We start from the raw sequence: 113,891 nt of genomic DNA, 5'->3' as shown, positions 1-113,891 counted from the left end.
CCGGCAAGGGTTGCGCCTGGATGATCGAGGAGCGCGAGTCCCGGCGCCTGGTCGGCGCCATCCGCTTCAACTGGTTTGTCAAGAAATCGAAAAGCGGCGAAATTGGCTATGAACTGCATCCGGATTTCTGGGGCAGGGGCCTGATGACCGAAGCGGCCTTGGCCGTCGTCATTTGCGGCCATCGGTATTTCGGGCTCAACCGCATCGAAGCCTGGACTTTGCCGGGCAATCCCGGCTCGGACCGCGTCCTGGAGAAAGCGGGTTTCCGCTACGAAGGGACGCTGCGCCAGAAGGCCTGGTTCAAGGATGCGTTCCACGATTTTCGCATGTTCGGCCGGTTGGCCGGCGACCACGCGGTCTCATCGCGGCAACTGCCGCTTCGGGATGCGACGAAAACCATGTAGGAGGCCTGCCAGGCATGTTGCACCATATCTCCTTCGGTGTTTCGAACATCGAACGCTCGGCCGCTTTCTACGACGCCGCATTGGCGCCGCTTGGTTATGTCAGGGTCTGGGAAGATCTCCGGCCCGGAGAGGCAGGCCAAGCCGTGGGCTATGGTCCCGCCGGAGGCGGTGACAAGCTGGCGATAAAGCTTCATCCCAAGGGACAGCGCCCGCCGGGTCCCGGCTTTCATCTGGCTTTCGCGGCCCCGGATCGCCCCAGCATAGCGCGGTTTCATGCGGCCGCGCTGGCTCATGGCGGCAAGGACAATGGCGCGCCGGGCCTGCGCGCGCATTATGGTCCGCACTATTATGCCGCCTTCGTCGTCGACCCGGACGGCCATCATATCGAGGCGGTCTTGAACGCCCCGCAATAGGGCAGGCTCTTACAAAGGTCGTGAGCGGTTTCGATTATCGAGCGCCGGCGCGAAGACGGGTTGGCCAACCGACACGGACCAGCGTTTCATCTGGATCAGACATCGCGAATTCGTACATCCCCCAGGGTTTGTCTTCGGGTGACTGCTGAAATTCGCGCGCCGCGGCGTCGACATTCTCGAGGTAGAGATAAAGCCCGAAAGGGTTTCTGCCCGGTATCAACCATCCCTCGACCGCGTCCGTCAGATGTAGGGCCCCGCCTTCCGCGCTCGTCAACATGCGATAGGTGTCGGGTTCTCCCGGAGCAGGTCTTTGGCTGTCCGGGCGTAAGAAGCCCAGTCGATTGTAGAACCGCTCTGACGCATCAAGGTCATTGCACGGCAGGATCGCGACCAAGGATCCGGAAGGGCTCATTCCTGCACTCCGCCTCAATGCTTCTTGTCCGATCTTCTCAAGATCCGAAATTTGTCGCCTTTGAGGTGGCGTTCCAGTCGGGACGGCCCGATGACCGCTCCGAATCCTGACGATGCAGGGTAGCACCGCCTGCCTCACCGGCGATGACAATCCCGTGAAGGCGTATCCAAGCCCATCGATTGGGCGACAACCCCTGGCAAATCGGCTATGCTGATACATCTACTAGTGGCAGCTGCGGGCGGCCATCACGGCGGTGACCGCCCCCGACACACGGGAGGATGGTTATGGCCGGCTTTCATGTCATGGCGGACGCGTACGGGATGCATGTGCAACCCGCGGTGCGCCGCATTTCCACTGGAGACCTCTGGGATGCGCTGAAGCTCGGCGCCGAGGATTTCTGGGCCAAGCCCTCGCACTATGTGTTCCTGTGCCTGATCTATCCGGTCGTCGGCCTGATCCTGACGCAGTGGACGTCCGGCTCCAACGCCATCCAGCTTGTCTACCCCCTGATGTCGGGCTTCGCGCTGGTCGGCCCGTTCGCCGCGATAGGGCTCTACGAGATCAGCCGACGGCGCGAGCTCGGCATGAACACCGACTGGCGTCATGCCCTCGATGTTCGCCATTCATCGGCGCTGCCCTCGATAGCGGTCATCGGCATCATGCTGTTTGCATTGTTCCTGCTGTGGCTATTTACGGCGCAGTCGATCTACACCAGCCTTTTCGGCGCCGATCCGCCGGCCTCGGTCGGGGTATTCCTGCGCGACGTGCTGACGACCGGAAAGGGCTGGACGCTGATCCTTCTGGGCAACGCGGTCGGCTTCGTCTTCGCCGTGGTCGTGCTGGCGACCACGGTCGTTGCCTTCCCGCTCTTGCTCGATCGCGATATCGGCGCCGTTTCGGCGATAGAGACCTCGGCCCGGGCGGTGATGGCAAATCCGCTGCAGATGGCGATCTGGGGCCTGATCGTCGCGGCCCTTCTGGTCATCGGCTCGATTCCGCTGTTTGCCGGCCTGGCTGTCGTCATGCCGGTCCTGGGCCATGCGACCTGGCATCTCTACCGCAAGGTGGTCGAGCCGGCGCAGATTCGGCCGGTCCGTCGGCCGATGTGAGCAATCGTCCGGCCGTCTTGATCAAAGGTCGTCGAAGCCTGAATGAAGATGGGCAAAGTGCTGGAGTTGCTCAAAGGAGTTGGCCTGGCATGCCTTTGCCTGGCCGGCCACCTCGACGCCGCTCGTGCCCGAGCCGACGAGGTGGTGCAGTTTGACAGCGCGGCGGTGGGCCCGACGCCGTTTCAGCAGCGCAATGCTCGGCAACGAGGCGAGACAGCGAAACCTGTTCCCGGCATCGCGCTCCGCGGATACCTGACACGTCCTCCCGGTGAAGGCCCGTTCCCCGCTATAGTCGCTCTCCACGGATGCGCTGGTTTGCTCGCGAATGACAGACAGGCTTGGCCCGAGCGGCTGTCCTCCTGGGGTTACGTCGTCCTCGTTGTCGACAGCTTCGGCCCCCGCGGCATCAAGGATACCTGCCATGGCCTTCTTCCCGGTCGCGTCTTTGACGCTTACGGCGCCTTGGAGCTGTTGTCGAAGGACAGTTTCGTCGACCCGAGGCGCATCGCATTGATGGGGTTCTCCGCCGGCGGCATCGCAACGCTGGAGGCAGAGCAGCTTGGTGGCGCGGAACGGCTGATGGAGCACAAATTCCGGGCGGCGGTCGCCTACTATCCGAACTGCTCGGTTGCGAGCGGCGATATGGCCGTGCCGACTTTGATCCTCATCGGCGAGCTCGACGATTTCAGCCCGGTGCGGAAATGCCGGGAGATGATGGCGCGCCGCAAGGGTGACGGCGCCCCGGTGCAGCTCAACGTCTACCACGGCGCCCGGCATGCGTTCGACGCCGAGGAGTTCAAGACCAGCGTCGAGGCCTATGGCCACCGGGTGGAGTACAATGCGGCTGCCGCCGGTCAATCGGAAAGCGACGTGCACGCCTTCCTGAAGCAGGTTTTCGGCGGTTGACCCGGGTGGGTTCTCAGCGCTGCGCTTCGGTCGCCATCTTGACCGCCAGCGCGGCCAGCACCGTACCCATCATCCAGCGCTGGATCATCAGCCACAATGGACGGCCGGCAAGGAACGTGGCGATCGAGCCGGCGGTCACAGCGATGATGGCGTTGACGGTCAGGCTGATCGAAATCTGCGTGGCTCCGAGCACCAGCAACTGCGACAGGACATGGCCTTTGTCGATGCTGATGAACTGCGGCAGCAGCGACAGATAAAGCACCGCGACCTTCGGATTGAGCAGATTGGTCATCAGGCCCATGGCGAAGAGTTTGCGGGGCCTGTCCTTAGGCAGTTCGCGGACCTGGAACGGCGAACGTCCGCCCGGTTTCACCGCTTGCCAGGCAAGCCACAGGAGATAGAGCACGCCGGCAAGACGCAGCGCATCGTAGGCAAAAGGCACGGCAAGCAGCAGCGCGGTGATGCCGAAGGCGGCCGACAGCACGTAGAACAGGAAACCGACGGCAACCCCGCCGAGCGAGATCAGTCCGGCTTTCGGCCCTTGCGAGAGCGAGCGCGATATCAGGTAGATCATGTTGGGGCCGGGCGTCAGCACCATACCGAGGCAGACCACCGCGAAGGCAAGGTGATTGGCGGTATCGGGCATTGTACGTTCCCCAGCACGCCGCGATGGATGTGCGACCAAGCGAGCGGCCAATATGTGCCTGTCGCGACAGACGGCCGCAAGAGCTTGGCGCGCCAAGGCGTTGCGCCAGCAAGGTCGTCCTGGACTTCGTTTTCACGCAGATCCGTAGGGAAAGTGCCGCGCCTTTGCCGGGAAAACCGCTACCGGCTTTCCCTGGAATCGATCTAGCCGACGATGCGCAGGTTCGACAGTTCGTTGCCGATTTCCTTGAAATCGTTTGCCAGGCTGGCGCCGGTGGCATTCCAGAACAGCTTCGCCGGTTTGCTCGGGTCCGTGGCATCCTTGCGGAAGCGCGAATTCGACGAGCAGGATTTCAGCGCCTCGATCGCCTGCTGATCGCTGGTCTTGGTCGTCGACAGGTCGAGCGCCACGGTCATCACCATGATGTTGGCTGCCTTGGCGTTGCTGCAAAGCGTCGCCATCTGCTCGTTGAGCGCGTTCGTGTAGTTGCCGTTCGAATAGTCGAACTGACCGATGGCGCTCGATGTGCCCATGAACAGGCGGCCGACCGAGGTGCCGTTGTAGCCGGGGTTCAGATAGCCGTAGGACGAGTAGGTCGATTTGGAGTCGGCGGGATCGGAATAGCCCAGCGAGGAAGGCGTGTAGTAGGTGTTGGCGCCGTCGGTCAGCACGATCACGACCTTGTCGTTGCCTTTTTCGACTTCCGGGCGCCCTTGCGTGAACGGCTCGCCGCTCGAGACCACCCGCCAGCCCCAGGCCATGCCCTCGGGAACGTTGGTGCCGCCATTGGGCTGCATCAGGTCGATCGCCGCCTTGATCGAGGTCAGTCCGTCGGCGACGCTGACATCGGTCAGCGGCGTGATCGGATTGGTGGTGCAACTGTAATTCGGCCCGTTGCCGGCAGGCAGTGCGGGCGCATTGATCGGCCGCGGCTGGAAATATTTGGCCATGTTGCGCAACCGCGACTGGCCCGTGCTGCTCGATGGATCGTCGTTCCACCAGCTGTTGACTGCCCCGTAGGTCACCGGCGCGGCCTCGTCGGGATCCTGGGTGATCTTCCAATGATTGCCCGGCTCGTCCGGTGCGAACATGGGCACGAACATGGTTGCCGGATCGCCGACACCTATGCCGGTATTGGCCGATCCGCCGGATGGCGTGGCGTCGTTTACGTTGTAGGGGTAAGGCCGGGCCTCGACGCAGCCTTGCCAGCTGGCGAACGGACCGTAGGAATCGATGTAGTCATATTCGTCGTGGCTGCGGGCGCAGGTGCTGTTCGAATTGTAGGCGTCGCAAACCACCCGCTTGCTGCTTTTGACACGCTCGTGGTTGGTGACGACCTGCATGTCGCGGTAGAGCGAAAAGCGGGTCAGCATCTGGCCTTCCTCGCTGCCCCAGCCGGTGCCACGCTTATACCAGATGCCGTTGGTCTGCTGGGCATATTTGTCGGCGGCGTTCAGCGTCGACCAGTCGAAATTCTCGTTAGACACCGGCGACAGGCCCTCCGTGTCCATCCAGGACGCGTTGCCGTTGGCCGGGCCGACATTGACCGAAGCGGCGAACGGGACGAGGCCGAACTGCACCGGCTTGTCGACCTGCTTGATCATGGCCGCCTGCTGGGCCAGCGTGTCGATCAATTGCTTGGAAGCCGTTTTGAGAAGATCGATGCGCTTTTGCCCAGAGCCTGTGCCGAGCGTGGTCATCGACCCGGAATTGTCGAGCACCAGGGCAACTTCCAGCGTGTTCTTCAGTCGCACTTGCGACGTGACGTTGAAGCTCAGCCTCTGGTTCGCTTCGGTTGCCGATTTCCCGACAAGCTGGGCGAAGGCGGGGTAGAAATAGGGTTTGTAATTCAGCTGGGCGGTCATGGTGAGCAGGCCGCCGCCGGTGGCGTTGCTCGGCAAGGTGACATTGAGCGTCGCGCTGGCGGGATCGATATCGTTCAGATTGGCGTTGAAGAAGTTGAGCGCATAGGCTCTCAACTGATCGTCCGTTGCGCCTTCCGTCAGCCGGCGGGCGGTGGCGAAGTTGGCGGCGTCCAGCGCGTTCATCACCATCTGCTTTTCACGGTTCATTTCCGTGAAGTCGACCGCAATCGCCAGCCCGCCCATCAGTGGCACCATCGCCACAACGGTCATAAGAGCATAGTTGCCGCGTCTGTCGCGGCGAAACTGACGCCAGATTTCAAACATGCTTGCAGCGGCCCCCGCCGACGGATTCTCAGGTCTGCGCCAACTTTCCACAAAACGCTGAAGGACCGGTTTGGGAATCCGGTCGATTGCTTGGTCGTGGCTTCACCAACCGCTAACCAATCGACGGCCGCCGCCTCGCCGCAATTCGTGCCCGCCCGGGCGAAAGCTGATGACAGCATGGGCCGGTTCGGATAATTCGAACCGGCTGCGGCGAACCGTCGGCTGCCGCACCCGCAACGATCATACTGAAGGAAACGGCATGGCGGATTCGCCTGAAATCGTCGGCTCGCTCGAAGAGGTGTCGAAGGCCTATTCGGCAATCCTTTGCGATGTCTGGGGCGTGGTGCACAATGGCGAATGGCATTTTCCGGCGGCCGCGGCAGCCCTGGCCGCGGCAAGGGAGGCCGGCATACCGGTCGTTCTGATCACCAATTCGCCGCGCCGGCGTGCCGATGTCGTGGCGCAGATGAGCGTGATCGGGGTTCCGCCGTCGGCCTATGACCGTGTGGTGACCTCGGGCGACGTGACCCGGGACCTGATCGCGGAAGGGCCACGCAGGATTTTCCACATCGGCGCCGAGCGTGATCTGACGCTCTATGATGGCCTCGATGTCGAACTGGTCGAGGAGTTCGAGGCCGCCGGCGTCGTGTGCACCGGGCTGTTCAACGACGAGGCCGAGAAGCCCGAGGACTATACGGAACTGCTGCGCCGGTTGCGCGCCAGGAACCTGCCGTTCATCTGCGCCAATCCCGATATCATGGTGGAACGCGGCGAACGGATCATCTGGTGCGCCGGCGCGCTCGCGCGCGACTACGCGCAGCTTGGCGGCCGTACGCTGATCGCCGGAAAGCCTTACGCGCCTATCTACGAGGTGGCGATGAAGGAGGTCGCCGAGATCGTCGGCCGCCCGGTCGAGCGGTCGCGGATACTGGCCATCGGCGACGGCATGATGACCGACGTCAAGGGCGCGGCCGACAATGGCTTCGACGTTCTCTACGTTTCCGGCGGCATCCATGCCCGCGACTACGGCGATCCATCGCGGCCGGATCCGGCAAGGCTTGGGCTCTTCCTGGAGCGGCACGGCTATCGTCCGGTGGCCGTCATCGCAAGACTGCAGTAGGTGGCAATGGTCGCGTTCCAGCATCTTTCGACGATCGCGCCGCTGCCCGCCGATCTGCGCGGCGGTGTCGTCGCGATCGGCAATTTCGATGGCGTCCACCGCGGCCACCAGGCGGTGCTCGAACGGGCATTGGCCGAGGCCGGGCGGCGTGGCGTGCCGGCCCTGGTGCTGACCTTCGAGCCGCACCCGCGCACGGTTTTCAAGCCAGACCTGCCGCTTTTCGTCCTGACGCCGCCGCCGATGAAAGCGCGGCTCCTGTCGCTGCTCGGCTTTTCAGCGCTCGTCGAGCAGCCTTTCACGCGTGACTTCGCCTCGCTGTCGGCGGAAGCCTTCGTTACCGATGTGCTGGACAAGACGTTGGGCGTCACTCACGCCGTGACCGGTTTCGATTTCCATTTCGGCAAGGACCGCCAGGGCGGGCCGGCCTATTTGATGGCTGCCGGCGAGCGCCATGGCTTCGGTGTCACCCTTGTCGACGCCTTTCGCGACGAAGGCGCCGAGGTGGTTTCGTCGAGCCGCATCCGTGCCTTGCTTTGCGAGGGAGAGGTGGCCGAGGCCGCCGGCCTGCTCGGCTACCGCTTTACCGTGGAAAGCAAGGTTATCGGCGGCCAGCAGCTCGGGCGCACGCTCGGCTTTCCCACAGCCAACATGAGGCTTCCCGCGCAAGCCACCCTCAGGGAAGGCATCTATGCCGTCCGCTTCCGGCGTGCCGACGGCACGCTGCATGACGGCGTTGCCTCGTTCGGCCGTCGCCCCACGGTCGACGACAACGGCGCGCCGCTCCTGGAAACCTTCGTCTTCGATTTTTCCGGTGATCTCTATGGCGAGACCTGCGAGGTTTCGTTCTTCGGCTTCCTGCGCAGCGAGATCAAGTTCGACGGGCTCGATGCGCTGGTCGTGCAGATGAAACGCGATGAAGCCGAGGCCCGCGCGCTGCTTGGCGCCGTCCGGCCGCTGTCGGGTCTCGACGCATCCGTGGCGTTCTGAGCTACTTTTTCAGCGCAAGGCCGACCGCGATGAAGGTCCAGCCCTGGAAGATCAGGTCGATCGCCAGGAACAGCCCGAGCACCCACAGGCTGTTGACCGGCCACCCCATGGCGATGATCAGGCCGGCAATCACGCTGATGACGCCCGCCGCGACGATCCAGCCCCAGCCGCGCTCCGGGCGGTGGCTGTAGCCGACCCAGGCCCGCAGCGCACCGGAAGCAACGAGCGCGACGGCCAGCAGGAAGGTCAGCACCGCCGAGGCCAGCAGCGGATTGTCGAAAGCGAAGAATCCGGCGACCGCATAGAGCAGTCCGCTGAGCAGCCAGTAGAAGAAGCGGCCCCAGGTCTTGACCCCGAAAGCGTGCATGATTTCGATGATGCCGGCCACCAGCATCAGCCATCCCACGACATAGACGGAAGCCACCGTGGCGATGAACAGATTGCCGAAGGCGATGCCGCCGAGGATCAGCAGCAACACGCCAAGCCCGACAAACCACCCCCATTTGTCGCGCGTCTTGCCGATCACGTTCTCCAGTGCATCGCCGCGCAAGGTCATGTCGCCACCTCCGTTGAGGACCGCCAGCATGCAAGGAGGTTACCCTCGGCGCCGATCCGCGTCCAGCCGATGCGGGCCGGGCAGTGTGGGCCCAATGGTTTAGGGAATGCGAGCCGGATGTCTCATCCTTAAACCAAATTTTACCAAAGCCTCGTCAAAGCTGTCGCCGCGGGACAGTCGTATCGTGTTAGTGGAGTGACCATGAGTCCGGTCGGGAAGATTTCTGTAGCCTTGGCTACTGTGATGCTGGCGACGTCAGGCGCGGCCGAGGCCGGCGATGGCGCTTTCGGCTGGCTGTCCGGCGACTGGTATCTGACGGTCGGCGCCACCGGCCTGGTAGCGCCTGATTTCGAGGGCGGCAAGAAGTACATGCTGAGCGCCCAGCCGATCATTTCGCTGGGCAAGGTCGGCCCCCAGGCGCGTTTTACGTCGCGCAACGACAACATATCGCTGGCGCTCGTCGACGATGGCGGCGTTCGTGCCGGCCTGACCGGCAAGTTCCTGTTCTCGCGTGACGACGGCGATGCCGACGAGCTCAAGGGCCTCGATCCGGTCCGCTGGGGCGGCGAAGTCGGCGGCTTCTTCGAATTCTATCCAACGGACTGGATGCGCGCGCGCGCCGAACTGAGGCATGGCATCCGCGCCCATAACGGCTTTGTCGCCGACATCGCCGCCGACGCCTTCTACGACGTGACGCCAACCGTCAGGATTTCCGGCGGCCCGCGCGTGTCGTTTGCCTCGGCGAACTATTTCGATGCCTATTATGGCGTTAACGCCGAGGAGGCCGTGGCCTCCGGCCTCAGCCAGTACAATCCCGGGGGCGGCCTGAAATCCGTCGGCCTCGGTGGCGCCGTGACCTGGAAGGTGACCGATCCGATGACCGCCAGCCTGTTCGGCGAATACTCGCGTCTTGAGGGTCCGGCCGCCGATTCCAGCCTGGTCAGGGAGCGCGGCGACCGCAACCAGTTCATGGTCGGCGTGTCGACCACCTATCGTTTCGACTTCAAGATGTAGCCGCCTCCAAAGCGCTGCAGGCCTCAACTCCACGCTTTATTCCTGCCGCGGCATCGGCTAAAAGCCCCGGGATGACGCAAATTACCGGCGCATTCGCGGTCGCGATACGAATTACCAGCCCGGTGTTCCCTGCAGCCTGAAGGCTGCTGGAACTGCCGGGAATCCTGCGCGCGGCCTCTCGCGCTTTTCCAGATCATCAAGGCCGGATCATCAAGGCATGCCGCCCGGAAATGGGCCCGGTTTTGGGAAATCGGCATGCGTGTAAAACAGAATTCACGCCGCAAGCCACGTGGCCCGGCATGCACATGGCAGACCAATGACCGACGAAAACCAATCAACGATCGACTATTCCAAGACCCTTTATCTGCCGCAGACGGAGTTTCCGATGCGCGCCGGCCTGCCGGAGAAGGAACCGGTGCTGGTCAAGCGCTGGCAGGACATGGATCTTTACCGCAAGCTGCGTGAGAGTGCCGCGGGCCGCACGAAATACGTGCTGCATGACGGCCCGCCCTATGCCAACGGCAACATCCATATCGGCCATGCGCTGAACAAGATCCTCAAGGACGTCATCACCCGCTCGTTCCAGATGCGCGGCTATGATTCCAACTATGTGCCCGGCTGGGATTGTCACGGCCTGCCCATCGAATGGAAGATCGAGGAGCAGTACCGCGCCAAGGGCAAGAACAAGGACGAGGTGCCGGTCAACGAATTCCGCAAGGAGTGCCGCGAGTTCGCCGCGCACTGGATCTCGGTGCAGGGCGGCGAGTTCCAGCGGCTCGGCGTCATCGGCGACTTCAAGAACCCCTACACGACCATGGCTTTCCATGCGGAGTCGCGCATCGCCGGCGAATTGCTGAAATTCGCCATGTCCGGCCAGCTCTACCGCGGTTCGAAGCCGGTGATGTGGAGTGTCGTCGAACGCACGGCGCTTGCCGAGGCCGAGATCGAATACCAGGATTACGAGTCCGACACGATCTGGGCGAAGTTTCCGGTGGCTAACCTTATGGTCGCCAGCGTCGTCGACGGCCAGCCGGCGGAGCTCGACCCGGATCTGAGCGGGCGCTCGCTTGACCTGCTCGATGCCCATGTCGTCATCTGGACGACGACGCCATGGACCATCCCGGGCAACCGCGCCGTCAGCTATTCGCCGCGCGTCGCCTATGGGCTCTACGAGGTCGAGACGGCCGAGAATGCGTTTGGCCCGCAGCCGGGCGAGAAGCTGATCTTTGCCGATGCGCTGGCCGAGGACTGCCAGGCCAAGGCCAAGATCACATTGAAGCGCCTTCACGGCATCAGCGCCGAACAGCTTGGAAACCTTGTGCTTTCGCACCCCTTCAAGGGTCTCGGCGGCGGCTATGAGTTTCCCGTGCCGATGGTTGCCGGCGACCATGTCACCGACGATGCCGGTACGGGCTTCGTGCACACCGCGCCCGGCCATGGCCGCGAGGACTTTGACGCCTGGATGGATGCCGCGCCCGAATTGCGCGCGCGCGGCATCGACACCGCGATCCCTTTCACCGTCGACGACGCCGGTTTCCTCACCAAGGAGGCGCCCGGCTTCGGTCCGGACCGCGAGGGTGGGGCTGCGCGCGTCATCGACGACAACGGCAAGAAGGGCAACGCCAACCAGGCCGTCATCGACGAACTGATCAAGCGCAACGCGCTGTTCGCGCGCGGCCGCCTCAAGCACAGCTATCCGCATTCCTGGCGGTCGAAGAAGCCGGTCATCTTCCGCAACACGCCGCAATGGTTCGTCTACATGGACAAGGACCTCGGCGACGGCACCACGTTGCGCAGCCGCGCGCTGAAGGCGATCGACGACACGCGTTTCGTTCCGGCGGCCGGGCAGAACCGCATCCGCGCCATGATCGAGGAGCGCCCCGACTGGGTGCTGTCGCGCCAGCGCGCCTGGGGTGTGCCGATTGCCGTCTTCGCCGACGAAGATGGCAATGTGCTGAAGGACGAGGCGGTCAACCAGCGCATCATGGAGGCCTTCGAGGCGGAAGGCGCGGACGCCTGGTTCGCGGCGAACGCCAAGGAGCGCTTCCTCGGCAATCACGATGCCTCCAGATGGAGGCAGGTGATGGACATTCTCGACGTCTGGTTCGATTCGGGCTCGACCCATGTCTTCACCCTGGAGGACCGGCCCGACCTGAAGTGGCCGGCCGACGTCTACCTCGAAGGTTCCGACCAGCATCGCGGCTGGTTCCACTCCTCGCTGCTCGAAAGCTGCGGCACCAGGGGCAGGGCGCCTTACGACACCGTCGTCACCCATGGCTTCACCATGGACGAGGACGGCCGCAAGATGTCGAAGTCCCTCGGCAACACGGTCGTGCCACAGGACGTCATCAAGCAGTCCGGCGCCGATATCCTGCGGCTCTGGGTGGTGACGACGGACTATTGGGAGGACCAGCGGCTCGGCAAGAACGTGCTGCAGACCAACATCGACGCCTATCGCAAGCTGCGCAACACAATCCGCTGGATGCTGGGCACGCTCGCTCATGACGACGGTGAGGATGTGCCCCTCGACGCGATGCCCGAGCTGGAGCGGCTGATGCTGCACCGGTTGGCCGAGCTCGACGAAGTGGTTCGCCAGGGCTACGACGCCTTCGAGTTCAAGCGAGTCACCCGCGCGCTCATCGACTTCATGGTGGTCGAGCTGTCGGCCTTCTACTTCGACATCCGCAAGGATGCGCTTTACTGCGACGGCCCGTCGAGCGTGAAGCGCAAGGCTTCGGTCCAGGTGGTGCGCCATCTCTTCGACTGCCTGGTAAAATGGCTGGCGCCAATGCTGCCCTTCACCACGGAAGAAGCCTGGCTCGACCGTCACCCCGATGCCGTCTCGGTGCATCTCGACCAGTTCCCGCAAATCCCGGCGGATTGGAAGAACGAGGCGCTGGCGGAGAAATGGCGCAAGGTCAGGCAGGTGCGCCGCGTCGTCACCGGCGCGCTCGAGATCGCGCGTGCCCAGAAGGTCATCGGCTCCTCGCTGGAGGCCGTACCGGTGGTGACGATCAACGATGCGGCGCTCGAAGCGGCGATATCGGATGTCGACATGGCCGAAATGGCAATCACCAGCGATCTCGTCATTGCCCATGGCCAGGCGCCGCAGAACGCCTTTGTCCTCGACGACGTCAAGGGCGTCGCCGTGGTGGTCGAGAAGGCGCAGGATCGCGGCCTGGTCAAATGCGCGCGGTCATGGCGCTACACCGCCGATGTCGGGCTGGATGCGGCGTTTCCCGATGTTTCGGCGCGCGATGCCGCCGTGCTCCATGAATTGAAGGCGCTGGGCCGACTTTGACGGCTCTGGATATCAGTGCACAAATATCACGCATGGGCGGGCAAATCCGACCGTGCGTTGCCCTTAACGAGTGGTTGAGGTAAACACGCGAAACTCCGGAAGACAAATTGTCGCCGGATTTCCGTCGCAAGTGCTTGCACGATGGGGACCGGGCACAAGACCGGTGGCGATTAAGAGGCTGTCTAGAGTGGGACTTTTTGGCATGACCGAGAGATATAACGCGCGCCTTGCGCTGCTGGCGCCGCTTGTCGCATCGGGCCTTGCCTTGTCCGGCTGCATGGGCTCTCCGACCTACGGCACAGACAAGACCGCCGCCGAGCAGCTGGCCGGCGATCTTACCGGCGCTGTCTCCTTCGCGCCGAAGCGTAAGGATCCGATCGATTACAAGCCTCGCCCGACCCTGGTGAAGCCGGCCCCCGGCCAGAAGGAAGCGCTGCCTGCGCCGCAGGAAAGCATCCAGACGGCAAACGCCGAGTGGCCCGAATCGCCGGAACAGCGCCGCGCGCGCCTGCGCGCTGACGCTACTGCGCACCAGAACGATCCGTCATACCAGGCGGAGATCGTCGACGATGTGCAGACGGATCCCGCCGCCGTGAAGAAGGCGATGGATGAATCAGGATCCAGCCACCCGCCGGCGTGGACGCCCGCCGATTCCGACAAGGGCCGTGCCGCCGAGATCCAGCGCCGCCTTGCCGACGGCAAGCAGGGCGACCCGACCACGCGCAAATATCTCAGCGAACCGCCCTTGGCTTACCGCGTCGCTTCCGATGCCGCGCCGCAGAACGAACTCGGCGAAGACGAGTACAAGAAGGAACGCGCCCTCAAGGCAAAGGCCGAGGGCAAGAAGAGCGGCTGGTTCGACTGGTTGCCGTCCCTGTAGGAGCAGTCGAGCCGCTGATTTTGCGGCGGCTTTGCTTCAGTCTCGGCGTCCCTTGAAAAAACCCTTCAACAGCAGGCCCGCTTCGGTTTCGGCCATGCCTGGATACACATCGGGTGTGTGGTGGCAGGTTGGCGACGCGAAAAAGCGAATGCCACTGACCACGGCGCCGCCCTTTTCATCCGTTGCACCGAAATAAAGACGCCGCAGCCTGGCGAAGGAGATCGCGCCGGCGCACATGGCGCAAGGTTCGAGCGTCACGTAGAGATCATGGCCGGTGAGCCGCTCGCTCGAGATCTTGCCGCAGGCCTCGCGGATCACCAGCATCTCGGCATGGGCTGTAGGATCGGCAAGCTCGCGCGTGCGGTTGCCGGCCCTGGCAACGACCATGTCGCCATTGGCGATGACCGCGCCGACCGGCACTTCGCCACGCAGGGCCGCAGCTTCGGCCTCCTGCAGCGCCAGGGCCATGAAATCGGGCCGATTCAAGCGGTTTGCCTTCCCATTATCTCCTCGCCACCCGGCGGCGATCCTGTTATGGAGCGCATCAGCCCGAAAATCGGACTCGATTTTCGGAAGTGATCATGCGCCAAATCAAAAGTGCTACAGCGTTCGTTGCGCGCCGAACGGATGCGCCACGCTGTAGCAGCGCAAACGGACAAAGGCCACATGGACGACAGCGACAAGAAATCCCCCCGCCCAAAAGGCCCGGGCCAAAAGGGACCGCGCAACAAATCCGCGGCTCCGCGAGGCGACAGGGGCGGCAAGCCATCCTTTGGCGCCAAGAAACCTTACGCCCCGCGTGGCGATCGGCCGGCAGCGGCCGAAGGCGAGCGCCCGAAGCGCGACTTCAAGAGCGGAGACAAGCCGTTCCACAAGGGACCGCGCCCTGAAGGCAAGCCCTATGCGCCACGCGGCAGCCGCCCGATGGCGGCGGAAGGCGAGCGCAAATCCTATGAGAAGCGCGAGGGGCCGCGCAAGCCGTATGCACCGCGTGGCGATCGTCCAATGCCGTCGGAGGGCGATCGCAAGCCCTATGAGAAACGCGAAGGTCCGCGCAAACCCTATGCGCCGCGCGGCGACCGTCCGATGGCGACGGAAGGCGATCGCAAGCCCTATGAGAAGCGCGAAGGTCCGCGCAAGCCATATGCACCGCGTGGCGACCGTCCGGCTCAGGCAGCCGTCGAGGGTGGTGAGAAGCGCTTCGACCGTCCCAAGCGCGACTTCGGTGACCGTCCGAAGCGGGACTTTGCGGATCGTCCCAAGCGCGACTTCGGCGGGGACCGCCCCAAGCGTGATTTCGGCGACCGGCCCCAAGGCGGCGGTTTCAAGCCGCGCCCGCGGCCGGCCGAAGCACCGGAAGAAGCCGGCGAGCGAATCGCCAAGCGGCTGGCGCGTGCCGGGCTGGCTTCGCGCCGCGACGCCGAGGAACTGATCGCTGCCGGCCGCGTCAAGGTCAATGGCAAGGTGCTGGCCTCGCCGGCGTTCAACGTCATGCCCAGCGACATCATCCATCTCGACGGCATGGAAATCCCGCCGATCGAACGCACGCGGCTGTTCCTGTTCAACAAGCCGGCCGGCGTCGTCACCACCAACCGCGACCCGGAAGGCCGCAAGACCGTCTTCGACGTGCTGCCGGCGGAATTGCCGCGGCTGATGACCATCGGCCGGCTCGACATCAACACCGAGGGCCTGCTACTGCTGACCAATGACGGCGGCCTGTCGCGGGTGCTCGAACTGCCGGCCACCGGCTGGCTGCGCCGCTACCGCGTACGCGTCCACGGCAAGGTCGAGGAAAGCGCACTGGCCGGCCTGCGCGAAGGCATTGCCGTCGACGGCGTCTTCTATGGCGCCATCGAGGCGAGTCTCGACCGCGAGCAGGGCACCAACGCCTGGCTGACGATCGGCCTGCGCGAGGGCAAGAACCGTGAGGTGAAGAACATCCTCGGGGCGATCGGTCTCGACGTGACGCGGCTGATCCGCATTTCCTACGGCCCGTTTCAGCTCGAAGACCTTCCCGAAGGCCATGTGCTGGAGATCAAGGGCAAGGTCCTGCGCGACCAGCTGGGCGAACGCTTGATCGAGGAATCCGGGGCCAATTTCGACGCCGAGATCAACAAGCCGTTTTCCAACAGGCCGGTGCGGCGCACCGAGCCACGCCAGGAAGAGACCGAGCGACCGAAATTCGCGCGCGATGGCGTAGATCGCCGGCCGATCGGTGAGGGTGGGCTGATCAAGAATCGCAAACGCCGCGAGGGCAGCCGCGACGAAGCGCTGGGCAAACTGTCGACCAGTCCCGAGAGAGGTGAGAGGCCGCAGAAGAACTTTGGCGATCGCGGCCCAAAGCCCGAACGCAGCGGATTCGGCGACAAGCCGCGCAGCGGATTTGGCGATAAGCCCCGCGGCGGCTTCGGTGACAAACCGCGTGGTGGCGGCAAGAAGTCCGAGCGGGAACAGCGGCCGATCGAGCCGCCGGGCCAGCGCAAGGCCAATGTCTGGATGGCGCCGGGCGCACGGCCAATCGGCAAGGGCAGGGCGGAAGCCGATGCTGCCAAGGCGGCAGAGAACAAGGCGCGCAAGGCCTCGTTCAAGCCGTCCTATGGCAAGCCGGGCGGTGCCAAGCCGTTCGGCAAGCCGCGCGGCGAGCGTCCTGACGGTGGCGCCGATCGTCCGCGCGGTCCCAAGGGTCCCCGGACAAGATGAGGATCGTCGGCGGTGAGTTTCGCGGGCGTCCGCTGGCGACGCCTCGCAGCAGCGCCATCCGCCCGACGACCGACCGCACCCGAGAGGCGGTCTTCAACGTGCTGGCGCATCGCTTCGCCGGGCAGCTCGACGGCGCGCGCGTGCTCGACCTGTTCGCCGGTACCGGCGCGCTCGGCCTGGAAGCGCTGTCGCGCGGCGCATCCTACGGTGTCTTCATCGAGGAATCGGCGGAAGGCCGCGGCCTGATCCGCGACAATGTCGAGGCCTTCGGCCTGACGGGACGCACCAAGATCTTCCGCCGCGACGCGACCGCCCTTGGCGAGGCTGGCACGCTTGCGCCCTTCGGCCTCGTCTTCGCCGATCCGCCCTACGGCAAGGGGCTTGGCGAGCGCGCGCTGCAGTCGGCCAGGGATGGCGGCTGGCTGCGCCCCGGCGCGCTTTGCGTGGTCGAGGAGACGGCGTCCGCGCCCTTCGATCCCGGTCCGGGCTTTTCGGTGCTTGACGAGCGCGGCTATGGCGAGACCGTCATCCGCTTCATCGAGGCGGCCCGATAAGCCGGCGCGCGACGCCTCTTTGCCGCCGCCTTTGCCGGCAACATGGCCAACAATTCACTTTGCTTGTCGCCAGCACCTTGCCTATCGTCGCGTCGAGGACACCGGACCCGTAAATGACATCCAGAATCGAATGGCTGCGGACAGTGCTGCTGGCGACCTCGCTGACATTCCTCATGAACGACCCGGTGCTGGCCGCGAGTCCGGTTTTGCCCGAGAGCGTGCCTGCCGCGTTCAAGGTGACGGATTTCCTGCTCGACAACGGCATGGAAGTGGTGGTCATTCCCGACCACCGCGCGCCGATCGTCACCCATATGGTGTGGTACAAGATCGGCAGCGCCGACGAGCCGCCGGGCAAATCCGGCATCGCCCATTTCTTCGAGCATCTGATGTTCAAGGCGACGACCAATCACGCGGCCGGAGAATTCGACCGCGCCGTCTCCGACATTGGCGGCTCCAACAATGCCTTCACGTCGTATGACTACACCGCCTTCCACGAGACGGTGGCACCGTCGGCGCTCGAACTGATGATGAGCTTCGAGGCCGACCGCATGCGCAATCTCATCCTCACCGACGATGTCATCAAGACCGAGCGCGACGTCATCCTGGAGGAGCGCCGTTCGCGCATCGACAACAACCCCCAGGCCGTGCTCGACGAGGAAGTCGATGCCACGCTGTGGCAGAACCAGCCCTATCGCATTCCGGTCATTGGCTGGATGCAGGAGATGGAGCAACTGAACCGCGTCGACGCCACCGCCTTCTACGACAAGTACTACCGGCCCAACAACGCCGTGCTGATCGTGGCCGGCGACGTCGAGCCCGACACGGTGAAGACGCTGGCCGAGAAGACCTATGGCAAGGTGGCGCGCGGGCCGGACCTGCCGCCGCGCGTCCGGCCGGTCGAGCCCGAGCAGAACACCAAGCGCACCGTCACCCTCTCCGACGCGCGCGTCAGCGTGCCGAGCTTCTCGACGCAATGGTTGGTGCCGTCCTACCATACGGCCAAGCCCGGCGAGGCGGAAGCGCTCGACCTGCTGGCCGAGATCCTTGGCGGCGGCAATCGCAGCCGGCTCTATCAGGCCCTTGTTGTGAAGCAGGGCATTGCTTCCAGTGCGGGTGCGTATTTCCAGGGCACCATGCTCGACGACACCAACTTCACCGTCTATGGCGCGCCGCGCGGCGATGCGAAGCTCGCCGACGTCGAAGCCGCGGTCGATGTGGAAGTGGCGCGCATTGCAAGCGACGGCGTCACGTCGGATGAGCTCGAAAAGGCCAAGGACCGTTATGTCAGGTCGATGATCTTTGCCCGGGACAAGCAGGACTCGATGGCCGAGATCTATGGCTCGACGCTGGCCACCGGCGGCAATGTCCAGGACGTGCAGCAATGGCCGGACCGTATCCGCAAGGTCACCACGGACGAGGTCAAGGCCGTCGCCGCGCGCTATCTGATACTGGCACGCTCGACGTCAGGCTACCTCTTGCCGCAGCAACAGGCGGGGAACTGATCATGACGAACCGGTCTAGCGGCGCGTTGACGTCTCCATCTTCTCTCCACGGAGGAGAAGGCAAGGCCCTGCACGCTCTCGCCACTCTCTTCCTCTCCATCGTCTTCCTGGTCCTGCCGGCGCTCGCCGCGCGCGCCATGGAGATCCAGTCCGTCACCTCGCCGAAAGGCGTCACCGCCTGGCTGGTGGAGGACTATTCCGTGCCGATCGTCGCCGTTCGTTTTGTCTTCGGCGGCGGCTCGACGCAGGATCCGCCCGGCAAGGAGGGTCTCGCCAATCTGATGACCGGCCTCTTCGACGAGGGCGCCGGTCCTCTCGATTCGGAAGCATTCCAGATCAGGCTCGACGATGCCGGCGCAGAGATGAGCTTCGACGAGACCCGCGACGGCATCTACGGTTCCATGCGCATGCTGGCCGAGCAGCGCGACGAGGCGTTCGACCTGTTACGGCTGGCGGTCAACGAGCCACGCTTCGACCAGGCGCCGATCGACCGCATCCGCGCCCAGGTCCTGTCCGGCATCATCGCCAACGAGAACGACCCCGACACGATCGCGCAGAACCGATGGGCGCGCGCCGTCTATGGCGACCATCCCTATTCACGCTCCGACCAGGGCACCAGGGAAAGCATCGCCGCCATCACGCAGGCCGATCTCAAGGCCCTGCACAAGGCCGTGTTCGCGCGCGGCGGGCTGCATGTCGCGGTGGTCGGCGCCATCGATCCCGAGACGCTAAAAAAGAAGCTCGACATGGTGTTCGGTGACCTGCCGTCGACCCAGGCGCTGACCGCGGTCGCCGATATCGAGCCCAGGCTGGCGCAGCATATCGAGGTCAATTACGACCTGCCGCAGACATCGCTGCAACTCGCCTGGCCGGGCGTGAAGCGCAAGGCGCAGGATTTTTTCCCGGCCGTGCTGATGAACGAGATCCTCGGCGGCGGCACCTTCACCTCGCGCCTGTTCGAGGAAGTGCGCGAGAAGCGCGGGCTCGCCTACAGCGTCAATTCCTCGCTGGTCAACCAGGACCATGCCAACGCGCTGATCGTCACCACCGGGACACGCTCGGATCGCGCCGCCGAGACGCTCGGCATCGTGCGCGACGTCGTCAAGCACCTGGCCGAGGATGGCCCGACCGAGGCAGAGCTGGCTGCGACCAAGAAATATCTGATCGGCGCCTATGCCATCAGCAATCTGGACTCGTCGAGTTCCATCGCCGCGACGCTGGTCGAATTGCAAATCGACGATCTCGGCATCGACTACATGCAGCGCCGTGCCGGCTACATTAACGCGGTGACGCTGGATCAGGTCAAGGCGGCGGCGAAGAAGCTGCTGACGGCCGAGCCGACCATCATGGTGGTCGGGCCACCGCTGGCGGGAGCCGGCAAGGGATGAGCCCGACCTTCGGCATAGCGTTCGGCGGCGGCGGCGCGCGCGGCCTGGCGCATATCCATGTCATCGAAGCGCTGGACGAGCTCGGCATCCGGCCGGCGGCGATCGCCGGCTCCTCGATCGGCGCCATCATGGGCGCCGGCATGGCCTCGGGCATGAGCGGGAAGGATATCCATGACTATGCCCGCTCGATCCTCGGCCGCCGCGCCGAGGTGGCAAGCCGCATGTGGCGCGCCAGGCCGGGCACGATCGCCGAAGCCATGCAAAACGGCATCCGGGTCAGCCAGTTCAATGTCGAGCGCATCCTGAAGGCGTTTCTGCCCGAGGTCATTCCCGAAACCTTCGCCGATCTGAAAATCCCGCTGAAGGTGACGGCGACCGATTATTTCGGCCACAAGCTTGCTGTGTTCGACGATGGCGACCTGCATTCCGCGCTTGCCGCATCCGCCGCCATTCCCGCTGTTTTCCGGCCGGTGACGCGCGACGGCAGGCTGCTGATCGACGGCGGCATCTACAACCCGGTGCCGTTCGACCTTATCGAGAAGGATGCCGACATCATCATCGGCGTCGACGTGGTCGGTGCGCCGGAAGAGGCCGATCGCAAACAGCCGACTTCGGTCGACCTGATGTTCGGCGCCACGCAGCTGATGATGCAGTCGATCATCGCCAACAAGCTGAAACAGTGCCAGCCCGACATACTGGTGCGCCCGGCGGTGTCGAAATACCGCGTCCTCGATTTCCTCAAGATCGACGCTCTGATGAACGAGACGGCCGAGATCAAGGATGAGCTAAAGCGGCAGGTGGAGAAGATCGTCGAGGCGCGTTCCGGCGTCACCAGGCCCAAGCGCGGCAAGCGCGGTTTGAACTAACCTCGGGGCGGCAGATGTCTGTCACCTTGATCCCGGTCTGATGCGCGCCCGCACGGTGCTGGTCACGGGTGCCCGCGCGCCGGTGGCGTTGCATCTGGCGCGGCTGCTGCATGGCGCCGGCCTGAGGGTGGTCCTGGCCGACAGCCCGGCCCAGCCGATCGCAGCAGCAAGTATCGCCTGCGCCGCCTACCACCGCCTGCCGCCGCCGCGTTTTGCGCTGCCGGCCTATTACAGGGCAGTGGAAGAGCTGGTTCGCCGCGAGGGCGTGGAGCTGGTTGTCCCGACCTGCGAGGAGGTTTTCTACCTCGCGCAGCTGTGGCGTGACCGAACCATGCCAGCTCGCCTGTTCACGCCTGACATGGACCTGCTGGCCAGGGTTCACGACAAGCATGCCTTCATTCACCTGGCGCAGGACTTCGGCCTTGCCGTACCGGAAACGACGCTCCTGCAATCCAGTGGGGACATCGAGGCCGTGCGCGGCCATGCGCGCGAGCTTGTGTTCAAGCCGGTCTGGTCGCGTTTTGCCAGCCATGTGCTGCTGCGGCCGCCGCCCGGTGCGCTCGATGCCATAGAGCCTTCGACAGCGGCGCCGTGGGTGGCGCAACGTTTCATCGCCGGCGATGAGATCAGCGCCTATGCAATGGCGCGGGACGGCAAGCTCGAGGCGCTGGCGCTCTATCGTTCCCGCTATCGCGCCGGCAAGGGTGCCGGTATCTGGTTCGAGCGCGTCGAGGATGAAGTCGCGCGCCGTTTCGTCGAAGCCTTCGTCGCCGGCACCGGCTGGACCGGCCAGATCTCTTTCGACCTGATGCGGCAGCATGACGGCACTGTGCTGCCGCTCGAATGCAACCCTCGTGCCGTCAGCGGCCTGCATTTCTTCCGCGATCCGCAGGCTTTCACCGCCGCCCTGCTGGGGGGCGGCGAAGTCAGGCCCGATCTGGACCGGCCTCAGACAGTGCGGCTCGCCATGTGGGTCTACGGCCTGCCGGCGGCCATCGGTTCAGGCGAGCTGCAGCGCTTCCGCCAGGCAATGCATGGTGCCGACGAGTTGCTCGACTGGCCTGATGATCCCGCGCCCAAAAGGACGCAGTGGCGTGCACTGGCCGAGATCGCCGCGACGGCGCTGCGCCAGCGCATCAGCCTGCAGGCCGCCTCGACGCGTGACATCGAATGGAACGGACCGCTTCAAAGCTCGATCTGATGCACGCGCGGCGTCGCCGCGGCGGGCGGTATTTCGCCCGCCATGATGGCCGCGATGTCACGGCGCAGGAAATCGAGCGGCCCGATCGCCGGCGATGCAAGGGGAGGGTGGCGGGCATTGTCGCTCGCCGATTTCAGCACCTTGCGGTCCTGGCTGAGCGCGATGTTGAACAACGGCTTGAAGGCGAGCGCCTTGAGAGGGCCGAGCCAGCCCTGGCGCGGGCCGATCAGCCAGCCGACGCCTTCGACGGTGTTTTCATCCGCCTGGCGCAGATGGAACGTCGTGGCCAGCGCCAGTCCGTCCTTGCCCCAATATTCCAGCTCGGCGATGCCCGGATGACGGAAGCGGCCGATGGTTTTCGTGCGCTCGCCTTCCAGCAAGCGGCTGATCAAGCCTTGCTGGCGCTCCTCGCCGGTGTAGCAGGCCTCGACCCAGCCTTCGCCGCCGGTCACCTCGACCCGCACCAGATGCCGTTTGGCGCTGAGCCCACGCAGCAGGCCCTTATGGGTGAAATGCGTGTGGGTGGCGTCAAGGATGTTTTCGGCGGCGTCCAGCACGGTCGACTGCGTCGATGAGCGCACGCGCCGCACGATCACGTCCCGGCCCTGCATGCAGTGGAGATACGGTTCGGCCTCCGGCGTTCCCGCCGAGACGAAGATGATGCCATCGCGCTCGATCGCGCCGTAGCGCCGCACGCGGTAGCGCGGCACCTCGCCGACATGGCCTGGAATGGCGGTGCACAGACCTTGGTCATCGTAGCGCCAACCGTGATAGGGGCACTCGATCTCGCCGTTGATGACCTTGCCGGTCGACAGCTCGACCAGCCGGTGCACGCAGCGGTCGAACAGCGCCGCGATCCCCTTGTCCGAACGGAACAGCACCACCGGCGCGCCGTCGAACAGGATACGCCGCGGTTTGGCGCCGACATCGGCCGAAAGTGCCACGGCCTGCCAAAAATCCTTCCGCACGGCCTTGCTCACAGTTCAAATCTCCGAAGCAGGGGAATCCCGATCCACGCCAGCACCCGCTCCATTGTCCCCACCGCAAAGCGCTGGCGAAAAGGCAAATGCCCGACATAGCAGGCGTTGTACTCGATCGCCGGTACGGCGCCGCGATGGCGTTTGAAGGCGGCCGCACCGGCACTCATGTTGAAGAACAGGCCGCGTGCCGTGGCGTGGTCCTGGGCCATCGCCATGGCCATCCGGTAGAGCCCGTCGCCGACCGGCAGACTGGTATCGTAGCCGACGATCGGCTGGGTCAGCGTCGCGCCGTTCTCGAACAGGCCGGTGACGGCGACGAGTTGTCCCTTTTCGTCTCGCAAGCCGGCAAGCCGCAAGATGCCATGCCGGTGCATCTCAGAGATATAGCGCGCGCTGTAGTGCGGATTGAGCGGCGTGTATTTCCTGAGATAGAGCATGTCGTAGAGCTCCTGGCTCCTGACATAATCGGCCTCGGTGAAATCGGCGTCGCCAACGATGCGTAACGATGTGGTGCGCAGCCGCGCGCGGTCGCGTTTCATGTCGCGCGTCATCGGCGGCACGGCGCTGCGGTCGGCGAAAATATAGACCTGGCGCGCTGCCAGCATGCGAAATCCCTCCGCCTTGAGGGCCGCGATGCTCGCAGGATCGGCGATCTCGTTCAGCGAGCGGATGACGATTGCGCGATCGGGAAATCGTGTCGTCGAATCCCTGCGCATCGCCGCGACTGAAGTGCGATCGAGCAGCGGCACGGGATTGGTGGAAAAAAGCCAGTTGTTGACCTGCACCTGATGATCGAGGCCGCTTGCCTTCACCAGCGGGGCGCATAGACCGATCAGCATCCGGAGCGCCCTTTGCAGCAGGGGATTCGACGCGAAATTGCGCGTCTCGTCGATTGCATAGTCGATATAGGCGCTGGACGGGCAGCAGATGTAGCAGTTCGGCGCGTCGGCGGCATTGTTCAGCGTCAGCGGAAAGGAGCGCCCGGCGATCTCGAAAGGTTCGACACGGACAGTCAGGTTGGCGACGAGGTCGCGCACCGGCACCGTGTTGAAGAGGTGCGCGAAAGCCTCGACCTTGCGCCGGTCGTTCTCGACGCGGTCGGCTTGCTCCGGGGGCTGCTTTAGCGCGGTTGACGGGGCCCGGCTCACGGCGCCGGCTCCGCCGGCAACCGGCATTCGACCCGGCGCAGCTTGCGGCCGATGTCCAGGGGCAGGGGCGCGCGGATGAGGTCCACGACGGCCGTCGCCTGGCGCGAGGCGAACAGTCCGCGCAGCGCCGAGAAGGCCGCCTGTGCCGCGTCATCGGCCAGGTCGGGCGCCAGGCGCAACTCGACCGCCTCGGGCGCCGTCTGGACCAGGCGGAAGTCGTCGATGCGCCGATCCGCCTTCAACACCGCATTGCGCAGTATATCTGGCGTGATCAGCAGCGGGCCTCGCGCCGAGGCCAGACGGAAGGCATCATCCATGCGGCCGACGATCTCATCGACCGTGCGCAACGGCGAGCCGCAACGGCACGGCGAGGACGACAGGCGCAGGAGATCGTTCATCCGGTAGCGCGCCATGATCTGCGTCCGGCGGCGGAAGGCGGTGATCAGCGGCGTCACCAGGCCATCGCCGACCGGTTCGAATTCGAAGAAGATGGAATCCTCGGCCAGATGCAGCCCGCCCTGCCGGCAGGTGACCGCGAACAGGCCTTCGGTCGCCATGTAGATCTGGTCGAGTCGCTGCCCGAAGAACGCTTCGATAACAGGGCGGTCGACCGGATCGAGCGTTTCGGCGGCGCTGAAGACGCGTAGCGGCGAGAGCCGAAAACGCTCGGTCGCCAGATGCCGCAACATCCTGGGCGGCGCGATGATCACGGTCGGCGCGAAAGCCTCGAGTGCCGCGCGCCAATGCTCCGGCCCGAGCGTCAGGTCGAAGAAGCAAAGGTCCAGCCGCTTCGACTGGCGTGCGCTGTCGTAAAGGCCGGTATTCTGCGGCAGGATCACCGCCACGCGCTGCCGACGCCAGAGGAGGTCGGGAATGGCTTTCGCCAGGATCGTCCCCAGCCAACGATATTTCTCGGCTTGCGAAATGACGAAAAGGCCGCGATTGCCCGAGGTGCCGGTGCTGGCGCCGACGGTCAGCGCGCCGAGACGGCCGTCACCCGCAGCCGCTGGCCAGGCGTCGTCCGCCGATACGCCGGCGCTGTTGAAGCGCTCGAAATTCGCCATCAGCAGCGACTTGTCGGTTATAGGCAGGTCGCCGAGACGGCGCGCCGGCTTGCCATAGAAGGGCGCGAGCGGCAGATCCCGGTCGAGCCAGCGCCGCAAGGCGCGCGTCTGCCAGCGCTCGAAACTCTTGCGGCTCTTGCGCGAAACCCAGAGAGTGACGGCAAACGAGCGGATCGCCTCGCCAAATCCGTTCATCCGGCCTCCGCGGTGAGGTCGTATGGCGTCAGCCCCGGGTCGTGGCAGAACATCACTTCGCCGCCGGCTGCAAGGAAACGCCGAAGCGTCGCGCTGGTCCGGTCGATGGCGGCGAAATCCTCGGCCAGAAGCCGCGCGGGAAAGCCCGGCGTGCGGTTCTCGACCAGCGCCTTGCTGAGCCACTGCACGTCGACGGCGTAAAGCAGCGGCAGTTCCGTCTCAGGAAACAGTAATCCGAACTGGCCGTCGGCGTGGCCGGGCAGATCGACCGCGATCACGCTGCCATCGCCGAACAGATCGGCTCCGCCGGGAATGTCGCCGTGTGGCGGGACCTGTTTCATGCTCGACAGCCCGTCGAGCCTGGCTTCGAAATCACTGGGGAAAAGTTCCGTGAATACGCCGTGGCGCAGATTCTGCCGGGCGGTCCGCGCGTTCAGCCGCGACCAGGCGGCATCGCTGGCGATGAAGCGGGCGTCGGGAAAAAGCGACAGGCCCGAAATATGATCGGCGTGAAAATGCGTGACGATGACGGTCTTGACGTCGCGCGGCGTCAGGCCGAAGCGCGCCAGCACCGGCAAAACCTGTTCGGCCTCCACCAGTTCGGGCCCGAGCACGGCGCCGTAGAAGCGCAGCATGGCGCCGCGCCCGGCACCTTTTGTCACCTCAGGCGTATAACCCGTATCGATCAGCACCGGGCCGATGCGCGCATGGAGGATCAAGCCGTAGCGCACGCGCAGCCGGATTTTCTGCCAGCCGCCACCGCGCAGGATCAATTTCTCGGGGGCCACGACCCAGGCGCTGTTGGCGAAGGCGATCTTCAAGCTGCTCCCCCACGTCTTGCGGTCATAGCCCGGCCAGCCTCGGCGAATGTGCGATCCAGCCCTTCGTCGAAAGACACTTTCGGCGTCCAGCTGAGAATGCTCCTTGCCTTGCCGATGTCGAGGCTCTGGGCATAGGCGAACAGGCCGAGACCATAGCGGGTCACGCGCGGTTCGGGCCGGCCCGGCAGGCGCAGCGCCACCGCTTCCATGATGCCCGCCGCCAGCATGGCCGGGCCAAGCGGCATCTTGCGCCATCGCGCCTTGACGCCGGCGCGCGCGCAGGCCTGTTCGGCGATACGGCGCACCGGCAGCACTTCGCCGCCGGAGACGTTGAAGACCTGTCCTTCGGCCGCTTTGCCAGTGCCAAGCGCGGCCAGAACCGCATCGACGACATCGTCGACATGGGTAAGGTCGATGCAGGCCCTGCCGCCGCGAAACAGCGGCAGCGGCCGCCGTGCCGCCTGCAGCAGGCGCGGCAGCAACGCCTGGTCGCCGGCGCCATAGATGCCCCTTGGCCTCAGGATGATTGGCCCGATGTCGGATGCCGCAAGGACCAATTTTTCAGCCCGCTGCTTGGTGCGGGCGTAATGATTGACCGGATCGGGCGCCGGCATGTCTTCGGTGACGCCGAGCTGGTCGCGGAAGGCAAAGCCAACAGAGGGGCTGGAGATATGGACGAAACGCCGCACTCCCTGCCGGCGCGCGAAGGCCAAAACATTCCGGGTTGCGGTCACATTGGCGGCTTCGAACTCCGCCAGCCGCCCGAACGGCGCCGAGAGCGCGGCGCAATGGACGATGGCCTCGACACTGCCAAGCAAGGGATGGAGCGAGGCATCAAGGGGACGTGACAGGTCAAGGCGCGCCACCGCATGGCCGGCGGCTTCGAGCGCCGCGCAGCGCCCGGCATCGCGCCCCTGCGCCAGGACCGGCACCCCGGCCACCGCCAGTCGTGCCGTCAGATGACCGCCAAGGAAGCCGCTGGCGCCGGTGACGAGCACGCGTCCCATGCTCATGCCACCAACGCCATGCCGCCGAAGGAGACACCTGCCGAGGTTCCCAGGAACAGCACCCTGGCGCCCGGCCTGACCCGGTCCTGCTTGCGCGCGACATCGAGCGCGAAGGGAATGGAGGCCGCGATCTGGTTGCCGTAATGCGCGGCGATGTCGACCAGTCTTTCCCTGCCGAATCCGGTCTGCCGCGCCATATGGGCCAGTGCGAACGGGCTCGCCTGATGCGGCACGACGACATCGACCTCTTGCGGCTGCCAGCCGGCCCGTCGCAAGAGTTCGCCGACGAAGCCGTTGAAGTGGCGCGAGGTCACCCGGAACAACTCCTTGCCATCCATGCGGAAAAGGCTGTTGCGGGAAAATTCTTCCGGCTGCAGGTGGAAGTCGAAGCGCGTGCCACCGGCGCCGATGCCGCAGGACTCGTAGGCCGACGGATAGGTGCGCATCAGGGCGGCCGCCACTTCGCCCTCTCCGGGCGCTGCCTTGCGCAACACCGCCGCCGCGGCGCCATCGCCGAACAAAGCGGCCACCTCGGGCTGTTCTTGCCAGGGCAGGGCACGCGAGGCGATCTCGGATGAGAACACCAGCGCGGTCTCGCATTGCCCGGCCTCGATCAGGCGGGCGGCGGTTTCGAAAGCGGTGAGGAAGCCGAGGCATGTGCTGTTGACGTCGAAGGCCGCGGCTGACCCGTCGGCCAGCCCCAGGCGCTGCATGACCAGAGGTGCCGTCGAAGGCAACGGCTGATAGGGAACACCGCATCCGCCGATGACAAGATCGACGGCGCTTGGCTCGATTCCGGCTTCAGCCAGCGCCAGGCGCGCTGCCGCACAGGCGAGATCGACCTGCGATTCGGTCGTGCAGACAAAGCGCTCCACGACACCGGTCACGGCTTCGAGCCGCCCCGGGCCAAGGCCGAGCCGCTCGTCCAGACTGCTTGAGGTCACGCATTGAGCGGGCACGGCGCGCCCGGTTCCGACGATCTTGATCCGCATTCTCAGCCGCCCAGTGAGTTGCGCTTTCTAACGCATAAACCGGACCGATGGTAAGAGTGAGGCGGCCATGCTCAAAAAGGGGAGAGCGAACCGGGTGACCTCAATCCGATCCTATAGCCAAAGGCGCATATTCGATTGCCACCACGCCGTTGCTCAACGGTGTGGCTGAAATCAGCTCGAGCGGCACTTGTTCGCCCTGCGGGAACAGCGGCTTGCCCTGGCCAACGCCGCCGGGATAGCTGAGCAGCCTGACGCGGTCGACCAGGCCGTGGCGCAGCAATTGCTGCGCGACGCTGAGGCTGCCATGAACATAGATGTTGCCGCCACTACCTTGCTTGAGCGCCCTCACTGCTTCCGGCAAGGAACCCTTGAGCAGTTCCGCCGGCTTCCAGTCGAGCGCCTTCAGGCTGGTCGACGCGACATATTTCGGCAATGCGTTGAACCGGTCGGCGAAGTCCCCGGTTTCATCAGGCCACGAGCCGGCAAAAATCTCATAGGTCGTACGCCCCAGAAGCATGGCGCCGCTGTCGGCAAGCTCGTCCGCCTTGAATTTGTTCATTTCATCGTTCCAGACGACAGTCGGAAGCCTCTCGACCTCGGCTATGCCATCGACGCTGATGAATTCGGTGACGATGAGTTTTCGCACGGCGCTCTCCTTCTTTGCTCAAAGGACGAACCGCAGGTCCGCTTTGCGACATGCGGCGCGAAAAATGTCCCCGCGCGTCGTTAGAGAATGGCTTCCGGCGTATTCGTGGAAGGACCAATACGGTGGGAAGAATACGATCGATCTGGACTAAGCTCGCAAGATCGGATTTTGGTAAAACGTCGGAAACAGTTGCCCCAAGAACACATCGCAAGGATCATGGGATTCGGGATCTTCATCCATCGCTCAGATTCGCGATACAACGATCGCCCCGCAGAGCAATATCAGTTTCCTCGCCCTTATCTGCGCCGCGTTGAGGCATGTGTCGGCGGCTGGATCATTTATTATGAACCCAGCAAAGTAAATGATACCCGAGGCTACTACGCTGTGGCGAAAGTCCAGCAGATTGTTCCCGATCCTGTGACGCCCGAAATGTATCTGGCTCTTATTGAGCCCGGGACCTACCTTGATTTCGTCAATCCTGTTCCATTCAACGGACCTCATGGTCTCGTTGAAAGAGGGCTGCTCAACCCCGAGGGGCAGCTTTCCGGTCGCGCGCAGTCTGCCGTTCGCCCGCTCACCTCAAGCGATTTCAACCGCATCATCGATTTGGGGTTGGACACAAGCAAGTTGTTGCTGCCGCGCATGGAAGAGGTCGAACCATCTGCCGGCTTCCAGGATGAGCAGGCGCCATTCGAATTCGAGCAGAGTCGTGATCGCGTAAGCTACATCGGGTCGCGAATCGTGCGGGATCGTATTTTTCGCCGTATCGTCCTGCGGGCCTATGACGAGCGGTGCGCAATCACGGGGCTCAAGCTGATCAATGGCGGTGGCCGGGCAGAGGTTTCAGCCGCTCATATTCGGCCGGTCGAAGCGAACGGGCCTGATATTATCAACAACGGTATCGCGCTGTCGGGTACCGCGCATTGGATGTTCGATCGGGGATTGATCAGCTTGTCCGACGATTTGGAAATCCTGATCTCGCGACAGGTCAATGATCGCGAAAGCGTGCGATCGTTCGTAAACAAGACCGGGCGAGCACTTCCGCCGGGACGGCCGTTTGAATGGCCGAATCCGCGTTTCTTGCAGTGGCACCGCGAGAACTGTTTTAAGCAGTAGCGTTTCGCTGAGGTCGCCGCGCCTCAGTCCTTCGCCCGCTCCACATAGGACCCGTCGGCGGTCATCACCACCACGCGGGTGCCGGGCGCGATGTGCGGCGGCACGGCGGTGCGCACGCCGTTGGAAAGGACTGCCGGCTTGTAGGACGACGAAGCCGTCTGGCCCTTGGTCGTCGGCTCGGTGTCGACCACTTCGAACGTGGCGCGCTGCGGCAGGACCAGGGCGATCGCGATGCCGTTGAACTGTGACACCTGCACCGGCATGCCTTCCTGCAGATAGGGCGCGGCGTCGCCGACCACGGCTTCGGTCACCGCCACCTGGTCGTAGGTTTCCGGGTTCATGAAGTGATAGCCTTCGCCGTCGGCGTAGAGGAAGGTGTGCTCGCGCTCCTCGACATAGGCGCGCTCCACCTGTTCGGTGGTGCGGTAACGCTCCGAGACCTTCACCCCGTCGCCGATGCGGCGCATGTCGAGCTGTGTCACGGGGGTGCCCTTGCCGGGATGGATGTTTTCGGCAAAGAGGATCACATAAAGCTTGCCGTCCTTGTCGACGACATTGCCTTTGCGGAGCGAACTGGCGATGACTTTCACCACGGTTTTAAATCCTGCGAGAGTTGACGGGCGTTTGCCGGCTTGCGCGGCGCTGGATGGGGGCCTAGCGCATCTTGGCGCGAACCGCCAGCCCCCTCGGCGAACCGAAGCGCGCCGATGACCGCGGCTTCGCCCTGGTGGACGCCGCATGTTCACGCCGACCGCCGCCCACGCCTGATACTGCGCAACGGGCTGACGGCCGCCATGCGCGACTGGTTCGCCCGCCATGATTTCATCGAGGTGGAGACGGCGGCGCTGCAGGTCTCGCCCGGCAACGAGGCGCATCTGGCGGCTTTCGCTACCGAGGTGGTCGGGCCGGATGGCGCCCATTCGCCGCTTTATCTCCACACCTCGCCGGAATTTGCCTGCAAGAAACTGCTTGCCGCCGGCGAGCAGCGCATCTTCAGCCTGGGTCCGGTCTACCGCAACCGCGAGCGCGGCCCCTTGCATCATCCCGAATTCACCATGCTCGAATGGTACCGGGTGAGCGAGACCTATGAGAGCCTGATGCGCGATTGCGCCGATCTGCTGGCGCTGGCCGCGACAAGGGCAGGGGCCACGCGCTTTTCTTTCCGTGGCCGCGACTGCGATCCGTTCGCGGAGCCGGAACGGCTGACGCTGGCGGATGCCTTCGGCCGCCATGCCGGCATCGATCTGCTGGCGACGGTTGCCGCCGATGGCGGCACCGACCGGGACGCGCTTTACGCAGCGCTGGTTAAAGCCGGCCTGCGCACGGCGCCTGACGACAACTGGGCGGACTTGTTTAGCCGCGTGCTGGTGGAAAAGATCGAACCGTTCCTCGGGCAGGGGCGGCCGACGATCCTGTGCGAATATCCGGTCGCCGAGGCGGCACTTGCCCGGCCGAGCCCCCGGGATTCGCGTGTCGCCGAACGTTTTGAGCTCTATTGCTGCGGTGTCGAACTCGCCAACGGCTTTGGCGAACTGACCGATTCCGCCGAGCAGCGCCGGCGCTTCATCCTCGAAATGGACGAGAAGGAGCGCATCTATGGCGAGCGCTATCCGCTCGACGAGGATTTCCTGGCAGCCCTTGCCGTCATGCCGCAGGCCAGCGGCGTCGCGCTCGGCTTCGACCGCCTGGTGATGCTGGCGACCGGCGCGCAGAAGATCGAGGATGTGATCTGGACGCCGGTCGCGGTATCCTGAAGGAGAGCCGCTGCAGGCCCGATCCCATCAGTGCGCGAAAACCTGCTCCAGTGAGCGAAAGCCCTTGAATTCCAAGGCGTTGCCCGAGGGGTCACGGATGAACAGCGTGGCCTGTTCGCCCGGCTCGCCCTTGAAACGGACCATTGGCCGCTCCAGCCAGTCGATATCGTCGCGCGCTTCCAGCCGCGTGGCCAGGCGCTGCCAGTCATCCATCAAGAGCACGGCGCCGAAATGCGGGATCGGCACCAGAATGCCGTCGACCTTGCCGTCGCTGGCGGCTTGCGCGGCCTGCGGCCGCAGATGCGCCGACATCTGGTGGCCGTAAAGGTCGAAGTCGACCCAGGTCGCGGACGAGCGGCCGATCGCGCAACCCAGCACCTCGCCATAGAAAGTTCGGGTTTCATCGAGATCACGGACCGGAAAGGCGAGATGGAAAGGCGTCATGGCGAGGGCTCCAGATAGGCAAAAGCCGGGACGTCCGCTCTTTGCGGGCGCTTTGACGGCGATTTGGTCGCGCTATCCTGATTGCCCTTCTGCCATTGCACAAGCGGCACTGGAACAATAGATGGTGCGACAGCATCCGCCTTCCGGACAGGCTGAACAAACAGGATCAAGTGCATGACCGACAAGCTCGACGCCGCAAAGTTGACGGACCGCGTCGCGGCCCTGGTCGAGGCCGCCAAGCGCGCCGGCGCCGATGCCGCGGATGCGGTAGCGGTGCGCGGCCGCTCGACCGGCGTTTCGGTGCGGCTTGGCAAGGTCGAAAACACCGAGGCGTCCGAGGGCGACGATGTTTCGCTGCGTGTCTTCGTCGGCCAGCGCGTAGCCAGCGTATCGGCCACCGCCGCGTCCGATCCCAGGGCGCTTGCCGAGCGTGCCGTCGCCATGGCCAAAGTATCGCCCGAGGATCCCTACCAGGGCCTTGCCGACCCCGCGCTGCTCGCCACCCGGACGCGCGATCTCGACCTGTTCGACGCGACCGAAGTGTCGGCCGACCAGTTGAAGGAAGCCGCGCTTGAAGCCGAAGCGGCGGCTCTGGCCGTCAAGGGTGTGACCAATTCGGCCGGCAGCAATGCCAGCGCCGGGCTGGGCGGGCTGGTTCTGGCCACCTCGCACGGCTTTCTCGGCCACTATGTCGCTTCGCGTTTTTCGCGTTCGGCCAGTGTGATTGCCGGTGAGGGCACCGGCATGGAACGCGATTATGAATTCTCCTCGCGCCAGCATTTTGCCGATCTCGACGCGGCCGAGGATATCGGCCGCATGGCCGGCGAACGGGCCGTGCGCCGCCTTGGCGCGCGCAAGGCGGCGACCGGACCGGTCGACGTCGTGTTCGACCCGCGCGTCGCGCGCGGTATTGCCGGCCATATCGCCGGCGCCATCAACGGAGCATCCGTCGCGCGCAAGACCTCGTTCCTGCGCGACATGATGGGCAAGCAGGTGGCCGCTGCCGCCATCACCGTCACCGACGAGCCGCTGCGGCGCCGTGGTCAGGCCTCGCGGCCATTCGATGGCGAAGGCGTCGAAGGCGAGAAGCTGGTGATGGTCGAAAAGGGCATCCTCAACCATTGGTTCCTGTCGACATCGGCGGCCCGCGAACTCGGCCTCGTCACCAATGGTCGCGGCGCGCGTGGGGGCTCCTCTGTTTCGCCGTCGTCGACGAACCTCGCCATCGAGGCCGGCGAGCGCTCGCCGCAGGACCTGATCGGCTCGCTCAAGAGCGGCTTCTATGTCACCGAAGTCTTTGGCCACGGCGTCGACATGGTTACCGGCGAATACAGCCGCGGCGCCTCCGGTTTCTGGATCGAAAATGGCGCGCTTGCCTATCCGGTCGCCGAAGTCACCATCGCCTCGAACCTGAAGACCATGTTCCTCAACATGGTGCCGGCTGACGACCTCGACCGCAATTTCGGCACCGCGTCCCCGACGCTCCTGATTGAAGGCATGACCCTTGCCGGAGCATGAACTGACCATTGCCGGTGCCGCCCGGGACCTGGACCTTCTGCGCGACGCCGCCCGCGAGGCGGGTCTCGTCGCCATGCGTTACTTCGGCAAGAACCCGCAAGTGTGGATGAAGGGCGGCACCTCGCCGGTCAGCGAAGCCGATCATGCAGCGGATGCCTATCTGCGCCAGACGCTGCTTGCCGCGCGGCCGGACTATGGCTGGCTGTCGGAAGAGACCGCCGACGACCCGGTGCGGCTTTCCGCGCGTCGCACCTTCGTCGTCGATCCCATCGACGGCACGCGTGGCTTCCTCGAGGGCCAGCGCGCCTGGTGCGTCAGTGTCGCCGTCGTCGAGAATGGCCGCACGCTCGCCGGCGTGCTCGAATGCCCGGCGATGGACGAGACCTATTGCGCGCTGCCTGGCCAGGGCGCGTTCCGCAACGGCAAGCGGATTGCGGTGCGCGAAGCGGGGGACAGGCCCGAGATTTCCGGTCTGAAGCAGTTGATCGACCTGATGCCGGCCGGCTGGCAGAAGCGGCTGCAACGGGCGCCCTACAACCCTTCGCTCGCCTACCGCCTGGCCATGATCGCCAACGGCAAGCTCGACGGCACCTTCGTCAAGCCGAACGCCCATGACTGGGACATCGCCGCCGCCGATCTCATTTTGCGCGAGGCAGGCGGCCAATTGCTCGACCCGCAAGGCCATGCGCCGCTCTTTGCCGGCGCGGTGACCCGCCACGGCGCGCTCGCCGCCGGCAGCGGCGAACTGCTGACGGTGCTGGTCGACGTCATCGCCGGGCTGGATGCCTGAAAGCATTTTCAAAGGTTCCAAAGTCGGCGGCTTTGGTCTAGACCTGTCACAAACTCACAATATGTGAAGGACCGACATGGCCGCGGAAGACGGAAAGAAACAGCTTTTGCATCTGGTGTTCGGCGGCGAACTGAAGAAGCTTGGCGGTACCGAGTTCCGCGATCTCGACGCGCTCGACATCGTCGGCGTCTATCCCGACTATCAATCCGCGCACACGGCGTGGAAGGCCAAGGCGCAAGCCAGCGTGGACAATGCCCATATGCGTTATTTCGTCGTTCATCTGCACCGCCTGTTGGATCCCGATAGCAAGGCCGCCGGTTGACCTCGATGGAGCATGATCTGGCGAAAAGGCCAGCCAGCGACGCCGCGCCCGCGGGCAGGGGCGGCAATCGCAAGACCAAGGCTTTCTGGCGCAGGATTCGCGAACCCCTCGCGCAGTCGCGATTCGTCAAGAATGCCATTGCCAGCCTGCTCGCGCAGTTCGTGCGGCTGGTTCGCCTGACCAGCCCGCTGGTCGCGGGATCGGCACGATTCTCGGGTGGCGCCTACGCCGAATTCGAGCCCGGCATCATCGCTCTGTGGCATGGCCAGCATCTTTTGACGCCGGCCTATTACCCCAAGCGCAAGCCGCTGGTCGCCATGGTGTCGCGCAGCGCCGACGCCGAGCTCAACGCGCTGATGCTTGAGAAGTTCGGCATCGAGGCGGTGCGCGGGTCAGGCGGACGTGACAATGCCAGGCATCTCGACAAGGGCGGGGCCAAAGCCCTCATCGCCCTTAAAAAGTCGCTCATCGCGGGCAAGAACGTCGCCATGATCGCAGACATTCCCCACGGTACGCCGCGCGATGCAGGGCTTGGTATCGTTCTTCTGGCGCGCCTCTCCGGCCGGCCGCTGCTGCCTGTCGCCATCGCCACCAGCCGCCGCAAGGTGCTGGAGAAGAGCTGGGACAAGACCACCATCAATCTGCCCTTCGGCCGTTCCGCCGTAACCATCGGCGCACCGATCTTCGTGGCGGCGGATGCCGACGACGCCGAAATGGAGCGCAAGCGCCAGGAAGTGACGGCTGCCCTCAATGCCGCGACCGCCGAGGCCTACCGTCTCGTGGATGGCCCGCGATGAGCGGTCGTTGGGCCCGCACCATGCTGACGGCATATCGATTTGCCGGCGCGGCCGCCTATCCGCTGGTCGGCCCCTATGTCGCCTGGCGTACCTCGCGCGGCAAGGAAGACCGCAACCGCCGGCGCGAGCGCTACGGCGTCGCCGGCCGGCCGCGCCCCGAGGGACCGGTGATCTGGATCCATGCGGCAAGTGTCGGCGAAACCCTGGCCGTCGTGCCGCTGGTCGAAAGTATCCTCGACTACGGCGTCAACATCGTGCTGACGACCGGCACCGTGACATCGGCCCAGGTCGTCGACGAACGGCTCGGCGACCGCATCATCCACCAATATGTGCCGCTCGATCTGAAGCCGGCGGTCAGTCGCTTCCTCGATCACTGGAAACCCGATCTGGCCATCATTGCCGAATCCGAGATCTGGCCGATGACCATCCTCGAACTTGGCGCCCGCCACGTGCCGCAGGTGCTGGTCAATGGCAGGCTCTCCGACCGCTCCTTCACGTCGTGGAAGAAGCGGGCCAACATTGCCGAGGCGCTGTTCGAGAACCTTGCTCATGTCGTTGCCCAGTCCGATGTCGACGGCGAGCGGTTCCGCGCGCTCGGTGCCCGGCCGGTCACGGTGTCGGGCAACCTCAAGGTCGACACCAACCCGCCGCCGGTCGATGAGCGGGCGCTTGGCACTTTGCAGCGGCAGATCGGCGATCGCCCGACCTGGGCGGCGATCTCGACCCATGATGGCGAGGAGGTGGTCGCCGCGGAAGTCCACGCGACGCTGCACAAGCGTCACCACGGCCTGTTGACGATCGTCGTTCCTCGCCATCCCGATAGGGCCGAAGCCTTGGCCGCGCAGATTTCCGGCATGGGCCTGAAAGTGGCGCGACGCAGCAAGGGCGACCGTATCGGGCCCGACACCGATATCCTGCTTGGCGATACGATCGGTGAAATGGGCCTGTACCTCCGGTTGACCGAAATCGCTTTCGTCGGTCGCTCGCTGACTTCCGAAGGCGGTCAGAACCCGCTTGAGCCCGCCATGCTCGATACGGCGGTTCTCGCCGGGCGCAACGTGCAGAATTTTCGCGAGGCCTATCAGCGCCTGCTCGACAGCGGCGGCGCCAAGCTGGTGCGCGACCGCGACATGCTGGCTGGCGCCGTCAATTTCCTCCTGACCAATGAAGTCGCCCGTCACGAGATGATGGCGGCGGGCGCCGCGACCGTCGACGAGATGCGCGGCGCCCTGGCGCGCACGCTCAAATCGCTCGAACCCTATATCCAGCCGCTGGTGGTCAAGGCGCGCCTGAAGGGCGCGAACGGGCGCTAGCGTGGCCAGCGAAGCACCACCTTTCTGGTGGGAAGAGCCGGACTGGCGTGTCCTGGCATTGTCGCCGCTGTCGGCGGTCTATGCGCTTGCCGCCGGCCGCGGCATGCGCAGGGCGAGGCGCGAGAAGATCGAGGCGCCGGTTTTGTGCGTCGGCAATTTCACGGTTGGCGGTACCGGCAAGACGCCGGTGGCGATTGCGCTCGCCCAACAGGCCAGGCGCATGCGGCTAAAGCCCGGTTTCCTGTCGCGCGGCCATGGCGGCTCCTTCGCCGAACCGCATGTCGTCGACATCGGCCACGACAGCGCCCGGCATGTCGGCGACGAACCGCTGCTGCTGGCCGAACATGCGCCGGTCGCGGTAACGCCCAATCGTGCCGCCGGCGCCCGGCTGCTCCTGGAAAGGCACGGCTGCGACTTCCTGATCATGGACGACGGCTTCCAGAGCGCGCGCATCCACATCGATTACGCGCTGGTCGTGGTGGATGCCCGCTACGGGATCGGCAATGGCCGCGTCATCCCCGGTGGCCCGCTCAGGGCAAAAATCGTCGACCAGTTGGTCTTCACCAGCGCCTTGCTGAAGATGGGTGAGGGGACGGCCGCGGATGCCGTCGTCCGCCAGGCCGCGCGTGCCGGCCGTCCGATCTTCGAGGCCCACACCGAGCCGAGCGGCAAGGCAGGGGTTGCCGGAAAGCGGTTTCTGGCCTTTGCCGGCATAGGCCATCCCGAAAAATTCTTCGACACGGTGCGTGGCGCCGGCGGCGAAGTGGTTCTGTCCAAACCCTTTCCGGACCATCACTTCTACGCCGAGGACGAGCTTGCCGAACTGGCGGCCACCGCGCGCGCCGAAGGCCTTGGCCTGATCACCACCGCCAAGGACGCCGCGCGGTTGCGGCACGGCGCCGCGCAGGATTTTCTCGATCGTCTCGACGTGCTGGAGATCGACACGGTGTTCGAACTCGACCACGTTCCCGAGCGCATCATCGACGAAACGCTCGACGCCTGGCGGCAGCGCAGGCTCAAGGGCAACTCCAGGAAAAGTGTGTAGCGGTTCCGAGGGGAACTGCGCGGAAAGAGGACCGGTCCGCCGTATCCGTGAAGCGGTGAACCGCGTCAACTGCGCTTGCGCAACTCCGGATGCACCTCGATTTCGCGGCGCAGCGAAACCGTGGCGTTCACGTAAGGCTCCTGCCGGGCGACGCTCCAGTATTTCAACTCGTCCAGCGGGATGCTCTCTCCGGTCACGGCGCAGCGCACGAAAGAGCCGGGGCTGGTGACCTGGAAATCGCCGTCGAGGTAGCGGATGCGGGCTTCCTTGCCGCCGGGGCCTTCGAAACGGTTCATCATGCGGTGGTGCCGAGCTTCATGACGATGTCATCGCCATAAATCGGTGAGAAGGTCAAGCTTGGCGCAATGCAGAGCTGTTATCGAGCAATCGAAACGGCTGTTTTGAGGGTGGCATGGAGATTTCTTCCGCACGGCTGGCATCTTTGCTGGTGGACACGATGACGCCGCAGGCCGTGCCTTCGGCAAAAGCCGATCCGGCCACGACCGCCCTGGTAAAAGCGCTGGTCCAGCCACCGGCGCCGCTCCTCCTGGCGCAACAGACGGCGCCGGTACTGTTGGCTCTGCCTTCCCAGGCGATGGCGGCCAAGGCGCAGCAGATCGCTTCGGCCGGGATGGTCGAGGCCTATCTGGCTCAGGTCGAACCGGCCGAAGATTCCGATGGGTCCCCAATCGCCGCCGCCGTGGCAAGAAGGTCGGCGCAGGAGGTCGAGGCGCAAAAAGGTCTGACGGTGCCTTTGGTAAGAGCCGAAAATGGCGATCAGGGCGGGGCCTCGACGGCTGGGCTGGCGACCGTGGCGCCACTGGCTCCAGCCTGGCGCCAGGCATCGAACCAGAACATCCCCGCCAAGCGGGGGCAGCCCGCCTCTCGGCCCAACGGCATGCCGGAGCAGAATTCCGAGCGCCTGCTGCTCAAAGTCGCGTTTGTCTCGGCAACCGCCGGCTTGCTCGGGGCAGCGGCATTCGGCTTGGCCCTGCGGATGTTCAGCTAGCCCAGGTCTAATCCTCGGCTTCGATGAACCGATCGACCTTGTCCGCGGCCAGCCCGGCATGCGCCGCGATGCGCCGGGCGAGATCGGCCGCGGCGGCGCGTGGCCGGCCCACCGGCCGGTCGAGCCAGTAAGAGACTGGATTGAGCGCGGTGCGATGGTCGACGGCGACGAGCCGCCCCGATTGTATCTGATGCTCGGTGAGCGGCGGCCGCGACAGTGCAATACCGAGCCCATGGGCCGCGGCGTCGAGCACCAGATTGTAATCCTCGAAGCGGCGGTCCTGCGGGCGAGGCCTGTAATCCATGTCCTGGGCGGCGAACCAGGCGCGCCAGCCCGAAGCGTCGGAATCGTTGATCAGCGGGAATTTGAGCAGCCTGGCCGGGTCGCCAGCGCCAATCTCTTCCGCGAGGCCCTGCGAGGCGATGGGGAAGAGATACTCCTCGAACAACTGCACCGAGACGCGGCCCGGGATGCGGCCGCGACCGCAGCGGACCGACAGATCGATGCCTTCGTCAGCGAGATCGGCCTGACGGTTGTCGACGTCGAGCACGATGCGCAGGCGGGTAGGGTCGTTCTCCAGCATTGCCATGCGCGGCATCAGCCACAGGCCGCTCACCGAAGGGATGGAGGCCAGGCGCACGACCGCGGTGCCGCGCGGCTCCACCCACCGGTCCGAATCGACCGAGATCAGCGCGAAGGCTTCGGTGGTCCTCAGATGCAGGCGATTGCCTTCATTGGTCAGCGTCACGCCGCGCGCGCCACGTTCGAAGACCTTCAGGCCGAGCCAGTCCTCGAGCTTCGCGATCTGCCGGCTGACCGCGCCATGGGTGAGGTTGAGTTTTTCGGCGGCGGCCGAAAAGCTTCCCGTGCGCGCCGCTGCGTCGAAGGCGCGCAACGTCTCCAGTGGCAGCATGCTGTTCAAGCTGTGATCCATGCTCACAGGTGACCCTCGATTTGGTCGTTTGTCAATTGACCCGGAAAGGCGCTTTCTGTTGACCGGAACCGAAAGAATCCGAGGGCAGCGAGATGAGCGCGATGACAGGTACGTTGAATTCGACACAGCGGATGGACACTACGGCCGCCATCGCCGTGGCGCTGACGGTCATTGGCTGGGCCTCCGCCTTCCCGGCGATCCGGGCCGGGCTCGGCGCTTTTCAGCCGCTGGAGCTGGGCGCTTTGCGCTTTGCCATCGCCGCCGTGCCGGCGGCGATCTATCTTGCCGTCAAGCGCCCTGCGCTGCCCAGGATCGGCGAAATGTGGCGCTTCGCCTTCGGCGGCGCCATCTTCGTCGCGCTGTACACGGCCATGCTCAATTTCGGCGAACTGACCGTCTCGGCCGGAGCTGCCGGTTTCATCATCAATGTCAGCCCGATTTTCACCGCCATCATGGCGATGGCGCTGCTTGGCGAGCGTTTCTCCGGCATGGCTTGGGTCGGCACCGCCATTTCCTTCGCCGGCATCGGCATCATCGCCGTCGCTGACGGTCATGGTCTGCATTTCAACGCCGGTGCATTGCTGGTGCTCGGCTCGGCACTGTGCTCGGCCGTCAACACCATCGTCCAGAAGCCGCTGTTTGCCCGCCATCATCCGCTGACCATCGCGGCCTCGAACATGGTGCTCGGCGCGCTCTGCCTGTCGCCCTTCCTGCCCGCGGCTCTCCAGCAGGCTGCCGTCGCCGATACGGCCGGCCTCGGCGCCGTCATCTATCTCGGCATCGTGCCGAGCCTGATCGCCTATGCGGCCTGGGCAACGGCCCTGTCGCGCCTGCCGGCTGCGCGAGCCTCGAACTTCTTGTACCTGGTCTCGCCGATGTCGGCGCTGATCGGCTTCTTCTGGCTGGGCGAAGTGCCGACGCTGCTCGGCATTCTCGGCGGCGCGCTGGCGCTCGGTGGCGTCATCGTGGTGAACTTGAAACGGTAAAACAAAGGGTTGGAGCCTTTTGCGGACTCTCGCCGAGAACTCCCGCAGCGGCTCGTTTCATAGGTCGGATCGGCGCCCAAGTCGTATCGTGATGATGGCGGAAATCGAATCGCCTGCCGTCAGATTGCATTTGCGCCGAACTGCGTCCTTTAATGGCAATAGGTAGCTTCCCTGCTTGGGAAACAGCGATGTAGCGAACATGAAGCCGTCAATCGTCGCCTCGACAGGGATCACGCCCCAGCCATAGGTCGCGAGTTTGGCGACCCGTTTTATCTCTTGGCCGTGCTGCTCGGGGATTGGCGCGAAGAAGTAAGGCGAGGGGCCGCGCCAGTGGATCACTTCGGCTTCGAACTGAAACTCGATCAACTCGCCGCCGCCCACAGGCTCACCGCCGTCCGAACAGCCGCTCGATGTCGGCGAGCTTCAGTTCGATATAGGTCGGCCGGCCGTGGTTGCAGGTGCCTGAACCGGGCGTCGCCTCCATCTGGCGCAGCAGCGCATTCATCTCCTCGGCCTTGAGCAGCCGGCCGGAGCGCACCGAGCCATGGCAGGCCATGGTGGCGGCGATCTTGTCCAGCCGCTCCTTCAGCGTCTCGACCGTATCGTTGTCGGCGATCTCGTCGGCAAGGTCGCGCACCAATTGCCCGACATTGGTTTCGCCCAGCATCGACGGCGTTTCGCGCACGGCAACCGCTCCAGGACCGAAACGCTCGAGGCCGAGGCCGAAGCGGGCAAGCGTCTCGGAATGCATGGCCAGCCGCTCGGCGTCCTCTTCCGGCAGGTCGATGATTTCCGGCAGAAGCAGCATCTGCGAGGGGACCGGGCGCGCGTGCAGGGCGTTCTTCAGCGCTTCATAGACCAGCCGTTCATGCGCCGCGTGCTGGTCGACGATGACGAGCGAATCCCTGGTCTGGGCGACGATGTAGTTCTCATGCACCTGTGCGCGCGCTGCACCCAGCACCGCGCCAAGCAGCGTCTCGGCGGCCTCGCTCTGCCCGGCGCGCGCATCGGCGCTGGCGAGCGGACCCGCGTCGAACGCCGCCTGGTCGTTTTCGCCGAAGCCGCCCGGTCTTGCGCTGGTCCGTTCGAAGCCCGAGCCGTCGAATTGCATGTCGAGCGGCCGCTGCGGTGAGCGCGCGGGGTCGAAGCCGGCGGAGCCCGAAGCACGATAGGAAGCGTCGTAGCTGCGATGGCCATTGGCCGGACCGGGATGCGCATAGGGCGCCGCGCCCGGCCGGAACGCCGCCATCATGCCGGCGGCGCCGGTCGTGGCGGCGCGGATGCCGGCATCGGCGAGCGCCTGGCGGATGGCGCCCACGATCAGCCCGCGCACAAGGCCCGGATCGCGGAAGCGCACATCGGCCTTGGCCGGATGCACGTTGACGTCGACGATGGCCGGGTCGAGCGTCAGGAACAGCACGGTCACCGCATGGCGGTCGCGCGGCAGCACATCGGCGAAGGCGCCCCTGATGGCCCCGGCGATAAGCTTGTCGCGCACCGGGCGGCCGTTGACATAGGCATATTGCTGCAGCGCGTTGGCGCGGGTGAAAGAGGGGATCGAGACGTGGCCGGTCAGATGCACGCCTTCGCGGCTGGCATCGATGGCAATGGAATTGTCCGGAAATTCGGCGCCCATAACTTGCGCGACGCGGCGCAGGCTGCCTTGCGCGCTGTCGTCGGTCGCCGGCAGGTCCAGCGTCGAGCGATCCGTGCCGGAGAGCGTGAAGCGCACGGAAGGGAAGGCGATGGCGATGCGCTTGATCACGTCGCTGGTCGCAGAACTCTCGGCACGTTCGCCCTTCATGAATTTCAGCCGCGCCGGCGTGGCGAAGAACAGGTCGCGCACTTCGACCGTTGTGCCGCGATTGGCCGCCGCCGGCCTGACGGCCGAAACCCTGCCGCCTTCGATGCCGATCTCGGCGGCGCTGTCGCCCGCGGCGGTGCGCGAGCGGATCGACAGCCGCGACACTGAACCGATCGACGGCAATGCCTCACCCCGAAAACCAAGCGAGCGTATGTCGTGGATGTCCTCGGCGAGTTTCGACGTGCAATGGCGCGCGATCGCCAGCGCCAGCTCCTGTTCGGGAATGCCGGAGCCGTCGTCGGTGACGCGGATCAGGTTCAGCCCGCCGCCCGACGTGGCGACCTCGACACGCGACGCACCGGCGTCCAGCGCGTTCTCGACCAGTTCCTTCACCACACTCGCCGGACGCTCGATAACCTCGCCGGCGGCGATCTGGTTGATCATCGTTTCTGAGAGCTGGCGGATGGGCATGATGACAGTATAGGTGGATTCGCGTCGTGCGGGCGAGGGTGAACTGCGGCCGGGGCGAAAGCAGCTCTACGCCTGCGCCACCAGCCAGTCCCTGACCTTGCGGGCATTGTCGCGCAGCTCGCGGTTTCTGGGCCAGATGACGTGAAATCCAATGCCGGTCCGCATCACATGGTCGGTCACCGGCACCAGCAGCCCGGATGCCACCAGACGTTCGACCAGATGCCGCCATCCAAGCGAGATGCCTTGCCCCTCCATCACCGCCTGGATCACCAGGGCGTAGTCGTTGATGCGCAGGCCGCGCTCGGGATTGCGCAGGCTGGTTCCGGCCGACGCGAACCATTCGTCCCAATTCGGCGCCTCGCGATAAGGCTCCTCGAGATGGATCAGCCGGTGCGTGGCGAGTTCCGCGACGGTCTTCGGCATGCCGAATTTGGCAAGGTAGCTCGGTCCGGCGACGGGGAAGATCTCCTCGTCGGAGAGCGATAGCGAGTGGTAGTCCGGCCAGTCGCGCGGCACGCCGCCGCGCACGCCGAGCGGAATGCCCTCGGCGATGATGTCGAGATCGCGGTCGGCGGTCTGGATGCGCAGGTCGACGCCGGGCAGTTCGTCGCGGAACTGCTGCAGGCGCGGCATCATCCAGAACGAGCCGAAGGCGGTCGAGGCGGCAAGCGTCACATGGCCGCCGGTCGCCTGCAGGCGCAGGTCCTCGGCCGACTTGCGTATATGGGACAGTCCGAGCGAAACGTCGGCGTGGAAGCGCTCGCCCGCCTCCGTCAGCAGCACCTGGCGATGGCGGCGCTGGAACAGCTGGGCGCCAAGCTGCTCTTCCAGCCCGCGCACCGCGTAGGAGACCGCCGCCTGGGTCATGCCGAGCTCGCGCCCGGCCGCGGTGAAGCTCGACAGTCGGCCGGCGGCCTCGAAGACGATCAGACTGCCGGCGGAGGGCAGGAGGTGGCGGAGGCTTCGCATAAGCAGAGCTTATACAAGAGATCAGGATTTTCCAGCGTCACAGCAATATTTTGCCTCGTTAACTTGGCTGGAAAGCACGCTTGGAGGTCCTATGAACGCACTCGCCGCCGAACTGACCGAGCCGACCCATCGTCGCGGTGGCGGCCGCCTCGGCCGCAAGGCGCTGCGTGGCGCGCCGATCGCCTCGTTCCCGACGCTGGTGCGCCAGATTCCGGTCTATGAGATCGTTCCCGACGAGGCGGTGGAACTGATCCACGAAGAGTCGCTCAAGATCCTCGAAGAGGTGGGCTGCGAATTCCGCGACGATGGGGCCATCGCGCTCTGGAAGGCGGCTGGCGCCGATGTCAGGGAAACGCGCGTGCGCATCGACCGCGCGCTGCTCATGGACCTGGTCTCGAAGGTTCCGTCGGAATTCACGCTCAACGCGCGCAACCCCGAGCGCACGGTGCGTGTCGGCGGCAAGAATTCGATCTTCGTGCCGATGTATGGCGCGCCCTATATACGCGACCTCGACAACAACAGGCGCTACGGCACGCTTGCCGACCTCAACAATTTCCACAAGCTGGCCTACATGGCGCCGGCCCTGCATTCATCCAGCTCGGTCATCTGCGAGCCGATGGAAATCGCGGTGCCGAAGCGGCACCTGCACATCATCCATTCGGCCATCAAACATTCCGACAAGCCGTTCATGGGCATCGTGACGTCGAAGGAGCGCGCCGAGGATACGATGGCGATGGCCGGAATCGTCTTCGGCGAGGAATTCGTCCGCGAAAACCCGGTGCTGGTGGCGATCACCAACTGCAACTCGCCGCTGGTCTGGGACGCCACCATGATCGACGCCATGCGGGTCTATGCGAGCCACAACCAGCCGCTGATCCTGGCGCCGTTCGCGCTCTGCGGCGCATCGACCTCGGCATCCGCCGTCGGCGCGGTAGCGCAGGTCAATGCCGAGGCGCTGGCGGGCGTGGCCCTGACCCAGCTCATCCGCCCCGGCTCGCCGCAGATCTACGGCCAGTTCATGGTCACGGTCGACATGAAGACAGGCGCGCCGATGGGCGGAACGCCGGAGGCCGCGCAGATGATGTATCTGATGGGTGCGCTGGCGCGGAAATACAAATTGCCATGGCGCACGTCGGGCTTCCACGTCGGCTCCAAGCTCAACGATGCCCAGGCCGGCTACGAATCCAACATGCTGATGCATGCCGCCATCCTCGCCGGCGCCAACTACATCTGGCACTCAGCCGGCTGGCTGGAGGCGGGGCTGACCTGCGGCTATTCGAAATTCGCCACCGACTGCGAACAGCTCGTCGGCTGGTACAAATACGCCGGCGGCCTGCCTTTCGACGATTTCCAGGACGCGATGGCGGCGATCCGCGAGGTCGGCCCGCAGGGCCATTTCCTCGGTACTCAGCACACGCTCGAGCATTTCGAGAAGGCCTTCTTCATGCCGAGCATCATGGACTTCAACTCCTACGAACAGTGGAACGCCGAAGGAGCCAAGGACCATGACACGCGCGGCCGCGAAAAGGCGCGCAACATGCTTGCCGACTACGAGGAGCCGAAACTCGACGAAGGTATCGCGGACGGTCTTAAGGATTTGATCGCGCGGCGAGAGGAAAAGCTGCCCGACAGCGTCAGCTGAGGGAATGGGCAAAGACCCGACGGGAACAACAAGGGAGGAAAGACATGACGGTTTTCACAAGCAATGGCGATCGAGTGCCGCAAGCCATCCAGGCGATGGCGCCGGAGGTGCGGGCGGGGCGAATGGATCGGCGCGAATTCCTGGCGCTGGCCAGCGCGCTCGGTGCGTCGACGGCATTTGCCTATGGGATGATCGGCCTTGCCGCACCCACGCAGGCTTTGGCCGAGGAGCCGAAGAAGGGCGGGACGCTGCACGTCTCGATGTCGGTCAAGGCGCAGAAGGATCCCCGCACCTACGATTGGGTGGAATTGGCCAACATTTCGCGCAGCTGGCTGGAGCCGCTGGTGCGCTACACCAAGCAATTCACCTTCGAGCCGGTGCTGCTGGAAAGCTGGGACATCAACGATGACGCCACCGAATACACGCTGCATGTGCGCAAGGGCGTCACCTGGAACAACGGCGATGCCTTCAACGCCGATGACGTGGTGCACAATGTGACGCGCTGGTGCGAGAAGGGCGTCGCCGGCAACTCCATGGCCGCGCGTGTCGGTGCGCTGATCGACGCCAAGACCGGCAAGGCCAGGGACGGCGCGATCACCAAGGTCGACGACTTCTCGGTCAAGCTGAAGCTCTCCGAGCCGGACATTTCGCTGATCCCCAACTTCACCGACTATCCCGCCCTTGTCGTGCACCGCAATTTCGACGCCGACGGCGCCGATCCGATCAAGAAGCCGATCGGCACGGGCCCATTTGAACTGGTGTCTTACGACGTCGGCCAGAAGGCGGTGGTCAAGCGCCGCGAGAACGGCAAATGGTGGGGCGGCGAGGCGCCGCTCGACGGGGTCGAATTCATCGACTACGGCACCGATTTCAACGCTACGGTGAACGCATTCGATTCAGGCGAGATCGATCTCAATTTCGAGAGCCCGGCCGACTTCATCGATATCCTCGACAAGATGGGGCTGGTGAAATCGGAGGTCGCGACCGCGACCACGCTGGTTGCCCGCACCAACGTCACGCACAAGCCTTATGACGACCAGCGGGTGCGCAACGCGCTGCAGATGGCGGTCGACAACAATGCGGTGCTGCAGCTCGGCTACAACGGCCGCGGCACCGTCGGTGAGAACCACCATGTCAGCCCGATCCATCCCGAATACTATCCTCTGCCCAAGAAGCAGCGCGATGCCGCCGGCGCCAAGAAGCTGATGGCGGATGCCGGCCAGGCCGACTTTGAGCACGAGCTCATCACCATCGAGGACGACTGGCAGAAGAACACCGGCGACGCGATCGCCGGACAGTTGCGCGAGGCCGGCATCAAGGTGAAGCGAACGGTACTGCCGGGTTCGACCTTCTGGAACGACTGGACGAAGTATCCCTATTCGATGACCATCTGGTACATGCGCCCGCTCGGCGTCCAGGTTCTGGCGCTGGGCTACCGCACCGGCGAGGCGTGGAATGAATCGGCCTATTCCAATCCCGATTTCGACGCCAAGCTCAAGCAGGCGCTGTCGCTGATCGACGTCGCCAAGCGCAAGGAGGTGATGAAGGATGTCGAGCAGATCCTGCAGGACTCCGGCGTCATCATCCAGCCGTTCTGGCAGAAGCTCTACAGCCACACCAGCAAGAAGGTGAAGAATTACGGCGTTCACCAGACCTTCGAAATGGATCTCCAGAACGTCTGGCTGGATGCCTGACGCCCGAAATTCAGCCACACAGCGCCGGCGCCTCGTGCGCCGGCGCAATGCCGCCGACGAGGGAGAGAATTCGCATGTCCGGACGGGTCTTCAAGCGTCTGTTCGAGCCGGCCACCTTGCGCGGCAAGACATTGCGCAACAGGATCGTGTTCGGGGCCCATACGGCGAACATGGCGGAGGACGGGCTGCCGACCGAACGCCATGTCGGCTATTATGCGGAACGCGCGATCGGCGGCGCGGCGATGGTCGTCGTCGAGCCGATGCCGGTGCATCAGGCCGCGGTGCTGACGCGCGGTAATTTCCGCCCGTCCGACGACAGCGTCATTCCACACTTTCGCAAGGTGACGGAGGCCATCCGCGGGAACGGCGCCGTGGCCATCCAGCAGCTCTATCATGTCGGCCAGCACGCCGACGCCGACAATTCGTTTCATGCCGGTTGGTCGCCGTCCGGTCTGCCGAGTTACCACGATTCCGACGGTTCACACCGGATGTCGGAGCGCCAGATCGAAGAAACGATCGACGGCTTCGTGCAGGCGGCGCGCCGCTGCCGCGAGGCCGGCTTCGACGGTGTCGAGGTCTGGGCTGCCTACCATTCGATGCTGGACCAGTTTTGGACGCCCTGGTCGAACCGCCGGGACGATCGCTGGGGCGGCAGCCTTGAAAACCGCACCCGGATGAGCCGTGAGGTGATGACCAGGATTCGCCGGGAATGCGGCGATGATTTCATCGTCGGTCTTGCCATCAACGACGAGCCGGAAGTCGAAGTTGCGCTGAAGCGCGAGGCGCTGGCCGAGATAATCGACCTCCACGACCGCGACGCCTTGATGGATTATGTCACCTGCGGGACGGGTTCCTACTTCGATTTCTACAAGATCATGCCGACCTTCGTTTACCCGGAGAAGCTCGGCGCCGACCTTGCGTCCGTCCTCAAATCCACCGTTCGTCACGCACTGATCACCGCCGAGAGCCATATCCGCACGCCCGAGAACGCCGAGAGCGTGTTGAGCGAAGGCCGTGCCGATCTCGTTTCCATCGTACGCGGCCAGATCGCCGACCCGCACCTTGCCGCCAAGGCCGCCGACGGCCGGCCGGAGGATATTCGCGGCTGCCTGTCCTGCAACCAGATGTGCTGGGGCCGGCGCAGCCGCGACTACTGGATCAGCTGCGTCATCAACCCCTCCGCGGGCCGCGAATGGGAGTGGGGCGGAGATCGCTTCACCCCCGCCGGGCAACCGAAGCGCGTGCTGGTCGTCGGTGGCGGCCCGGCCGGTCTCGAAGCCGCGCGTGCCGCTGCCGAGCGTGGTCACCGCGTTACGTTGGCCGAGGCTTCCGACCGCCTTGGAGGGCAGTTCCGTCTCGCCGGACTGCAGCCGCGCCGCGCCCAGATTCTCGATCTGATCGACTGGTATCAGCGCCAGCTCGGCCAGCTTCAGGTCGACATCCGCTATGGGCAGTATGTCGAGGCCGACGATGTCGAGCGCGAAGGCGTCGACCACGTCATCGTGGCGACCGGCTCGATGCCGCCGGACGGCGCTTTCCAGCGAGCCTTGCCGCAATGGGAGAGCATTCCAGGGGGCGGCCCGGTTTTCTCCGCCGAAGCGGTGATGGCCAGGGAAGCGAGGCCGGGCAAGCGCGTGCTTGTGCTCGACGATGGTGGCAATTGGAAGGGCTGTGGCACCGCCTGGAAACTCGCCGAGGACGGCCACGACGTTACGCTCGTGACGCCGGACGCGCTGGTCGGCAAAGAGCTTCAGCGAATGGCCGTCGATGCGCCGCTACGCCGCGCACTCGCCAAGCTCAACGTGCGGTTCGTCACCGAGAGCGCCGTCGTTCGATGGGACGGCAAGGCGGCCAGGATCGCCTCCCTGCTGGACGGAGCGGAGCAGGAGGTCGAGGTCGACGCTTTGGTCTTCGCCACCACCAGCATGGCGCAGGACAGCCTCTCGATCGAGCTCGAAAGGCGCGGCATCGCCCATACCTCTATCGGCGATTGTACCGCCTCCAGACAGGCGGCATTTGCCATCCATGACGGGCGTAAGGTGGCGCTCGCTCTTTGACGATCGCGAAAAGGCGCCAGACAAGGCAAGGCATGAACGGGGCGAATGTCTGAATGCGCATCGAGTCGATCAAAGTCTATCGGGTGCTTCTGCCTGTCAAAGGCGGCGCTTACCGGATGGCCAGCGACACCGTGCGGAATTTGGACAGCACGCTGGTTGAGGTGATCACCGAGGATGGACTGTCAGGCTGGGGTGAGACGTGCCCGATCGGCCCTGTTTATCAGCCCCAGCATGCTCTGGGCGCGAGAGCGGCGATCGCCGAAATAGCGCCCGGACTGGTCGGCGAGGACACCGCATCCATGCGCCGCCTCGCCAAAAGAATGGACGAACGGCTGAACGGGCACAACTATGCCAAGGCGGCCTTGGATATAGCTCTCTTCGACCTCGCCGGTCAGCGGCTGGGCGTCCCGGTCTCGACCCTTCTCGGTGGTGCTCTCACCGATCGCGTGCCGTCTTACTTTTCGACGATCGTCGGTGCTCCGGACGAGACCGCGCGTATTGCCGCCGACAAGGTCAAGGCCGGATATCCGCGGCTTCAGATCAAGATCGGCGGGCGGGATCTCGAACAGGACGTCGCCACGGTGCACAAGGTATGGGAGGCGGTTGGCTTCAAGGCCCGGATAGCCGTTGACGCCAATCGTGGCCTGACCGCTGCCGCGGCGCTGCACATCGATCGGCTTTGCCAGGCAATCCCATTCGTGTTCGAACAGCCTTGCAACACCATGGAGGAAGTCGCTGGTCTCAAGGGACGCGTTACGCATCCGATCTATCTCGATGAGAATACCGAGGATCTGAATGCCGTGTTGCGGGCAGTTTCATCAGGTATCGCGGACGGATTCGGATTGAAGGTCACCCGCCTTGGCGGCCTCGCCAGGATGGCCACGGTCCGCGATCTGTGTGCGATACGATCTCTTCCGCACAGTTGCGACGACGCCTGGGGCGGAGACGTTATCGCCGCGGCTTGCGTGCACCTCGCTGCCACCGTCGAGCCGAGACGCTTCGAGGGAGCGTGGATCGCGCAGGAATACATTGAAGGACATATCGATCCCGCAAACCCGATCGTGATCGAGAACGGGCACATACGTGTCCCACGGGTCCCAGGGCTCGGCGTCAAGCCGGACCGTTCCCAACTCAACGCACCGATCGCCACGTTCGGAAACTAAGGATTGTTGGATGTGATCGATGCAAGCAGATGCGCCACCCGTAGGCTTCATGAGCCGCAAAAAAGCCGATATGCACGATGCGTGATATCGATTGCTTTCCGCAGCCAAACATTCGGGGAAATCCATGAAACTGCTGCTCGCTGCTATCTTGTCGATTGCCGCACCCGCCACCGCCTTGGCCGGTCCGGCGTCCGACGCTGTGAAGTTCTTCTATGTTCCGCAGGTCAAGTTCGAGGCCGATGCGCAATATCGCGATCGCTTCACCGAGCCGGTGACGAAACTGTTCGACCTCAACGACCAGGCTGCCAAGAAAAACCCGGACCAGGTCGCGTGCATCGACTTCGATCCTGGTCTCGACGCACAGGATTTCGACCAGAAGACCCTTTCCAAGACCTTGAAACTGTCCGAGACCGTGGATGGCGACACGGCGCAGGTGGTGGCGAATTTCAGTCTTTTTCCCGAAGGCGACGATTCTCAGCGCGAGATGCACTGGTCGCTGAAGAAGGTCGACGGCAAGTGGAAAGTGTCCGACATCGCATCGAAGACCAGCGACTGGACGCTGAGCAAGCTCGAATGCATGGCCGGCCAGGATCCGGAGTGAGGCGATGGCCGGTAGGGCGTTCCTGCTATTTTCGGCCGTCTGCCTGCTGGCGGCCTTGAACGGCGCGGCCGCCCAGGGGCTTTTGGGTCCGCCGCCGGCGAATGCTCCGGCCGAGGCTGCACCCGCCGACAGCGGGACGCCGCCTGCGGCAGCCCCCGGTGTCGCCGCGGAACCGGCAACGCCACCGGTTGCCTGGCCGCCGAGCGCGCCTGCCGCCCCCATCCAGCCGGGATCGCCAACGGCGGTCGTGCGGCCGTTCTACGATCAGGTCAACCTGGAGGTCGACCCGTCGCAACGCGGCCATTTCGTCGATCCGGCGAAAACCGTGCTCGACAAGAGCGATGCCTTGCGCAAATCCGGGCAGGGCGAGTGCCTGGACCCCAACATGGCGCTCGACAATGCGGATTACGACAAGGCCGAGATCGACAAGAGCCTGAGGACGCTGGAGGCGATCAATGGCGACCAGGCCAAGGTCATCGTCGCTTTCGTCATCGCCGGCAACCCGCACCGCCTCGAATGGAAGTTCAAGAAGGTCGGCGGCGAATGGAAGATATCGGACCTTTTGTCGGTGACCGGCGAATGGGCGCTCAGCCAGTACCAGTGCGAATGATGGCCGAACTAGCCCCGGCCGCGATAGGGAGCAACGCCGGTATCCGGGAGCCAGGCGCCTTCCGGCGGCGCGCCGGTCTGCCAGAAAACATCGATCGGAATGCCGCCGCGCGGATACCAATAGCCGCCTATACGCAACCACAGCGGCTTGGTGGCGGCCACGATACGACGGCCGATCATGACAGTGCAGTCTTCATGGAAGGCGCCATGGTTGCGGAACGAGGTCATGAACAGCTTCAGCGATTTCGATTCTACCAGGGCCGCGTCGGGCGCGTAGTCGATGACGATGTGGGCGAAGTCGGGCTGGCCGGTGACCGGGCAGAGCGAGGTGAATTCCGGGACGGTGAAGCGCACGATGGCGGGCGGCCCGTCGCCGCGCGTAAACGGCACGGTCTCCAGGACCGCAGTTTCCGGGCTCTGTGGCGTCTCGACGTGCGCGCCGAGCTGGGTGAGGGTTTTGGTGTCGATCATGAGCGGGTTCCTTGGATTTTGCCGCTCATTAGCACAAATTGAAACAGCAGGAAGACGATGACCAGCAACGATCCGCTTCTCCAGCCCTACCAGCTCAAGCACCTGACGCTGAAGAACCGGGTGATGTCGACCAGCCATGAGCCGGCCTATTCGCAGGACGGCATGCCAAAGGAGCGCTACCGGCTCTACCATGTCGAAAAGGCCAAGGGTGGCATGGCGCTCACCATGACCGCCGGCTCAGCGATCGTATCGCGTGACAGCCCTGCCGCCTTCGGCAATCTGCATGTCTATGACGACCGCATCGTGCCGTGGCTGGCTGAACTGGCGGATTCCTGCCACGAGCACGACTGCAAGGTGATGATCCAGATCACCCATCTCGGTCGCCGCACGGGCTGGAACAAGGCCGACTGGCTGCCGGTGCTTTCGGCCTCGCCGGTGCGTGAGCCGGCGCATCGCGCTTTCCCCAAGACCATCGAGGACTGGGACATAGAGCGCATCGTCGCCGATTATGCTTCGGCTGCACAGCGCTGCCAGGCGGCCGGGCTCGACGGCATCGAGTTCGAGTCCTACGGCCATCTGATGGACGGCTTCTGGTCGCCGGCGACCAACCATCGCGACGACGAGTATGGCGGTTCGCTCGACAACCGGCTGCGCTTCACCAACATGGTGCTGGATGCCGTGCGGGCCGCGGTCGGCGAGAAATTCGTCGTCGGTATCCGCATGGTCGCCGACGAGGACTTCGAGAAGGGCCTGTCGAAGGAAGAGGGCGTCGAGATCGCCAGGCGGCTCGCCTCATCCGGCAAGGTCGACTTTCTCAACATCATCCGCGGCTCGATCGAGAGCGACGCGGCGCTTACCAAGGTCATCCCGGTGACCGGTATGCGCTCTTCGCCGCATCTCGATTTCGCCGGCGAGGTGAGGGCGGCAACGAAATTCCCGACCTTCCACGCGGCGCGCATTTCCGACGTCGCCACCGCGCGCCATGCCATCGCCACCGGCAAGCTCGACATGGTCGGCATGACCCGTGCCCACATCGCCGACCCGCACATAGTCAAGAAGGTGATGGAGGGGCGCGAACACGAGATCCGGCCTTGCGTCGGCGCCACCTATTGTCTTGACCGCATCTATGAAGGCGGCGAGGCGCTCTGCATCCACAATGCGGCGACCAGTCGCGAGGCAGAAATCCCGCACATCATCGCCAGGACCGACGGACCGAAGCGGAAAGTCGTCGTCGTCGGCGCCGGCGCCGGCGGGTTGGAGGCGGCACGTGTCGCGGCCGAGCGCGGCCATCAGGTGACCGTGCTCGAAGCATCGAGCCAGGCCGGCGGCCAGGTGCGCCTGGCAACCCAGAACCCGCGCCGCAAGGAACTGATCGGCATCATCGACTGGCGGCTGGCCGAACTCGACCGGCTCGGCGTCGAGATCCGCTACGACACCTGGGCGGAGCAGGGCGAGGTCCTGGCGCTGGCGCCCGACGTGGTGGTCGTCGCCACCGGCGGCCTGCCGCAGAACCCGCCGCTGGCGACGGGCGACAATCTCGTCACCTCGAGCTGGGACATCATGGCCGGCAGCGTCAAGCCAGCCGAAAACGTGCTGCTTTATGACGACAATGGCGGCCATCAGGGCATGGGGGCGGCTGAACTGATCGCCAACAGCGGTTCGAGGCTGGAATTGATTTCGCCGGAGCGGTTCTTCGCCCCCGAAATGGGCGGCATGAACCACGTGCCCTATGTCAGGGCGTTCCACGAAAAGGGTGTCACCGTCACCATCAACACGCGGCTGCGCTCGGTGCGGCGCGACGGCAATCAACTGGTCGCGGAACTCGCTTCGGATTTCGCCGATGGCTGGCGTGGCGAACGCAGGGTCGACCAGGTGGTGGTCGAGCACGGCACGGTCCCGCTCGACGATTTATATGTCAGCCTGAAACCCCTGTCGAAGAACGGTGGCGCGGTCGACTACGAACGTCTGGTCGGCGGCGGCGACATCTTCCCGGCGCGCAACCCCGAAGGCGGTTTCGTGCTTTTGCGCATCGGCGACGCGGTCGCGTCACGCAACATTCACGCCGCGATTTATGACGGCATCCGGTTCGGCCTGCGAATCTGAGAAGCTTCGCGGAAACGGCGCGCGGTCGAACCTCGTACGAGAGCCCGTGTACATCGGTTCGATCCGCGCGCCCGTGCGCTATTGGCTCATCGCCCGCAACGCACGATCTTTGTGAGCTGTCGCAATCCTTCAGACCATCCTGGCGATGGCCATGCACAGCACCGTGACCGCCAGCAGCCGCGCGGCAATGCGTTCGCCCGTGGCCATTCTGGCGCGCAGCTGCGTTTCGATTTCGCGGCTGGCGCCGGCAAGCCGCCTGCTGGGCGCCCTGACCATGGCGCCGAGCACGCCGGCGGCGGCGAAAGCGGCCAGGATGCCCAGCGCCAGAACCATTTCCATCGAGCCGAAATAGGCGCCGTGGAAAAAATACCACAGCAACGCCCCCGTCAGGAAAACCATGCCGGCCGAGCCCATCTGCGGCTGGATGAAACGTTCTGCCTTGATCTCGGGGTCGCGGGCGAGCGTGATGGTGGTGCCGGCCCAGAACACGCCAGCCATGACGTGAAGGCCGATAACGACGATGTAGACATATTGCATGCCGGCTCTCCTCTCTGCTTGTTGTCGCAAACAGATAGATATCTAACGATTAGATGTCAATGTCAGAAACGAGAGTTGGTTCCCTCCGGCGAAAACACCGTCTAGTGTCTCGCCATGACGCCTTTTGAAAGCCCGCCGATCGGCATGAATCTCGGCCGCACCGCCAAGCTTGTCGCTCAAGCTTTCGACGCCGCCCTGGTTGAAGCAGGCGGCACATTGCCCGTCTGGCTGACGCTGCTGTCGGTCAAGTCGAGCAGGCTTGCCAATCAGCGCGAACTTGCCGGCATGATCGGCATCCAGGGAGCGACGCTGACCCATCACCTCAATGCGATGGAGGCTCAAGGCCTGCTGACGCGGCGCCGCGATCCCGGGAATCGCCGGGTTCACCTGGTCGAGCTGACGGAGGCGGGAGAGGCGATGTTCGAGAGATTGCGCCAGGCCGCGCTTGTGTTCGACAAGCGGCTGCGCACCGGGTTGCCCGACGAGCGTCTGGCGGAGTTTACGCAGGTGCTGGCAGTATTGCGGCACAATGTGGAGAGCTAGGAGTGCCGCCTTGACGGCTCAGTCGTCATAGCTCTGGATTTTCCCGAAGGCGTAGTGGCGCAGCTTCAACGCGGCGATCAGATTGGTGAGCTGCGTTTTGCCGTCGAAGCCGTCCTGGAACATCTCGTCATGCATCAGGAGGATCAGCTTGCCGGGTTTGGCGAAACGGCCATAGCCGAAAAGGTGATCGATCTCGCTGACCAGATGGTCGACGCTCTGCACCGGCTCGCCGCTGTCCTTGTGCACCCATTCGTGGTCCCAGCCGTAGAGATGGAAGCCGGAAGCCGCGACGAATTCGTAGTCGGGATCCTCACGCCCGGCTTGCGCCTGCCCAAGCGAATTGTCGTTCTTTGACATCGAACGCAGGCGGAAGACATCGCGCCCCGGCAGACGGGCATGCACCTCGGGCTTCAACCCCAGCACGGTATTGGCCCTGAGCATGTCGGCAACCACGCCCTCCGTGTCGTCGTAGAAATGCCGGTAGTGATTATAGGCGTGGCTGTAGCTGTGGTTGCCGATCGTGACGAGCGGCATCGCCTTGGCGCGCCGCACCAGCGCCTTGTTGGACGCGCTGGCCTCGGCATGCAAGCCGACCATGAACAGCGTTGCCGGAACCTGCTCTGCCTCCAGCACATCGAGAATGTTGCCGGTGCCGTTCAGCGGGCCGTCGTCGAAGGTCAGGTAGATGGTGCGATCCGCCCCATGGGCCGGCAGCGCGGACATCAACAGGATTGCCAGGGCAAGCCGAAAAAATGTCATGGGGCCACCATCCCATTGCGATCAGGATAGGCCGCCATTTCCGCGTCTGCTTGTCAAGCTTGCGGCTAGGCGAGGCTGCCTTGCAGCACAGTGAGCCTGGCCCTCTTCGGCATGCGTGCCGTCAGCCATTCGAGCGCCTTGTCCTGCGGCATCGGGAAGGCGATCGAATAGCCCTGCACCTGGTCGCAGCCGATCGCCATCAGCGAATCGAGCTCCGCCTCCGTCTCGGCGCCTTCGGCGACGATGGAGATGCCCAGCCCCCGGGCCAGCTCGGTGATGGCGCGCACGATCTTGGAGTTGTCGCCGTTCTCGTGGATGTTCTGGACGAAGCGGCGGTCGATCTTGAGCCGGTCGATCTCGTTCGGATTGACATGGCTCAGCGACGCATAGCCGGTGCCGAAATCGTCGAGTTCGAGATGAACGCCGGCCGCCCTGATGTGGCGCAGCTTGGCCGCGATCCCTGTCTTCTCGTCGTCGAGAATGACGGATTCGACGATCTCCAAGGACAGTTTCTGCGGCGGCAGTCCAGCCTTTTCCAGCGTTTCGAACAGAAACGCATCGAAATCGTGCTCGCGCAGCTCGGTGCCCGAGACATTGACGGCAAGCCGCCCGAAGGCAATCCCGGCACGGTTCCACGCGGCGGCTTCGTTGATCGCCTTGCTGATCACGATGCGGCCGATTTCGGGCATGAAGCCGCACTTCTCGGCGACCGGGATGAATTCGCCCGGCGATATCATGCCGCGTTCCGGATGGTTCCAGCGCACCAGCGCCTCGACGCCGCTGATAGTGCCGTTGGTCAGCGAAACCTGCGGCTGGAAATAGACCTGGAAGGCCCTTTCGGAAATGGCGACCTTGATGTCGTGTTCGAGCTGTTTGCGATAATCGAGTTCCCGGCGCAATTCCTCGGAGAAGAACGAGAAATTACCACCGCCCATCTTCTTGGCGGAGTAAAGCGCCAGATCGGCGTGGACGAGCAGGTCCTGGGCGTTGTCGGCGTCGATCGGGTAGACCGCGATGCCGCCGCTGGCGCCCGGAAGGATGGTAGTGCCCTGGAACAGGATAGGCTCGTTGATGTGCGCCAGGATGCGCCGTGCGAGCATGTTGATGTCCTCGGTGCTACCGGCTCCGTTGAGGATCATCACGAATTCGTCGCCGCCAAGCCGTGCGCACAGATCCGACGCCCGGCAGGAATCACGCATGCGCTGTGCCGTCACCACCAGGACATAGTCGCCGGCGGCATGACCGAGCGTATCGTTGATCTGCTTGAAGCGGTCGAGATCGAGCTGGACTACGGCCAGTCGCTCGCGCCGGCGATGCGCGCCCTTGATCAGCGTGTCGAAATGATCGGTCAGAAAAGTGCGGTTGTGCAGGCCGGTCAAGCCGTCATGGACAGCGATGAAGGCCATGGAATTGCGGGCGTCGACCAACTCGCGCGTCTTGCGCAGGATCGCGTTGGACATCGGCCGGAAGATGAACAGGGCCACCAGCAGGATCACGCCCAGCGTGGCGTAGAACAGCGTGCGGTGCAAGGAGAGCAGCTTTTCGGAGCGCTCATCGGCATCGGCGTTGATGCGCTGACCGAGCGCGGCGTAGCCAGACAAGGTTGCATTGGCGACAGAGGCATCGAGGTTGACGCGTTCGGCGCCGCCCTTGTAGCCGTCATTGTCGGCGCTGTTGAGTTGCGTTTCGAGCGCCGAGATCAGGCGGTCGCCATTGGCGATCAGCCCGACCGAGAAATAGTCGAGATGGAACGGCTTGGCGAAAAGCACGCTCTCGATCGACTTCGGATCCTGCTTGGCCGTCGATTCCGGGTCCGCTCTGGTCTGCTTGAGCAGCAGATCGTAATTCGTCTCGAATTCGGCCGTCGCCTGTTTCAGCGCGCTGACCAGCGCCGGCTGCTTGTCGCGCGCGGCCACGCCCGTCGCGCTGGCAAGGAAGACGATGCGCTGCGACAGCGTCTTTTGCGTGCTGACGATGTCGAGCAAGGTGTGATTGTTTTGCTGCGTCGCCATCGTCTGCTGCAGCAGCACGAAGGAAGCCGCCACCATGGCGGCGATGATCAGCAGCGCCAGCCAGTAGCCGGCCTTGATCAGCAGTATGAGCTTGCCTGAAACGGTTTGCACCGGCTGCTGCGACATTTTCGGGGGCGGCCTCTCGCCAACGGATTTCTGTATGAGCACCATTGAACTGCAAACGTTAACAGGACCGGAAGCCGACCACTGGCCGGCAAGGGGTAGAGGCGTAAAGATCACGGAATGGTTATCGGGTTCTTTCGTCTTCGGCCCGCATTTGAACCATTGCGATCTCCCGCATTCCCGGCTGGGCGCCTGCGCGATGCCGCGGCATCCCCGGTTGATGCTGCGCGGCCACCCGTTGCGGTCGTTTTTGCGATGGATTTTTCGGGCGGGCGGGACGACAGTCTGCTCACGTCAAAAGGGGCCAGATCATGACCGCAGCATTTCTCTCCCACATCGACAGCGAGCTCGCCGGGCTGAAATCCGCCGGCCTCTACAAGTCGGAGCGGGTAATCTCCTCGATGCAGTCGGCCGAAATCGAGGTTGGCGGCGAGAAGGTGCTGAACTTCTGCGCCAACAACTATCTCGGTCTCGCCGACAGCCCGGACCTGCGCGCGGCGGCCACGCAGGCGCTCGACCGTTACGGCTACGGCATGGCCTCCGTGCGCTTCATCTGCGGCACGCAGGAAGAGCACAAGCAACTCGAATCCGCGATCTCGTCCTTCCTCAGCCTGGAAGACACCATCCTCTACGGCTCCTGTTTCGACGCCAATGGCGGCCTCTTCGAGACGTTGCTCGGCGAGGAGGATGCGATCATCTCGGACGCACTGAACCATGCCTCGATCATCGATGGCGTCAGGCTGTCGAAGGCCAAACGCTTCCGTTATGCCAACAACGACATGGCCGACCTCGAAGCACGATTGAAGGAAGCCAGGGATTGCCGCTTCCGGCTGATCGCCACCGACGGCGTGTTTTCCATGGACGGCATCATCGCCAATCTCAGCGGCGTCTGCGATCTCGCCGACAAATACGATGCGATGGTGATGGTCGACGACAGCCACGCTGTCGGCTTCGTCGGCAGACACGGTCGTGGCTCGGCTGAGCATTGCGGCGTCGAGGGCAGGGTGGACATCATCACCGGCACGCTCGGCAAGGCGCTGGGCGGCGCTTCCGGCGGCTATACGTCGGGCAAGAAACAGGTGGTCGACTGGCTGCGCCAGCGTTCACGGCCCTATCTCTTCTCCAACACGCTGATGCCGGCGATCGCCGGCGCTTCGATCAAGGTCTTCGACCTAGTCCGCAATGGCGATGCCTTGCGCGAGCGCCTATATGCCAATGCGGCGCAGTTCAGGTCCGAGATGGGCAAGCTCGGCTTCACGCTGGCGGGCGCGGATCATCCGATCATCCCGGTCATGCTCGGCGATGCGAGCCTGGCGCAGGAGATGGCGGCGCGCATGCTGAAGCGCGGCATCTATGTCATCGGATTTTCATTCCCGGTGGTGCCTAAGGGCCAGGCGCGCATCCGCACCCAGATGTCTGCCGCCCATTCCAGTGCCGACATCGACCGCGCGGTGGCGGCCTTCGGTGAGGTTGGCAAGGAATTGGGCGTGATTTCCTGAGCGGCCGGCGGCCGAAAGCGATTCCGGATCAAGAGATTCAAGGGACAAAAGAATGTCGAACATGATGAAGGCGCTGGTGAAGGCCAAGGCCGAGCCGGGCATCTGGATGGAAGAGGTGCCGGTGCCCGAGATCGGCCCCAACGACGTGCTGATCAAGGTGAGCAAGACCGCGATCTGCGGCACCGACGTACACATCTACAATTGGGACCAGTGGGCGCAGAAAACCGTGCCGGTGCCGATGGTGACCGGCCATGAATTCGTCGGCACCGTCGCCGATTTCGGCGCGGCGGTGACGGAATACAAGGTCGGCCAGCGGGTGTCGGGCGAGGGCCATATCGTCTGCGGCCATTGCCGCAACTGCCGGGCCGGGCGAGGGCATCTGTGCCGCAATACGCTCGGCGTCGGCGTCAACCGCCCCGGCGCTTTCGGCGAATATCTGGCGATCCCGCAGCACAATGTGGTGCCGATCCCCGACGATGTGCCCGACGAGATCGCGGCGATCTTCGATCCCCTCGGCAATGCCGTTCACACCGCTTTGTCCTTCGACCTGGTCGGCGAGGATGTGCTGGTCACCGGCGCCGGCCCGATCGGCATCATGGGCGCGCTGGTGGCGCAATGCGTGGGCGCCAGGAAAGTCGTCATCACCGACATCAACCCGGTGCGGCTGGCGCTGGCGAAAAAGCTCGGCGTCCAGCATGTCGTCGACGCCTCGAAGGAAAAACTGCGCGATGTCATGCCGGCGCTAGGCATGACCGAGGGGTTCGACGTCGGGCTCGAAATGTCGGGGGCCGCCCCCGCCTTCCGCGACATGATCGACACCATGAACAATGGCGGCAAGATCGCCATTCTGGGCATTGCGCCGACCGGCTTCGAGATCGACTGGAACAAGGTAATCTTCAAGATGCTGCATCTGAAGGGTATCTATGGCCGCGAAATGTTCGAGACTTGGTACAAGATGATCGCACTGGTGCAGGGGCCGCTCGATGTGAGTGGGTTGATTACGCATCGGATCGGGATCGATGATTATCAGGCCGGCTTCGATGCGATGCGAAGCGGGAGTTCCGGCAAGGTTGTGATGGATTGGTAGGGATTTGAAGAGACGCCGAGTTCCCCTCTCTGTCCCGCCGGACAGAGAGGGGCGCCTCGCGCCAAGGTCTATTTCCTATCCGATGCCAGACTGGCTTCGATCGCCGCCACCCCCTTCACAATCGCTGCCCGCTCCTCCGCTCCTAGCTTCGCCAGCAATTCCCTCTCAAACGCCTTGGCCAGCGGCACCATCTCGCGATAGGCCGCAAGTCCGGCCTTGGTCAGCGCCAGATGCTCCACACGGCGGTCGTCTTCGTCCGCCGTTCGCACCAGCCAGCGCCGCCGTTCCAACTCTGCCACCGCGCGCGAAACCTTGGTCTTGTGCATCGCCGATTGCTCGCCAAGTTCGGTCGCAGTCATCGTGCCGCGCTGACCGAGCCCGGAGAGTGTGCGCCATTCCGGCCGCGTCAGACCGTAATGGTCCTTGTAGACTTTCGAGAATTCGCGGCTGACGGTGTCGGCCAACCGGTAGAGCCGGTAGGGCAGGAAGCTTTCGAGTTCGAGGATTTCCGGTTCCATAGGCGCACCGCGGAGGTTCGTCAGCCGTTGATAGTTACATTTTCGATGGTTACAAATGAAACCAATCTGGTCAATCCGGGAGGACGCGATGGCCTTTTCCTACATGCCGGGCTTCGGCAATGATTTCGAGACCGAGACGCTGCCCGGCTCGCTGCCGCAGGGCCGCAATTCGCCGCAGCGGCCGGCCTACGGCCTCTATGCCGAGCAGCTTTCCGGCTCGCCCTTCACCGCGCCGCGCGGCACCAACGAGCGCTCCTGGCTCTACCGCATCCGCCCGAGCGTCCGACACACCGGCCGCTTCAAGGCAGCGAGCTATCCCCTGTGGAAGACCGCCCCCAATGTCGGCGATCACGAACTGGCGCTTGGCCAGTATCGCTGGAACCCGGTGCCGATGCCGAAGGAGCCTACGGATTTCATCAGGGGTATGCGCACCATCACCACGGCAGGCGACGTGCTCGGACAGAGCGGCATGGCGGCCCATGTCTATGTCGCCAACCAATCGATGGTCGACGATCATTTCTTCAATGCCGATGGTGAGTTGCTGGTCGTGCCGCAGGTGGGCGCCTTGCGCTTCGTCACCGAGATGGGCGTCATTGAACTCAGGCCTGGCGAGATCTGTGTGCTGCCGCGCGGCCTGGTCTTCAAGGTCGAACTGGTCGATGCCGAAGTGCGCGGCTATGTCTGCGAGAATTACGGCGCCAAGCTGACCTTGCCCGATCGCGGCCCGATCGGCGCCAATTGCCTCGCCAATCCGCGCGATTTCAGGACGCCCTGCGCCTGGTTCGAGGAGAAGGAGACGTCGTGCCGGCTGCTCGTCAAATGGTGCGGCAACTTCCATGTCACCGAGATCGGCCATTCGCCGCTCGACGTCGTCGCCTGGCACGGCAACTACGCGCCTTACAAATATGATCTGGCGACCTTTTCGCCGGTTGGCGCGCTGTTGTTCGACCATCCAGATCCGTCGATCTTCACGGTTCTCACCGCGCCGAGCGGCGAGGAAGGCACCGCCAACATCGACTTCGTCATTTTCCCGCCGCGCTGGCTGGTGGCCGAGGATACGTTCCGCCCGCCCTGGTACCACCGCAACATCATGAGCGAGTTCATGGGGCTTATCCACGGCCAGTACGACGCCAAGGAAGAAGGGTTTGTCCCCGGCGGCATCAGCCTGCATAACCTGATGCTGGCCCATGGCCCGGATGCGTCCGGCTTCGAAAAGGCCTCGCGCGCCGACCTGAAACCGGTCAAGCTCGACAACACCATGGCCTTCATGTTCGAGACCCGCTTTCCGCAGATGCTGACCCGCTACGGCGCCGAGTTGGAAACCCGGCAGGACAATTACATCGACTGCTGGGCCGACCTCAAAAAACGCTTCAACGGGACACCCGAGGGCGACTGGTCTTGAGCGCCGGAAAAGCGGATCGGCTGGTGCTGTTGGGTTCCAAGGGCGGCCCGGCCCTGCGTACGGGCGGGCCGTGGCCGAGTTCGTCGCTGCTCGAGATCGGCGGGCGGGCCATCGTCGTCGACTGCGGGCTTGGCGTGACACGCGGACTGGTCGATGCCGGCTTCAGCCTGAAGGCCCTCGACCTGATCTTCGTCACGCATCTGCACTCCGACCATGTGCTGGAGCTTGGACCGCTGATCCACACCGCCTGGACGGCGGGTCTGGCGACGCCCGTCACTGTGTTCGGCCCGCCCGGTATCGGGCACTATTGGCAGCGCTTCTGCCAGGCGATGGAATTCGACATCGAGATCCGCATCGTCGACGAGGGCCGGCCAGATATCCGCGACCTGGTTTCGGTCAGCGAATTCGGCGAAGGCCATGTGGTCGAGCAAAGCGGCCTCAAGGTGGCGGCGCTGCGCGTCGACCATCCACCCGTGACCGACTGCTTTGCCTTGCGCTTCCAACATGGCGCGGGGAAGGTGGTGTTTTCGGCCGATACGGCCTTCTTTCCGCCGCTCGCCGATTTCGCCGAAGGAGCCGACATCCTCGTCCATGAGGCGATGTTGGAGGAAGGCATAGAGCGCCTGGTTGCCAGAACCGGCAATGGCGCGCGGCTGAGGGAACATCTGCTGGCCAGCCACAGCTTTGCCGAAGAAGCAGGGCGCATCGCCAGCCATGCCGGCGTGAAAAGGCTGGTGCTCAATCACCTCATTCCAGCCGACGATCCAGGGATCGGCGAGGCCGACTGGCTGGCCGCTGTCAGGAAAACATGGGCCGGCGACTTGACGATCGCCCGTGACGGCCTTGTTGTGGAGCTAGCATGATCCCGAAAAGTGGAAGCCGGCTTTCGGAAAAGATCATGGGCAAGACAAAGAACCTAAGCAGTGTGAAAGCTGCACAAGGAGAGGGAAACGCATGAAGCTTGCCACATTGAAGGATGGAACGCGCGACGGAAAACTCGTCGTCGTTTCGCGCGACCTGACGCAATATACCGACGCCTCGTTCCTGGCGCGTACGCTGCAAGCGGCGCTCGATGACTGGCGCAGGATCTCGCCGCATCTCGCGACGATAGCGGAATCGCTGGAGAACAATGCGATGCCGGCGGCGCGGTTTCACGAGCATGACGCGCTATCGCCCTTGCCGCGCGCCTATCAATGGGCGGACGGCTCGGCCTATGTGAATCATGTCGAACTGGTGCGCAAGGCGCGCGGTGTCGAGATGCCGGCAAGTTTCTGGACCGATCCGCTGATCTATCAGGGTGGCTCGGACAGTTTCATCGCCCCACGCGATCCGATCCGCATGGCCGACGAGGCCTTTGGCATCGACATGGAGGCGGAAGTCGCCGTTATCGTCGACGACGTGCCGATGGGCGCCAGCCTCAATGAGGCGCGGGCCGCCATCCGGCTGGTCATGCTGGTCAATGATGTGACGCTGCGCACGCTGACGGGGCCAGAACTCGCCAAGGGGTTTGGCTTCTTCCAGTCCAAACCGTCCTCGGCCTTTTCGCCGGTGGCGGTGACACCGGATGAACTGGGCGATGCCTGGGACGGCGGCAAGGTCAGCCTGCCGCTGCTCGCCGACCTCAACGGCAAGCCTTTCGGCCGCGCCAATGCCGGCGTCGACATGACATTTGATTTCCCGGCGCTGATCGTTCACGCGGCCCGGACCAGGCCTTTGGTCGCCGGCACCATCGTCGGCTCGGGCACCGTTTCCAACAAGCTCGACGGTGGACCGGGCAAGCCTGTTTCGGCGGGCGGCGCGGGCTATTCGTGCGTCGCCGAACTGCGCATGATCGAGACGATCGAGAATGGCGAACCCAAAACGCCGTTCCTGCGCTTCGGCGATACGGTGCGCATCGAAATGAAGGACAAATCAGGCCATTCGATCTTCGGCGCCATCGAGCAGAAGGTCGAGAAGTACGGCCAATAGACGAGGGGATACGGGAATGACGGGCGAGGCTCTCTATCTGCTGGCCGGTATCTGGGCGATCGCAATACTGGCCGTGTTCATCCTTGCGATCCGGCTGAGCTACCGCATCGAGGCGCGTTCACCCGATCTGACCAACCGCAGCGGTTATCCGCGCAAGGCGATGATGTTCCACACCATCACCAATATGAATGTAGCCCGGGATGAAGAAACGCAGGCCATGCGGCGGCGCATGAACATCCTGCTGCTGGTGGTACTGGCCGGTTTCGCGGTGATGGCGGCAGGCCTCAGCCTGGCTCGTTCCGCGGGGTGACGTCGTGACGCTGCTTGATCATATGCGCCGCATGGCCGGGAACAACCTCTGGTCGAACGATCGGCTCTATCGTGCGGTGCTCGCGCTTGAGCCAGGCGAATTCGAAGCCGAACGCACCAGCTTCTTCCCGTCGATCAGGGAAACGCTCAATCACATCCTGGCGGTGGATCATCTCTATCTGGATTTTCTCGAAGAAGGCGGTGTCGGGGCTGCGGCGCATGACGATTTTGTGCCCTTCGACGAACCACAGGCATTGTTTGCCGCCCAGGTCGCGGCCGACCGTCGCCTGATCGCCTTCTGCGAGGGCTTGTCGGAGGCCGATCTCGACCGCCGCGTCATTAACGACCGGCGCGAGGACGGCATGATCCCTGAACGGATCGGCGACATCCTCGCCCATGTCTTCTTGCACGACATCCATCATCGCGGCCAGGTGCACGCCATGCTGTCTGGCACGTCCGTTCCGCCGCCGCAGTTGGATGAGTTTTTGCTCGACTATGACATCAAGCTGAGGAAGGCGGAGGTCGAAAGACTGGGGCTCGAATAATCAAGCCAGCGCAACGTCATAGGCTGAAAAATGCCGATCCGAGGTGACCAGGGTCAGCCCTTCAATTTGGGCCTGTGCGATGAGCAGGCGATCAAACGGATCGCGATGATGGAGCGGCAGATACTCGAGCCTCGCGGCATGAAGTTCGTTTACGCCAAGGATTGGCATCCCATTTGATCGCAGAACGTCGACGATGTTGGCGGTGAGCGCGATCTTGCCAAGCGACTTCTTGATGGCGATCTCAGCCACCGAGATGGCGCTGATGGTGACATCCTTCCCCGAAAGAAAAATGTCGCGATGGTGTTCCGAGAGACGAGAATCCGCGTTGAGCACCCAAAGAAGAATGCGGGTGTCGACCAGATATCTGAGTCTCATTTGATATACTCGTCCCATTCGGGACCGAGTTCATCAAAATCGTCTGATATCCAGATTTGGTTCTTCAAGGCGCCAAACAGGCTTTCGCTCCCGCCAGCCCGAATGGGAGCGCTCAAGGTTGCGACAACCTCTCCATGCTTCGTCAGATTGATCTTTTCGCCAGCCTGGGCACGTTTGACCAGTTCGGAGAGCTGAGCCTTCGCCTTCGCCATTGGGATGTTCATATGCGACCTCTTATGACCAGAATTTAGGTCATAAGAGGTCGCTCCGCAAACAAGTTGGAACGCTTATGCCGCCTTGTCGTCCACCTTGATCACGCCGCGCTTGATCTGGTCCTGCTCGATCGATTCGAACAGGGCGCGGAAATTGCCTTCGCCAAAACCTTCGTCGCCCTTGCGTTGGATGAATTCGAAGAAGATCGGACCGATCACGGTCTTCGAAAAAATCTGCAGCAGGATCTTGGTCATGCCGCCGTCGACCACCCCTTCGCCGTCGATCAGGATGCCGTGCTTCTTCATCCGTTCGATCGGCTCGTCATGGCCGTTCACCCTGTCATAGGACATGTCGTAATAGGTCTCGGGCGGGCCGGGCATGAATTTCAGCCCGTTTTCGGCAAGCTTGTCGGTGGCTGTGTAGATCTCGTCCGTGCCGACGGCGATGTGCTGGATGCCTTCGCCATTGTACTTCTTCAGATACTCAGCGATCTGGCTGGTCTCGTCCTTGGACTCGTTGAGCGGAATGCGGATTTTTCCACAGGGCGAGGTGATGGCGCGGCTGACAAGACCGGTGATCTTGCCGTCGATGTCGAAGAAGTGGATCTGCTTGAAGCCGAACAGATTGCGGTAGAAATCCCACCATTTGTCCATCTGGCCGCGATAGACATTATGCGTCAGGTGGTCGAGGAAATAGAAGCCGACCCCTTGCGGTCGCGGGTCGCGCGCGCCGAGCCATTCGAACTCGGCATCGTAGGCCGAACCCTTCTTGCCGTAGGCGTCGATGAAATAGAGCAGCGAGCCGCCGATGCCGACAATCGCCGGCACGTCGAGCGCCTTGTCGTCACCTTCATACGGGACGGCGCCCTTCGAGACCGCGTGGTCGAAAGCGTGCCTGGCGTCTACAACCCGCCAGGCCATCGAGGCGGCGCAGGGCCCGTGTTTTTCCACGAACTTCATCGCGTGCGAGCCGGGCTCGGCGTTGACGACATAGTTGATGTCACCCTGGCGCCAGACCGTAATGTCCTTGGTCCGATGCCTGGCCACCGCCACATAGCCCATGCGGGTGAACAACTCGGCCAGCTTCTGCGGCTCGGGATGCGCGAACTCGACGAACTCGAAACCGTCGGTGCCGGCGGGGTTGTCCTTGCTGATCGTGGCGGGTGGGGCGTCGTGCGGGAAGGGACCCATGATATTCCTCCGGAATCGCGTTTGGGCGCAAAAGGCCATCTGAAACCATGATAGCGCGGAGCCGGCGCATGGTGCTTGCATTCAAACGCTTGAAATGGTCATCTCATGCGTGAAGCATGCATGATGAGGGATAAAAACATGGATGAAGCGCGCATCGATCAATTTGATCGCAAGATAATGGCACTTCTGCAGGGCGATGCGCGCCTCACCAACAACGATCTGTCGGAGCGCGTGAACCTGTCGGCATCACAATGCTCGCGCCGCCGCCAGCGGCTGGAGGAGGATGGCTTCATCAAAGGCTACCGCGCGGTGCTCGACCGCGACCGGCTCGGTTTCTCCCTGGTCAATGTCATCTCGGTAACCTTGGCCACCCACAACCGCGACAATGCGCGCCGCTTCGGCGAACTGGTGGCCAGGTTGCCCGAGGTTCAGGAAGCCCACGCGCTGACCGGCGAGATGGACTATATCCTGAAGGTCGTGACGCCCGACCTCAAATCCCTGTCCGAGTTTGTCAATGGCGTGCTCCTGCCGCACGAATCCGTGCAGCATGTGAAGACGGCGATCGTGCTGGAAACGCTGAAGGAGACCGGTGCGTTGCCGATCTAACCCTTCGCCTGCTGGATCAGCCCGTACAGATTGGTGCAGCGCGCACCCGAGCGGCAATAGGCGAAAACCGGACCGTCGAGTTCGTCGAGCGCCTCGGCCTGGTCGTCGACATTCGCCTGCGTGATCTGGCCGCTGATGACAGGGATATAGCGGAAGGCGAGACCCGCGGCCTCGACTGCCGCCTTGAGCGTGTCCGCCGGGGGCTGGCCGGGGTGCTCATCGTCAGGCCGGTTGCAGATGACGCTCTTGAAGCCGGCGGCCTTGATGGCCGCGACGTCCTCGGGCTGGATCTGGCCGGAGACCGAATAGTCTTCGCTGATCTGGCGGTATTCCATGGTGTCGTCCTCGCGATCTCTTTGACGGCAGTCTTGCCACTCCAGGAGGGGGGCGGCAATCCGCATCAAACGGAATTCTCTGCCAAATAGACATCGCGCGCCGGAAAATCCAACCGGGCCGATACGGCCCGGTTGGACAGCAGGCCAAATTCAGCTGCCGAGTATGGCGCCTTTGATCTGGCGGATGTTGTTGTGCATCATGTCGATATAGGTCGAGCCCGGACCGTCGGGCTGCGACAGCGCATCAGAATAGAGCGTGCCGCCGACCTTGATGCCGGTCTCGCTGGCGATCTGCTCGATCAAGCGCGGGTTGGTGATGTTCTCGACGAAGATCGCCGCCGCCTTGTCCTGCTTGACCTGCTCGACCAGCTTGGCGACATCGGCGGCCGAGGGTTCGGAATCGGTCGAGATGCCTTGCGGAGCGAGGAAGGTCAGGCCGTATTCGTGCTCGAAATAGCCGAACGCGTCATGCGAGGTGATAACGACGCGCTTGGCTTGCGGGATAGACTGGATCGCGGCCTTCACTTCGCCTTCCAGCGCATCGAGTTTCTTGGTGTAGGCGGCGGCATTGGTCTGGTAGGAGACGCAGCCCTCGCTGTCGGCGGCGCAGAACGCCTCGGCTATGTTCTTCACGTAAATCCTGGCATTGGCGATCGACTGGAAGGCGTGCGGATCGGTGACCGTCTTGCCGCCACCGGTGCCGGCGCCCTCGGCCGCGTCGGCGTCGGCGAATTCGGGCTTGAAATCGATCGGCGTCACGCCCTTGGTCAAGGTGATGATCGAGGCCTTGGTGGCGCTGGCGTCGACCAGCCGCTGCAGGAAGCCTTCGAAATGCAGGCCGTTGACCAGCACGATGTCGGCCTTGGCCATGGCGACCGCGTCGGCCGGGCTCGGCTCATAGACATGGGCGTCGCCATCCGGCCCGACGATCGTGGTGATGTCGACCCGGTCGCCGCCGACATTTTTGGCGAAATCGGCGATGACGGTGAAGCTGGCGACCACTTTCAGCGGTGCGGCGAATACGGGCGATGCGCCAAGGGTTGTTAATGTTATAACGCTCACCGCCAGGGCGGCACGGATCGATTTCAGCATAAGCGGTTCTCCTTTCGAGGGGCGGGGATCAGGCCGTTCTGTGACGGTGATGGATGATGCGCGCACGCAGGATGCCGCGTGTGCCAAAGAGGATCGAGGCGAAATAGACGACCCCGGCCGACAGGATGATGGCCGGGCCGGAAGGCAGCGACGCGTGGTAGGACAAAAGCAGCCCGGCAACGCAGGAGGCAAAGCCGATCAGCACCGATAGTACGCACATCGGCTCGACACGCGCCGTCCAGAAGCGCGCCGCCGCTGCCGGCAGCATCATCAGCCCGACCGACAGAAGCGTACCGAGCGCCTGGAAGCCGCCGACGAGATTGAGCACGACGAGCCCGAGGAAGATGAAATGCACCGGGCTGCCCATCCGGCTGACCGAGCGCAGGAACAGCGGATCCAGGCATTCGGCAACGAGCGCCCGCCAGAAGATGGCGAGGCAGGCCAGCGTCACCGCGACGATGCCGCCAATCAGGATCAGGGCCTCGTTGTTGAGCGCCAGCACCGTGCCGAACAGCACATGCATGAGGTCGACGCTGGAGCCGCGGATCGACACCATCAGTACGCCGATGGCGAGCGAGATCAAATAGAAGGCCGCCATCGAGGCGTCCTCGCGCTGGATGGTGAAGCGCGAGACGGCGCCGGCGCCAAGCGCCACGATGACGCCGGCGATCAGGCCGCCGATGGTCATCGGCAGGATTTCAAGGCCATAGAACAGGAAGCCGGCGGCGGCCCCCGGCAGGATGGCATGCGCCATCGCATCGCCTGACAGGCTCATGCGCCGCAGCATCAGGAAGACGCCGATCGGACAGGCGCCAAGCGACAGCATCAGCGAGCCGAACAGCGCCCGCTGCATGAAGCCGAAATCGGCGAATGGCGCGATGAAAAGACCGTAGAGCGCATCCATCAGGCGGCCCTCGGGCCGGCGCCGTGAGCATGGTCGTGATCGTGATGATGCCCATGCGCATGGTCATGATGATCGTGATCATGGCCGTGGCTGTCAGGCTCGCACCAGGGCGCGTTTTCTTCCCAGGCTTCGTGGAAACGGCGCGCGCGCAACAGGTTCTCCGGCTTCAGCGTTTCCCGGGTCTCGCCCCAGGCAACCGGCTGGCGGGCAAGCAGCAATGTTTCGGGAAAATTCTGGCGAACCAGATCGAGGTCATGGACGACCACCATGATGGTGCGCTCCTCGCCGTGCCAGCGCTTGATCAGGTCGATGAGGTCACCCACCGTCTTGGCGTCGACCGCGTTGAAGGGCTCGTCAAGCAGGATCAGGTCGGCGTCCTGCAACAGCACGCGGGCAAACAGTGTACGCTGCAACTGGCCGCCAGACAGCGTGTCGATCGGCCGTTTCTCGAAGCCGCCGAGGCCGACGGCCATCAACGCCTGGCTGACCGCGTCGCGATCTTCCCTTGTGTAGCGGCCAAGCATGCCGCGCTTCGGCCACAGGCCAAGCGAGACCAGGTCGACGACGCGGGCGGGGAAGGAGCGATCGAGTTCCGACTGCTGCGGCAGATAGGCCGTCCGCACGCCGGGCGCGCGAACGACTTCACCGGCCATTGGCTTCAGCACGCCGACAATACCCTTCATCAGCGTCGACTTGCCGGAACCATTGGCCCCGACCACGGCCGTCAGCGACCCCTTGCGGATCGCGCCGTCGAGATGATGGATCGCTGGATGGCTGCCATAGCCCAGCGTCAGGTCACGGAAGGTCAGGCAGGCATTCATCGTTCGGACGGTCCGCTAAATCGGTGCGCTGTCGATATGTGATGTTATTACATTAGTCAACATGGCCGTCCGGCGAAATTGTGTCGCCGCCGGTCAACTCGCCGTGTTTGCCAAAGGGCAGGGGCCACACAATTGGCTCAATTGGTTTCGTGTCCGCCGGCCTTGCCCGGAACCGACATGGATTCTAAAGAGGCGCGACCACAAAGGAAGGAACCTCTGAAATGAGCATTCGTCGCATCGATGTTGGCCCGCGCATGAGCCAGATCGTCATTCACGGCAACACCGTCTATCTGGCCGGCCAGGTCGGCGAGCCCGGCGGCAACGTCGCCTCGCAGACCCGCGATATTCTGGCGACCATCGACGAATTGCTGGCCAAGGCCGGTACCGACAAGACCAAGATCGTGCAGACCATCATCTGGCTGGCCGACATGAGCACCTTCGCCGAAATGAATTCGGAGTGGGACAAGTGGGTGCCGCAGGGCCATACGCCGGCCCGCGCCACCGGCGAAGCCAAGCTCGCCGGCCCGGAATATCTGGTCGAGATCATCGTCACGGCGGCGCTGTAAGGCACCGACTTTCCCTCTCCCGCAAGGGGAGAAGGAGAGGCGTTACCCCTGCGAGGGCGTGAACCGCGCCACCAGCGTGTGGCTCTCCGCGGGATAGATGAAACGCACATGGGTGACCGGGTGCTCGGCGCTCCAGGTGCGGCGCTCGACCACCAGGCAAGGGGCGCCGGGATCGATGTCCAGCGCGTCGGCGACGTTGTCGTCGGCGCCCATCGCGCGGATGCGGTGCTCTGCTTCGCTCCAGGGCACACGGCCTATCAGCCAGGGACCGGCCGCGATCTCGACGAACGCCTCTTCTGCGGCTTCGGCCACGGCCGACAGATTGATCAGCCGTTGCTCGAGGGCGAACGGCCGCTCGCCGGCGAAATGCAGCCCTTCAAGCCGCAGGACCGAACCCGCGGCGGACAGCCCAAGCAGCGCCCGGTCCTGGGCGTTGCTGCGCCGTTGCAGGCGTTCCAGCCGCTGGTAGCGATAGGGCAGGCCGAGCGCCTCGACCTCGATCCGGATGTCGTGGAGTTCCAGGACCGCCGCTTGCGATTGCGGCTGGCGCACGAAACTGCCCGAGCGGCGGCGCCGCTCGATCAGCCCGGCCTTGGCGAGCTGCGACAGGGCCTTGTTCACGGTCATGCGTGAGCAATCATACTCGGCCGTCAGTTCATGCTCGAAAGGAATGCGATATCCGGGCGGCCAGGCGCCGGACAGGATTTTCTCCCTGATGTCCGAGAGGATGCGCTGATGCAGCGAGATGCTCTCGCCGCCTTCGACATCCGTCTCGATCAGGCTCATGAGGTTCAGCCCTGTGAAAGCGCCATCATCACTTTGCGGAATCGCTCGGCGATCGCGTCACGCCTGGCATGCCTGCCGCCGCTGACCTGTCTTTTCCCATGCACCCACACGCAATCGATCGTGCTGCCATTGGCGAAGATCCAGCTGTCGAGGATCGCATCGCCCGCCTTGCCGGCAAGCGAGGGATGGTTCTGGTCGAGCGAGACGAAGTCGGCCGGACCGCCGGCGGCAATCCGGGAGGGGCCGGCGCCGAGCGCCTGGCTGCCGCCATCGAGCGCCGCGTCGAACAGCGCGCGTCCCGTCGAGCCGCCGGCACGCGCCAGGACGTTGCGGGCGCGATGGGCAAGGCGCTGCGAATATTCGAGCTGCCTGAGCTCGTCCGGCAGGCCGATCAGCACGTTTGAATCGGAGCCGACACCGAATCGACCGCCATGCTCGATGAACAGCGGCGCGGCGAACGTGCCGTCGCCCAGATTGGCCTCGGTGATCGGGCAAAGCCCGGCGATCGCGCCGCTTTTGGCGGAGGCGATGGTCTCCGCCTCGGTCATGTGGGTGGCGTGGATCAGGCACCAGCGCTTGTCTACCTTCGCATTGGCCAGCAGGAATTCGACCGGACGCTTGCCCGACCAGGCGATGCAGTCCTCCACTTCCTTGACCTGTTCGGCGACATGGATGTGGATCGGACCGTCGGGTGCCATCGCGGCGACCGCGTTGAGCTCATCCGATGTCGCGGCGCGCAAACTGTGCGGCGCGACGCCGACGACGGCCTGATTCAAAGAACGAACGCCTTCGCGACTCTTTTCAAGCAAACGACCGAACCGTTCGACATCATTGATGAATCGCCGCTGGCCTTCATTCGGCGCCGCGCCGCCGAAGGACGAATGCGCATAGAAGACCGGCAGCAGCGTCAATCCGATGCCGGTCTGCGAAGCCGCCGCCGCGATGCGCTCGGCCATCTCGGCGATGTTGGCGTAAGGCTGCCCGTCGTGGTCGTGGTGCAGATAATGGAATTCGCCGACGCGTGAGAAGCCGGCCTCCAGCATTTCGACATAAAGCTGCGCCGCCACCGCCTCGACCTGATCCGGGGTCATCGACAGCGCGAAGCGATACATAACCTCGCGCCAGCTCCAGAAACTGTCGGCCGAAGGACCGCGCAATTCGGCCAGGCCTGCCATGCCGCGCTGGAAAGCATGGCTATGCAGATTGGGCATGCCGGACACGAGAATGGCATGACGCTCGTCGCCAGGCTGTGGCGCCGCGCCGGTCTCGACGGCCGTGATACCGCCGCCATCGAAAGCGATCCTGACTTTGGCCTGCCAGCCACCGGGCAGCAGCGCCTGTTCCGCGTAGATCGCCGTCACATGCCTCTCCAGATCTCGATGCCCTGGCGACGATACCACTTGCGTCGCGTTTCAATATGTATATACATAATCGCCATCCAATCAAATGGAAAAGATGATGGGTGGAGCAAACGGGAAGAGCGGCCTCAGGGTCTGGCGCAATGCGCGCCTGGCGACCATGGCCGAGGGTGCGGCCGGTCTCGGCATCGTCGAGAAGGGCGCTGTCGCGGCACGTGACGGGCTCATCGTCTATGCCGGCGCCGAGGCCGACATGCCGGCTGCCGCCGGGCAGGGCGCCGATATCGTCGATTGCGAGGGGCGCTGGATCACGCCGGGCCTGATCGATTGCCACACGCATCTGGTCTATGCCGGCAACCGCGCCAATGAATTCGAGATGCGACTGGCCGGCGCCACCTATGAAGAAGTGGCCCGCGCCGGAGGCGGCATCGTCTCCTCGGTCAAGTCGCTGCGGGCCGCCAGCGAGGACGACCTGGTTGCGCAGACATTGCCGCGCCTCGATGCGCTGATGGCCGAGGGTGTGACCACGGTCGAGGTCAAATCAGGCTACGGCCTCGATCTCGACAATGAGAAGAAGTCGCTGCGCGCAGCCCGCCGGCTGGCCGATGAACGTTCGGTGACCGTGCGCACGACCTGTCTCGCCGCCCACGCGCTGCCGCCCGAGGCCCAGGGCGACAAGGAAGCTTTCATCGATCTCGTCACCGGTACGATCCTACCCGCCGTCGCCGCCGAGCATCTCGCTGACGCGGTGGATGGTTTCTGCGAGGGCATCGCTTTCTCGCCCGAGCAGATGGCGCGCGTCTTCGACAAGGCCAAGGCGCTTGGCCTGCCGGTGAAACTCCATGCCGACCAGCTCTCCAACCTGCACGGCGCGGCCCTTGCCGCCGGTTACGGCGCGCTGTCGGCCGACCATCTCGAATACACCGACGACGCGGGCGCCGCGGCGATGGCCAAGGCCGGTACCGTGGCGTCGATCCTGCCGGGCGCTTACTATTTCATCCGCGAGACCAAGAAGCCGCCGGTCGATCTCTTCCGCCGCCATGGCGTCAAGATGGCGGTCGCCACCGATTCCAACCCCGGCACTTCGCCGCTGACCTCGCTGCTTCTGACCATGAACATGGCGGCAACGCTGTTCGGCATGACGGTCGACGAATGCCTTGCCGGCGTCACCCGCGAGGCCGCGCGTGCGCTCGGCCTGCTCGGCCAGACCGGCACGCTGGTATCGGGCAAATCCGCCGACCTGGCCATCTGGGACATCGAGCGCCCCGCAGAACTCGTCTACCGCATGGGCTTCAACCCGCTGCATGCCCGCATCTGGAGAGGACAATGACAGAACTGACCTTGAAGCCCGGCAACGCGACGCTGGCCGACTGGCGCGCTATCTACCGGGGCGCCGTGCCCAAACTGGATGATGCCTGCCGGCCGAGGATCAAGGCGAGCGCGGAGGCTGTCGCGCGCATCGTGGCCAAGGGCGAGCCGGTCTATGGCATCAACACCGGCTTCGGCAAGCTGGCCAGCGTGCGCATTCCCGCCGAGGACCTCGAAACCCTGCAGCGCAACATCGTGCTGTCGCATGCCGCGGGCGTCGGCGAGCCGATGCCGGTCGCCGTTGCCCGCCTGATGATGGCGCTGAAGCTTGCCAGCCTCGCGCAGGGGGCGTCGGGCGTGCGTTCGCAGACCATCGAGTTGCTGGAGGCGATGCTGGCCAACGACGTCATCCCGGTGGTGCCTGCACAGGGTTCGGTCGGCGCTTCCGGCGACCTTGCGCCGCTGTCGCATATGACGGCCGTCATGATCGGTGTCGGCGAATGCTTTACCCCGCACGGCCGTTTTCCGGCCAAGGTTGCCTTCGTCTCGCATGGCCTCGAGCCGGTCACGCTCGGCGCCAAGGAAGGCCTGGCGCTGCTCAACGGCACGCAGTTCTCGACCGCCTATGCGCTGGCCGGCCTGTTCGAGGCCGAAGTGCTCTACCAGTCGGCGCTGGTCGCCGGCGCGCTGTCGACAGACGCCGCCAAGGGTTCGGACGCACCCTTCGATTCGCGCATCCATCTGCTCAGAAAGCATCGCGGCCAGATCGAAACGGCGGACGCTCTGCGCAATTTGATGGCCGGCAGCGCCATCCGCGAATCGCATCGTGTCGGCGACGAGCGTGTGCAGGATCCCTATTGCCTGCGCTGCCAGCCGCAGGTCATGGGCGCCGCCCTCGACGTGCTGCGCAAGGCCGCCGATACGCTGCAAACCGAGGCCAATGGCGTCACCGACAATCCGCTGATCTTCGCCGAGGACGATACCGCGCTTTCGGGCGGCAATTTCCACGCCGAGCCTGTGGCCTTCGCCGCCGACATGATCGCGCTGGCGGTCTGTGAGATCGGCTCGCTGTCGGAACGCCGCATTGCCATGCTGGTCGACCCGGCGCTGTCTGGCATGCCGGCCTTCCTGACGCCGAAGCCCGGCCTCAACTCCGGCTTCATGATCCCGCAGGTGACGGCGGCCGCGCTCGTTTCGGAAAACAAGCAGAAGGCCTATCCGGCATCGGTCGATTCCATCCCGACTTCGGCCAACCAGGAAGACCACGTCTCGATGGCCGCGCATGGCGCGCGCCGGCTGATCGGCATGGTGGAGAATGCCACCGCCGTGATCGGCATCGAATTGCTGGCCGCCGCGCAAGGCTGCGATTTCCACCAGCCGCTGGCCTCGAGCGATGCGCTGGAGGCCGTGCGCAAGCTGGTCCGCGCCGAGGTGCCGCATCTCGACAATGACCGCCACTTCCATCCCGACATGGAAAAGGCGATCGCCATGGTGCGCGGTGGTGCGGCCGTGAGGGCCGCGAGCGCTGTAGCGCTGCCGGGAATTGCGGGGGCGGCGTGATGACCGCCACTCCCTGGCTCACCGTCACACGCGGCACGGCACCCCTTTTGGTGTCGATCCCGCATACCGGCATCGATCTTGCTGGCCTCGAAAGCCGGCTGGTGTCGCCATGGCTCGGCCGGCGCGACTGCGACTGGTGGATCGACAATCTCTATGATTTCGCCGCCGACCTTGGCGCGACTGTCGTCCACACCGCCATCTCGCGCACCGTCATCGATGTCAACCGTGATCCCTCGGGCGTCTCGCTCTATCCAGGGCAGGCAACCACCACGCTTTGCCCGACCGACACGTTCGACGGCGATCCGCTGTACCGTATGGGCGAGGAGCCAGGGCCTTCCGAGATCGACCGGCGCCGCGAGACCTATTTTGCGCCGTATCACGCGGCTTTGCAGGCCGAGATCGAGCGGTTGCGCGGCATGCACGAAAAGATCGTGCTCTACGATTGCCATTCGATCCGTTCGGTGTTGCCACGCCTCTTCGAAGGCACACTGCCCGTGTTCAACCTGGGGACCAATGACGGCAAGAGCACGGACCCGAGGCTTCAGGAAAAGGTGGCTGCCATCCTCGCCGCGACCGGAGAGAGCTGGGTGGTCAATGGCCGCTTCAAGGGCGGCTCGATCACCCGCGGCTTCGGCCAGCCGCAGGCCGGGGTCCATGCCTTGCAGATGGAGCTGTCCAACCGCGGTTACATGCGCGAGCCGTCCGGGAAGGGATCACCTGAAAATTGGCCGGTTCCTTACGACGCGACCTATGCCGCGCCGATCCGCGCGACGCTGAAGACCATCCTCGAAACCGCGATCGACTGGGCAAAAAGCTGACAGTCCGACTGGGAGGAGTGCAATGACCGGATTTGCCAGGACTGCTCTTCTTGCGCTGCTTGCCGCTGCCTCTGGCTCATCGGCGGTTGCCGCCGAGGTCGCCATGAAAGGTCCCGAGATCCTGGCTGCCCTCAAAGGCGCGCATGTCCAGGGCGATAACTGGTCGCAGGAATTCGATGATGGCGGCGCCACGACCTACACCAGAGACGGCCGCCACCAGGAAGGCCGCTGGGACGTGCGCGGCGACCAATATTGCTCGCTCTGGCCGCCTTCCGATGCCTGGGCCTGCTACGACATGACGATCGATACCGCCGACCCCGCGCATGAACAGGTGACCTGGATCAGCGCCGACGGCCACCGCAACCCCGCACATCTCATCCGAAAGGGACAATGATGAACGATCCCCGCCACAATATCCGCGAAGTGCGCGCCCCCCGCGGCGACAAGCTCAACGCCCGTTATTGGACGACCGAAGCGCCACTGCGCATGCTGATGAACAATCTCGACCCCGAGGTCGCCGAGAATCCGAACGAACTGGTCGTCTATGGCGGCATCGGCCGGGCAGCGCGCACCTGGAACGATTTCGACCGCATCGTCGCCTCGCTGAAGACGCTGGGCGAGGACGAGACGCTGCTGGTGCAGTCGGGCAAACCGGTCGGCGTCTTCAAGACCCATTCCAACGCGCCGCGCGTGCTGATCGCCAATTCCAATCTGGTGCCGCATTGGGCGACCTGGGAGAAGTTCAACGAGCTCGATAGGAAGGGCCTGATGATGTACGGCCAGATGACGGCCGGCTCCTGGATCTATATCGGCACGCAAGGCATCGTGCAGGGCACCTACGAAACCTTCGTCGAGGCCGGTCGCCAGCACTATAACGGCAACCTCAAGGGCAAGTGGATCCTGACCGGCGGCCTCGGCGGCATGGGCGGCGCGCAGCCTCTGGCCGCCGTCATGGCCGGCGCCTGCTGCCTGGCCATCGAATGCAACCCGGATTCGATCGATTTCCGCCTGCGCACCCGCTATGTCGACGAGAAGGCCGAGACGCTCGACGAGGCGATGGAAATGATCGAGCGCTGGACCAAGGCCGGCGAGGCGAAGTCGGTCGGGCTGCTCGGCAACGCCGCCGAGATCGTGCCGGAGATGTTCAGGCGCGGCATTCGTCCCGACATGGTCACCGATCAGACCTCGGCGCACGACCCCATCAACGGCTATCTGCCGAAGGGCTGGACCATGGCCGAGTGGCGCGAGAAGCGCGTCAGCGATCCAAAGGCCGTCGAGAAGGCGGCCCGCGCTTCGATGCGCGAACATGTCGAGGCGATGGTGGCGTTCTGGAACGCTGGCGTGCCGACGCTCGACTATGGCAACAATATCCGCCAGGTCGCCAAGGACGAAGGCTTTGAAAATGCCTTCGCTTTCCCGGGCTTCGTGCCGGCCTATATCCGTCCTCTGTTTTGCCGCGGCATCGGGCCGTTCCGCTGGGCGGCTCTCTCCGGCGACCCAGAGGATATCTACAAGACCGACGCCAAGGTGCGGGAGTTGACGCCCGGCAACACCCATCTGCACAACTGGCTGGACATGGCGCGCAAGCGCATCTCCTTCCAGGGTCTGCCGGCGCGCATCTGCTGGGTCGGCCTCGGCGATCGCCACCGGCTGGGCCTCGCCTTCAATGAAATGGTGGCCAAGGGCGAACTCAAGGCACCGGTCGTGATCGGCCGCGATCACCTCGATTCCGGGTCGGTCGCTTCGCCAAACCGCGAAACCGAGGCGATGAAAGACGGTTCCGACGCGGTATCCGACTGGCCGCTGCTCAACGCGCTCCTCAACACCGCCTCGGGCGCCACCTGGGTGTCGCTGCACCATGGCGGCGGCGTCGGCATGGGCTTCTCCCAGCATTCGGGCATGGTCATCGTCGCCGACGGCACGCCGGAGGCGGCAAAGCGCCTGGAGCGCGTGCTGTGGAACGACCCGGCGACCGGCGTCATGCGCCACGCCGATGCCGGCTACGACATCGCCATCGAATGCGCGAAAGAGCACCAGCTCAACCTGCCGGGCATACTGGGGTGAGAAACGTCCGGCAGCAGGCAGGCGAAAAGCCGCGGAATCGGCTTTTCGAGTTTCGAACGCCCGTAGCCATAGCGGAGGGCTAACCATGCGCATCCTTCGTGCCGCCGACTACCGCGTCATGCCGTGGAAGAACGGCGGCGGCACGACGACCGAGATATCGGTCTCACCCGACGGCGCCGGCCTCGACGATTTCGACTGGCGCGTCTCGATGGCCCGCGTAGAAGGCAGCGGACCGTTCTCCAGCTTTGCCGGCATCGACCGCACGCTCTCGGTGCTGGAAGGCGAGGGGATCGTGCTCGATGTCTCCGGCCAGCCGCCGGAGCGGTTAACGGCGGCTCGCCCGCCATTTTCCTTTCCGGCCGACCAGCCGACCAGTGCGGCGCTTATCGCCGGCCCGATCACCGACCTCAACGTCATGACCCGTCGCGGCCGCATGTTGCATCAGGTCGAGCGTCTAGTCATTTCGCGGCCCATGGACATCGCCGTCAATGCCCGCTCGACCCTCATCCTCTGCCACAAGGGCGAAGCCGTTTTCCCTGCCGCCGGGCCGGCCCGTCTTGGGCCGCTCGACGCGCTGCTGATCGGCCCGGAGGCCTTGGCTCTGCGCGTTGAAGCCGCATCGGATACGACACTGTTCGTGATCCGGATCGCGGCCGCTTTCTGACGCGTTTCGCGCCGACGGTTACCGCCTGTTTCCAAACATGATCGCAACGCCGGCGAAATATAGCGTAAGCTGGCGGCGGCATCACGAAAAAGCCCGAATCCTCTCCGTCGATCGATCCTGACGGGAGCGAGGGGCGCTCGTCTTTGAGTTTGGTCGAAAGATGACGCCCTGTCGTGGTGCGGAAACAAACTTTCGGCATAGGGGTTGATGCAACCAATTGCATTTGAACCGGTTTTAGGGCCATTGCCGTGGCGGTGACGCCGCGACCCGCCCGCTTACGGAATTTTCAATGAATATTCAGACGAATCCAGCCCAGATCGAGAAGACCAGCGCGAGCTTCCCGGCCATCACGGAAGAGCCGATCAGGTCGACATACCTGCCGGAGGAACGGCTCCGGTTGCTCGGCGAAAGCCTGGCCAAGGGCGATCTGACGGATCTGTTCGGCTTGATCCCGTTCGACTTCCAGGCCCGCATCCGCGACAGCGCCAAGAAGATCCTCGAAGTCTACCGGTCGACCAATGCCGCGCAGGCGAGGGGGGAAACCATAACCCCGGCCGCGCAATGGCTGCTCGACAACAACTATCTGATCGAGGAAACCATTTTCCAGGTCAAGCGCGACCTGCCGCGCCGCTTCTACAAGCAATTGCCGACACTGAAACTGCCCGATGGCGGCACCGTGCCGCGCGCATTGGCGCTGGCCTGGACCTATGTCGCGCATTCCGACAGTTCGGTCTCGGCGACCATGTTCAAAGCCATCGTCCAGGGCTTCCAGTCGGTCGAGCCGCTGAAGATCGGCGAACTCTGGGCACTGCCCTCGCTGCTGCGCTTCGTGCTGATCGAGAACCTCCGGCGCCTGGCGGTCAGGGTCAACCGCACCCGCCAGATGCGCCAGATCGCCAATGACGTTGCCGACAAGGTGCTGGCGACCGACGACAATCCCGACCGGCAGGCGATCCTGGCCAATTTCAGCGCGCACGCGCAGGACACCACCTTTGCCACCCAGCTTCTCTATCGTCTGCGCGACGGATCGCAGAACGCCGGCAAGGCGCTGGAGTGGCTGGAAGGCGAACTCGAGAAGACCGGCTCGGATGCCGAGGAAATCATCATTTCCGAGCATCAGACGCTGTCCAGCGGCAATGTCACCACCGGCAACATCGTGCGCGGCCTGCGCCTGATCAACGACGTCGATTGGACAGTGTGGTTCGAAGGCGTCAGCCGCATCGATACCGTACTTCGCGAGCGCACCGATTTCGCCGCGCTCGACTTCTTCTCGCGCGATCAATACCGCACTGCGATCGAGGAATTGGCGCGTCGCTCGAACCTGTCGGAATACCGTGTCGCCGAAAAAGCCATCGAGCTGGCCGGCCATGCCGCCGGCGAGACCGTCCCTGACGGCTCTGAAGAGGCCGATGCCCAGGCCGCGTCGGCTCACACCGATGTCGGTTTCTACCTCGTTGGCCCACGCCGGCTGGAGCTGGAAAAGGCGATCGGTTACCGGCCCACGATCAGCCAGACGGTCAAGCGGACCTTCGCCAAGACCGGATGGCTCGGCATTGTCCTGCCTGTCTTTGCGCTGACCGTCCTGCTGCTCGTCCTGTCGGGCAACGCGCTGTCCAACCTCGGCCTGTCGGTGCCGTCGATCGTGCTGATGCTGGCCCTATTTGCCGTGCCGGCCAGCGAAGGCGCGCTCGCCTTCTTCAACACCGTGGTCTCGCTGTTCCTCAAGCCGACCCGCCTGATCGGCTATGACTACAGGCACGGCGTGCCGCCGGAGGCGCGTACCCTGGTGGTCGTGCCGTCGCTGATCGGCTCGCGCGACGATGTCGAGGAGAACATCCGCAACATCGAAGTCCACTACCTTGCCAACCTAGCGGACGAAATCCATTTCGCGCTGCTGTCGGACTGGCCCGACAGCAAGGTCGAGATCGATGCGGCCGACACTGAGATCCTCGACTTCGCCCGCGCCGAAATCGCCCGTCTCAACGCGCGCTATCCCTCCGAGGGCGCGCCGCGCTTCTACATCCTGCATCGCCGCCGGCTCTACAACGCCGCTCAAGGCTGCTGGATGGGCTGGGAGCGCAAGCGCGGCAAGCTGCACGAACTCGATCTCCTGCTGCGTGGCGACAGCGATACCACCTTCCTGCCGCTCGAAGTCCCGCTGCCGGAAAAGGTCGTCCATGTGATGACGCTCGACGCCGACACCCGCACCACCCGCGATGCCGTGTCGAGCCTTGTCGGCAAGCTTTGTCATCCGCTCAACCGCCCGCATTTCGACGCCACCAGGCGCGTCGTCACCGCCGGTTACACCATCCTGCAGCCGCGCATCACCGCCTCGCTTACCAGCGGCGACGAGGCCTCGTTCTTCCAGCGCGTCTTCTCGGCCAATCGCGGCCTTGATCCTTACGTCTTCGCGGTTTCGGATCTTTATCAGGACGTCTTCAGCGACGGTTCCTTTACCGGCAAGGGCCTCTATCATGTCGATGCCTTCGAGGCTGCCTTGCAAGGCCGCATCGAGGAAAACACCATCCTCAGTCACGACCTGCTCGAAGGCGCGCTGGCGCGCGCCGCGCTCGTCACCGACGTCGAGCTGGTCGAGGATTACCCGACCCGCTACTCGGTGGACGCCTCACGCCACCATCGCTGGGCGCGCGGCGACTGGCAGCTTCTGGGATACATCTTCAATCCGCGCTCCGGCGTTCCGGCCCTGTCGCGCTGGAAGATGGTCGACAATCTGCGCCGCTCGCTGACGCCGATCTTCTGGGTGATGGCCGCGATCGCCGGCTGGACCTTGCTGCCTTTCACGCAAGCCGCGCAGTGGCAGGCCTTGCTGATCCTCAGCCTGTTCATGGCGCCGACCTTCGATGTCGTCAACGCCATCCTGCCCAAGAGCGGCGACCAGACGCCGCGTGGCCATTTCTCGGCGCTCGCCCGCGATGTCGCCTTCGGCACCGCCATGGTGGCGCTGAAGATCGTGCTGATGGCGCACAATGCCTGGATGATGGGCGACGCCATCGCGCGCACGCTCTACCGGCTGTTCGTCAGCCGACAGAACCTCCTGGAGTGGCGCACCGCCTCGCAGGCCCACAAGGCCGGCGACAATGATGTCGGCTCCTACTACGGCATGATGTATGGCGCCGTGATCATCGGCTTTGTCGGCCTTGCCATTCCGGTGCTGGCCGATTCCACCGGCGCTTTCGTCGCCTTCTTCTTCGCCCTGTTCTGGATCGGCTCGCCGGCGATCGCCAGCTGGATCAGCCGCTCGGCCGAGACCGAGGACCGGCTGCGCATATCGCAGGCCGACATCCACACGCTGCGCACCGTGGCGCGGCGCACCTGGCACTATTTCGAGACTTTCGTGACGGCCGAACACCACAATCTGCCGCCGGACAATTTCCAGGAGAGTCCGGCGCCGGTGGTGGCACCGCGCACCTCGCCGACCAATGTCGGCGTCTACTTGCTCTCGGTCGTCTCGGCGCGCGATTTCGGCTGGATCAGCCTTTCCGACGCCATCACCCGCATCGATGCCACCATGACGACCATCGAGAGCATGCCGCGCAGCCGTGGCCATCTCTTCAACTGGTACGACACGACAACGCTGAAGCCGCTTTATCCGCTTTACATTTCAGCGGTCGACAGCGGCAATCTCGCCGGCCACCTGGTCGCGGTGGCGGCTGCCTGCGCGGAATGGGCGGAAGCGCCTTCCGTCCATCTGCAAGGCGATTTCGAGGGCATTCTCGACACCGTCACCATTCTCAGCGAAAGCCTCGACGATCTGCCTGACGACCGCCGCCAGTTGCGCCCGTTGCGTCAACGCCTTGTCGATCGCCTCGATGGTATGCGGCGCGCGGTCGAGACGATCAAGGCACAGCCGGAGATGGCCTCGATCCGCACCATCAACCTGGCGGTGCTGGCCGGCGAAATTCGTAAGCTCGCCACCGCCATCCACACCGAGGCGGCATCGCCGCAGAGTGATGTCATCGTCGACTGGGCGGCAAGGCTTGAAGCCACCTGCGAGGCGCATGTCCACGACGCCCACAGCGACGAGAACGCCGTCGAGGCGCTGCGCGCCAAGCTGCTCACCTTGCGCGAGCGCACGCGCCGGTTCGCCTTCGAGATGGAGTTCGCCTTCCTGATGCGGCCGGAGCGCAAGCTCCTGTCGATTGGCTACCGCGTCGAGGAACATCAGCTCGACGAGAGCTGCTACGACCTTCTCGCCTCCGAGGCGCGCCTGACCAGCCTGTTCGCGATCGCCAAGGGCGACCTGCCGACCGAGCACTGGTTCAGGCTTGGCCGCCCGATCGTCGAGATCGGCTTCCAGGGCGCTCTGATGTCGTGGTCCGGCTCGATGTTCGAGTATCTGATGCCGCCGCTGGTGATGAAGGAACCGCAAGGCTCCATCCTCAACCAGACCAGCAAGCTGATCATCAAGCGCCAAATGCAGTACGGCCGGCAGAAGAACGTGCCGTGGGGCATTTCGGAAGCGGCCTACAATGCCCGCGACCGGGAACTCACCTATCAGTACACCAATTTCGGCGTCCCGGGTCTCGGACTGAAGCGCGGCCTTGGCCAGAACACGGTGATCGCGCCCTATGCCACCATCCTGGCGGCGCAGTTCAACCCGCGTGAAGCCGTGCAGAACCTGGCCCGGCTGCGCGAAATCGGCGCGATGGGCCCGCATGGCTACTACGATGCGGTCGACTTCACCCCGCAGCGCGTGCCCGAAGGCACCAACCATGCGGTCGTGCTGAACTACTATGCCCACCATTCGGGCATGTCGATCGCCGCCGTCGCTGATGCCATCTTCGAAGGCCGCTTGCGCGATCGCTTCCACAGCGATCCGGTCATCGAATCGGCCGAACTTCTGCTGCAGGAGAGGGCGCCGCGCGACATTCCGACCGCCACCGTCCGCACCGAGGCCGACGAGCGTGCCAAGGACGAAACCGAAACCGAAAGCCCCGATACCCGCATCGTGCTCGATCCCTTGCGCGCGCTGCGTTCGACCAATGTCATGTCGAACGGCCGCTATTCGGTGATGGTGACCGCGACCGGCTCCGGCTACAGCCGCTGGGGTGATCTTTCCGTAACCCGCTGGCAGCCCGATCCGGTCGAAGACCGTCTGGGCTCTTACATCTTCCTGCGTGACGTCAGCACTGGAGACTGGTGGTCGGCAACGGCGGAGCCAAAGCGCGCGCCCGAGGAGAAGACCCAAACCCTGTTCTCCGACGACAAGGCGAGCTTCGTCAAATCGGCCGGCACGCTGCGCTCGGAGGTGGAATGCATCGTCATTTCCGAAGGCAATGGCGAGGGCCGCCGGATCACCCTCTACAATGAGAGTACATCCGACCGTCACATCGAAGTGACGTCCTTTGCCGAGCTGGTGCTGGGTTCGGAGGCTTCGGACAACGCGCATCCGGCTTTCTCGAAAATGTTCGTGGAAACGGAAATCGCCGCCAACAATGGCGCGATCTTCGCCACGCGCCGCAAGCGCGAGACCAGCGAGCCCGACGTCACCCTGGTGCATTTCGTCACCGATCCGTCCGGGCCGGCGCGCGATGCCGAGGCCGAGACCGACCGGCGCGCCTTCATCGGCCGGGGCCGCACCATCGCCGATGCCGCGGCCTTCGATCCGGGCGCCAGGCTCGGCGGCCATTCCGGATTCACGCTCGATCCGATCGCCTCGCTGCGCCGTCAGGTGCGCGTGCCCGCCAACAAGAAGATATCACTGACCTTCTGGACAGTCGTCGGGGCCAATCGCGCTGAACTGGAAGAGGCGATAAACCGCCTCGACCATCAGGAAAGCTTCGCCCGCCAGGCCATGCTCGCCTGGACGCGCAGCCAGGTGCAGACCCGCCATATGGGCCTCAGCCTGACCGATGCCGCCAACGTGCAGAAACTGGCGCGTTATCTGATCTATCCCGATCCGTTCCTGCGTTTGCCGGCCGAATCCATCGCTTCGGGGCTCGGCAAGCAGTCGAGCCTGTGGCCGACCAGCATTTCGGGCGATTTCCCGATCTTCCTGGTCAGGATCGGCGACGTCGCCGATCTGGAGATCGTCGCCCAGGCCTTGCGCTTCCAGGAATATATGCGCACCCGCGGCATGATGATCGACTTCGTCGTCGTCAACGAGCAGGCCTCGTCCTATGTCCAGGACCTGCAGCGCGCGGTCGAGACGCTGTGCGAAAACAGCCGGTTGCGCGGCAAGGAACTCGGTCCGCGCCAGCACATATTCGCGGTGCGCCGCGACCTGATGGAGGAAACCACTTACAAAACGCTGCTCGCCGTCGCCCGGGTCGTGCTGCATACGCGCAACGGCACCATCTTCGACCAGATCGAACGGGCCGAGGCGGCAGCGCTGCAGGCGCGAGATGGTCTGCAGACGCCCGGCTTGCCGGTCCCGCGCGAAACTGCGGCGCATGCACCACATGTGCATGCGTTTGCCTCGTCGGCGGTGGCCGATGTCAGCGCCGATGGCTCGGGTCTCAGCCAGTGGAACGGTTTCGGCGGCTTCGACGGCGACGGACGGCACTATGTGGTGCGGCTGGCCGGCCGGCGCACCACGCCGCAGCCCTGGATCAACGTTGTCTCCAACGCCTCGTTCGGCTTCCACACATCGGCCGAGGGCGCAGCCTTCACCTGGAGCCGCAACAGCCGCGACTACCAGATAACGCCATGGTCGAACGATCCGGTCTCCAACCGTCCGGGCGAGGGCGTCTATATCTACGATCAGGCCAGCGGCAAGGCGTTCTCCCCGCTGGCGGCGGTGGTGCGCGATCCTTCGATGACCTACGAAGCCTGGCACGGCCAGGGGTTCTCGACCTTCCGCTCGAAGCGCGGACAATTGTCGATGGACCTGACCCATGTCGTGGATCCCATCGATCCGGTGAAGATCACGCGGCTGCGTATCCAGAATTCCGGCCCGGTACCGGCGCGGCTGCGCGTCTATGCCTATGCGGAATGGGTGCTCGGTGGGCATCGCTCGCGCACGGCTGCGACCATAGTGCCGTCCCGCGACGGCACCACCGGCGCGTTGCTGGCGCAAAACCCTTACGGGCTGGATTTCAGCGAGCGGGTGGCTTTCCTTGCCGCCGACACCGGCATCCATTCGGTCACGACGGACCGCGCCGAATTCCTCGGCCGGCACGGGTCGAGCGAGCTGCCGCAGGCGGTGCTGAGCGGCGCCGCCCTGTCGGGCCGCGTCGAGGCCGGAGACGATCCTTGCGCGGCGATCGCCCGTGACATCGAGATTCCGGCCGGCGGCGACGTCACGCTCCTCTGGCTTCTCGGCGATGCCGAGTCCGCGGCGCAGGCGAGCGCGCTGGTGCAGAAGCATCGGGGCAAGGATTTCGACCAACGCCTGGCCGACAATGAGCGCGAATGGCGCGCCTTCCTCGACACCATCCAGGTCGAGACACCGGACAAGGCTCTTGATGCCATGGTCAATCACTGGCTGCCGTATCAGAGCCTTGCGTGCCGCATCCGGGCCCGTTCGGCCTTCTACCAGGCAAGCGGCGCCTTCGGCTTCCGCGACCAGTTGCAGGACACGCTGGCCTTGCTGGCGCATGATCCGACGCTGGCGCGCGACCAGATCCTCAACGCTGCGCGGCGGCAGTTCCCGGAAGGCGACGTGCAGCATTGGTGGCTGCCGCGCACCGGCGCCGGCGTGCGCACCATGATCTCCGACGACGTGGTTTGGCTGGCTCACGCCACAGCCCGCTATCTCTGGGTGACAGGCGACGCCACCATCCTCAAGGAGCAACTGCCTTTCCTCGACGGACAGGCGCTGGGCGAAGGCGAGCACGACGCCTTCTTCACCCCTGAAATCTCGAAGAAGACGGTCTCGCTCTACGACCACTGCGCGCGTGCGCTCGACCTTGCCATCAAGCGCAGCAGTCCAGCCGGCCTGCCGCTGATCCTTGGCGGCGACTGGAACGACGGCATGAACCGTGTCGGCGAGCATGGCAAGGGCGAGAGCGTCTGGCTGGGCTGGTTCCTTTTGAAGACGCTTGGCGACTTCGCCGCGGTCGCCAAGAGCGAGGGCGACACCAAGCGTGCACAGGCCTGGGCAAAGCATGCCGATGCGCTGAAGCGGGCGCTTGAAAGCACGGCCTGGGACGGCGAGTGGTACCGGCGCGGCAGTTTCGATGACGGCACGCCCCTGGGGTCGCGCACGTCGCAGGAGTGCAAGATCGACTCCATCGCCCAGTCCTGGAGCGTGCTTTCGGGCGAGGGCGACCCGGCGCGGTCGACCACGGCGATGCAGCAGGCAACGAAACTGCTCGTCGACGATCATCTCAAGATCGTCAAGCTGTTCACGCCGCCCTTCTCGAAGACGGACAAGGACCCCGGCTACATCAAGAGCTATCCACCTGGCGTGCGTGAGAATGGCGGCCAGTACACCCATGCGGCGACGTGGTTCGTCATTGCTCTGGCGGAGATGGGGCAGACCGATGAAGCCTATCGCTGCTTCTCGATGCTGAACCCGGTCAACCACGCGTTCGACGAGGCCTCGACCGAGCACTACCGCGTCGAGCCCTATGTGGTGGCCGCCGATATCTATGCCGGCGACGACAGTGCAGTCGGCAACAAGGGCGGGCGCGGCGGCTGGACCTGGTACACCGGCTCGGCGGGCTGGCTTTACCGCGCCGCGGTAGAAGGCATTCTGGGCATCGAACGGCGCGGCAAGCAGATCACGTTCCGGCCGAAGCTGCCCAGCCACTGGGATGGCTATCAGGCTTCGCTCAAGATGCTGGGCGCGGAGATCAAGGTGCAGGTCATTCGCGACAAGAAGGCCAAGACGATCTTGCTCGAAGTCAATGGTTCGAAGACGAAATCGGCGTCCTTCGAACCCAAAGCTGGCAGCCAGGCCGAGGTCGTGGTCAAGATACCGGCGTAAAATCAACAGGTTGGATCAACATGTCGCGCGTCCTCCGGGACGCGCGAAGCCGCTTCCCGTTACTTGCGCGCGATCCGTGGCGCGTCACCTCGCGCGCCTGGAAATCGGGCCGCTTCACCCCGCTGTGATTAAAAATGTGGCAGTGCTTGAGCGCTGCCATGATTTTGCCGCAAGGCTGACATTTCACCTTTTATCTCAAACCGTTAGGTGATCACGTCAGATTTCGTATCGTCGTCATCTTTTGTTCGCTAAATGGGAACGGAAGGGATAGACGAGCATTGTTTTGCGACGCATCAACCGTTACGTGTCAGGAAATGGTGCAGTGCACAATATTATGTTGGGCACAATAGAGAGTTGGCGGAGTAGCTGAAGTGTCACTTCTGCAAATCTATTGGAGAGCGCTGGGGTATCTGGCTGCCGACAAGAAGCGCGTCGCGCTGATTTGTGCCGCCAACGTCGCTCTTGCAGCCATCGCGATCCTCGAGCCGATCCTGTTTGGCCGGGTTATCGACGCGATTTCCACGAAGGGTTCGGTTTTCTCCACGCTTGCCGTCTGGGCGGGCATTGGCGCCTTCAACGTTCTCGCTTTCGTGCTGGTGGCGCGCGGCGCGGACCGGTTCGCGCATGCAAGGCGCAGCGAAGTGCTCTGCCAGTCCTTCGAGCGCGTCATCACCATGCCGCTCTCCTGGCATCATCAGCGCGGCACCTCGAACGCCCTCCACACGCTTCTGCGTGCCGTCGAGACGCTGTTCAGCCTCTGGCTCGAATTCATGCGCCAGCATCTGTCTACCGCCGTAGCCCTCGTCCTGCTGGTTCCGACGGCGCTCAGCATGGATCTGCGCATGTCGATGGTCCTGCTCGTCCTCGGCGTTCTCTATGTCGGCATCGGCCGCCTGGTGATGAAGCGCACAAAGGAAGGCCAGGCCGCCGTCGAGCGCCACTACCACAAGGTGTTCGCGCATGTGACGGACTCGGTGAGCAACGTCGCCGTGCTGCAGAGCTACAACCGCCTCGGTTATGAAGCCGAGACGCTGCGCAGCTATGTCAAGAGCCTGCTCGACGCGCAGAACCCGGTGCTTGACTGGTGGGCCATCGCCAACGCGCTCAACCGCCTGTCGTCGACGATCTCGATGATGGTGGTGCTGCTGATCGGTGCCTATCTGGTTACCCACGGCCAGCTGCGCATCGGCGACGTCATTGCCTTCACCGGTTTTGCCACGTTGCTGATCTCGCGGCTCGACCAGATGTCGGCTTTCGCCAACCAGATTTCGGAAGCCCGCGCCAAGCTCGAGGATTTCTACAAGCTCGAGGACTCGGCCGCCGATGCCGCCGAGCCGGACGGCCTGCGCGACCTTGTCAATGTCACCGGCCATGTCCGTTTCGAGGATGTCAGCTTCGAGTTCCCCAATTCGGGGCAGGGCGTCAGCGACGTGTCCTTCGAGGTTCAGGCCGGCCAGACCGTGGCCATCGTCGGGCCGACCGGTGCGGGCAAGACCACGCTCATCAACTTGCTGCAGCGCGTCTTCTCGCCGTCCAGCGGCCGTATCCTGATCGACGGCATCGATACCCGCACCGTGACCCGCAAGTCGCTGCGCCATTCGATAGCCACTGTGTTCCAGGATGCGGGACTGCTCAACCGCTCGATCGAGGACAACATCCGGGTCGGCCGGGCCGACGCGACCAACGACGAGATCCACGCCGCCGCCGCCGCGGCCGCCGCGCAGGATTTCATCCTGGCCAAGAGCAATGGCTACGACACTGTGGTCGGCGAACGTGGCGGCCAGCTGTCCGGCGGCGAGCGCCAGCGCATCGCCATTGCCCGTGCCGTGTTGAAGGATGCGCCGATCCTGGTGCTCGACGAGGCGACCAGCGCGCTCGACGTCGAGACCGAGGATCGCGTCAAGGAAGCGATCGACGAATTGCGCCGTGACCGCACCACCTTCATCATCGCCCACCGCCTGACCACCGTGCGCGACGCCGATCTGGTCGTGTTCATGGACAAGGGCAGGGTGGTCGAGATGGGCGGCTTCGCCGAACTGTCGCTGCGCAACGGCCGCTTCGCCAGCCTGCTGCGCGCCGGCGGCCTGCTCAACGACGAGGAGGTCCGCCGCCTCAGCCGCTCCGTGCACGAGGCCGCCTGAGGCAGGTCTTCGCGGCGGCAGGTCTTCCTTTGAAGGAAAGAGCCGCCGCGATATACCACTCGATTGCCGAAAACCCGTTGCCGGTCTATCTAGAGCCGTATGAGCGACACGACTTCACGCCTGAGCGGCTGGACAGATCTTGCCAACCCGACGCGGTTCGTCGGGATTGCGGACAAGGTCGTGCCGTGGCTGTCGGCGCTTGCCGCGCTCATCCTCGCCATTGGCCTCTATATGAGCTTCACCGCGCCCGAGGATTTCCAGCAGGGCATCACGGTTCGCATCATGTACATCCACGTGCCTTTCGCCTGGCTCGCCATGATGTGCTACACGCTGATGGCGGTCGCCGCGCTCGGCACGCTGGTCTGGCGCCATCCGCTGGCCGATGTCGCGCTGAAGTCGGCCGCACCCATTGGCGCCGTCTTCACCGCGCTGGCGCTGATCACCGGTTCGATCTGGGGCAAGCCGATGTGGGGCACCTGGTGGGTCTGGGACGCCAGGCTGACCTCGGTCTTCGTCCTGTTCCTCATGTATCTCGGCATCATCGCGCTGACCCGCGCCCTCGACGACGCCAGCCGCGCCGCCTGGGCCGCCGCCATCATCACGCTGGTCGGCTTCATTAACATCCCGATCATCAAATTCTCGGTCGACTGGTGGAACACCCTGCATCAGCCGGCCTCTGTGTTCCGCGTGGATGGCCCGACCATCGATCCGAGCCTGCTGTGGCCATTGCTGGTGATGGCCGTCGGCTTCACCGTGCTGTTCTTCGCGCTGCATCTGATGGCCATGCGCAACGAGATTTTCCGCCGCCGGGTAATTGCCATGCGCAGGGTTGCGGCAAGGCAGGCGGAGCGGGCTTAGATATGCCCAGCGCCGCCATTGGCGACTAGCGGGGCCCCATACGCCTTGGTCATCCTCGGGTCTGCGCCACGTCGCTTCGCTCGTGCATGACCGATCGCGGGTACTCAACCTTCGACTATCCCATCCGCCCCCTTGCGGCCACCGGCAGCGTTTCCAGCACCTTGTCGCCATCGATGAGATGGACCTGGTCGAACAGGTTCGTCACCACGCAGCAATGATCGGGCACCACGCGCACTCGCTCGCCGATGCGAAGGCCAGCGCCATTGGACAGCGTGACGGTGCCATGTTCCTCGCTAAGGCCGGTGACCAGTGCGCCGGGCATGCCGAGCAACTCGCCGAATTCCTTCAGCCCCAGCGTATCCGACGACAGCGCCTTGCTGCCGCTGTCGAGGATGGCGCGCGTTGGCGTCGGATGGCTGACCACGGTCGCGAGCACGGTCAGCGCGCAGTCGTCGAGGCTGCCGACACCTTTGGCGACCTGATAGCGGTCGAGATAGATATAGGTGCCGGGCCGGTATTCGGTGACGACGGAGGCATCGGCGGAACGCCACATGTCAGGCGTGCCGCCGCTTGAGATGCGCTCGCAGGCGAGCCCTGAAGCCGCCAACGCGTGCTTGGCGTCGGCAAGCCAGGCCTCGGCTTCCGCCGCGCGCCCGGCAGCCGGATAGGTCATCAGCCCGCCAAAGGCGAGGCCCTTGGCCTGGTCGATGGCTGTCGCCAGAGCCACCGCTTCGTCGGCCGTCTGCACGCCGCAGCGGCCCATGCCGGTGTCGCATTCGACCAGCACCTGCAGGGCATGGCCGGGATCGCTGAAGGTCGCGGCAAGCCCTTCCAGCGTTTCCCCGCTGTCGGCCGTCACAGACAAGACGACACGACCGTGCAGCGCCTTCAGCCGTTCCAGCTTAGCGCGGCCCAGAATGTTGTAGGGGAGGAAAATGTCGGTCAGCCCGGCATCGGCCATCACCTCGGCCTCGCCGATCTTCTGGCAAGTGATGCCGACGGCCCCGGCCGCCACCTGCTTCTTGGCCCAGTAAGGCAGCTTGTGCGTCTTGATGTGCGGCCTGAGCTTCAGTCCGTTCTTGTCGGCATGGGCTTGCGCGCGGGCGATGTTGGCTTCGGCGAGTGCGGCATCGATCAGAATCGACGGCGTATCGAGGTCATGAATGGTCGGCATCGGCGATCTCTGTGAAAATTCGTGAGGGTTATGAGCCTGAAAGCACGCGATGTCACGCCGCAGGCGAACTGTGGGCCATGGACGGGGCCGCGCCGGGCTCGAACAGGCAGAATGGATCGACACCGCACCGGCGTTCGGCTATGCGATTTGCAATGCATGTCGTCCAAAAGTGCGCAGCGGTTTTGGGATGACGACATGCGTGCTAACAACCTAAAGCGTGTCACATGAATGCCGTTGAGTGCGACGCGCTTTAGCAAAATCGACACGAAGGGTCATGATCATGAAACGCTCCGCCATCAATGAAATCATCCGCGAAGCCGACGCTTTCATCCGCTCGTTCGGCTACATCATGCCGCCCTTTGCCTACTGGTCGCCCGAAGAGATGAAGGCACGCAAGGTCGACTCCTCGGCCATCCACACCTCGCGCATGGGCTGGGACATCACCGATTACGGCCAAGAGAAATTCCACGAACTCGGCCTGTTCCTATTCACCACCCGCAATGGCCGCTACGAGGACATGAAGAAGGGCATGGGCATGCTCTACGCCGAGAAGATCATGATCTCGCGCAAGGACCAGCTGTCGCCGATGCACCGTCACAACATCAAGGCCGAGGACATCATCAACCGTGGTGGCGGCAAGCTGGTGCTGGAACTCTTCATGCATGACCGCGACGGCGGCGTCGACCCCAAGGCCGAGGTTTCGGTGCCGGTCGACGGCACCATACACAGGCTGCCGGCGGGCGGGCTCCTGAAGCTCGATCCGGGCCAGAGCGTGACGCTGCTGCCTGGCGTCTGGCACGCCTTCTGGGCCGAGGGCAAGGACGTGTTGATCGGCGAGGTTTCGACCGTCAACGACGATCTCACAGACAACGTCTTCCGCGAACCGATCGGCCGCTTTTCCAATATCGACGAGGACGTCGCTCCGCTCCACCTTCTGGTGGCCGACTATGAGAAGTGGCTGGCCTAGTTCAGGCGCCACGCTCAATGGCAGCAGCTTGCCGCTGATTGTACGCTCGTCCGGCACAGGCAGGACGAGCTGATCGGCACATCCGCCTTGCCCAGCGCCACGGCAAGCCTTGCCTGCAGCGCCGGCAGCTCTTCCGCCTCGCCACGCCGGCTCAAGCATTCGACCAGCCCGTGCAGCGCCCAGACATTGCCGGGATGCTGGGCGCAACGCTGCACTTTGCCGCTCATGCCAAGATCGTCGCGATAGACCTGCTCGGCTTCGGCCGCGTGGCCCTGGTCGAGAAGCAGCGCCGCCAGCGCATGGCGCGGCGGGTGCATCCACGCCCACGGCTCGGTGTAGGACAGGTTATCGTCCAGCTCGACCGCTTGCCTGAGATGACCATAGGCCTCCTCGTGCAGGCCCTGATGATAGGCAAGCTCGCCATCGAGCAAGGCCGCACCGACCGCGAGAGACGCGCGGGTCGGGTTGCTGAGAAAACGGCGCTCGGCCGGAACGCCTTCGAGATGCCGGTGGAACCGCTCGCGCTGCCGCTCAGCCTCGGGGAATTGCCTCAGCGCCGCATGCGCCACACCCTTGGCATAGTGCTGCATGGCCGCCGTCAGGACGTAGAGGCCAGGTTCGGCTATATCAGGCTCGTCGATGATCTCGCGCCAGCGGCCGAAGCGCACCTGCACATGCGATTTCATCGCGTGGTAGCCTTCCACGGTCTGCGTGAGCTTTGGCCTGTCGGCAATGGCGACGACATCGCGCGTGACCAGCCCGCGCACCTTGTCGGCGGCCCACAAAGCCCGCGCGTATTGGCCTGATAACATGCAGGTGAACATCATCAGGTGCAGGTCGTGGCAGCAGCCGAGCAGGTAGTAGGTCGGCTCGTCGGCATAAGCGAGATAGAGGTCGTTGGCGCGCACCGCCTTCTCGCTCGCAAGCTTCGCTTTCTCATAGTCGCCGCACAGCACATAGATATGCCCCGGCATGTGGTTCATGTGCCCGGCGTCGGGACACATCTCGCCGAGCAGATCGGCCGAGCGTATGCCGCGCTCCGGCTGGGTCGACATTTCCAGGAGATGGATGTGCAGATGGACGATCGCCGGGTGCTGGGCGATGCCGGCCTCGTCGGCGAGGCGGATCGAGCGCTCGCAAACATCCAGCGCCTCGACGACATCGGAGTTCGGCGCCGGCTCACCGGTCTTGAGGTTCCACAACCGCCGCACGGTTCGCATCATCAGCGCCTCGACCAGCAGCGCCATGACGTCATGGTCGTCGGGAAAATCCCGGTAAACCCGCCGCATCGCCGCGGCATAGGCGTCATCCCACTGTTCGAATTCCGGCAACGTCACCCGATGCGGCTTCTGAAACCGAGAGGCAAGCGCCTCGATCAGCCGCCCTTCGACCTCGCTGGCCGCAGCCGCACCGACGCGCGCCAGCCGCACATGGTCGAAGCAACGCTTCGTCGCACTGTTGGCCTCGGCTTCGCCATGCTCTTTCCAGGTCAGATTGTAGAAAGGCCCGGCGGCATAGGCGATGCCCCAATGCACCATCGGGCAGCCAGGGTCCGTTTCCAGCGCCTTCTCGAAGCACTTGATGCCTTCTTCGTGATTGAAGCCGTAGCACCAGTTGAGCCCGATATCGAACCAGCGCTGGGTTTCGGTCGAGCGGGTGGAGATGGGGCGGCGGTAGCTGCCGAGGTCGAAGCGGTCCATGTCTTCCATTCAAAGGCTTCTCGGCCGCGAGCTTGGCCGTGGCCAGATTCTTTCGCCACCAATGTGTGCCGAAATCTCGGGGGATGGCAAACGCCATGAGTAGCCGTCGCCGGCGCGACAACTGCCCTTAGTTGGCCCTTTCGTCTTGCCAGCCGGCCAGTTCCGGCAGGTCGTCAAGCCAACTTTTCTCGCTCATCAAAGCATTGCCGGCCTGCGGTGCGGCCTCGGTAGCGTTCTGAATGAGCCAGTCCATCCACTTCCGGTAGGCAGCCGGATCCATCTCGGGCGGCAGCACCTTGGCCTTGAGCAGCATCCGTTTACGGAAACTGGTTTGGCGGCGGAGCTTGGTTGTCGTGAACTTGATGACCTTGCCCTGGTAGTCAACCGTCCAGCGGTCGCCGCCAAGACTTACAAGACCGCTGATGGCGAAGCCGGCATCGACCGGCCTGTCGCGCCAGGGGAGCTCGACGGCGTTCTTCCTCAGATCGAGCGCCCATCGCCTGTAGGTGGCCCCGGCACGCTGGGGTGGCAGCACGCCGGCCTGTTCGAGCACCTTCCTGCGGAAGGTAGGCTGCTTCTTGATCTGGCCGCTCGTAAACTCGATGCGATGCCCGCGAAACTCGACGTGCCACCGGATCCGCCCATTGCCGACATATTTCACCACCCTGTCGATGAGGAATTCGTCCTCGGCAAGCGCCACGCAGCCCTGGCGGATGCTTTCGAGAATGAACTGGCTATCGGTGGGCATGACGCGATCTCGTCAAGGGAGCCTGCACGAACGTAGCAACGCGAAGCAAACAGGGCAAAACTTCCCTGCAAAATCATCGTTGTGCTTTCAGAATTTTGGCTGGGGAACCTGGATTCGAACCAGGACTAACGGAGTCAGAGTCCGTGGGTCTACCGTTAACCTATTCCCCAGCAAGCGCGGTCACCAACCGCGCGGGCCAAGCGGGCTAGCCGCTGTGAGCGCTGCCTTGTAGCCGCCAGCGGAAAATAGTCAAGCCTGCTTTGTGGTTCAATTGTCGCGGCCTCCGGAAGCCGGCGTTCCCACTGGATGCGATCCGCGTCAGCTCTCCTTGCGGCTGAACTGTGAGCGTTCGAAGAACAGCACCACGCCGAGGCCGAGAATCAGCGGGATGATGAGATAAAACAGCCGGAACACCAGCAGCGCGGCCAGCACGCCGACCGGGTCCATGTCGGAAAGCCCGGCGAGAAAGACCACTTCGAACACGCCGAGCCCGCCCGGCGCATGCGAGATCTGCGCGACCGAGAAGGAGACGAGGAAGACGCCCAGCACGACGAAATAGCCCGGATTGTTCACCTCGGGCAGGGCGAAGAAGATGATTGCGGCCGCCGCCAGCAGTTCGATCGGGCCGATCAGCAACTGCCTGATGACAATCGGCAGCGCCGGGTAGTGCAACTGGAAGCTGGCGATCTTCAGCGGGCGCAGATGCAGCCAGCTGCCGAATATATAGGCGGCGATGAGGATCAGCATGGCTAGTCCCGCCGCCTCCGACAGGCCGTGATGGGCGATGCCGGAGAAGCGGTCGATAATCTGCGGCTCGAACACCAGCACGAGGCCGGAGGCGAGAATCGTCGACAGCACGAAGGTTATCCAGCAGATCGCCACCAGCACGCCGACTTCCTGGCCTGTCAGGCCCCTGGTGCCGTAGGCGCGGTAGCGGATGACGGCGCCGGAAAACACCGAGCCGCCGATATTGTGCGACAGCGCATAGGTGGTGAAGGAACAGAGCGTCACGAACAGCCACGACACTTTCTTGCCGATATGCAGCAGCGCGATGTGATCGTAGCCGGCGAGCGCGGCATAGGCGACGATCGAGCTCAAGCCGGCCAGAATCCAGCCGCGTGCGGGAATGGCCGCCAGCCCTTCCCAGACATCGTCGAGCGAGACGCCGCGCAATTCATGCCAGAGCAACAGCAGCGAGAAGATCACCGCGCCGATGCCGACGACCGGCCAGAAATAGCGTTTCCAGTTCATTGCCCGACTGCCATGCGTTGCCTGTCCGCTTCCTTTTCTGTCGAGAGGCTGAACGCGCCCCGAATTCCCCGTTCATTTCAGAAATGCCTCATCGAAGCCGGCTATTCAACCGCGAACACTTGTCGCGCCCGATGCCGTCCCGATTTGCCGTGCGCCGCGCCAGCGTTGCGCTACCAACCCGGCCTTGCCGGTACATTACGCCAGCGCAAAAAGCCGCCCTGTGCAGCCAGCCGGCAAAATTCGGCATGCGGCTCTTGGTGATCGGGCGCGGCACTGTTAGTCTGGCGGCAACTTGAAACATGCCAAAGCGCCTGCTGCGTCCGTCACCGGTTCGCGCGGCGCCGGAAGGAACGACAGTGGAAGACCGCGACACCGGCGCAAGCGCGCCGGAGGTGGGCGCGTCAAGCGCTTCCCCGGGGTCATCAGGCTCGGGGACAGCCGGTTGGCAGCAACGCCGCCCGTCGGAGCCCCGCTCCGCGAATGGGCAGGCGGGCGACGCGTCCCAGAAGGGCAAACCCAAGAAACGGCGCAAGCGAAGGCGCGGGCGCAAGGTTTTTGCGCGCGACGAAGCGAGCCCCGACGGGAATCGATCGCCGGTGCCGGGCAGGGCCCCTGTCGTGGCCGTGGACCTGAAGCCGATGGCGGTGATCTCGCCAGCCGTTCCGGTGGCGCGCCCCGAACAGGGCAACCGCCGGCCGCCGGTGCACGAGCTTCCGGTTTTCGCGGCGCTGGACCTCGGCACCAACAACTGCCGGCTGCTGGTCGCCGTTCCCACCCGTCACGGCCAGTTCCGCGTCATCGATGCCTTCTCGCGCATCGTCAGGCTGGGCGAGGGGCTGACCGCCAATGGCCGGCTCGGCCAGCCGGCGATGGACCGGGCGGTCGAGGCGCTCAAGGTTTGCGGTGACAAATTGCGTGGCCGCAAGATCAGGAAGGCAAGGCTGATCGCCACGGAAGCCTGCCGCTCGGCCGAGAACGGTGTCGAATTCCTCGAACGCGTCGAGCGCGAAGCCGGTCTGAAGCTCGAAATCATCGACCGCCAGACCGAAGCCAGGCTTGCGGTTTCCGGCTGCGGCTCTCTGGTCGAGCGCGACACGCAGGGCGTCGTCCTGTTCGACATCGGCGGCGGCTCCTCGGAAATCGCGCTGATCGATCTCACCGGCCGCCGTTCGCCGCGCCTTGCCAACCACATCGTGTCGTGGACCTCGCTGCCGGTCGGCGTCGTCTCGCTGGCCGAGCGCTTTGGCGGCCGCACGGTGACGCGCGAGATCTTCGCCGCCATGGTCGAGGACGTCGCCGGCCGGCTGGCCGCCTTCGACGGCCGCGACCGGCTGAGCCATCTCAAGGCCAGCCCGAATTTCCATCTGCTCGGCACTTCGGGCACGGTAACGACGCTGGCCGGCGTCCATCTCGACCTCGAACGCTACGACCGCCGCCGGGTCGATGGCCTGTGGATGGACCGCGACAGCGTCGACCGCATGGTGGAGAAGCTGGTCGGCTGGGATTTTCAGCAGCGCTGCGCCAACCCTTGCATCGGCGCCGACCGTGCCGATCTCGTGCTGGCCGGCTGCGCTATCCTCGAAGCGATCCGCGCCGTCTGGCCCTCGGAGCGGCTGCGCGTCGCCGACCGCGGCTTGCGCGAAGGCATATTGAGCGAATTGATGGCCGATGACGGCGTCTGGCGCAATGATGGGCGTGGCAGGGCATGATGCGTGAAAGTCGCCGGGTTCCTTTGCCGAGCGGTCGCCCCGCACTCCGTCGAGCTGCGCTTGACACCTCTCTCGGCGAGCGAGAAACCAAGCGATGACCAAGAAGCCGGAAAAGCCGGGCTCCGCCGGCATTCGCGTCTTGAAGACGCGTATCAAGAAGAAAAGCGGGCTCAAGGAATCCTCGCGCCGCTGGCTGCAGCGCCACATCAACGATCCCTATGTCCAGAGGTCGAAGGCCGATGGCTATCGTTCCCGCGCGGCCTACAAGCTGATCGAGATCGACGACAAGCACCATCTCCTAAAGCCCGGCATGAAGGTGATCGACCTCGGTGCTGCTCCCGGCGGCTGGTGCCAGGTCGCGGCCGCGCGTACGAAATCGACGGTCGAGAACCCGCATGTCGTCGGCATCGACTATCTCGAAATGGACGCTGTGCCCGGCGCGCCGGTGCTGCTGATGGATTTTCTCGATCCAGACGCGCCGCAGAAGCTCTCCGAGGCGCTGGGTGGCGATCCCGACGTCGTGCTGTCCGACATGGCGGCGCCGACCACCGGCCACAGGCGAACCGATCACATCCGCACCATGCATCTGTGCGAGGTGGCGGCCGATTTCGCGGTGTCGGTGCTGAAACCGGGCGGGCATTTCCTGGCCAAGACTTTTCAGGGCGGCGCCGAAAACGAACTGCTCTCGATGCTCAAGAAAAACTTTCGCTCTGTCCACCACGTCAAGCCGCCGGCTTCGCGCGATGAATCGGTCGAGCTTTACCTGCTGGCGAAAGACTTCAAGGGGCGAGAGTCCGTTCCGCCGTCAGGCGGGTCGAAACGTCCAGTGGACGTTTCGAAGGACTCGAGCGCCCGGAGCCATAGCGAAGGGCCGGGGGACGCCGAGGACTGATCGGTCTATACGGCGACGTTGCCTCACTCTCCCGGCGATCTCATCGGTTCCAGCGTCTTGGGCGTCGTCAGACGGCCATGGCCTGATACGGCGTTGCCGGCATCGGGTGCCAGCCGCATGAACGACAACGACGCCGCCGCCGACACCGCAGCCACGATGAAGAAGGCGATGTGGAAATCGCCCAGCGTCAGTGGGCCGCCGTGGATCGACGTCGAGACTTCCAGAATGCCGCCGGCGAGCGCCACGCCGAGCGCGATCGACAGTTGCTGGAACACCGCGGTGATCGGTGTTGCCTTGCTGGTATCCTCCGCCGACACCTCGGCATAGGAGAGCGCGTTGACGCCGGTGAAGAACATCGACCGGATAAAGCCGCCGACCAGCAATATGGCCAGCATCAGCACATAAGGCGTTTCGGGGGTGAACAGGCCGTAGATGGCGATCGATGCTGCGGCGACCAGCGAGCCGACGATCAGCACCCGACGGAAGCCGACGACGCGAAAGATCAGCGCGGTGACGAATTTCATGCCGATTGCGCCGATCGCCGAGACGAAGGTGATCATGCCGGACTGGAATGGTGTCAGCCCGAAACCGATCTGGAACATCAGCGGCAACAGGAACGGCACGGCGCCGATGCCGATGCGAAACAGGCTGCCGCCTAGCACCGAGGAGCGAAACACCTGGTTGCGGAACAGTTCGAGCGCCAGCAGCGGGTTCCTGGCACGGCGCGCATGCAAGAGGTAGAGCACGCCCGACAGCAGCCCCACCGCGATGGTGACGAAGCCGGTCGCCGGCGGCAGATAGGGCAGGCTGACCACCGACAGGCCGAATACGACGCCGGATGCCGCCAGCCCGCTCAGCACGAATCCGATGAAATCGAGCGGCGGCGTCTCGGTTGCTTCGGTTTCCGGCAGGAAGCGTGTTGCGAGCCAGATGCCGATCAGGCCGATCGGCACATTGATCAGGAAGATCCAGTGCCAGGTGAAATAGGTGGTGATGAAGCCGCCGATCGGCGGGCCGACCAGCGGGCCGACGAGTGCTGGAACGGTCAGCCAGGACATGGCGGCGACCAAATCGCTCTTGGGCGTGGCGCGCACCAGAACCAGGCGTCCGACCGGCGTCATCATGGCGCCGCCGATTCCTTGCAGGAAACGCGCGACCACGAAGGCCGGCAGCGACCCGGAGAACGCGCAGGCGACCGAGCCTGCGATGAACACCGCGATCGCGGCGCGAAAGACTGTCTTGGCGCCGAAGCGGTCGGCCATCCAGCCGCTGATCGGAATGAAGATCGCCAGCGACACCAGATAGGCCGTCAAGGCCAGCTTGAGCGCGATCGGGCTGGTATGGATGTCGATGGCGATCGCCGGCAGCGATGTCGCGATGACGGTCGAATCCATGTTTTCCATGAAAAGAGCGACCGCCAGTATGAGCGGGATGGTGCGGTTCAACGAACGCGTCCGAATTGGTCAAAAAAGTTTACGTGCCGGCTGGGGCAAACCGATACAACGGGCGGTTATCATGCCTTTGGGCGGATGTCGCATTAATTTGCTGTCACGTTTGTGCGACCGCAAGCCATGGTGGCGGCTGTCGGGTCAACCCCAACAGTTTGCGGTGACATGCAATCATCGTCTTTTCAACGTCATCGCGACGTGTTACCAGCCAGCGCCAATCCTGAAAGGGAAGAAGAGAGTCGGCGCTGTCCATTCCGGTCCAGCGCTTTTTCCGCATTCTGAAGGGCTGGCCATGGCAAAGATCATCGAAACGTCCACCGGCGCACTGGCGCTGACCTTTGACGACGTGCTTTTGCAGCCTGGTCATTCCGAGGTCATGCCCGGCCAGGCCGATATCCGCACCCGCATCGCCGGCGACATCGACCTCAACGTGCCGATCCTGTCGGCGGCCATGGACACTGTCACCGAGGCACGGCTTGCCATCGCCATGGCGCAGGCCGGCGGCATCGGCGTCATCCACCGCAATTTCTCGCCGGCCGAGCAGGCCGAGCAGGTGCGCCAGGTCAAGAAATTCGAATCCGGCATGGTGGTCAATCCTGTCACCATCGGCCCTGACGCCACGCTCGCCGACGCGCTGTCGCTGATGCGCACCCACGGCATCTCGGGTATCCCGGTGGTCGAGAATGGCGGCGCCGGCGGCCACAAGGTCGGCCGGCTGGTCGGCATCCTGACCAATCGCGACGTGCGCTTCGCGTCCGATCCGGCGCAGAAAGTCTACGAATTGATGACCCGTGAGAACCTCATCACGGTCAAGGAGAATGTCGACCAGGACGAGGCCAAGCGGCTTCTGCACCAGCACCGGATCGAGAAGCTGGTCGTGGTCGACAAAAAGGGCAATTGCGTCGGTCTGATCACCGTCAAGGACATCGAGAAGTCGCAGCTCAACCCGCACGCCACCAAGGATGCGCAGGGGCGCCTGCGCGCCGCGGCCGCCACCAGCGTCGGCGACGACGGCTTCGAGCGCGCCGAGCGGCTGATCGATGCCGGTGTCGATCTTCTCGTCATCGACACCGCGCATGGCCACTCGCAGCGCGTGCTGGACGCCGTGACGCGTGCGAAGAAGCTTTCCAATTCGGTCCGTATCCTGGCGGGCAATGTCGCCACGGCCGAAGGCACGCAGGCGCTGATCGACGCCGGCGCGGACGCCGTCAAGGTCGGCATCGGCCCGGGCTCCATCTGCACCACCCGAATCGTCGCCGGCGTCGGCGTGCCGCAGCTTTCGGCGATCATGTCGGCGGTCGAGACCGCGCACAAATCCGGTGCATCGGTGATCGCCGACGGCGGCATCAAATATTCCGGCGATCTGGCCAAGGCGCTCGCCGCCGGCGCCAGTGCGGCCATGATCGGCTCACTGCTTGCCGGAACCGACGAGAGCCCGGGCGAGGTCTATCTGCACCAGGGCCGCTCCTTCAAGGCCTATCGCGGCATGGGCTCGGTCGGCGCCATGGCGCGCGGCTCGGCCGATCGCTACTTCCAGGCCGAGGTGCGCGACACGCTGAAACTGGTGCCGGAAGGCATCGAAGGACAGGTTCCCTACAAAGGACCTGTGTCTGGCGTGCTGCACCAGCTTGCGGGCGGCCTGAAAGCCGCTATGGGTTATGTTGGTGGCCGCGACCTTGCCGATTTCCGCGAACGCGCCACCTTTGTGCGCATATCCAACGCCGGACTTCGTGAAAGCCACGCCCATGACGTCACGATTACCCGCGAAAGCCCCAACTATCCCGGCGGAGCCTGATTCTTCCGGGCTTTGGCGCAACTTGGCGGCAATGGTGCTGCGGTTGTCGCGTCATGTCGCGGCGCTCTGCTTCCTGTCGGCGGCGGTCTTCATCGCCATGACGGTGCTGGAATTCTTCTATTTCCGCCAGTTGAGCGGCGGCCTGCCTTCGCTCGACATGCGCTATTTCGGCTTCACGCCCGATGAAGGCATGGCCTGGCTGACCGCTCTTGGCCGGCGCGGCGGCGAGATCATCCTGGTCTGGCACTACCTGACCTTCGATCTCCTGTTTCCGGCCTTGCTGTCGGTGACGCTGGTCAGTCTGATCCTGGCCAGCGGCCGGCGGCTGAAGAATTTTCGCGTGTTGCCAGGGCAGGTGCAGTCGATCTTCGCGCTGGTCCTGGTGCTGCCTTACACCTTCGCCGACTATGCCCAGAATATCGCGGTGGCGCGGCTTCTGTCGGATTTCCTCTATGCCAACCCGGACTCGCTGGCTTTCGCCTCGGCGCTGATCGTTACCAAATTCGCGCTTCTCGCCGTCCCGGTCATCGTCATTGGCGCTTTCTGGCTGACTGGCCAAAGACGTCAGAACTGATGCCAAACAGGGCATGGGAGACTTCATGAACCAGACCACGATCTTCTGGCCGGTCCTGGCCCACGTGCTGCTGATCTATATCGTCTATGGTGTCCTCGGACGGCGCCGCTATGTCGCCGTCAAGTCGGGCGAGGCCAAGGTGAGCCAATACAAGGTCCGGTCGACGGAGCCGGCCTCATGCGTCAGCGTCGCGGGCAATCTCAGCAATCAGTTCGAACTGCCGGTGCTGTTCTACGTGCTGTGTCTGACGCTACATGTCACCAATGGCGTCAACTATCTGACCTTGGCGCTGATGTGGATTTTCGTCGCGACGCGTTATGTCCACGCCTGGGTTCACCTGACCAGCAACGATCTGCGCCTGCGCAGCCGCTTCTTCGCCTTGGGAGCGCTGATTCTTTTGGTGGGCTGGATCTGGTTTGCGCTACACCTGCTCCGGGTAATTTGAAAGAACTCCCCGCGACCGACGAAGAAAGGCTGATTCTACAGGTCGAACACCGCTATTTTTCGCTTGTCGAACTTGATGCCGATCTCGCCGCGCACCAGCTTCAACGCCTGTTCGCCGAATACGGCACGCCGCCATCCCTGCAGGGCCGGCACGTCAGCGGCCTCGCCTTCGGCCGCTATGCGGTCGATGTCGTCGCTGGAGGCGAGTACCTTTGGCGCAACGCCCTGCTTCTCGGCGATGATCCTCAACAGCACTTTCAACAATTCCGCTGCTGCGCTCGAACCCTCGGGCGGCTGGAAGGTCTTAGGCAGTTTCGGCATCTGCTCCTTGGGCAGCGCAAGCGCGGCGTTGACCGCGCCAAGCAGCGCCGTCGCCGTCGAGGAGCGCTCCCAGCCCTTGGGCGTCGTGCGCAGCTTGGCAAGGGCAGCCGCGTCGCGCGGCGCCTGCTGCGCGATCTCGTAGATCGCGTCGTCCTTGAGCACGCGGCCGCGCGGCACGTCGCGCTCGCGCGCCTCGCGCTCCCGCCACGCCGCCACGGCCTGCACGATCGCCAGTTCCTGCGGTTTGCGCAGCCGCATCTTCAGCCGCTTCCAGGCATCCTCGGGGTGCGGATCGTAAGTCTCGCGCGAGGTCAGGACATCCATCTCCTCGTTCAGCCAATGGGCGCGGTTTTCGCGCGCCAGCTCGGCATTGAGGTGCTGGTAGACCTCGATCAGATGGGTCACATCGGCCAGCGCGTAGTCAAGCTGCTTGTCGGACAGCGGCCGGTGGCGCCAGTCGGTGAAGCGCGACGACTTGTCGAGCCGCGCGCCGGTGATGCGCTGCACGAGCTGATCGTAGGAAACGCTGTCGCCGAAGCCGCACACCATCGCCGCCACCTGGGTGTCGAACACCGGATGGGGAACGAGATTGCCGAGATGGACGATGATTTCGATATCCTGCCGTGCGGCGTGGAAGACTTTGACCACCGCTTCGTTGGCCATCAGCCTGAAGAAGGGGGCAAGGTCGATGTCGGATGACAGCGGGTCGATCAGCGCCGTCACGCCGGGCGCGGCCATCTGGATCAGGCACAGGATCGGCCAGAAGGTCGTTTCGCGGATGAATTCGGTGTCGACGGTGACGAAATCCGACTTTTCGAAAGCGGCGAGAACTGTCTCGAGTTCTTTCTGGGTGGTGATGACGTGCATCAAATCGCTTTTGGCAGGAGTAGGGTCTTCCTTGATTTCAGCCGCGAAGGCTTTCGTCAAGCTATGGCGCGGTCGTCATTGTCCATCAGGACTGTCCGTATCGCCATTTCTTCTGGCCAGCCGCGCAAAAATGGTCGAGGTGCGCAACAGGGCGGTGAAGCGGCTGCGTTTGCCAACAGGGACGCCGGATCGCGCCCGCATGCGATAGAGGATGACGGCGATGAAAACCGCGTAGACCACGGCGCTGAAGACAAACAGCGCGCTTGGCCCGAAATACTGCATTGCCGTCGACGCCGCGAAAGGACCGCCGATGGCGCCGAATGAGTAGAACAGCATCAGGGCGGCGTTGATCAGCACGAACTCGCCCTTGTCGGCGCGGTCGTTGGAGTGCGCCGCAGACAGCGAATAGAGCGGCATGGCGAAACAGCCGAAGATGAAGATGATGATGAAGTTGAGCAGCGGATTGCTGCCGGCGATGAACACCAGCGCCAGCGCCGAAACCATGGCGCAGCAGGTCGTGATCAACAGCACGCGGCGCCGGTCCCAGCGGTCGGACAAGTATCCCAGCGGATACTGGATGATGGCGCCGCCGAAGATGCCGATGCTGACGAATGTGACGACATCGGCGACCGACATGCCGATCTCTTCGGCATAGACCGGCGACAGGGTGCGGAACGCGCTGTTGGTGACGCCGACAGCGACGCAGCCGAAGCACCCCAGCGGTGAGATGCGCCAGACACGCGCCAGGTCGAGCTTGACCTCATCGGGCGGCGTGGGGTTTGAACGGTCGCCGAGCGAAACCGGAACCAGCGACAGCGTGATCATGATCGACATGATGGCGAAGATGCTGAAGCCGCTTGCACCGAAGACCGGGATCAGGAACTGGGCTGATGTCACAGAGCCGGTGTCGACCATCCGGTAGATCGCCAGCACGCGGGCGCGGTCATGGTTGCTGACTCCGGAATTCAGCCAGCTTTCGACGATGGTGAACAGACCGGCGAAGCAGAAGCCGCCGGCAAAGCGCACCGCGCACCACATCACCGGATCGAGCACCAGCACCAGCAGCAAGGTGCCGACCGAGGCGATCGCAGCCAATGCCGAAAACGCCCTGATATGGCCAACCGCCTTCATGATGCGCGTGATGGCCAGGCAGCCGAGCAGAAAGCCGGCGAAATAGAACGTGCCCATCAGGCCGATATCGGAGGCGGAAAACCCTTCCTGCGCGCCCCGAAGTGCAATGAGCGTGCTCTGCAACCCATTGCCGCCGAGCAATATGCCTGCAGCGAGGAGAAGCGGGATCAATGGGCGGATGGAGGACATGAAAGGCGATCACATATCGGTGATCCCTTCTTGAACCATCGGCCTGGTCAATGCCAGCAACAAATCGGCGGTGACATCAATCCGTATCGGTGTATCCGCCTGGATTCTGTATGGGATGACGTGTGCCGGCTTTCCTCCGTCCTTGACTGAACCAACCGGCTGCTCCCGATGCGACGGCAATGCCGATCAGAACCGCAATGAGCCCGACAATGAGCTTGGCGCTTACCTGCTCGCCCAGGAAGACGACACCGAAGATCGATGCCGTTATCGGATTGACCGCGACGGAGACGGCAACCAGGGTCGGCGCCACGCGTCGCAGCGCGAATGCCCAGAGGAAAAAGATGAAGGCGCCGCAGATGATGGCCAGGTATCCGGCCGCGACCAACTGAGGCGTGTCAAGCGTGGCAAGCCGTGTGAAGCCCCCACGAGAAGCCACCAGGACAGACAGGCAGACGGCGCCCACGCCCATGCCGAATGCCACGAACGGGATCGGCGCGGTGCGGGATAGAAACGGTCTCGACCACACATTGTAGAGGGCCATGCACAAGGCCGCGGCGACCATCAGCAGGTCTCCACGCCACGCACCCGGCGGAGCGGTGGCCAGGCTGGTGCCGAGCGCGACAGCAACGCCGGCCATCGCGATCATGACACCGGTGATCTTGCGCGCGGTCGGCGACTCGACCCGCAGAATTGCGCCCGCAATCATGGTGAGCAGGGGCAGTGTCGAAAGCGCCAGGGCTCCACGGGCTGCGGTCGTGTAGACAAGCGCTCCGTTGAACAGCACCGGAAACAGTCCGAAAAAGAGGACGCCGAGCGCACCGGCGCCGGGCCAGTCGTGCACAGGCGGAAACCTGTCGCGGCGCGCAAGCGCCACGGCGGCCAGGACGAGAAATCCGCCACCAAACCGGATGGCGCCAATCGTCAGGGGATCGAGCGTGCCTGCCAGATATCGTGTTGCGCCGACAGCGGTGCCCCCAAGGGCACTGGAGAGGATCGCGGCAAGCACTCCCAGAATTTCCATCGTTCCCGACCTTTGCCAACTCGCAGTGAGCGATATCGGCGAGGCGGGATAAAAGGAATCGAATAAACTCAATGAGCTTGATAACATTCCTCTATGAGCAGTCTCGATCCGGAACTGTTGCGAGCCTTCGTGGCTGTTGCCGAGCGTCTCTCTTTCACGCGAGCCGCCGAGCAGCTCAATCGAACGCAAGCCGCCATCAGCCTGCAGGTGAAACGTCTCGAGGAACGTCTCGAAGTCGCCTTGTTCCGTCGCTCGACCGCCCATGTTGAACTGACAGCGGCCGGGGAGGATTTCCTGGTCGACGCGCGCCGGATTCTTGTCCTCAATGAGCAGGCGATCGCGCGTGTTTCAAATCAGCGGGTGGCCGGGCGCATTCGCATCGGGGTCATGGAGGATTACGGAACCAAGATCCTGCCGCGCCTGCTCGCCGATATCGCCGCCCGATTCCCGCTCATGCAGGTCGAAATGGAGATCGGTCTCACCGCCCGCCTGCTGAAACGACTTGGTTCATCATTCGACGCGGTCCTTGCCATGCATCCGGAAGGCACCGCCGAGGGCGACCTGATCTGCCGCGAAAGAGCCATTTGGGCAGCGGCGGCGGCCCATCCCGTCGAAGAACTCGATCCGCTGCCCGTGGCCCTGTCCGATCCCGATTGCCTGTTTCGATCCTGGGCCGTCAGGGCGCTCGACAAAGCCGGGCGGCCGTGGCGGCTGGCCTATGTCAGCCCGAGCCTCGCCGCCACGGAAGCAATCGTCGAGCAGGGACTGGCGATCACCGTGGTCAAGGGCAGCATGCTCACGCCTGGCCTGCGTGCCGTCCATTCCGGCCGACATGTGCCTGTGCTGCCCGGAGCCGAAATCCGCCTCCATCGCGCGGCAACATCATCCGCCAGCGCTGCCTTGGTCGTCGACCATCTCGCACATCGTCTGCGTTTGTCGACCTTGGGGTCATAGGCGGCAGATCGAACGTGCTTCCGGTAGGACGCCTGGGGAACCGCTTACGCCTCGTTGGCTCGTGCAAGGGCTTCCTCTCGCGTCCCGCTGGACCCTGCGCCGTCCGCCGTTGCGGGCGAGGATGATGGTCTTGTGCCAAGCGCGCCGACGGTCAGCAGGCTGAGTATGATGAACGGGATGCCGATGCCGTAGGCCGAGCGGATGCCCCAATGGTCAGAGACGAAACCGAGCAGCGGCGGGCCGAGCAGGAAGGCCGTGAAGGAGATCTGCGACAAGGCCGCCACGTTGATCGCCGCGGGGCGGTCGCTTCGCTGCGCGGCGGCCGAAATCGCCAGCGGGAAGATGGCGCTGCTGCCGATGCCCAGAAGTGCGAAGCCGAGCATCGAGACCAATGGCGCCGGCGAGAAGAAGACCAGGACAACGCCGGCTGCCACCGTTCCCAGAAGGACGCGCGCCACGCCGCTTGGTGAATGGCGGTCGACGAAGCTGTCGGCGAAGAAGCGCGTCGTCGCTTGCGAGAATGCAAACAGCGCCACCGTGAACCCGGCGACAAAGGGACCGGACTCGAACACGGTACGCATGTAGATCGCCGACCAGTCGATGCTGGCACCCTCCAGCAGCATTGCCGAAAGCGTGACCGCGACGAGGACGAGGATCGGCAGTGTCGGTCTGGCGAACATGGGCGCCTTGTCGCCGGTATGGGCGAAACGGCCGGGGGCGGGCTCGTAGCCGCCGAGAAACAGCGCCATGGCAACGGCCACGATCGGCACGACCAGGGCCAGATGGAGCTGCGGCGACAGCCCAAGATGCGCCAGTGCGCCGCCGAACAGGCCAGCACCGAAAAAGCCCGCGCTCCAGAACGAATGCGCGCGGTTCATGATCCGCCGTTTGAGCTGGAATTCCGTCCTGTCGGCCTCGACGTTCAGGATGATTTCGACGCTGCCAATCATCAGGCCGATCGGAAACAGCATCAGGAAAAGCGCGACCGGGCCCGGCGCGTGCACGGCGATCGCGTAGAGAAGCGCCAGCAGCGGGACCAGCGTGAGCAGCGCACGGCGGAAGCCTATGCGCTCCAAAAGGGGAGTGGCCAGCGTCAGCGCGATCAAGGTGCCGATCGGTGTGCCGATCAGGCTGAGCCCGAGCGTGCCATCCTCGATACCCATCGCGTGCTTGATATCGGGCAGGCGTGGAAAGATGTTGCCCATGGCGAACGAATAGATCGCGAAGCCGGCATAGACCCGGTGTTGAGGGGCAAGGTTGAGGCCAAAACGCATCGTGGTGCTTTCAACGAAGGAGGACGGCCGGAGTGTCCAACCGCTTTGCATGTTGTCATGCTTCTTGCACAAACGTGCAAAACATGCAAGAATGTGCATTGCAAAACAGGACCCCGCAATGCTTACCGATCAACGGCACCAGCTCATCCGTGACCGCCTTGCCGCGGAGGGAAGGGTCCTGGCCGGCGAACTGGCGAGCCGCTTCGGCGTTTCGGAGGACACTGTTCGGCGCGATCTGAGAGAGCTGGCGAAGGCGGGTGAATGCCGCCGTGTCTATGGCGGAGCGATCGCGTCCGCCCCATTCGCGGCGGCGACAATCGGTCAACGCGGCGGCCATGCTGTCGAGGAAAAGGCGCGTCTGGCACGTGCGGCGGTCGCGCTGATCTCTGCCGGGCAAAGCCTTTTCATTGACGGCGGTACGACCAACGAGGCGGTCGCCCGGGCCATCCCGCTCGATCTCGACCTGACCATCGCCACCAATTCGCTCGGCGTCGCCTCGGCACTGTCGGATCACCCGCTGGTCGAACTGATCGTGCTGGGCGGCAGGTTCGTCCGCGACCTCGGCACCTGCGTCGGCGCCGACACGCTCGCCGCCGTGGCGCAGCTTGGCGCCGACCTGTTTTTCCTGGGTTCCTGCGGTCTCGATGCCTCGCGCGGCGTGACCGCCTTCGATTCGGCCGAGGCCGAGGTGAAGCGGGCCATGGCCAGGAATAGCGCCGGCGTCGTCATTGCCGTCACCAACGACAAGCTGGCCACCGCGGCGCCCTATCGCGTTGCCGCGGCAGGGAGGATCAGTCATCTCGTCGTCGAGAAGACGGCGCCCGCCGCTGTCCTCGCCGACTTCGAACGTCAGGGCGCCAAAATCCACTTCGCTTGAATGGCCGAAACGGTAAGTCCGTGTGACCGCTTGCCTTGACAAATCTGGCCTCTCATGCGCTTTTCCGGCAAATTTTGAGGCCGGGCTGCGATGCTTCGGTCCGCAACCCAGCATCCCGGACTTTTACCCATGACCATGCACCGTTACCGCAGCCATACCTGTGCCCAGTTGAGGAAGAGCGATGTCGGCAATTCCGTTCGCCTGTCGGGTTGGGTGCATCGCGTTCGCGACCATGGCGGCCTGCTGTTCATCGACTTGCGCGACCATTACGGCCTGACCCAGATCGTGGCCGATCCCGATTCGCCTGCCTTCAAGGTCGCCGAGACCGTGCGCGGCGAATGGGTTATCCGCGTCGACGGCGAGGTCAAGGCGCGCCTGCCGGAGACGGTCAACGCCAATTTGCCGACCGGCGAGATCGAGATTTTTGCCCGCGAGATCGAGGTTTTGTCTGCCGCCAAGGAATTGCCGCTGCCTGTGTTCGGCGAGCCGGACTATCCCGAGGACATCAGGCTGAAATACCGCTTCCTCGACCTGCGTCGCGAGACGTTGCACAAGAACATCGTGGCGCGCACGAAGATCATCGCCGAGATGCGCAAGCGCATGGGCGAGGTCGGCTTCACCGAATTCTCGACGCCGATCCTGACCGCCTCGTCGCCGGAAGGCGCGCGCGACTTCCTGGTGCCGTCGCGCATCCATCCCGGCACGTTCTACGCGCTGCCGCAGGCGCCGCAACAGTACAAGCAGCTGATCATGGTGTCGGGCTTCGACCGCTATTTCCAGATCGCGCCATGCTTCCGCGACGAGGACCCGCGCGCCGACCGCCTGCCCGGCGAATTCTACCAGCTCGACCTCGAAATGAGCTTTGTCGAGCAGGACGATGTGCTTTCCACCATGGCGCCGGTGATGACCTCGGTCTTCGAGGCTTTCGCCAACGGCAAGCCGGTCACCAAGGAATGGCCGCGCATTCCCTATGATGTGGCCATGCGCAAATACGGTTCCGACAAGCCTGACCTGCGCAACCCGATCGTCATGCAGGCGGTTTCCGATCATTTCCGCGATTCCGGCTTCAAGGTCTTCGCCAACATCCTGGCCAACGATGCCAAGGCCGAGGTCTGGGCCATTCCGGCCAAGACCGGCGGCAGCCGCGCCTTCTGCGACCGCATGAATTCCTGGGCGCAGGGCGAAGGCCAGCCCGGCCTGGGCTACATTTTCTGGCGCAAGGAGGGCGACAAGCTCGAAGGCGCCGGTCCGCTGGCCAAGAACATCGGCGAAGAGCGCACCGAGGCGATCCGCCAGCAACTCGGCCTTGCCGACGGCGACGCCGCTTTCTTCGTCGCTGGCGACCCCAAGAAATTCGTCTCCTTCGCCGGCGCGGCGCGCACGCGGGCCGGCGAGGAACTGAACCTCGTCGACCGCGACCGCTTCGAGCTATGCTGGATCGTTGATTTCCCGTTCTTCGAGTGGAACGAGGACGAGAAGAAGATCGATTTCGCCCACAATCCGTTCTCGATGCCGCAGGGTGGTATCGACGCGCTGAACGGTCAGGATCCGCTCAGCATCAAGGCGTTCCAGTATGACGCCGTCTGCAACGGCTTCGAGATCGCGTCCGGCGGCATCCGCAACCACCTGCCGGAAACCATGGTCAAGGCGTTCGAGATGGTCGGGCTGGATCGCCAGACGGTCGAGGAGCGCTTCGGCGGTCTCTACCGCGCCTTCCAGTACGGAGCGCCGCCGCACGGTGGCGCGGCGTTCGGCATCGACCGCGTCGTCATGCTCTTGGTCGGCGCCAAGAACCTGCGCGAGATTACCATGTTCCCGATGAACCAGCAGGCCTATGACCTGCTGATGAACGCACCTTCGGAGGCAAGCCCGCAGCAGCTTCGCGATTTGGCGTTGCGCGTCGCTCCGACCAAGAAGGACGCCTGATCGCGGAATCCAGGCAGCGGTTGAAGAAACCGCCCGAACCGGTCCCTTTGATTCGAAATCCCATGAAAAAGCCCGGCATCATCGATTGAACTGACCCCCGAAAGTTGGACACAACCTTCGGGGGTTTTGTATGTCCAGACACAGTGCGAGTTTCAAGCGCTC

The 113,891-nt window shown here is 64.1% G+C and carries 102 protein-coding genes and 1 tRNA gene (1 of these 103 running past the window's edge); 60 read left to right on the top strand and 43 right to left on the bottom strand.

Features of this window, described 5'->3' with window-relative positions; translation table 11 throughout:
• Both FJ967_RS08400 and FJ967_RS08395 read left to right on the top strand, forming a co-directional pair.
• On the top strand, positions 1-404 hold the 3' portion of the coding sequence (locus tag FJ967_RS08400) for a GNAT family protein (protein ID WP_140731249.1). Its footprint begins 196 nt before the window's first position; only the last 404 of its 600 coding nucleotides appear in the window; its start codon lies beyond the left edge, outside the window; its stop codon occupies positions 402-404.
• A gap of 14 nt (positions 405-418) precedes the next feature.
• Complete coding sequence (locus FJ967_RS08395; RefSeq protein ID WP_140731248.1) at positions 419-817, top strand: VOC family protein; 399 nt, start codon at positions 419-421, stop codon at positions 815-817.
• A 34-nt stretch (positions 818-851) separates the two neighbouring features.
• Here FJ967_RS08395 and FJ967_RS08390 read toward each other — a convergent pair whose 3' ends face one another.
• Positions 852-1,229, bottom strand: coding sequence for a VOC family protein (locus FJ967_RS08390; protein ID WP_140731247.1), 378 nt, complete (start codon positions 1,227-1,229; stop codon positions 852-854).
• A 284-nt stretch (positions 1,230-1,513) separates the two neighbouring features.
• On the opposite strand from FJ967_RS08390, the gene FJ967_RS08385 reads away from it, so the two are divergent.
• On the top strand, positions 1,514-2,338 hold the full coding sequence (locus FJ967_RS08385) for a DUF2189 domain-containing protein (protein ID WP_140731246.1): 825 nt from the start codon (positions 1,514-1,516) through the stop codon (positions 2,336-2,338).
• A 42-nt stretch (positions 2,339-2,380) separates the two neighbouring features.
• Positions 2,381-3,244 carry a dienelactone hydrolase family protein gene (locus tag FJ967_RS08380; protein ID WP_246675221.1) on the top strand — a complete coding sequence of 288 codons (864 nt, stop codon included), beginning with the start codon at positions 2,381-2,383 and terminating at the stop codon, positions 3,242-3,244.
• Between the two features lie 13 nt (positions 3,245-3,257).
• Here FJ967_RS08380 and FJ967_RS08375 read toward each other — a convergent pair whose 3' ends face one another.
• Together FJ967_RS08375 and FJ967_RS08370 are read right to left on the bottom strand one after the other, a co-directional pair.
• Positions 3,258-3,890, bottom strand: coding sequence for a LysE family translocator (locus FJ967_RS08375; RefSeq protein WP_140731245.1), 633 nt, complete (start codon positions 3,888-3,890; stop codon positions 3,258-3,260).
• A gap of 203 nt (positions 3,891-4,093) precedes the next feature.
• Positions 4,094-6,079 (bottom strand): TadE/TadG family type IV pilus assembly protein, encoded by a 1,986-nt coding sequence (locus FJ967_RS08370; RefSeq protein ID WP_181175708.1) that lies wholly within the window; start codon positions 6,077-6,079, stop codon positions 4,094-4,096.
• A 259-nt stretch (positions 6,080-6,338) separates the two neighbouring features.
• Between FJ967_RS08370 and FJ967_RS08365 the strand changes: the two genes are divergently transcribed.
• Together FJ967_RS08365 and FJ967_RS08360 are read left to right on the top strand one after the other, a co-directional pair.
• Complete coding sequence (locus FJ967_RS08365) at positions 6,339-7,199, top strand: TIGR01459 family HAD-type hydrolase (protein ID WP_140731244.1); 861 nt, start codon at positions 6,339-6,341, stop codon at positions 7,197-7,199.
• 6 nt (positions 7,200-7,205) lie between these two features.
• Complete coding sequence (locus FJ967_RS08360) at positions 7,206-8,186, top strand: bifunctional riboflavin kinase/FAD synthetase (protein ID WP_140731472.1); 981 nt, start codon at positions 7,206-7,208, stop codon at positions 8,184-8,186.
• A 1-nt stretch (position 8,187) separates the two neighbouring features.
• Here the strand turns inward: FJ967_RS08360 and FJ967_RS08355 are convergent, their stop codons facing one another.
• Entirely contained in the window at positions 8,188-8,742 is a 555-nt protein-coding gene (locus FJ967_RS08355; RefSeq protein WP_140731243.1) for an HdeD family acid-resistance protein, read from the bottom strand.
• A gap of 201 nt (positions 8,743-8,943) precedes the next feature.
• Here FJ967_RS08355 and FJ967_RS08350 point away from each other — a divergent pair, with 201 nt between their 5' ends.
• The 3 genes from FJ967_RS08350 to FJ967_RS08340 all read left to right on the top strand — a co-directional run bounded on the left by FJ967_RS08350 (position 8,944) and on the right by FJ967_RS08340 (position 13,937).
• Positions 8,944-9,756: a MipA/OmpV family protein gene (locus FJ967_RS08350; protein ID WP_140731242.1), complete on the top strand. Its 813-nt coding sequence runs from the start codon at positions 8,944-8,946 to the stop codon at positions 9,754-9,756.
• Between the two features lie 316 nt (positions 9,757-10,072).
• Entirely contained in the window at positions 10,073-13,057 is a 2,985-nt protein-coding gene (ileS, locus tag FJ967_RS08345) for an isoleucine--tRNA ligase (protein ID WP_140731241.1), read from the top strand.
• Between the two features lie 202 nt (positions 13,058-13,259).
• Positions 13,260-13,937, top strand: a complete 678-nt coding sequence (locus tag FJ967_RS08340; RefSeq protein WP_140731240.1) for a hypothetical protein — start codon at positions 13,260-13,262, stop codon at positions 13,935-13,937.
• Between the two features lie 36 nt (positions 13,938-13,973).
• Here FJ967_RS08340 and FJ967_RS08335 read toward each other — a convergent pair whose 3' ends face one another.
• Complete coding sequence (locus tag FJ967_RS08335) at positions 13,974-14,423, bottom strand: nucleoside deaminase (protein ID WP_140731239.1); 450 nt, start codon at positions 14,421-14,423, stop codon at positions 13,974-13,976.
• Positions 14,424-14,603: 180 nt separating this feature from the next.
• On the opposite strand from FJ967_RS08335, the gene FJ967_RS08330 reads away from it, so the two are divergent.
• From FJ967_RS08330 to FJ967_RS08305, 6 genes are all read left to right on the top strand, one after another.
• The gene (locus FJ967_RS08330) at positions 14,604-16,637 is read left to right on the top strand and encodes a pseudouridine synthase (RefSeq protein WP_140731238.1); all 2,034 of its coding nucleotides are present in this window, start codon (positions 14,604-14,606) and stop codon (positions 16,635-16,637) included.
• Positions 16,634-17,191: a 16S rRNA (guanine(966)-N(2))-methyltransferase RsmD gene (gene rsmD, locus FJ967_RS08325; protein WP_140731237.1), complete on the top strand. Its 558-nt coding sequence runs from the start codon at positions 16,634-16,636 to the stop codon at positions 17,189-17,191. Before FJ967_RS08330 ends, rsmD begins: the two co-directional genes overlap by 4 nt.
• Before the next feature lie 113 nt (positions 17,192-17,304).
• Entirely contained in the window at positions 17,305-18,693 is a 1,389-nt protein-coding gene (locus FJ967_RS08320; RefSeq protein WP_140731236.1) for a pitrilysin family protein, read from the top strand.
• A gap of 2 nt (positions 18,694-18,695) precedes the next feature.
• The gene (locus FJ967_RS08315) at positions 18,696-20,081 is read left to right on the top strand and encodes a pitrilysin family protein (protein ID WP_140731235.1); all 1,386 of its coding nucleotides are present in this window, start codon (positions 18,696-18,698) and stop codon (positions 20,079-20,081) included.
• Entirely contained in the window at positions 20,078-20,947 is an 870-nt protein-coding gene (locus tag FJ967_RS08310) for a patatin-like phospholipase family protein (RefSeq protein ID WP_140731234.1), read from the top strand. The genes FJ967_RS08315 and FJ967_RS08310 overlap by 4 nt, the downstream gene beginning before the upstream one ends.
• Positions 20,948-20,987: 40 nt before the next feature.
• A complete protein-coding gene (locus FJ967_RS08305) occupies positions 20,988-22,148 on the top strand; it encodes a hypothetical protein (RefSeq protein ID WP_140731233.1) in 1,161 nt (386 codons plus the stop codon).
• Here the strand turns inward: FJ967_RS08305 and FJ967_RS08300 are convergent.
• From FJ967_RS08300 to FJ967_RS08270, 7 genes are all read right to left on the bottom strand, one after another.
• Positions 22,133-23,116 (bottom strand): Rieske 2Fe-2S domain-containing protein, encoded by a 984-nt coding sequence (locus tag FJ967_RS08300; RefSeq protein WP_140731471.1) that lies wholly within the window; start codon positions 23,114-23,116, stop codon positions 22,133-22,135. The two genes, FJ967_RS08305 and FJ967_RS08300, sit on opposite strands and share 16 nt — an antisense overlap.
• Positions 23,117-23,124: 8 nt before the next feature.
• Positions 23,125-24,276 carry a GNAT family N-acetyltransferase gene (locus tag FJ967_RS08295; RefSeq protein ID WP_246675220.1) on the bottom strand — a complete coding sequence of 384 codons (1,152 nt, stop codon included), beginning with the start codon at positions 24,274-24,276 and terminating at the stop codon, positions 23,125-23,127.
• The gene (locus FJ967_RS08290; protein WP_140731231.1) at positions 24,273-25,535 is read right to left on the bottom strand and encodes a F390 synthetase-related protein; all 1,263 of its coding nucleotides are present in this window, start codon (positions 25,533-25,535) and stop codon (positions 24,273-24,275) included. The genes FJ967_RS08295 and FJ967_RS08290 overlap by 4 nt, the downstream gene beginning before the upstream one ends.
• Positions 25,532-26,356, bottom strand: coding sequence for an MBL fold metallo-hydrolase (locus tag FJ967_RS08285; protein ID WP_140731230.1), 825 nt, complete (start codon positions 26,354-26,356; stop codon positions 25,532-25,534). The genes FJ967_RS08290 and FJ967_RS08285 overlap by 4 nt, the downstream gene beginning before the upstream one ends.
• Positions 26,353-27,369 carry an NAD(P)-dependent oxidoreductase gene (locus FJ967_RS08280; RefSeq protein WP_246675219.1) on the bottom strand — a complete coding sequence of 339 codons (1,017 nt, stop codon included), beginning with the start codon at positions 27,367-27,369 and terminating at the stop codon, positions 26,353-26,355. Before FJ967_RS08280 ends, FJ967_RS08285 begins: the two co-directional genes overlap by 4 nt.
• The gene (locus FJ967_RS08275; protein WP_140731229.1) at positions 27,366-28,355 is read right to left on the bottom strand and encodes a 3-oxoacyl-[acyl-carrier-protein] synthase III C-terminal domain-containing protein; all 990 of its coding nucleotides are present in this window, start codon (positions 28,353-28,355) and stop codon (positions 27,366-27,368) included. The genes FJ967_RS08280 and FJ967_RS08275 overlap by 4 nt, the downstream gene beginning before the upstream one ends.
• A 100-nt stretch (positions 28,356-28,455) precedes the next feature.
• Positions 28,456-29,001: a dihydrofolate reductase family protein gene (locus FJ967_RS08270; RefSeq protein ID WP_140731228.1), complete on the bottom strand. Its 546-nt coding sequence runs from the start codon at positions 28,999-29,001 to the stop codon at positions 28,456-28,458.
• Positions 29,002-29,217: 216 nt separating this feature from the next.
• On the opposite strand from FJ967_RS08270, the gene FJ967_RS08265 reads away from it, so the two are divergent.
• The gene (locus FJ967_RS08265) at positions 29,218-30,117 is read left to right on the top strand and encodes an HNH endonuclease (RefSeq protein ID WP_140731227.1); all 900 of its coding nucleotides are present in this window, start codon (positions 29,218-29,220) and stop codon (positions 30,115-30,117) included.
• Positions 30,118-30,140: 23 nt separating this feature from the next.
• Here the strand turns inward: FJ967_RS08265 and efp are convergent, their stop codons facing one another.
• Positions 30,141-30,710 (bottom strand): elongation factor P, encoded by a 570-nt coding sequence (gene efp / locus FJ967_RS08260; RefSeq protein ID WP_140731226.1) that lies wholly within the window; start codon positions 30,708-30,710, stop codon positions 30,141-30,143.
• Between the two features lie 114 nt (positions 30,711-30,824).
• Between efp and epmA the strand changes: the two genes are divergently transcribed.
• Positions 30,825-31,871 (top strand): EF-P lysine aminoacylase EpmA, encoded by a 1,047-nt coding sequence (gene epmA, locus FJ967_RS08255; protein ID WP_140731225.1) that lies wholly within the window; start codon positions 30,825-30,827, stop codon positions 31,869-31,871.
• A 27-nt stretch (positions 31,872-31,898) separates the two neighbouring features.
• Here the strand turns inward: epmA and FJ967_RS08250 are convergent, their stop codons facing one another.
• The gene (locus tag FJ967_RS08250) at positions 31,899-32,315 is read right to left on the bottom strand and encodes a VOC family protein (RefSeq protein WP_027042200.1); all 417 of its coding nucleotides are present in this window, start codon (positions 32,313-32,315) and stop codon (positions 31,899-31,901) included.
• Between the two features lie 174 nt (positions 32,316-32,489).
• Here FJ967_RS08250 and FJ967_RS08245 point away from each other — a divergent pair, with 174 nt between their 5' ends.
• From FJ967_RS08245 to lpxK, 6 genes are all read left to right on the top strand, one after another.
• Positions 32,490-33,833 carry a TldD/PmbA family protein gene (locus tag FJ967_RS08245; protein WP_140731224.1) on the top strand — a complete coding sequence of 448 codons (1,344 nt, stop codon included), beginning with the start codon at positions 32,490-32,492 and terminating at the stop codon, positions 33,831-33,833.
• Positions 33,820-34,623, top strand: a complete 804-nt coding sequence (locus FJ967_RS08240) for a 3'(2'),5'-bisphosphate nucleotidase CysQ (RefSeq protein WP_140731223.1) — start codon at positions 33,820-33,822, stop codon at positions 34,621-34,623. Before FJ967_RS08245 ends, FJ967_RS08240 begins: the two co-directional genes overlap by 14 nt.
• A 76-nt stretch (positions 34,624-34,699) precedes the next feature.
• On the top strand, positions 34,700-34,945 hold the full coding sequence (locus tag FJ967_RS08235) for a DUF4170 domain-containing protein (RefSeq protein WP_015318348.1): 246 nt from the start codon (positions 34,700-34,702) through the stop codon (positions 34,943-34,945).
• 5 nt (positions 34,946-34,950) lie between these two features.
• Positions 34,951-35,742: a lysophospholipid acyltransferase family protein gene (locus FJ967_RS08230; protein WP_140731222.1), complete on the top strand. Its 792-nt coding sequence runs from the start codon at positions 34,951-34,953 to the stop codon at positions 35,740-35,742.
• Positions 35,739-37,055, top strand: coding sequence for a lipid IV(A) 3-deoxy-D-manno-octulosonic acid transferase (waaA, locus tag FJ967_RS08225; protein WP_140731221.1), 1,317 nt, complete (start codon positions 35,739-35,741; stop codon positions 37,053-37,055). The genes FJ967_RS08230 and waaA overlap by 4 nt, the downstream gene beginning before the upstream one ends.
• A 1-nt stretch (position 37,056) precedes the next feature.
• Positions 37,057-38,100 (top strand): tetraacyldisaccharide 4'-kinase, encoded by a 1,044-nt coding sequence (gene lpxK, locus FJ967_RS08220; RefSeq protein ID WP_140731220.1) that lies wholly within the window; start codon positions 37,057-37,059, stop codon positions 38,098-38,100.
• A gap of 65 nt (positions 38,101-38,165) precedes the next feature.
• Here the strand turns inward: lpxK and FJ967_RS08215 are convergent, their stop codons facing one another.
• Positions 38,166-38,399 (bottom strand): DUF2093 domain-containing protein, encoded by a 234-nt coding sequence (locus FJ967_RS08215; protein ID WP_140731219.1) that lies wholly within the window; start codon positions 38,397-38,399, stop codon positions 38,166-38,168.
• A gap of 113 nt (positions 38,400-38,512) precedes the next feature.
• On the opposite strand from FJ967_RS08215, the gene FJ967_RS08210 reads away from it, so the two are divergent.
• Entirely contained in the window at positions 38,513-39,109 is a 597-nt protein-coding gene (locus tag FJ967_RS08210; protein ID WP_140731218.1) for a hypothetical protein, read from the top strand.
• Between the two features lie 7 nt (positions 39,110-39,116).
• On the opposite strand, the gene FJ967_RS08205 is transcribed toward FJ967_RS08210, so the two are convergent.
• On the bottom strand, positions 39,117-40,022 hold the full coding sequence (locus FJ967_RS08205) for a LysR family transcriptional regulator (protein ID WP_181175733.1): 906 nt from the start codon (positions 40,020-40,022) through the stop codon (positions 39,117-39,119).
• Between the two features lie 113 nt (positions 40,023-40,135).
• On the opposite strand from FJ967_RS08205, the gene FJ967_RS08200 reads away from it, so the two are divergent.
• Positions 40,136-41,029: a DMT family transporter gene (locus FJ967_RS08200; protein WP_140731216.1), complete on the top strand. Its 894-nt coding sequence runs from the start codon at positions 40,136-40,138 to the stop codon at positions 41,027-41,029.
• Between the two features lie 57 nt (positions 41,030-41,086).
• Here the strand turns inward: FJ967_RS08200 and FJ967_RS08195 are convergent, their stop codons facing one another.
• The 3 genes from FJ967_RS08195 to FJ967_RS08185 all read right to left on the bottom strand — a co-directional run bounded on the left by FJ967_RS08195 (position 41,087) and on the right by FJ967_RS08185 (position 44,273).
• Complete coding sequence (locus FJ967_RS08195; protein ID WP_246675218.1) at positions 41,087-41,395, bottom strand: DUF1905 domain-containing protein; 309 nt, start codon at positions 41,393-41,395, stop codon at positions 41,087-41,089.
• 19 nt (positions 41,396-41,414) lie between these two features.
• A complete protein-coding gene (mutL, locus tag FJ967_RS08190) occupies positions 41,415-43,304 on the bottom strand; it encodes a DNA mismatch repair endonuclease MutL (protein WP_140731214.1) in 1,890 nt (629 codons plus the stop codon).
• Positions 43,305-43,370: 66 nt separating this feature from the next.
• A complete protein-coding gene (locus FJ967_RS08185; protein ID WP_140731213.1) occupies positions 43,371-44,273 on the bottom strand; it encodes a LysR substrate-binding domain-containing protein in 903 nt (300 codons plus the stop codon).
• A gap of 91 nt (positions 44,274-44,364) precedes the next feature.
• Here FJ967_RS08185 and FJ967_RS08180 point away from each other — a divergent pair, with 91 nt between their 5' ends.
• The 6 genes from FJ967_RS08180 to FJ967_RS08155 all read left to right on the top strand — a co-directional run bounded on the left by FJ967_RS08180 (position 44,365) and on the right by FJ967_RS08155 (position 52,040).
• The gene (locus FJ967_RS08180) at positions 44,365-45,915 is read left to right on the top strand and encodes a trimethylamine methyltransferase family protein (RefSeq protein ID WP_140731212.1); all 1,551 of its coding nucleotides are present in this window, start codon (positions 44,365-44,367) and stop codon (positions 45,913-45,915) included.
• Between the two features lie 44 nt (positions 45,916-45,959).
• Positions 45,960-47,609: an ABC transporter substrate-binding protein gene (locus FJ967_RS08175; RefSeq protein ID WP_140731211.1), complete on the top strand. Its 1,650-nt coding sequence runs from the start codon at positions 45,960-45,962 to the stop codon at positions 47,607-47,609.
• Between the two features lie 74 nt (positions 47,610-47,683).
• Positions 47,684-49,666 carry an FAD-dependent oxidoreductase gene (locus FJ967_RS08170; RefSeq protein ID WP_140731210.1) on the top strand — a complete coding sequence of 661 codons (1,983 nt, stop codon included), beginning with the start codon at positions 47,684-47,686 and terminating at the stop codon, positions 49,664-49,666.
• Between the two features lie 53 nt (positions 49,667-49,719).
• Complete coding sequence (locus FJ967_RS08165; protein WP_140731209.1) at positions 49,720-50,829, top strand: mandelate racemase/muconate lactonizing enzyme family protein; 1,110 nt, start codon at positions 49,720-49,722, stop codon at positions 50,827-50,829.
• A 124-nt stretch (positions 50,830-50,953) separates the two neighbouring features.
• Positions 50,954-51,430 (top strand): DUF3828 domain-containing protein, encoded by a 477-nt coding sequence (locus tag FJ967_RS08160; protein ID WP_140731208.1) that lies wholly within the window; start codon positions 50,954-50,956, stop codon positions 51,428-51,430.
• A 4-nt stretch (positions 51,431-51,434) separates the two neighbouring features.
• Complete coding sequence (locus FJ967_RS08155; RefSeq protein ID WP_140731207.1) at positions 51,435-52,040, top strand: hypothetical protein; 606 nt, start codon at positions 51,435-51,437, stop codon at positions 52,038-52,040.
• Positions 52,041-52,048: 8 nt separating this feature from the next.
• Here FJ967_RS08155 and queF read toward each other — a convergent pair whose 3' ends face one another.
• Complete coding sequence (gene queF / locus FJ967_RS08150) at positions 52,049-52,510, bottom strand: preQ(1) synthase (protein WP_140731206.1); 462 nt, start codon at positions 52,508-52,510, stop codon at positions 52,049-52,051.
• Between the two features lie 57 nt (positions 52,511-52,567).
• On the opposite strand from queF, the gene FJ967_RS08145 reads away from it, so the two are divergent.
• A complete protein-coding gene (locus FJ967_RS08145; RefSeq protein WP_140731205.1) occupies positions 52,568-54,613 on the top strand; it encodes an NADH:flavin oxidoreductase in 2,046 nt (681 codons plus the stop codon).
• Positions 54,614-54,742: 129 nt separating this feature from the next.
• On the opposite strand, the gene FJ967_RS08140 is transcribed toward FJ967_RS08145, so the two are convergent.
• Complete coding sequence (locus FJ967_RS08140; protein WP_140731204.1) at positions 54,743-55,150, bottom strand: hypothetical protein; 408 nt, start codon at positions 55,148-55,150, stop codon at positions 54,743-54,745.
• A 114-nt stretch (positions 55,151-55,264) separates the two neighbouring features.
• On the opposite strand from FJ967_RS08140, the gene FJ967_RS08135 reads away from it, so the two are divergent.
• The gene (locus FJ967_RS08135; protein ID WP_140731203.1) at positions 55,265-55,693 is read left to right on the top strand and encodes a MarR family winged helix-turn-helix transcriptional regulator; all 429 of its coding nucleotides are present in this window, start codon (positions 55,265-55,267) and stop codon (positions 55,691-55,693) included.
• Between the two features lie 18 nt (positions 55,694-55,711).
• On the opposite strand, the gene FJ967_RS08130 is transcribed toward FJ967_RS08135, so the two are convergent.
• On the bottom strand, positions 55,712-56,452 hold the full coding sequence (locus FJ967_RS08130; protein ID WP_140731202.1) for a polysaccharide deacetylase family protein: 741 nt from the start codon (positions 56,450-56,452) through the stop codon (positions 55,712-55,714).
• A gap of 65 nt (positions 56,453-56,517) precedes the next feature.
• On the bottom strand, positions 56,518-58,590 hold the full coding sequence (locus tag FJ967_RS08125) for an EAL domain-containing protein (protein ID WP_140731201.1): 2,073 nt from the start codon (positions 58,588-58,590) through the stop codon (positions 56,518-56,520).
• Between the two features lie 308 nt (positions 58,591-58,898).
• On the opposite strand from FJ967_RS08125, the gene FJ967_RS08120 reads away from it, so the two are divergent.
• Together FJ967_RS08120 and tdh are read left to right on the top strand one after the other, a co-directional pair.
• Positions 58,899-60,086, top strand: a complete 1,188-nt coding sequence (locus FJ967_RS08120; RefSeq protein ID WP_140731200.1) for a glycine C-acetyltransferase — start codon at positions 58,899-58,901, stop codon at positions 60,084-60,086.
• 52 nt (positions 60,087-60,138) lie between these two features.
• A complete protein-coding gene (gene tdh, locus FJ967_RS08115) occupies positions 60,139-61,173 on the top strand; it encodes an L-threonine 3-dehydrogenase (protein ID WP_140731199.1) in 1,035 nt (344 codons plus the stop codon).
• Positions 61,174-61,241: 68 nt separating this feature from the next.
• Here tdh and FJ967_RS08110 read toward each other — a convergent pair whose 3' ends face one another.
• Entirely contained in the window at positions 61,242-61,691 is a 450-nt protein-coding gene (locus tag FJ967_RS08110) for a MarR family transcriptional regulator (RefSeq protein ID WP_140731198.1), read from the bottom strand.
• A gap of 88 nt (positions 61,692-61,779) precedes the next feature.
• Between FJ967_RS08110 and hmgA the strand changes: the two genes are divergently transcribed.
• The 5 genes from hmgA (at position 61,780) to FJ967_RS08085 (ending at position 65,915) form a co-directional block, all read left to right on the top strand.
• Positions 61,780-63,093: a homogentisate 1,2-dioxygenase gene (gene hmgA, locus FJ967_RS08105; RefSeq protein WP_140731197.1), complete on the top strand. Its 1,314-nt coding sequence runs from the start codon at positions 61,780-61,782 to the stop codon at positions 63,091-63,093.
• Positions 63,090-63,956 carry an MBL fold metallo-hydrolase gene (locus tag FJ967_RS08100; protein WP_140731196.1) on the top strand — a complete coding sequence of 289 codons (867 nt, stop codon included), beginning with the start codon at positions 63,090-63,092 and terminating at the stop codon, positions 63,954-63,956. The genes hmgA and FJ967_RS08100 overlap by 4 nt, the downstream gene beginning before the upstream one ends.
• Before the next feature lie 91 nt (positions 63,957-64,047).
• Complete coding sequence (locus FJ967_RS08095) at positions 64,048-65,061, top strand: fumarylacetoacetate hydrolase family protein (protein WP_140731195.1); 1,014 nt, start codon at positions 64,048-64,050, stop codon at positions 65,059-65,061.
• A gap of 16 nt (positions 65,062-65,077) precedes the next feature.
• A complete protein-coding gene (locus tag FJ967_RS08090; RefSeq protein WP_140731194.1) occupies positions 65,078-65,371 on the top strand; it encodes a hypothetical protein in 294 nt (97 codons plus the stop codon).
• A gap of 4 nt (positions 65,372-65,375) precedes the next feature.
• The gene (locus FJ967_RS08085) at positions 65,376-65,915 is read left to right on the top strand and encodes a DinB family protein (protein ID WP_140731193.1); all 540 of its coding nucleotides are present in this window, start codon (positions 65,376-65,378) and stop codon (positions 65,913-65,915) included.
• Here FJ967_RS08085 and FJ967_RS08080 read toward each other — a convergent pair whose 3' ends face one another.
• From FJ967_RS08080 to hppD, 3 genes are all read right to left on the bottom strand, one after another.
• Entirely contained in the window at positions 65,916-66,308 is a 393-nt protein-coding gene (locus FJ967_RS08080; RefSeq protein ID WP_246675216.1) for a type II toxin-antitoxin system VapC family toxin, read from the bottom strand.
• A complete protein-coding gene (locus FJ967_RS08075; protein ID WP_140731192.1) occupies positions 66,287-66,514 on the bottom strand; it encodes a type II toxin-antitoxin system prevent-host-death family antitoxin in 228 nt (75 codons plus the stop codon). The genes FJ967_RS08080 and FJ967_RS08075 overlap by 22 nt, the downstream gene beginning before the upstream one ends.
• 63 nt (positions 66,515-66,577) lie before the next feature.
• Entirely contained in the window at positions 66,578-67,693 is a 1,116-nt protein-coding gene (gene hppD, locus FJ967_RS08070; protein ID WP_140731191.1) for a 4-hydroxyphenylpyruvate dioxygenase, read from the bottom strand.
• Positions 67,694-67,831: 138 nt separating this feature from the next.
• On the opposite strand from hppD, the gene FJ967_RS08065 reads away from it, so the two are divergent.
• A complete protein-coding gene (locus FJ967_RS08065) occupies positions 67,832-68,299 on the top strand; it encodes an Lrp/AsnC family transcriptional regulator (protein ID WP_140707314.1) in 468 nt (155 codons plus the stop codon).
• On the opposite strand, the gene FJ967_RS08060 is transcribed toward FJ967_RS08065, so the two are convergent.
• From FJ967_RS08060 to aztA, 4 genes are all read right to left on the bottom strand, one after another.
• Positions 68,296-68,634: a TIGR01244 family sulfur transferase gene (locus FJ967_RS08060; RefSeq protein ID WP_140731190.1), complete on the bottom strand. Its 339-nt coding sequence runs from the start codon at positions 68,632-68,634 to the stop codon at positions 68,296-68,298. The two genes, FJ967_RS08065 and FJ967_RS08060, sit on opposite strands and share 4 nt — an antisense overlap.
• A gap of 150 nt (positions 68,635-68,784) precedes the next feature.
• Entirely contained in the window at positions 68,785-69,726 is a 942-nt protein-coding gene (gene aztC / locus FJ967_RS08055) for a zinc ABC transporter substrate-binding protein AztC (protein WP_140731189.1), read from the bottom strand.
• Positions 69,727-69,754: 28 nt separating this feature from the next.
• Positions 69,755-70,630: a zinc ABC transporter permease AztB gene (gene aztB, locus FJ967_RS08050; protein WP_140731188.1), complete on the bottom strand. Its 876-nt coding sequence runs from the start codon at positions 70,628-70,630 to the stop codon at positions 69,755-69,757.
• The gene (gene aztA / locus FJ967_RS08045) at positions 70,630-71,451 is read right to left on the bottom strand and encodes a zinc ABC transporter ATP-binding protein AztA (protein WP_140731187.1); all 822 of its coding nucleotides are present in this window, start codon (positions 71,449-71,451) and stop codon (positions 70,630-70,632) included. The genes aztB and aztA overlap by 1 nt, the downstream gene beginning before the upstream one ends.
• Before the next feature lie 221 nt (positions 71,452-71,672).
• Here aztA and FJ967_RS08040 point away from each other — a divergent pair, with 221 nt between their 5' ends.
• Positions 71,673-72,017 carry a RidA family protein gene (locus FJ967_RS08040; protein ID WP_140731186.1) on the top strand — a complete coding sequence of 115 codons (345 nt, stop codon included), beginning with the start codon at positions 71,673-71,675 and terminating at the stop codon, positions 72,015-72,017.
• Between the two features lie 42 nt (positions 72,018-72,059).
• Here FJ967_RS08040 and hutC read toward each other — a convergent pair whose 3' ends face one another.
• Complete coding sequence (gene hutC, locus FJ967_RS08035) at positions 72,060-72,803, bottom strand: histidine utilization repressor (protein WP_140731185.1); 744 nt, start codon at positions 72,801-72,803, stop codon at positions 72,060-72,062.
• Between the two features lie 5 nt (positions 72,804-72,808).
• On the bottom strand, positions 72,809-74,164 hold the full coding sequence (locus tag FJ967_RS08030; RefSeq protein WP_140731184.1) for a formimidoylglutamate deiminase: 1,356 nt from the start codon (positions 74,162-74,164) through the stop codon (positions 72,809-72,811).
• Between the two features lie 97 nt (positions 74,165-74,261).
• On the opposite strand from FJ967_RS08030, the gene hutI reads away from it, so the two are divergent.
• The 9 genes from hutI to FJ967_RS07985 all read left to right on the top strand — a co-directional run bounded on the left by hutI (position 74,262) and on the right by FJ967_RS07985 (position 92,467).
• Positions 74,262-75,491, top strand: coding sequence for an imidazolonepropionase (hutI, locus tag FJ967_RS08025; RefSeq protein WP_181175707.1), 1,230 nt, complete (start codon positions 74,262-74,264; stop codon positions 75,489-75,491).
• Positions 75,488-77,029 carry a histidine ammonia-lyase gene (hutH, locus tag FJ967_RS08020; protein WP_140731182.1) on the top strand — a complete coding sequence of 514 codons (1,542 nt, stop codon included), beginning with the start codon at positions 75,488-75,490 and terminating at the stop codon, positions 77,027-77,029. Before hutI ends, hutH begins: the two co-directional genes overlap by 4 nt.
• The gene (gene hutG / locus FJ967_RS08015; RefSeq protein ID WP_140731181.1) at positions 77,029-77,847 is read left to right on the top strand and encodes an N-formylglutamate deformylase; all 819 of its coding nucleotides are present in this window, start codon (positions 77,029-77,031) and stop codon (positions 77,845-77,847) included. Before hutH ends, hutG begins: the two co-directional genes overlap by 1 nt.
• 22 nt (positions 77,848-77,869) lie before the next feature.
• Positions 77,870-78,241, top strand: coding sequence for a hypothetical protein (locus FJ967_RS08010; RefSeq protein ID WP_140731180.1), 372 nt, complete (start codon positions 77,870-77,872; stop codon positions 78,239-78,241).
• Entirely contained in the window at positions 78,238-79,911 is a 1,674-nt protein-coding gene (gene hutU, locus FJ967_RS08005; RefSeq protein ID WP_181175706.1) for a urocanate hydratase, read from the top strand. The genes FJ967_RS08010 and hutU overlap by 4 nt, the downstream gene beginning before the upstream one ends.
• Before the next feature lie 85 nt (positions 79,912-79,996).
• On the top strand, positions 79,997-80,575 hold the full coding sequence (locus FJ967_RS08000) for a HutD family protein (protein WP_140731179.1): 579 nt from the start codon (positions 79,997-79,999) through the stop codon (positions 80,573-80,575).
• 289 nt (positions 80,576-80,864) lie between these two features.
• Positions 80,865-89,468 carry a glucoamylase family protein gene (locus FJ967_RS07995; protein WP_140731178.1) on the top strand — a complete coding sequence of 2,868 codons (8,604 nt, stop codon included), beginning with the start codon at positions 80,865-80,867 and terminating at the stop codon, positions 89,466-89,468.
• A 371-nt stretch (positions 89,469-89,839) separates the two neighbouring features.
• Positions 89,840-91,609, top strand: a complete 1,770-nt coding sequence (locus tag FJ967_RS07990) for a glucan ABC transporter ATP-binding protein/ permease (RefSeq protein ID WP_140731177.1) — start codon at positions 89,840-89,842, stop codon at positions 91,607-91,609.
• Positions 91,610-91,708: 99 nt separating this feature from the next.
• Entirely contained in the window at positions 91,709-92,467 is a 759-nt protein-coding gene (locus FJ967_RS07985; RefSeq protein ID WP_140731176.1) for a heme ABC transporter permease, read from the top strand.
• 115 nt (positions 92,468-92,582) lie between these two features.
• Here FJ967_RS07985 and FJ967_RS07980 read toward each other — a convergent pair whose 3' ends face one another.
• On the bottom strand, positions 92,583-93,641 hold the full coding sequence (locus FJ967_RS07980) for a D-TA family PLP-dependent enzyme (protein WP_140731175.1): 1,059 nt from the start codon (positions 93,639-93,641) through the stop codon (positions 92,583-92,585).
• Positions 93,642-93,921: 280 nt separating this feature from the next.
• Between FJ967_RS07980 and FJ967_RS07975 the strand changes: the two genes are divergently transcribed.
• A complete protein-coding gene (locus FJ967_RS07975) occupies positions 93,922-94,608 on the top strand; it encodes a D-lyxose/D-mannose family sugar isomerase (RefSeq protein WP_140731174.1) in 687 nt (228 codons plus the stop codon).
• A 14-nt stretch (positions 94,609-94,622) separates the two neighbouring features.
• On the opposite strand, the gene FJ967_RS07970 is transcribed toward FJ967_RS07975, so the two are convergent.
• The 4 genes from FJ967_RS07970 to FJ967_RS07955 all read right to left on the bottom strand — a co-directional run bounded on the left by FJ967_RS07970 (position 94,623) and on the right by FJ967_RS07955 (position 98,307).
• Entirely contained in the window at positions 94,623-96,308 is a 1,686-nt protein-coding gene (locus tag FJ967_RS07970; RefSeq protein WP_140731467.1) for a hypothetical protein, read from the bottom strand.
• 127 nt (positions 96,309-96,435) lie between these two features.
• A complete protein-coding gene (locus FJ967_RS07965) occupies positions 96,436-97,056 on the bottom strand; it encodes a hypothetical protein (RefSeq protein WP_140731173.1) in 621 nt (206 codons plus the stop codon).
• Between the two features lie 96 nt (positions 97,057-97,152).
• A tRNA-Gln gene (locus FJ967_RS07960) sits at positions 97,153-97,226 on the bottom strand.
• Positions 97,227-97,374: 148 nt separating this feature from the next.
• On the bottom strand, positions 97,375-98,307 hold the full coding sequence (locus FJ967_RS07955; protein ID WP_140731172.1) for a lysylphosphatidylglycerol synthase domain-containing protein: 933 nt from the start codon (positions 98,305-98,307) through the stop codon (positions 97,375-97,377).
• A 356-nt stretch (positions 98,308-98,663) separates the two neighbouring features.
• Here FJ967_RS07955 and FJ967_RS07950 point away from each other — a divergent pair, with 356 nt between their 5' ends.
• Positions 98,664-100,016 (top strand): Ppx/GppA phosphatase family protein, encoded by a 1,353-nt coding sequence (locus FJ967_RS07950; protein ID WP_140731466.1) that lies wholly within the window; start codon positions 98,664-98,666, stop codon positions 100,014-100,016.
• A gap of 94 nt (positions 100,017-100,110) precedes the next feature.
• Positions 100,111-100,908, top strand: a complete 798-nt coding sequence (locus FJ967_RS07945; RefSeq protein ID WP_140731171.1) for an RlmE family RNA methyltransferase — start codon at positions 100,111-100,113, stop codon at positions 100,906-100,908.
• A gap of 23 nt (positions 100,909-100,931) precedes the next feature.
• Here the strand turns inward: FJ967_RS07945 and FJ967_RS07940 are convergent, their stop codons facing one another.
• Complete coding sequence (locus FJ967_RS07940; protein WP_140731170.1) at positions 100,932-102,353, bottom strand: MFS transporter; 1,422 nt, start codon at positions 102,351-102,353, stop codon at positions 100,932-100,934.
• A 295-nt stretch (positions 102,354-102,648) separates the two neighbouring features.
• Here FJ967_RS07940 and guaB point away from each other — a divergent pair, with 295 nt between their 5' ends.
• From guaB to FJ967_RS07925, 3 genes are read left to right on the top strand one after another with little or no spacing between them, the layout of a single operon-like run.
• A complete protein-coding gene (guaB, locus tag FJ967_RS07935) occupies positions 102,649-104,151 on the top strand; it encodes an IMP dehydrogenase (RefSeq protein ID WP_140731169.1) in 1,503 nt (500 codons plus the stop codon).
• Between the two features lie 31 nt (positions 104,152-104,182).
• Positions 104,183-104,725: a hypothetical protein gene (locus FJ967_RS07930; protein WP_181175705.1), complete on the top strand. Its 543-nt coding sequence runs from the start codon at positions 104,183-104,185 to the stop codon at positions 104,723-104,725.
• Between the two features lie 25 nt (positions 104,726-104,750).
• Complete coding sequence (locus FJ967_RS07925; protein WP_140731167.1) at positions 104,751-105,170, top strand: MAPEG family protein; 420 nt, start codon at positions 104,751-104,753, stop codon at positions 105,168-105,170.
• A gap of 35 nt (positions 105,171-105,205) precedes the next feature.
• On the opposite strand, the gene rnd is transcribed toward FJ967_RS07925, so the two are convergent.
• From rnd to FJ967_RS07910, 3 genes are all read right to left on the bottom strand, one after another.
• Positions 105,206-106,357 (bottom strand): ribonuclease D, encoded by a 1,152-nt coding sequence (rnd, locus tag FJ967_RS07920; RefSeq protein ID WP_140731166.1) that lies wholly within the window; start codon positions 106,355-106,357, stop codon positions 105,206-105,208.
• 75 nt (positions 106,358-106,432) lie between these two features.
• Complete coding sequence (locus FJ967_RS07915; protein ID WP_140731165.1) at positions 106,433-107,677, bottom strand: MFS transporter; 1,245 nt, start codon at positions 107,675-107,677, stop codon at positions 106,433-106,435.
• 76 nt (positions 107,678-107,753) lie between these two features.
• Positions 107,754-108,683: a DMT family transporter gene (locus tag FJ967_RS07910; RefSeq protein WP_348643075.1), complete on the bottom strand. Its 930-nt coding sequence runs from the start codon at positions 108,681-108,683 to the stop codon at positions 107,754-107,756.
• Between the two features lie 108 nt (positions 108,684-108,791).
• Between FJ967_RS07910 and FJ967_RS07905 the strand changes: the two genes are divergently transcribed.
• The gene (locus FJ967_RS07905) at positions 108,792-109,652 is read left to right on the top strand and encodes a LysR substrate-binding domain-containing protein (RefSeq protein ID WP_140731163.1); all 861 of its coding nucleotides are present in this window, start codon (positions 108,792-108,794) and stop codon (positions 109,650-109,652) included.
• A 44-nt stretch (positions 109,653-109,696) separates the two neighbouring features.
• On the opposite strand, the gene FJ967_RS07900 is transcribed toward FJ967_RS07905, so the two are convergent.
• Positions 109,697-110,926 (bottom strand): MFS transporter, encoded by a 1,230-nt coding sequence (locus FJ967_RS07900; RefSeq protein ID WP_140731162.1) that lies wholly within the window; start codon positions 110,924-110,926, stop codon positions 109,697-109,699.
• A gap of 118 nt (positions 110,927-111,044) precedes the next feature.
• On the opposite strand from FJ967_RS07900, the gene FJ967_RS07895 reads away from it, so the two are divergent.
• Positions 111,045-111,803, top strand: coding sequence for a DeoR/GlpR family DNA-binding transcription regulator (locus FJ967_RS07895; RefSeq protein ID WP_140731161.1), 759 nt, complete (start codon positions 111,045-111,047; stop codon positions 111,801-111,803).
• Positions 111,804-111,938: 135 nt separating this feature from the next.
• The gene (gene aspS, locus FJ967_RS07890) at positions 111,939-113,729 is read left to right on the top strand and encodes an aspartate--tRNA ligase (protein ID WP_181175731.1); all 1,791 of its coding nucleotides are present in this window, start codon (positions 111,939-111,941) and stop codon (positions 113,727-113,729) included.
• The last annotated feature ends 162 nt before the right edge of the window (positions 113,730-113,891 follow it).

This window comes from Mesorhizobium sp. B2-3-4 (genome assembly GCF_006442315.1).
Lineage (GTDB): Bacteria > Pseudomonadota > Alphaproteobacteria > Rhizobiales > Rhizobiaceae > Mesorhizobium.
This window is presented reverse-complemented; position numbering and strand designations above follow the sequence as displayed.

Excerpts from the sequence above, each read along its gene's own strand:
- rsmD (WP_140731237.1), top strand. The coding sequence starts at position 16,634 with ATGAGGATCGTCGGCGGTGAGTTTCGCGGGCGTCCGCTGGCGACGCCT.
- queF (WP_140731206.1), bottom strand. The coding sequence starts at position 52,510 with ATGATCGACACCAAAACCCTCACCCAGCTCGGCGCGCACGTCGAGACG.
- hmgA (WP_140731197.1), top strand. The coding sequence starts at position 61,780 with ATGGCCTTTTCCTACATGCCGGGCTTCGGCAATGATTTCGAGACCGAG.
- FJ967_RS07930 (WP_181175705.1), top strand. The coding sequence starts at position 104,183 with ATGGTGCTGCGGTTGTCGCGTCATGTCGCGGCGCTCTGCTTCCTGTCG.
- FJ967_RS08355 (WP_140731243.1), bottom strand. The coding sequence starts at position 8,742 with ATGACCTTGCGCGGCGATGCACTGGAGAACGTGATCGGCAAGACGCGC.
- FJ967_RS08160 (WP_140731208.1), top strand. The coding sequence starts at position 50,954 with ATGAAACTGCTGCTCGCTGCTATCTTGTCGATTGCCGCACCCGCCACC.
- hutI (WP_181175707.1), top strand. The coding sequence starts at position 74,262 with ATGGGTGGAGCAAACGGGAAGAGCGGCCTCAGGGTCTGGCGCAATGCG.
- FJ967_RS08210 (WP_140731218.1), top strand. The coding sequence starts at position 38,513 with ATGGAGATTTCTTCCGCACGGCTGGCATCTTTGCTGGTGGACACGATG.
- FJ967_RS08155 (WP_140731207.1), top strand. The coding sequence starts at position 51,435 with ATGGCCGGTAGGGCGTTCCTGCTATTTTCGGCCGTCTGCCTGCTGGCG.
- FJ967_RS08360 (WP_140731472.1), top strand. The coding sequence starts at position 7,206 with ATGGTCGCGTTCCAGCATCTTTCGACGATCGCGCCGCTGCCCGCCGAT.
- FJ967_RS08120 (WP_140731200.1), top strand. The coding sequence starts at position 58,899 with ATGACCGCAGCATTTCTCTCCCACATCGACAGCGAGCTCGCCGGGCTG.
- FJ967_RS08380 (WP_246675221.1), top strand. The coding sequence starts at position 2,381 with ATGAAGATGGGCAAAGTGCTGGAGTTGCTCAAAGGAGTTGGCCTGGCA.
- FJ967_RS07900 (WP_140731162.1), bottom strand. The coding sequence starts at position 110,926 with ATGCGTTTTGGCCTCAACCTTGCCCCTCAACACCGGGTCTATGCCGGC.
- FJ967_RS08305 (WP_140731233.1), top strand. The coding sequence starts at position 20,988 with ATGCGCGCCCGCACGGTGCTGGTCACGGGTGCCCGCGCGCCGGTGGCG.
- FJ967_RS07975 (WP_140731174.1), top strand. The coding sequence starts at position 93,922 with ATGAAACGCTCCGCCATCAATGAAATCATCCGCGAAGCCGACGCTTTC.
- hutG (WP_140731181.1), top strand. The coding sequence starts at position 77,029 with ATGACCGCCACTCCCTGGCTCACCGTCACACGCGGCACGGCACCCCTT.
- FJ967_RS08095 (WP_140731195.1), top strand. The coding sequence starts at position 64,048 with ATGAAGCTTGCCACATTGAAGGATGGAACGCGCGACGGAAAACTCGTC.
- epmA (WP_140731225.1), top strand. The coding sequence starts at position 30,825 with ATGACCGCGGCTTCGCCCTGGTGGACGCCGCATGTTCACGCCGACCGC.
- FJ967_RS08075 (WP_140731192.1), bottom strand. The coding sequence starts at position 66,514 with ATGAACATCCCAATGGCGAAGGCGAAGGCTCAGCTCTCCGAACTGGTC.
- FJ967_RS08175 (WP_140731211.1), top strand. The coding sequence starts at position 45,960 with ATGACGGTTTTCACAAGCAATGGCGATCGAGTGCCGCAAGCCATCCAG.
- FJ967_RS08365 (WP_140731244.1), top strand. The coding sequence starts at position 6,339 with ATGGCGGATTCGCCTGAAATCGTCGGCTCGCTCGAAGAGGTGTCGAAG.
- FJ967_RS08315 (WP_140731235.1), top strand. The coding sequence starts at position 18,696 with ATGACGAACCGGTCTAGCGGCGCGTTGACGTCTCCATCTTCTCTCCAC.
- hppD (WP_140731191.1), bottom strand. The coding sequence starts at position 67,693 with ATGGGTCCCTTCCCGCACGACGCCCCACCCGCCACGATCAGCAAGGAC.
- FJ967_RS08250 (WP_027042200.1), bottom strand. The coding sequence starts at position 32,315 with ATGACGCCTTTCCATCTCGCCTTTCCGGTCCGTGATCTCGATGAAACC.
- FJ967_RS08130 (WP_140731202.1), bottom strand. The coding sequence starts at position 56,452 with ATGACATTTTTTCGGCTTGCCCTGGCAATCCTGTTGATGTCCGCGCTG.
- FJ967_RS08280 (WP_246675219.1), bottom strand. The coding sequence starts at position 27,369 with ATGAGCATGGGACGCGTGCTCGTCACCGGCGCCAGCGGCTTCCTTGGC.
- FJ967_RS08200 (WP_140731216.1), top strand. The coding sequence starts at position 40,136 with ATGAGCGCGATGACAGGTACGTTGAATTCGACACAGCGGATGGACACT.
- FJ967_RS08205 (WP_181175733.1), bottom strand. The coding sequence starts at position 40,022 with ATGCTGCCACTGGAGACGTTGCGCGCCTTCGACGCAGCGGCGCGCACG.
- FJ967_RS07905 (WP_140731163.1), top strand. The coding sequence starts at position 108,792 with ATGAGCAGTCTCGATCCGGAACTGTTGCGAGCCTTCGTGGCTGTTGCC.
- FJ967_RS08185 (WP_140731213.1), bottom strand. The coding sequence starts at position 44,273 with ATGCGAAGCCTCCGCCACCTCCTGCCCTCCGCCGGCAGTCTGATCGTC.
- FJ967_RS07985 (WP_140731176.1), top strand. The coding sequence starts at position 91,709 with ATGAGCGACACGACTTCACGCCTGAGCGGCTGGACAGATCTTGCCAAC.
- FJ967_RS08000 (WP_140731179.1), top strand. The coding sequence starts at position 79,997 with ATGCGCATCCTTCGTGCCGCCGACTACCGCGTCATGCCGTGGAAGAAC.
- FJ967_RS08135 (WP_140731203.1), top strand. The coding sequence starts at position 55,265 with ATGACGCCTTTTGAAAGCCCGCCGATCGGCATGAATCTCGGCCGCACC.
- FJ967_RS08385 (WP_140731246.1), top strand. The coding sequence starts at position 1,514 with ATGGCCGGCTTTCATGTCATGGCGGACGCGTACGGGATGCATGTGCAA.
- FJ967_RS08065 (WP_140707314.1), top strand. The coding sequence starts at position 67,832 with ATGGATGAAGCGCGCATCGATCAATTTGATCGCAAGATAATGGCACTT.
- FJ967_RS07915 (WP_140731165.1), bottom strand. The coding sequence starts at position 107,677 with ATGTCCTCCATCCGCCCATTGATCCCGCTTCTCCTCGCTGCAGGCATA.
- FJ967_RS07970 (WP_140731467.1), bottom strand. The coding sequence starts at position 96,308 with ATGGACCGCTTCGACCTCGGCAGCTACCGCCGCCCCATCTCCACCCGC.
- FJ967_RS08375 (WP_140731245.1), bottom strand. The coding sequence starts at position 3,890 with ATGCCCGATACCGCCAATCACCTTGCCTTCGCGGTGGTCTGCCTCGGT.
- FJ967_RS08215 (WP_140731219.1), bottom strand. The coding sequence starts at position 38,399 with ATGATGAACCGTTTCGAAGGCCCCGGCGGCAAGGAAGCCCGCATCCGC.
- FJ967_RS08230 (WP_140731222.1), top strand. The coding sequence starts at position 34,951 with ATGGAGCATGATCTGGCGAAAAGGCCAGCCAGCGACGCCGCGCCCGCG.
- FJ967_RS08245 (WP_140731224.1), top strand. The coding sequence starts at position 32,490 with ATGACCGACAAGCTCGACGCCGCAAAGTTGACGGACCGCGTCGCGGCC.
- FJ967_RS08395 (WP_140731248.1), top strand. The coding sequence starts at position 419 with ATGTTGCACCATATCTCCTTCGGTGTTTCGAACATCGAACGCTCGGCC.
- aztA (WP_140731187.1), bottom strand. The coding sequence starts at position 71,451 with ATGAATGCCTGCCTGACCTTCCGTGACCTGACGCTGGGCTATGGCAGC.
- FJ967_RS08290 (WP_140731231.1), bottom strand. The coding sequence starts at position 25,535 with ATGAACGGATTTGGCGAGGCGATCCGCTCGTTTGCCGTCACTCTCTGG.
- FJ967_RS08310 (WP_140731234.1), top strand. The coding sequence starts at position 20,078 with ATGAGCCCGACCTTCGGCATAGCGTTCGGCGGCGGCGGCGCGCGCGGC.
- ileS (WP_140731241.1), top strand. The coding sequence starts at position 10,073 with ATGACCGACGAAAACCAATCAACGATCGACTATTCCAAGACCCTTTAT.
- FJ967_RS08060 (WP_140731190.1), bottom strand. The coding sequence starts at position 68,634 with ATGGAATACCGCCAGATCAGCGAAGACTATTCGGTCTCCGGCCAGATC.
- FJ967_RS07995 (WP_140731178.1), top strand. The coding sequence starts at position 80,865 with ATGAATATTCAGACGAATCCAGCCCAGATCGAGAAGACCAGCGCGAGC.
- aztC (WP_140731189.1), bottom strand. The coding sequence starts at position 69,726 with ATGCTGAAATCGATCCGTGCCGCCCTGGCGGTGAGCGTTATAACATTA.
- guaB (WP_140731169.1), top strand. The coding sequence starts at position 102,649 with ATGGCAAAGATCATCGAAACGTCCACCGGCGCACTGGCGCTGACCTTT.
- hutC (WP_140731185.1), bottom strand. The coding sequence starts at position 72,803 with ATGAGCCTGATCGAGACGGATGTCGAAGGCGGCGAGAGCATCTCGCTG.
- FJ967_RS08350 (WP_140731242.1), top strand. The coding sequence starts at position 8,944 with ATGAGTCCGGTCGGGAAGATTTCTGTAGCCTTGGCTACTGTGATGCTG.
- aspS (WP_181175731.1), top strand. The coding sequence starts at position 111,939 with ATGCACCGTTACCGCAGCCATACCTGTGCCCAGTTGAGGAAGAGCGAT.
- waaA (WP_140731221.1), top strand. The coding sequence starts at position 35,739 with ATGAGCGGTCGTTGGGCCCGCACCATGCTGACGGCATATCGATTTGCC.
- tdh (WP_140731199.1), top strand. The coding sequence starts at position 60,139 with ATGTCGAACATGATGAAGGCGCTGGTGAAGGCCAAGGCCGAGCCGGGC.
- FJ967_RS08140 (WP_140731204.1), bottom strand. The coding sequence starts at position 55,150 with ATGCAATATGTCTACATCGTCGTTATCGGCCTTCACGTCATGGCTGGC.
- FJ967_RS08390 (WP_140731247.1), bottom strand. The coding sequence starts at position 1,229 with ATGAGCCCTTCCGGATCCTTGGTCGCGATCCTGCCGTGCAATGACCTT.
- aztB (WP_140731188.1), bottom strand. The coding sequence starts at position 70,630 with ATGGATGCGCTCTACGGTCTTTTCATCGCGCCATTCGCCGATTTCGGC.
- FJ967_RS08370 (WP_181175708.1), bottom strand. The coding sequence starts at position 6,079 with ATGTTTGAAATCTGGCGTCAGTTTCGCCGCGACAGACGCGGCAACTAT.
- FJ967_RS07895 (WP_140731161.1), top strand. The coding sequence starts at position 111,045 with ATGCTTACCGATCAACGGCACCAGCTCATCCGTGACCGCCTTGCCGCG.
- rnd (WP_140731166.1), bottom strand. The coding sequence starts at position 106,357 with ATGCACGTCATCACCACCCAGAAAGAACTCGAGACAGTTCTCGCCGCT.
- FJ967_RS08145 (WP_140731205.1), top strand. The coding sequence starts at position 52,568 with ATGACCAGCAACGATCCGCTTCTCCAGCCCTACCAGCTCAAGCACCTG.
- FJ967_RS07925 (WP_140731167.1), top strand. The coding sequence starts at position 104,751 with ATGAACCAGACCACGATCTTCTGGCCGGTCCTGGCCCACGTGCTGCTG.
- FJ967_RS08090 (WP_140731194.1), top strand. The coding sequence starts at position 65,078 with ATGACGGGCGAGGCTCTCTATCTGCTGGCCGGTATCTGGGCGATCGCA.
- FJ967_RS08125 (WP_140731201.1), bottom strand. The coding sequence starts at position 58,590 with ATGTCGCAGCAGCCGGTGCAAACCGTTTCAGGCAAGCTCATACTGCTG.
- FJ967_RS08320 (WP_140731236.1), top strand. The coding sequence starts at position 17,305 with ATGACATCCAGAATCGAATGGCTGCGGACAGTGCTGCTGGCGACCTCG.
- hutH (WP_140731182.1), top strand. The coding sequence starts at position 75,488 with ATGACAGAACTGACCTTGAAGCCCGGCAACGCGACGCTGGCCGACTGG.
- FJ967_RS08235 (WP_015318348.1), top strand. The coding sequence starts at position 34,700 with ATGGCCGCGGAAGACGGAAAGAAACAGCTTTTGCATCTGGTGTTCGGC.
- FJ967_RS08265 (WP_140731227.1), top strand. The coding sequence starts at position 29,218 with ATGGGATTCGGGATCTTCATCCATCGCTCAGATTCGCGATACAACGAT.
- FJ967_RS08340 (WP_140731240.1), top strand. The coding sequence starts at position 13,260 with ATGACCGAGAGATATAACGCGCGCCTTGCGCTGCTGGCGCCGCTTGTC.
- FJ967_RS08330 (WP_140731238.1), top strand. The coding sequence starts at position 14,604 with ATGGACGACAGCGACAAGAAATCCCCCCGCCCAAAAGGCCCGGGCCAA.
- FJ967_RS08180 (WP_140731212.1), top strand. The coding sequence starts at position 44,365 with ATGAACGCACTCGCCGCCGAACTGACCGAGCCGACCCATCGTCGCGGT.
- FJ967_RS08110 (WP_140731198.1), bottom strand. The coding sequence starts at position 61,691 with ATGGAACCGGAAATCCTCGAACTCGAAAGCTTCCTGCCCTACCGGCTC.
- FJ967_RS08170 (WP_140731210.1), top strand. The coding sequence starts at position 47,684 with ATGTCCGGACGGGTCTTCAAGCGTCTGTTCGAGCCGGCCACCTTGCGC.
- FJ967_RS07980 (WP_140731175.1), bottom strand. The coding sequence starts at position 93,641 with ATGCCGACCATTCATGACCTCGATACGCCGTCGATTCTGATCGATGCC.
- FJ967_RS08040 (WP_140731186.1), top strand. The coding sequence starts at position 71,673 with ATGAGCATTCGTCGCATCGATGTTGGCCCGCGCATGAGCCAGATCGTC.
- FJ967_RS08275 (WP_140731229.1), bottom strand. The coding sequence starts at position 28,355 with ATGCGGATCAAGATCGTCGGAACCGGGCGCGCCGTGCCCGCTCAATGC.
- FJ967_RS07955 (WP_140731172.1), bottom strand. The coding sequence starts at position 98,307 with ATGAACTGGAAACGCTATTTCTGGCCGGTCGTCGGCATCGGCGCGGTG.
- hutU (WP_181175706.1), top strand. The coding sequence starts at position 78,238 with ATGATGAACGATCCCCGCCACAATATCCGCGAAGTGCGCGCCCCCCGC.
- FJ967_RS07945 (WP_140731171.1), top strand. The coding sequence starts at position 100,111 with ATGACCAAGAAGCCGGAAAAGCCGGGCTCCGCCGGCATTCGCGTCTTG.
- mutL (WP_140731214.1), bottom strand. The coding sequence starts at position 43,304 with ATGCCCATCCGCCAGCTCTCAGAAACGATGATCAACCAGATCGCCGCC.
- FJ967_RS08010 (WP_140731180.1), top strand. The coding sequence starts at position 77,870 with ATGACCGGATTTGCCAGGACTGCTCTTCTTGCGCTGCTTGCCGCTGCC.
- FJ967_RS08165 (WP_140731209.1), top strand. The coding sequence starts at position 49,720 with ATGCGCATCGAGTCGATCAAAGTCTATCGGGTGCTTCTGCCTGTCAAA.
- FJ967_RS08080 (WP_246675216.1), bottom strand. The coding sequence starts at position 66,308 with ATGGGACGAGTATATCAAATGAGACTCAGATATCTGGTCGACACCCGC.
- FJ967_RS07965 (WP_140731173.1), bottom strand. The coding sequence starts at position 97,056 with ATGCCCACCGATAGCCAGTTCATTCTCGAAAGCATCCGCCAGGGCTGC.